The sequence below is a fragment of the Ureibacillus xyleni genome, from assembly GCF_900217795.1.
GTDB classification, from domain to species: Bacteria; Bacillota; Bacilli; order Bacillales_A; family Planococcaceae; genus Ureibacillus; species Ureibacillus xyleni.
Genome location: NZ_OBMQ01000004.1, coordinates 1 through 115343, shown reverse-complemented (window position 1 = coordinate 115343; position 115343 = coordinate 1). Strand labels below are relative to the sequence as shown.

Below are 115343 nucleotides of genomic sequence, written 5' to 3'. Positions count from 1 at the left end.
AAGTGGATTTCCAAGACTAAACTTGCATATGCTCGGCTTATTTTACTTCAAGCCGAGTATTTTTATCTTAATAAACCTTCGAATATTCACTCTTTTTCTATAAATACACTTATTTTTCTAACTTAAATATGTTATTCTAGTATATAGAAACAGTAATCTCATTTATTATTGTATAAATAATCATTTCATAAACCACTTTTGTATATTTCCCCCTTATATCTATAAAACCCACTTCTAAAATAGAGTAAACAGGATCAAAATTCGTTATTTTTATATATCATTTTCCCAAAAAATCAACTATTAGCACCTTCCAAAATTTCAACTAATGAATAATTTGTGAAACCGCTTTTATTTTCGACAACTTTATATAATTTTAGTGAACAAATTGTGAATTAAACACTATATACATAGTGGAAATGTATCTATCTTTCTTGATCTTATATAAAATAAGTTTGCATAAAGTTTTCGAGAACGGTCTTACATGACGAATTTGCTCGAGACAAGAAAGGAGCATCTTTATGAAAAGAAAGTGGTCACTATTAGCTTCATTAACAGCCCTTGTAGTTTTTCTAACAGGATGTGAACCATTATTAGTTTTAGATCCTAAAGGTCCACAAGCAGCACGACAAGCTAGTGACATTATGCTGTCAATTGGTGTTATGGCAGTGATTGTAATCGTTGTTATGGTAATTTTGGCTTATGTTTTATGGAAATATCGCGCATCAAAACTACCTGAAGATTATGAACCTCCACATATCGAGGGGAACATTTGGGTAGAAGCAATTTGTGTTGGTATTCCAGTGTTAATTGTTGCCTTTCTTTCATTTGTATCTGTAAAAAGTAACTATATTGTAGAAGCAACTCCTGAAGCTTATGAAGATCAAGAACCTTTAGTTATTTATGCTTCATCATCTGATTGGAAATGGCATTTTAGCTATCCTGAACAAGGAATTGAAACAGTGAACTATTTATATATCCCATCAGATAGACCATTAGAATTCAAACTTTATTCTTTTGGGTCCATTACAAGTTTCTGGATTCCACAACTTGGTGGTCAAAAATATGCCATGGCTGACATGGTTACGACACTTCATTTAGCAGCTGACGCACCGGGTGAATTTATAGGACGTAATGCGAACTTTAGTGGTAAAGGATTTGCTGAAAATACATTCAACGTTACTGCAATGACTCAAGAAGATTTCGATGAGTGGGTTGAAGAAGTACATGAAACAGCAGAACCTCTTACTGAAGATGAATTTGAAGAATTACTTGACCCTGGTCACCTTGGTCAAATGACATTTACTGGAACACACTTGGAATTTAGCCCTGCTCCTGAACATAACCATAGTTCACAAAATGAAACAAAAGAAGATTTATCTGGACATGAACAACATGAAACACACGAAGAAACAAATCACAATAATCACTAATTGTTTCTTATTACACTTGAGATTAATAGATTAGTAATTTCTCTTGAAAGGAGATATATGGAATGGAATTCTTTCAACGATTCGCCATCCCTCATCCAAGTCCAGCAATTTACGCTTCAATGGTTGCGATTGCACTAGTATCCATCGCAATTGTTGTTGGTTTAACATATTTTAAAAAATGGGGTTATTTATGGCGTGAATGGTTAACGACGGTTGATCATAAAAAAATCGGGATAATGTATTTACTCTCTGCCATCCTCATGCTTTTCCGTGGTGGCGCAGATGCCATTATGATGCGTGCACAACTTGCGACACCGGAAGCAAAACTTCTAGATGCACAACATTATAATGAAATTTTTACAACTCACGGGGTTGTAATGATTATCTTCATGGCAATGCCGTTTATCTTTGCCTTTATGAACTTACTTGTACCTTTACAGATTGGGGCTCGCGACGTAGCATTCCCTCGATTAAATGCACTTAGCTTCTGGCTATTCTTCTTTGGTGCAATGTTATTTAATATTTCATTCGTCGTTGGTGGTTCTCCTGACGCTGGTTGGACTTCTTACTTCCCTCTTGCAGGAAATGATTTTAGTACATCAGTTGGTACGAACTACTACATGATTGCCATCCAAATTTCTGGTATCGGTTCATTAATGACTGGTATTAACATGATTACGACAATCTTAAAAATGCGTGCTCCTGGCATGACTTTAATGAAAATGCCAATGTTTACATGGTCTGCGTTTATCGCAAACGTCATTATCGTATTCGCATTCCCAGTATTAACTGTTGCGTTATTAATGGGAACAACTGACCGCTTATTTGGTACAAATTTCTTTACTACTGGTAATGGTGGTATGGACATGCTTTGGGCAAACTTCTTCTGGGTTTGGGGACATCCGGAAGTGTATATTTTAATCTTGCCTGCATTTGGTTTATATAGTGAGATTATTTCAACGTTCTCAGGCCGTAACCTTTATGGGTATAAATCCATGGTTGCATCGATGGTTCTCATTTCCCTATTATCGTTCTTAGTATGGACGCACCATTTCTTCACAATGGGTCAAGGTGCTTTAACAAACAGTATTTTCTCCGTTACAACAATGGCGATTGCTGTTCCAACCGGGGTTAAGATTTTCAACTGGCTATTTACTATGTGGAAAGGGAAAATACGCTTTACCGTTCCGATGCTGTACTCAATCGGATTCATCCCGCTCTTTACAATTGGTGGGGTAACAGGGGTTATGCTTGCGATGAGTGCCGCGGACTATCAATACCATAATACAATGTTCTTGGTAGCTCACTTCCACAACGCGATTATTCCTGGTGTAGTATTCGCGATGTTAGCTGGTTTAACGTATTACTGGCCTAAATTCTTTGGTTTTATGTTAAATGAGAAAATTGGTAAATCCACTTTCTGGTTATTATCAATCGGTTTCGTACTGGCCTTCTTCCCTATGTATATTACTGGTTTAGACGGGCAAGCACGTCGTATTTACACATATTCTGAATCTACAGGCTTTGGTCCATTAAATATGGTATCCTTTGTCGGTGCTGCATTAATGGCAATTGGTTTCATCACAATTGTTTGGAACATCTATTATAGTTTCAAAAACTCACCACGTAATATTGGTAGTGACCCTTGGGATGCTCGCTCTTTAGAATGGGCAACACATACACCAGTTCCTGTTTATAACTTTGCTAGAATGCCACAAATCAGTTCAAGTGAAACATTCTGGGATTCTAAGAAAAAAGGACATCAATTATTCAAAGGTGAATATGAAGAAATTCATATGCCAAATAACAGCGGTGTACCGTTTGTTATGAGTGCTATCTTCTTTGTTGCAGGATTCTCATTTGTCTTTGCTTTATGGGTACCAGCAGTCATTGCGCTAATCGGCATTTTCATCTGTATGGGTCTACGTTCATTCGAACAAGATCACGGTTACCATATCCATGTGAAAGAAATTGAAGAAACTGAAGAATTCTTGGGAGGTGCTAAATAATGAAGATCGATCACACACAACCTTTAGAATATAGCACTGATCAAAATCAATTAAATATATTAGGTTTCTGGGTATTCCTTGGTGCTGAAATTATGCTGTTTGCCACACTTTTCACAGCCTATTTCACATTAGCAGGTCGTACAGGAACTGGGCCAACTCCTGCAGAAATTTTTGAAATTACTCCTGTGTTAATTGAAACATTCGTGCTTTTAACAAGTAGTTTTACGATTGGTCTTGGTATACATGCCATGAGACTAGGCCGTAAAAACGCCATGCTTACGTTTTTTGGCATTACCCTTCTGCTAGGTTTAGGATTCCTTGGAGTAGAAATTTATGAATTTATGCATTACTACCATGTTGGCGCAACATATCAAACAAGTGCTTTCACAGCTGCTTTGATGACAACATTAGGAACGCATGGTGCCCACGTTACATTAGGGTTATTCTGGGGAACATTTATAATCATTCAAGTAATTAAACGTGGACTTACACCACAAAATGCGAATAAAGCATTTATTTTCTCACTGTACTGGCATTTCTTAGATGTTGTTTGGATCTTTATTTTCAGCTTCATCTATCTGAAAGGAATGATGTAATATGAAAGAATTATTCCCTGCTAAACAGGTAATGGGCTTTGTCTTTTCACTCATTTTAACTGTCATTGCCTTATTCGTGTATTACACAGATATGTCATTTACAGTAGGTATGACAGTTTTACTAGTTACTGCGTTCATCCAAGCATTTTTACAGCTCGTTGTATTTATGCATGCTGGTGAATCAAAAGATGGTAAATCCATCTATACAACAATTTTCTACGGTGCAATTATTGCAATCGTAACCGTATTTGGATCCTTATTAATTTTATTATGGGATATGTAAATACCAAAAAGAGCTCAGACATTTCGTCGAAGCCACTGAAAAACTAAATACCGATAAAAATTTATAGTAATTATTTGCTTCTAAATAGAAGGTGGGATTCACTTCGCTTTCCACGGGCTTGGCTTCAGCCTCCTCGTCGCAAGCTCCTGCGGGGTCTTCAGCTCAAGCTGTTCCCGTAGGAGTCTTCGTGAATCCCACTTCCTAAAAGATCTGAGCGTATTTTTATTATAAAAATTTATTAAAATCGACTTTTTCAGTGCCCTACATTTCGTCTGGCTCTTTTTTTACTAATGCCAAAAATATTTAAGTCTCCTCAGCTGCTCTCTCAGTACTTTCGTGTTCAAACAGCTGCATAAATAAACCGAACATATATAGAAATATCCCGCTTTTGACTAATTCAATCCCAAACCATATTGAAACGCTTACAAAAAAACTTAAAACAAGAAGAACAACCCCACTAATGGCAACAGTTGCAGCAAGGTATCTAAAAAAATTGAACATCTTCGGTCACTCCCTGTTTTCTCTCTTTCATAAAGTCTTGCTTGTTACTACTATATGAAAAGAGTTCACAGAAAAGTCACAACACTATGTTATTTATTTAAATTGTTTCCTCGCGAATCATCAAAACTCCAACTAATCCAACGAATGAAAATGTTAGTGGGATAATCAAGGAATGATGAAGGGCTATGTGCATTTCGTCTGTTGGAAAGAAATCGATTACTTTTCCGAACAACATCGGTAATAGAACTGCACTTAAAAACCCGCCTGTATTGGCAAATCCTGAGACGACCCCTACTTCATTTTGTGAAAAAGTTTTTCTTACTACGGCAAACGTTAATGCACTAACCCCGTTTCCAAGCCCAATTAAAAAGAATAGAAAAATGATTACAATAATAGGAGGTTTCGTTCCAGACAGAAATATCATGAGCCAACTAAGAAACACAAGTAAATGAAAAAAACGATAAACCTTCTTAATTGAATCTTGTCTTCTCGTGATCCAGCTAATGAGAAAGCCACCAATAATTGCACCAAAAAGACCAACCATCATTAATTGACTTGCATTTGATAATGACAGGTCAAATACATGGATGCCATATGGAACACCCCAAGACCCGATAAACCCGATATAGGTGCCAAAAATCCCGAAGTGACAAAAAAATGTGGCCCAAGCTTGGCGTGTTGAAAATGTTTTTTTTACTACATCCTTAACGCTCCCCCTTTTTTCCTTATGAATCTCATCTAACAACAATTGCTGAGTTTTTTTTACTAAAACAAAATATAAAAGAATAGCCGATAAAACAATAATAGTGCCAATGATTAGAAATGGTGTTCTCCAACCTGAAAATTCAATCCACGTTGAGAGTGGTAGTGTTGCTGTTAACAACCCTAAACTTGCTACAAGAGATACGAACCCCATTAATTTGACAAATTCTTTTGTTCGAAACCATTGACTTAAAATTGAAATTAAATTGACAAAAATCATTGCGTCCCCAGTTCCAACGATAAGTCTTGAAAAAATTAAAAGAAAACTATTGTCAGCAAAACTATACATTATACTTCCAAGCCCCGTAAGAAGAGTCCCTATTATTAAAAAGAGGTTCGGACCATACCGATCTGATAATAACCCAATCGGAATTTGAAGCCCTGCATAGGCAAAAAATTGAAAACTGCTCATTAACCCGATAATGGTCGCCGAAACTTGAAATTCAATCATTAATTGATCTGTTATAACGCCCGGTGCTGTTCTTTGACTAATAATTAAAAAGTACACTAATAAGGTCACCACAAGGACTATCCATCGATAGCGACTATCTTGTTTCCCCATTGCATTCCTCTCCTTAAAAGGTAACATATGCAAAGAGGTCGTAAATTTCTACAATTAGTTTACATAATATGATTATTGGTTAAATAAAAAAGCGTTAATCCAAAATTTTTACATTAAGGATTAACGCTAGTATTTCTTATTGATAATAACTTTTCACACAATTTCTACCGTCTTGTTTTGCTTGATAAAGAGCTTTATCTGCAGCTTCAATTAATTGCAATGGTGAGCCATATTTTGTCGGGATGATGGTTGCTGTTCCTAAGCTAATTGTAACGTGATTTTCAATTTTAGAACCAACATGAGGAATATTTAGCTTTTCAACAATTTCCCTAGTATTTTCAGCAACGATTTTTGCTTTCCCTTCATTTATTTTAGGGAGAATCATTGCAAATTCCTCCCCTCCATAACGAAACACCGTATCAAGCTTGCATGCATTGCTGATTGCATTTGCCACTTCTTTCAAACAATCGTCTCCTCTTTGGTGACCATATGTATCGTTATAAGCTTTAAAGAAATCAATATCTAACATAATTAAAGATAATGGCTGGTTGTTTTCACAAGCCTTTTCCCACTCAAGTTCAATTCGTTCATCAAAACTTCGACGATTCCAAATACCAGTTAAACCATCCTTCGTTGATAACTCTCTTAATAGTTTGTTCGCCTCTTTAAGTTGTTGTTCTACAAGCTTTCTTTCTGTAATATTACGAGAAATCGTATATATTCGAGAATCTTCTTCATTTTGCTCTTTCATAAATTTAATAGAAGATTCAAACCAGATGTATTCATTGTCTTTTCTTTTAATTCGGTAGGTCGAAACAACGTATCCATCTTTTAATAATTTTTCATGGCTTTTTGCAATTTGTTCCCGATCATCTGGATGTATAAAAATATAACTATCGTGCCCTAGAATTTCATGGTCATCATATTGCAAAATTTCTTTACCTGCTGGGGAAACATATAAATAATTTCCATTAGCATCGTGAATCGTAATCATATCACTAGAATATTCGGTAATTGTACGGAACCGTTCTTCACTTTTCGCAATGGAAGCAATATGAGATTCAATAACACTCGCCATATTATTAAAATTTGCGCTTAGTTCATGAAACTCTCTTATTTCATGTTGATAAGTTTCAAGGTCTAAACGATAGCTCCAATCACCTATACTAAATCTCTTCGTTCCATCTAATACTCTTTGTATCGGTTGTTCAATTTTTTTCGAGACAGCAATCATTAAAACATAACCAATGAGGATTAGGAGGAAAATAATACCAGCAAAATATAGCACCATGTTATAAAAAGGTTGATAGATGGTTTTTTTGTTAACTTCACCAATGATGAGCCATTGATTATGATGAACCCATTTATAACTTCCCATTACGGAATCACCATTTGAAGTTTTGTAAAATTGATCAATGTATTTTCCGTTTAAGGCATTTTCGAAAATATCCGTTTCAATTCTTTCCCCGATCGTACCCTGTCTCGACTCTGTAATAATCATACCGTTTCGATCGACTAAATACGTTTCTCGGTTACCATCTTGAAATTGCTTTAAAACTTGATTAACTGTATTGATTGAAACAGAACCAAATACAAGCCCTTGAAAATTCATTTTTTTATCATATACAGGAGCTGAAACGATAATTATAGGCTTTTTTGATTGTTTTCCAATAATCACATCTGTAATAAATGAGTTTCCAATCTTTGCTTGTTCAAAATAAATACGGTCTGAAACATCCAAACCTGGCGTACCAGAAGTATCAATTTCTGTTATTCCTTTACTATTTACAAAAACAATGCCTTCAAATTCGTTTTGGTTTTTATCAAAGGAATCGAATATTTCAATACTTTTTTCCAAGTCATTTCCTTTAATCGATGGAAGTTCTGCAAGGGAGCGAATTGTCATCATTCGTTCTTTTAACCACGTATCGATAGCAAGTTGTTGGACATTTAACATATTTTCAAGATCTATTTTTACATCGTCTCTTCTTTGTTGTTTTTCTAAAATAATAAAAGGGATAGATGCAGCGAAAACAAATAGAACAATAAAACAAATAAACCAAAACCGCAATCTTCCCTTTAAGCTTGGTATTTTAAATAATTTATAGATGCTATTAAACAATGGTTCCACCCTTACGTTGCGACAATTCAATCTTTCTTGCTTAAGAATATAGGAAAAACATACAAAACACAATTCCAATATGAGCAAGGTTTTTAACAAATCTATGACACTAACCTCTAATACTTACAGTGTATATTATTTATCAAAATGAAAAAACTACTCCTTATTCACTATTATCTCCACTTTCTAAATCTATCAATAATAATCAATTGGAGGAGTATATTTTGACAATGATGAACGATGTACCTGAATCTAAGGTAGAATCTCCAATAACAGCAAATACTAGCGAAAATCCATATGAAATCGTAAAGTCCCTTTTAAAAGAATCCGTCATGGCTTTACAATTAAATGAAGATGTTTACCGTATTCTCGAAAAACCTATTCGTGTTTTAGAAGTATCCATACCAGTAAGAATGGATGATGGCTCGATCAAAAGCTTTACAGGGTACCGTTCCCAACATTCAGATATATTAGGTCCGGCTAAAGGTGGAATTCGTTTTCATCCAAATGTTAATATTGATGAAGTAAAAGCGCTTTCCATGTGGATGTCGCTGAAATCAGCAATTCTTGGTCTTCCTTTTGGTGGCGGTAAAGGTGGTGTCATTGTGGACCCAAGACAATTATCAGAATGTGAGTTGGAAAACTTAAGCCGTGGCTATATCCGAGCAATCACACCAATTATTGGCCCTGAGAAAGATATCCCAGCACCTGATGTGAATACGAACCCGCAAATCATGGGTTGGATGCTCGATGAATATGATCGTTTACGTGGATATAATGTTCCAGGTTTTATTACCGGAAAACCAATCATCGTGGGCGGTTCACAAGGAAGAGTTGAAGCAACTGGCCGTGGAGTCGTTATTTCGATTGCAGAAGCTGCAAAAAAATTAAATATCCCTCTGCAAGGTGCCACTGCAGCTATCCAAGGGTTTGGCAATGTCGGAAGTATGACAGCAAAGTTCCTTCACCAACTAGGAGTGAAAATTGTTGCAATCACGGATATAAAAGGCGGAATATATAATGAAAATGGCATTGATATCCCTGCCTTACAGCAATTTGTTTCTAATACAAAATCTGTTGTCGATTTTCCTGGTACTAATAACCTTGAGAGTGAGCAATTGTTTAGTTTACCAGTAGACATACTAATTCCAGCTGCTCTTGAGAACCAAATAACGACTGAAACAGCGCCACAAATTCAAGCAAAAATCCTTGCTGAAGCAGCGAATGGACCGACAACCCCTGATGGTGACCGTATTTTAAACGAAAAAGGCATATTCGTCATTCCGGATATACTTTGTAATTCTGGTGGAGTGACAGTGTCTTATTTTGAATGGGTTCAAAATAATATGGGATATTATTGGAAAGAAGAAGAAGTAAACGCGAAGCTAGAGGAAAAAATGATTCACGCCTTTGAAGACGTTCACAAAATGCATCAGGAAAAGCAAGTGAATATGCGAGAAGCTGCTTATATTGTAGGCGTTGGACGAATTGCAGAAGCTTACAAAGCACGTGGTTGGATTAAAGATTGGTCAATGCCTTTTAAATGTAAAGCTTAAGGAATCCTTACGCATTCGCGCATGAATAAGCGCGAATGCTCTTTACTGTTGAGCCACTTGTAAAATGACGTCAGCTGCTTTTTTTGCACCACCAGCACTTCGAAAACTTTCTGAAAGTTTGACCGCATTTTTTTTGTATTTGTCGTTTGTGAAAACCATCTCTACCACGTTTACTAAATTACTCGCTTTCAATGCTGTTAATCTTACCCCTGCTCCATAATCTTCCACTTGTTTCGCAACAAGCTTTTGTTCACTATGGAACGGATATACAATCATCGGAACCCCAAAATATAAACTTTCACTCACACTGTTCATTCCACAGTGGGTAATAAACACATCAGCCTTTTGTAAAACTTCAATTTGATTAACTGAATTTTTCACCGTAAAGTGGTCGGGTAATCTTCCAAGTGAAGCGATATTCGTATGATCACCAACTGACATAATGACTTCATAATTACTTTTTGTAAAAGCTTCGATGCAATGACGATAAAAATGATAGTTTTGATTTATTACTGTACCTAAGGAAATGTATATAACTTTCTTACTTTTATTTGTAATTATTTTATTGGCATTTTCAATTGAAGGACCTACAAAGGTGAATTTTTCAGAGAAAGTTTGTGCCATTGGTTGAAATTCTTTTGTCGTATAAACAATCGTGTTTGTATCTTTATCATTTTCGATAATCGAAACGAAATTTTCTACTTGATAGCCGTGGCTTTTAAGTAGTTGTATTTTTTTATGAATCCTCGGCATCCCAATGAGCATGTTAATGATTTCTTTTATTCCGCGCTTCATTAGTTTTGCGGTATGTTGATTAAATGCAAAAGAAGTTGTTGAACAAACAAAAGGAATAGAAAGTTTTTTAGCGAATAATTTTCCCCATAAACATAACGAGTCACTGACAATACAATCTGGTTGCAATTCTTTTAGTTCTTTACATACTTTGTCTTCTAAGGCAATCGTTGTATCAATGACCATTTCAATTAATGATGCAAAATCTTTTCCTGCTTTTCTAGCTATCTCTTTTTCTGTAATTGACGGTAAAAAGTCATCACAAGAAATAAACGTTGCTCCAGAACGTTCAATTTTTGTTTGAAATTCATTGAATGAATAATACCAAACTTCATGCCCTCTTTTCACTAACTCAGAAACAACAGGGATTGTTGGATTTGTATGACCATGGGCAGGAATTGAGAAAAATACAATTTTACTCATCTTGCTCTCCTTCTACCTTTGTGTTTCGAACTAATTCAGCAAATTCTAAAATTTGCTCACTTTTTAATATGGCGATTCCTTTTGATTCATCGTCACCTAACACGATGAACTTATCGCCGGCATGAATGTGATATAGCTCCCTCGCCTGTTTTGGAATAACAATTTGGCCGCGCTCTCCAACTTTCACTACCCCAAAAAAGTGTTTTCCTTTTGGTCCCAAATGTTCAATTTGCTCTTCTGACATATCATTTGATAATTGATCGAGTGTAATCTGAAAAACATCCGCTAGTATTTTACACTTTTCAATGTCTGGTAATGCTTCACCACTTTCCCACTTTGCGATGGTTTGCCGGGAAACATTTACTTTTTCAGCGAGCATTTCCTGACTCAATTTATGTTTTTTACGCAATAATCGTATATTCATACTTATCATATCGACAACTCCTTATAAAACTAACTATATAGAAGTTTTATAAGGAATTCTATCAAGCATTGCGTACATTTTTTGTTAAATATCGTGGCAAAGTCAATACATAATTTCCACAATTATGGGGGATGATTATTTATGTATAAACGACAGAGAGAAGGAACATTAATGGATGATAAAAATACACTTTTCAATATGTATGCAATGCTCAATTCGATGCAAGGTCAACTAAATCAATGTAAAACATATTTAGAAAGTATGATGGAAGAAAAAGGTTACGATTTTAGTACCATACTGGAAGATTATGATGTGGCTTTGTCTCAAGACGATAAATTAATGTCATAACTATTTACATTACCTTCAGTGCTGGGCTCCATGAATACAGTTTTCACTGGAGGTAAATTTTATTTCTAAGGTTATCGTCCTATATAAGAGTTTAGTAAATACATAACATAGTTTTAAATGCTTTTGTAAGAATTTCCCTAAAAGGAGGCATGCGAGTGTATTATTTTTACCATCCACGATATTTTCACTCTCCATATGCGCCAATTTCTTATCGACCTGTTCACCAGAGACCTTCTGTGGATCATAGGCTGTTACAACAAACACCCAATCCATCGAATCAAAATCCGTATCCCCCAGTAGATCCCAATTATTTATACCAATCTGCAAACGAAACAAAAAAGTTAATGAAAGATGCCAGTTTAGTACTCGATCGATTAGCATCTTCAAAAGACTTTGATGAAAAATTAATGAACCATGCACAACTTTCTGAGAGTGAAGAAGTAAAACGGTTAATTAAGTCAATTGGAATTACCTCCGATGTAGAAGCTGTTTATAACCCCGATAGTTTACGATTAGAATTTATATCCCATCATTCAAATTCTGAATGTTGTAGACTATCCATCGTACTAAAATGGCGGTAAATTAATAAAGCAACTAACTTCCTTACATAAGAAGTTAGTTGCTTTTTTTCCATCTTATTTTGTATTCATCGGGGCTTTAAATACCACTTACCTTTAATTTTTATATTCATCACGTCTATGAATTCTTAAAAATTTTAAACTGACTTTGGATGATGGCGTAATTTTCCATTGCTTTAGACTAACAATTAGCACGAATGATACAATAGCCCCTAAGCTAGAAAGTGCCATTACTAGCCCCATGGAGGTGGCCGGATTCTCACCTATTCCTGTTAACGGTGCAACAATTCCTGCGATTACATATTGAAGTACCCCAATTAATGCAGCAGCACTTCCAGCAATTTTTCCTTGGTTTTGTAATGCCAACGATTGTCCAAGAGCATTTTTATATACAAACATGTAGTTTTTTTATACGATAACAATGGATTTTACTAAGGGGAGGAAAAATGATGACTACTAGTAATTTACTCTCACCATTGACATTACCAAATGGCATTGAATTAAAAAATCGTATCATTATGGCACCAATGACAAACTGGTCTTCTAATGCAGATGGAACGGTAACAGAAGAAGAAGTAAAATATTATGCCCGTCGTTCTAGTGGGGTTAGCATGGTTGTTACGGCTTGTACGAATGTAACAGCAAATGGCAAAGGGTTCCATGGTGAATTTGCCGGAGATCGAGATGAAATGATACCAAGCTTGAGAAAAATAGCCAATGCAATTAAAGAGCAAGGTGCAAAAGCTGTGTTGCAAATTTTCCATGGCGGAAGATTATGTCCACCAGAGCTTGTGCCAAATAACGAAATAGTAAGTGCAAGTAATATTCCTGCAGAAGGGTCGACTAATATTCCAAGAGCGTTAACGGAAACAGAAGTGGATGAGATTATCGAAGCATTTGGCGAAACGACTCGTCGTGCAATCGAAGCAGGTTATGATGGGGTTGAAATTCACGGAGCAAACGGGTATTTAATCCAACAATTCTTCTCTCCTCACGCGAATCGACGGGAAGATCGTTTTGGTGGTAGCCTTGAAAACCGAATGACATTTCCTTTAGCAATTGTCGATAAAGTAAAAAGTGTTGTTAACGAATATGCAGATTCTTCCTTTATCATTGGCTATCGTTTTTCACCTGAGGAACGAGAAACACCCGGAATTACAATGGGCGATACCCTAACACTTGTCGATGCTTTAGCAGATAAGGGATTAACCTATTTACATGTTTCTTTAAACCAATTTTTCTCCACGGCAAAACGAGGAGTTGAGGATTCTTCAAAAACTCGAATTGAGTACCTTTTAAAAACGATTAATAATCGAGTTCCGTTAATCGGTGTTGGTGGAATTCAAACGGCTGAAGATGCAAGGAAAGCATTGGATACAGGAGTTTCCCTTGTCGCACTTGGAAGAGAGCTTATTATCGATCCAGATTGGGTACAAAAAGTTGCAGAAGGAAAAGAAAATGATATCGTAACAACACTTCATAAAGAGCAGCAACAACAACTTGTCATACCAGATCCACTATGGAATATTATCATTAACACGCCAGGTTGGTTTCCAATTGCATAAATTTTTCGAAAGGCCCTTTTTTAAAGGGTCTTATTTAATTTCAAATTATTGTGTACATAATCGTTCGTGAAAATACTCATATTAGTCGAGAAAGGAGATGGTACTTTTGAAGAAGAAAAACAAATTAAAGAAGAAAAACCCACTAAATGTAGCAAATGAAGAAGTTCGTTACAATCACAATGAAGAATTTGGATTAATGACAGTATCACATCCAGAAAAAAGTAATTCAAAAAAGTTATCCCTTGAAGAAGTGATTTTCAACATGGACGAAAATCAAGGTGGAATGGCTTAATTTCAAGTGGTGAGTCTTTATGTACTCACCTTTTTTACATAAAAAAACCCCGAACAAAATTCGAGGTTTCGTATAGTTATCGATTTTTACGTCTATTATTTTTTTGTTCTTGGTTGGCAAATTCATCACGATTACGGCTACGATTGAAATCAATTTCTTCACCGAATTCTTCACGATTGCCGTTAAAATTCGCTTCTAGTGCAAACTCTTCATTGTTATTTGCAAATTGATTTTGTTTATTTTTTCTTTTCACCATTTTCAATTCACCTCCACGCTCATTATTGTGAGTCAGAACGCTTTTTTTATTCTGGTAATAACTGCTTATGCAAACAAAAAAACGTCAATCCCGTAACGGAATCAACGTTCTTAGTCATTAATTTTTATTCAAACTTACTTCATATAAATCAATAATTTCTAAAAACCTTTCAGCTTCTCTAAAAGTATGGTCAGCAAGTAACGGGTGAATGTTACTTTTAATTCGACATGCCTCGATTAAGTCTCGAGCTGTCTTTTTAAAATCTCTTAACGACGTGACAGATACCCGATTTTGATCTAAAAATTGACTTAAGATTGGCTTTGTTTCAGATTGAGGGCGCATTGAATCAAGATCCATCGCTTGGAATAACAGCTGATCGAAATCATGGCTAAACTCTCTTGCTTGGTCCACCAATTTTCTTTCGGAAGGATCTAAAAGATGGCCAATAAACTTCGCATGGTCCGCCATTATTTTTAAGAAGAAAACATTTTCTTTGATAATGGCTTCAGGTTTAGGAGCAAGAATTCCTTGATTTAATTCTTTTAAGCGATTGGCAAAATAAGCAGCTTCTCTACTAATATGGTCAACTAATAAAGGATAATTATTGGAGGTAATTTCACATCTTAAAGTTAAACCTAAAACTTTTCTTTTGAATGCCCAAATATCTACAGCATGTTGATAAACCTCTGTATTGAAAGCTTTTACTAGTTGGATATCAGAGTTTATTGAAAACCTACTTAACTTTTCCTCTACCCTTTCAAATACTTGAATAAAATGCTGCGCTTCTAAAACGAGGTTCTTTTGGTCATATGTGAAGCCTAAAGATAAAAATAACGCGTGCTCTTTCATAATTCTTGACCAAAATTGAATTTCATTTAATGACCTTGCAACGATTGGATTAGCCATTTAGTCCCTCCTCATATCAACTCCCTACATGTATATGATTTATTTTTCCAAATATATTTTTTTAATTATAATATTTTTTTAGATGTTGGACGATAAATTCTGCATCATACCCAACACCTTGCAGAAGACCTGAACCACGGCGATATTGCCATGGCAATCCAATAAAATAAAGACCCTTCACATCTGTAACGCCGCGCTGATGGATGACTTTTCCATCGTCGCTAACTACTCCATTTATATCTAACCATGGAAAAATTGAAATAAAACCTGTAGCCCAGATAATGTTATCCACGTTAAGCGTAGTTTGATCGTTAAAAGTTATATCAGTATTTTTTCCATCTATTACTTTTGGCTTCATAAATACTTTATTATTCTTAATTGCATCTTGTAATTCATAGCCAAAAATCGGATCACCCTTTTTTTGAATTAACTTTCCAATAAAAGAATTTGCATCAGCCTTTAGTAATCCTAATCGATCAAACCACCAGAAAATACTTTTCTTTAATAATATCGTAGGCAAATAAGATAATTTTTTACTAATCGCTAGGTAGGTTTTGCGTTCCTTTGATAACTCCACAGCAATTTGGGCGCCACTATTCCCTCCTCCAACGACTAAAACATTTCCATCTCTTAGTTGGCTTGGATTTCGGTATTGTGTCGAATGAAGCTGTACAACCTCTTTTGAAATATTCTTTGACATTGCTGGAATATATGGTGTTTGAAATGCGCCAGTTGCGATAATTAGATTGTGAGATTGAAAGACACCTTGATTCGTTTCAATATGAAAAATGCCTTCTTTTTGCTCCACTTGTATTACTTCAGTTTTAAATTGAATAGGAAGCTTGAAATGGAGAGCATATTTTTTTAAGTATGACACAACTTCATTTTTATCGGGTAATCCATGAGCCTCCCCTTCAAATGGAAGAGCTGGTAAGGCATTGTACATTCTAGGTGTGAATAAAACTAAAGAGTCATACCGGTTAATCCAGCTCTCCCCCACTTCTTGCCCTTTATCTAAAATTAAAAAATGTTGATTCATTTGTTTTAAATAATATCCAACCGCAAGCCCTGCCTGCCCTGCCCCGATTACAATTGTGTTATACATTTTAATCTTATCCCCTTTTAATATATGAACATGTGCTCATATATATAATACCAAAATTCCACAACATTACAATATGATTTCCAAACTTTACGTAAGGTAGTTTAGTAGACTTTAATTGGTTAGCTTGGTATATTATTGAATATTGGGAGGGAATTAAATATGGGTAGTAATTTAATAAAAAGACAATTCGCAGTAACTAGAAAAAGCATTGTTAGTATTTTAGAAGGCGTTACACCTGAAGTATTTGAGTCTATTCCAGAAGGGTTTAATAACAATATTCATTGGCAACTTGGGCACATTTTATCAGCGGGTGAATTATTCTTATTTAATGGCCAAAAAAATCTGCCCGATAACTTCAATGAAAACTTTGCTAGTGGGACTAAACCAGCTGATTGGACAAACGATGTACCTTCAGTAGAAGAGATTCTAGAAAAGTTACAAGAGCAACTCCAACGTATCAATGAAATTTCCGATGAATCCTTACAAGTACAACTAGAAAAACCATTTATCGGCAATAAAACAGTTGGGGAATTAGCAGCTTTTGGCGCTTTCCACGAAGCAATGCATTTAGGACAAATCCAAATTTTAAAACGTCTAATCCAATCAAAACAAGCTTAACCGCCAAGTGTTTAACAAGGCGGTTTTTATTTACTCTATAATTGTGGTTGTTCCCTTTTTAATGGTTCAAGATCGATTTCGAATCCTAAATCTTCTAACATTTTTTTATCTTGTTCCCCTGGTTGCCCTTCTGTTGTTAAATAATCTCCTAAGAAAATCGAGTTTGCTGGATATAAGCTTAATGGTTGTAATGTTCCAAGATTTACTTCACGACCACCCGATACTCGTATTTCCTTTGAAGGATTAATAAAACGGAATAAACTTAACACTTTTAAACAATATCGTGGATTTAATTCCTTTGTTCCTGCAAGTGGTGTACCATCAATCGCATTTAAGAAATTCACTGGGATAGAATCTGCATCTAACACACGTAAACTACGAGCCATACTAATTACATCTTCTTTAGTTTCGCGCATTCCAACAATAACTCCAGAACAAGGAGAAATGCCTGCTTCTTTTGCTCTTTCTACTGTTTTTACACGATCATCATAAGTATGGGATGTTGTAATATTTTCGTGATGATTCGCTGATGTATTGATGTTATGGTTATAACGATCAACGCCAGCTTCTTTCAATTTCTCAGCCTGTTCTGGTTTTAAAATACCAAGACATGCACAAATCGTCATTTCAGGGTGTTTTTCTTTAATGGATTTTACTGAATCTACAACAATATCAATCTCTTTATTTACGGGGCCACGTCCGCTAGCAACGATGCAATATGTGCCTACATTTAATGAAGCCGCGCGTTCTGCTCCTGCTACGATTTCTTCTTGTTTCATCATGGCATACTTTTCTACTGGTGCTTTGGAAATGATTGATTGCGAGCAGTAGCCACAGTTCTCTGGGCAAAGTCCTGATTTTGTATTAATAATCATATTCAGTTTTACTTTATTGCCGAAGTAATGACGGCGTATTTTGTAAGCAGCATGAAGAACTTGTAACAAATCTTCATCAGGACTATTTAGTATTGCTAATGCTTCCTCATCTGTTAGTTCATAGCCTTCTAATACTTGCGTAGCTAATGCTTCATAATTCATCTTGTTTTCCCCACTTTCAATACTTTTTGTATGCGGTAGCCAAAAATACCAGCAAATACAGCTAAAATTAAATCTTTCGGAAGGGGTGGCATCATCCAAAGCCAAGCCATTGAGTATGAAAATCCTTCTGGTGCTCCAAACCATAACATATATGCTGCATACATCCAGTTTGTCCCAATAAGATAACTGATGATTGTCCCAATTAAAGCAGATACAATGAACATTGTTTTCGTTGGTCTTTTTTCTATTATTTTTCCAACAATATAAGCAACTAAGATAAACGTTACAATGAATCCAAATGTCGGGCTTAAAATTTGTGAGAAGCCTCCACTAAATCTCGCAAAAACGGGTGCTCCAGCTAATCCTATTAACATATAAACTGTCACGGAAATAGCGCCTAACCGACTACCTAAAATAAGTCCTGCTAAAACTGCAAAAAACGCTTGTAATGTAATTGGTACCCCACCGATGACCATAAATGGTGCAAAGGAAGTGATATTTGCGCCTATCATCATGAGTGTCGCAAAAAGCCCACAATAGACGAGTTCCACCGTTTTTAATTTCGGTTTTGATTTTGAATGATATGTTTCAGTCGTCATGCATACACCTCTAGAAAATATTATTTACATAGTAATTCTAAAGATTGTGAATATTTATGTCAACCTGTTTTTATTTTAGGTTAACTCAAAACACAATTTTCATAGACATCCCTTTACAAATGAATAATTGTTTTACCTATCGGGTAGCCTTTTTAAAGATACTTAAGGAGGGTTTTACCATGTTTGAGAAGAAATTAGCGCTTCACGAAACAATGGAATTTCATGAAGTGATTAACTTTATGACAACAAGTTTATTGAAGTCAAAGTTAAGTCAAGGGGTCGTTTTTGATGATGATTTGCGAGACTTGTTAGAGAAAACCGTTAAATTATCTACTCCTGCCTTACAAGCGATGATCAAACTTTACGAAAAATCAGAGCTAGAATATTAATTGGAGGAATTCAAATGGAAGATTATTTAGATCCTATCAATTCAATCAATATGCCAGAACTGACGGATTCAGGGGTTGCTTTGGAATTATTGTTATCATTAAAAACCGGGGTGCGTACCCTATCTATTGCACTTACTGAAACGGCTTCTCCTGCCCTTCAAAAAATTATGAGAACTCAGCTCGATGTGTTAATTGACTTATATTTTGAAACATCCGAACTAATGATGAAGAAAGAATGGTTAAAACCTTATGGATTATCTCATCAAAAGGAACTGGACATTAAATCAGCAGAAAACGCAATAAGCATTGCAGGGCTTGACCTATTTCCAAAGAACATGAATCGAAAAGGAATGTTTCCAACCCCACCAAAAAAATAATAAAGGAAGAGTTATATGAAGGCTGTTACGTTTCAAGGAATTAAAAATGTTCAAGTTAAAGAAGTGAAAGACCCTAAAATAAAAAAAGATGATGATATTATTATTAAATTAACATCCACTGCTATTTGTGGTTCCGACCTTCACCTGCTCCATGGAATGATTCCTAACTTAGGTGAAGATTATATTATCGGTCATGAACCTATGGGGATTGTTGAAGAAGTTGGAAAAGGCGTTACGAAGGTGAAAAAGGGCGATCGTGTTATTATCCCTTTTAACGTTGCATGTGGTGAGTGCTGGTATTGTAAACATGAATTAGAGAGTCAATGTGACAATGCCAATGACAATGGAGAGATGGGTGCATACTTCGGTTACTCCGATACAACAGGTGGTTTTCCTGGAGGACAAGCAGAATATATGCGTGTACCTTACGCAAACTTTATTCCGTTTAAAATTCCAGAAAATAGCGAAGTAAAAGATGAGAGTTTAGTACTATTAGCAGATGCTGCAACGACCGCCTATTGGAGTGTGGATAACTCGGGAGTAAAAGCTGGAGATACGGTCATTGTTCTCGGCTGTGGTCCTATTGGTTTATTAGCACAAAAGTTTGCATGGCTAAAAGGTGCAGAGAGAGTCATCGCCGTTGATTATGTTGGCTACCGATTAAAACATGCAAAACGAACAAATAAGGTAGAAATCGTCAATTTTGAAGACCACGAAAATTGTGGCGAATATTTAAAGGAAATCACTAAGGGTGGTGCCGATGTTGTCATCGATTGTGTTGGTATGAGTGGGAAAATGACACCGTTAGAATTTCTTGCAAGTGGGTTAAAACTTCAAGGTGGTGCGATGGGTGCCCTTGTCATTGCTAGTCAAGCTGTTCGAAAAGGTGGCACAATTCAGGTAACAGGCGTTTATGGTGCACGTTATAATGGGTTCCCACTTGGCGACATTTTCCAACGCAATGTTAACATTCGTACTGGTCAAGCACCAGTTGTTCACTACATGCCATACCTTTATCAATTAATTGCAGAAGGAAAAGTTGACCCGAGCGATATTATTACCCATGTCATTCCACTCGATCAAGCAAAACGAGGTTATGAAATATTTGATACAAAACAGGATGATTGTATAAAAGTTATTTTAAAACCATAGTTCAAGCAGGAGTAATTTCTACTAAAAATTACTCCTGCTTTTTTACTAATTAAGTATTTTCAACACCTTATCCAACACCTCAGTATTATGAACAATGACAAGGTGTAATTTTTTTCTCGTGCGATTAATATTTTGATAAAGCATTTTTGTCGGTTGGTAATAAGGTTTCTTCTCATCTTCTTTTGCCGCAAGCTTCCGATTATCTTTATAGTAGAATAACTTATCAATCACTGCGACAACATGATCGTATTCTTGTCCTGTCGTATCTCTTCGGTAACCCTTTACGGAATGATCGTTATCTGGTTGATCAATATACCTTGAACGAGTGTAGTCAATAATTTTCCACCCTTCCTCCCTCATGTACTGTAAATAGCTCCTTGCTATCTTTTTAGAGGAAAAATATTGAATTGAAATATTACTAAACTTTTTAATGTCAGAAGTTCGCGCTAAGTCAAATAAATTATTAATAAATGAAGAAATCTCGATATTATGTCGAATGATTGTCGTTAGTTCGTAAGTTACTGGATTTAACTGGTCATGAATTAACTTTGGAATATTATTGTTAATCTCAAATGTTGTTAGTACCTGATCAGGATCTAATGAAAAGATACATTTTATCTTTAAATTTGATATTAACTCTATTAATTTGAAAAACTTATTTTTATACAAACGTTGGGCTTCATCAAAAATAATTAAATCATATTGAGAAAAATCATAGGTTAATTGTTTCGCTTTATTAAAATTACTTATCGGCTCAATTGGCCACTGAAAATCCTTTATTAACTTTTCATGCCCTTTGTTTAACCGGCCACAGTTGAATATGAGAACTTTCTTGGATTTGTTTAAATATTCTTTTGCAATATCATAGGTTAAGAGCGTTTTACCTGTACCTGGACCCCCTTCAATTACAATGAAACTCGTTTTATCTGTTGGAACTAAATTTAAAATTTCCCGTTTATATGTACTTTGCTGCGCACTAAGGAAGTATTTATCTTCTATAAAGCTTTCTGGTGAATTAAAAGGCGACACTAAATAATTTGTCGGATCAAACACATCATCTAAATCACCAATTTGAATCAACGTCTGTTCTTGTAATCTTTCAATGAGTTGTGGCATTTCAACTTCTTGTAGTTGATTAGAGTTTGTTAAAAAATATAGTTTTTTAGTTGAAGAAATGTATGTAAAGTTATAAACTTCTTTATCAAGAAATTTTAAATAATACTGATTTTGAACAAGTTGTCGAAGCACCTTCTCTTCATTGCTTTCACGTTTTAATTCAATATTTACAACACTTTTTTCGCCGATACGTAGTAAATCAAATTCTTTTCCAATCCGATTAATCATAAATCCAACATAAAAATTATGAAAAATAGTAAACTGTTCTGTATGTTTTTTCATTTCTTCAACTAACGATTTCAAATCATCTACTTCACTAATACGAATTTTCGGATTCATCCCAAATTGTTCGACATATTTCGAAAAGTTCGTTAAACTCAAATCTCCTCTTGCACTCAACAGGGATAATAAATTAATTGCTTTCACGATTTATGCTCCTTTATCTCTACTGGTACACTTCTAACATAAATTATAAAGTAATATTTTTATTTATGTGAGCCATTTTGCAAATAATGTCAATATCAAAAAAACTGCCTAAACATAAGGCAGCAAAACAAACTTTTAAGTTGTTTGATATTTTTTCATATTTTCATAGGAAGTTACTTGATTTCGCCCATTGTTTTTTGACTCGTATAACGCTTGATCCGCCATTGTATAAATATCAGTAGGCTTTGTATCTTCTGTTGGAACAATCGTCGCTACACCAACACTAACTGTTACATATTCGCAAGTCGCTGAACTGCGGTGAGGGATTTGCAAATTTAAAATGGCTTTCCGTATATCTTCTGCCACTTTTTCAGGCTCAAAATCTCCCTGTTTTCTTAATAATACGACAAATTCTTCTCCACCAAATCTTGCCACATAACTAAATGGCTCATGATTAAAGTCCTTTAATTTGTGGGAAATGATCTTTAAACATTCATCGCCTTTTAAATGGCCATATGTATCATTATAATTTTTATAATAATCGATATCTAAAATAATCATTGATAAAGGTTCGGCTTTTTTTCTAGCATCTTCCCAAACTTGCACCATTAATTCATTAAAATATCCCCTATTGTACAATCCAGTTAAACCATCAATATTTACTTTCGCCTCTAATGATTGAATACTTGATGATAGCTCCGTTCGCATAATATCAACATTTTGAATCAACTCAAACAGTTCGTCTTGTTTATTGTACTTTGGAACTTTCCTAGAAAAATTATGTTCCGTATACGACTTAACACAATTGCTTAATCTAATAATTGGTTTTATTAATGACTTTAAAATTTTAAAATTAATCCATAAATTTATTAAAATAATGATAATAATTGCTACTACTAACGTAATAAGTGTCGAATTTATTCTAGTTTGCATTGTATTTCTTACTACAGTTCGCTCTTTTTCGATACTTTTACTAAATTCAAAAGATATCGATCTAAAATCATCTGTGACGTGTTTTGCATCATCTAATGATTTGATATTAGGAACTTCACCATTCCGAGCTTGATCTACTAATGGCTCGGCATAAGTTGATTGCCAATACTCCCCAATTTGTACAATATCTAAAGCTTCAATATGTAACGATTTAAAATTTTCAGTATGTTTTAACAATTCAACGGAACTTTCGGAAAATTGCTCTTGGCCCAAATAATAAGGTTCTAGAAATTCCTCATCTTTCGTTAAACTATAACCCCTTTGACCTGTTTCTTGGTCAATGATGGCACGAAATACTTGATTAGAAGAAACTTCGATATTATCCAAAATACGTTGCCCTTTAATATTCGCATCCAAAGCCAAACGAATAGAAAAAGTAAGTCCTATAACCACAATGATAATTAGAAATGCTGAAAAAATAATAGAGTTTAAGAGTTTACTCCCCAATTTTCCAAGTGAGTTTATTTTCATAGATGCTATCACCTACTTTTCAACCAATATATGTTTATTTTAACATAGTAAAAATGAATCTACTATCTAATACTAAAAACGTCACCACCTATACAAATTTTATTTTTAAAAAATATAAGACCTAAACAATTACTATTGTCTAGGTCCTATTTCTTACTGTTTTTTTGCTTTGTTATATTCAATTGAAGCAAATTGTTCCCTCGTTAAAGCGCGGTTTGGATATTTTCCATTCATTAATCTTTCCTTTGTTGCCCATTCCCAAGCTTCTGCGTGAGTTTCTAAAGCCTCCCGTTCGTATAAACCGACCATTGTTTCTAATGTAGCAATTCGCCTAGCTTGTTCTTCAATGAGCTTTTTTAACTCTTCATATTGTGCCATTGTTAACTCCCCTTCATTAGTCGTTTTAGTTAGACCAATATACTTTGCAAGTGCTTGTGCAATTCCTCTACCGGCACTTTCTAACACTTGTTTATCTCTTAACTTCTTAATGTCAATCGTACTATCCATAAACCCACCTTCAATAAGGACGGCTGGCATTGTCGTTTCTCGAACAATGTGTAAGTTTGCTCTTTTTATCCCCCTATTGCGCAAACCGTATGCGAGGACTACGGCGGGATGGACCGCATTTGCTAATGCCAAACTACCAGGCTTAGGACTAGAGTAAATAAACGTCTCTACGCCTGTATGACTACCCCACTTACTTCCGAGCGCATTATGATGAAAAGAAAGATAATAATCAGCTCCCCATTGATTTGCACCGTTTGTTCGCTCTAAAAGTGGTACATCCCTCTTACCTGTTGGATCATCAAATCGTCGAAGCTCAACTCCCCGATATTGAGACAGTTCATCTTCAAATGCACGAACTACTTGATGATTAAAGGACCATTCCCTCTCGCCATCTGGTGTCCGTTTGCCTGGGGTATTCATGCCATGTCCTGCATCATATCCGATTTTTACCATATTTTATCTCACCCCGATTTTATACATATTCAACAATTTTTTCTTTATATCTTTTATATATCTTTATTGTTAATAAAAAGACCTATCGTTTCCCAAAAAATTAACAAAAAAATTATATATACCCGTATCATATGATAAGTAATGCATTTCAATTACGAGTAAAATGATGGAATAATTTTAATAATTAATTCTGAAAAACAAGACGATATTACTATTAGAAAAGCACTACAAAAACAATTATTTAAGATAGAACAATAAAAAGTGTAATATCGAATTATCATAAATTTCTTGCATATAATCTATTAATTATATTTCAAGAGGTGATAATATGGATTATAAAAATGCCTATGAAACATTCTTAAAAATTGCTTTTGAAGAAATTGACTATCCTGCTGCTCCTGTCGTATATAAGTTATCAGAAAATCAATCGCTTTCCCTTGAATATATCAATCAATTAATAGGACAAGCCCAGAACCGAATGAAACAGCTAAATTTATTAAACATTACAATTAAGGAAGAAGAATATAGGAAAGAGTTAGAACTATTTAAATTAAATTATTTAATACAATGTCTAAAATCACCTCAAGTTACGGATTTGGCGAATTTTAGTCGCGACAAATTAAGTGTCTCGAAACACCTAAAAATTTTGAGGAACAAAGAAAAAAATATGGATGATTATATGGATATATTAGATAATGCAAACTCTCATATGCACACAATTCGAATTATCCTCCAAGAGTTATGGGTTACAAAGGAAGTAGACTTAGCCATTTAAAAACAGATAATTCTTTCAATTCCAATTAAATTACTTTATTTTTTGTTAATATCCTCCTCTAGTAATCTATTATTTGTTACTATATTCATATTAGATTTTTTAGGAGGACTTTTCATGGCTGGATTAGAAAATAAAAAAATCGCATTACTTGGCACTCGAAAGATTGAAGAACAATCAGCTATTATCGAACAACTTGGAGGCACTAGTTTACACCGCCCTGCTCAAGGAACGATCTTTTTTGATGCCAATGTAATCGAACCAGAAATTGATAAAATCATTCATGGCACGTTTCAGTGGGCTATTTTTACAACAGGCATTGGTTTTGAGAAACTATTTGAAATTGCAAAAGACGTAAACAAGGAGGACGCTTTACTATCAGCATTACAAAAATTAAAAATCGCCATTCGTGGATATAAAACGGCCAATGCGTTGAAAAAAAGAGGTTTAAACCCCATTGTTCGGGATGATGACGGAAGTATTGTTGGATTAATTCGTCAACTAGAAGCACAACAGCTAACGAACCTCCCTATTGCTGTACAACTTTATGGCGATCCACATTCTGAACTAATCGATTGGTTAATTGAACGCAAAAATACGGTGCAAGAAATATTACCTTATGAACATATACCACCACAAACAGAAGTTTTACAGCAATTAGTAAATGAAGTACTTTCAAATGATGTAGATGCAGTGAGCTTTACGAGTACACCACAAGTAAAATATCTTTTCCAATATGCAATTGCACAACAACAAAAAGAAGCATTGCTAGAAGCTTTTGAAAATAACGTTGTTGCATTATCTGTTGGAAAAGTAACTGGGAAAGTGTTAAAAGAATTTGGTGTGAATCGTGTTGTGATGCCACAAGATGAAAGAATGGGTAGTGCATTGATGACGTTAAATAAATATTATAAAGAAATAGAAAAATCTTAAAAGCCACCATTTATTCTATATCCTCCCTCTCAACATAAAATGAAGTAAATGCTTGAGGGGGAGAGATCGTTTATGTATGCTGTTCACTTTTTTGAAAAAAACAATCTTGTTTTAAGTCAGCTACTCAATCAAGTGCCAATAGAAGGAGCAGCTATTAAAATTAAAGGAAGAAAAGGGATTGTTTTATCCATTACAGAAGTTGACGAAAAAAAATATCATGTCGCAGTCGAGCTGGAAAAGGTGAAAAAACAAGCCCCTGTATTAACTGCTTTAGATAAAAAGAAAAAAAGATAAAATTAAATGAACACCATTGAAATTTATTCAATGGTGTTTTTTGTATCTTCAATAATCCAATCAGCAGCAAGTTGTAAATTAGGAAAAACTGCATCAGCTAACCTGTCCGAATCCCCTAAATAGACACACTTTGTCCCTGCTTTTTTCCCTGCCATTATATCCGTATCCGTATCTCCCACCATATAGGATTTTGAAAGATCGACATCATATTTTTTTGCAAGATCTTCAATCATCTTACTTCCAGGCTTTCGACATTGACATCCAGCTTTTGGCTTATGGGCACAATAAGCCACATCATGTATGATAGCCCCTTCTTTTTTCAATTCACTTACCATATGTTCATGAATTTTCACAAGCTGAGTTTCCTTCATAAACCCAAGCCCTACTCCTCCTTGATTGGTCACGACGAAAATATAATCAAAAACAGCATTTAGCTTTTTAATTGCTTCTGCTACCCCCGGCAAAAAATATAAGTCACTTTTTTTATTAACAAATTTTACGCGAGCCGTTAGTACTTCGTTAATTACTCCATCTCGATCTAAAAATACTGCTTTCTTCACTTTTGTGTCACCTTTTCCATTCTATTTTCTGCCATTTCTATAGGCTCTTCTTCTATTGAAATATGGGGTTCATATTTAGGATGTTTTGGTTCAACATCCAATTTAAAATAGTTTACTAATTTTTTCCCTAAGTATTGAACGTCTTCTTTCATTTCGCGACCCTGTTCAAACACATCGATTATAATTGTTTCTATTATGGCAAAAATCCATACAATCAAAAGAATACTTAATATCAATAAATCAATCATTGTTGAAGCAGTAAAAAGTTTACCTAAATAAAGACAAACTCCAACACTTAATACAATTGCAGGTGTATATAGGATATAACTATAAGAAATTTTTCTTCCAATAATGTTCAATGTAAATGTAAGTATAGCCATCAAAATGACTACTACAACAAGAAAACTCATTTAGCCACCACTCTTTTTAAATTTTTGGATACACATTTCCATTTTTACCTAATTGGTGGAAATTTAACCTTTTTCGAAAACGGATATAGAATCACTTTATGCAAGAATTCAATTCAAATAGACTAATGGAATTTTAAAAAACGGGAAATATATATTCGAATAGAAGATGAAAGGAGTATTGAATTATGAAGGAAAAAAATAAACTATGGATGTACTTAATGACACTAATTTTAGCTTTTGGTATTGTCGGTACACAAGCGCCTCTAATTTTGGCTCAGGAAAGCTTCCATGAAACATATGACAACCTCGACGACGAAAAAAAGCAAAAAGTGAACGAAATTTTAGGTGGACTAAAAGCTGATCTAGAAAAATGGGGATTAAAACCACCTCATCATAAACATGAGTTTATGGCAAATCTCGATGACAAAACAAAGGAACAAGTTAAGACGATCATTCAACAACTTGAAGAAGGTAAATTAACAAAAGAAGAAGCAGACAAAAAACTAGCTGAACTCGGTGTTGATCCTAAAAATGACAAAAACGGTTGTAAAGTTTTTGAGAATTTAGATGCAGATAAGAAAAAACAAGCTAAGGAAATATTTAAACAAATGAAAGAAGGAAAGATCTCCGAGGAACAAGCTAAAGAGAAATTAGCTGAGTTTGGGGTTGAAATGCCAAAAGATCGATTGTATGAAACTTTTACAAAATTAGATGAAGAAACAAAAGAAAAGGTAAAAGAGCGCGTAAATGAAGCAAAAGCTGAATTTGAAAAAATTGGTGTTCCTTTCCCTAAAAAATATGACAAACTAACAAAATAACCATAAGGGGTGTCTGAAAAATCATTTTTGAGACACCCTCTTTCTCGTTAGGGCTAACGTTTGCATATATTTCTCGAGCATAACATATGTTGTATTTTCCAATTTTTGATATAATTGGTTCATTCGAATATCAACAACAAAAAGTCGACGGTGAAAACATCGTCACCGTCGATTAATTTTATGAATTAGTTGTATTGTTGTTATTTCGATCGTCATCATTGCTGTATAACTCAAGTGCACGCTTTCTTTGTTCTTCTGTAAAATCGTTCTCTTCACCAAATTCTGTTTGGTAATTCATATTTGTATAAGAATTCGTTTCACGATTGTTGACAGTTTGTGCATCTTCCTCTTCAAAAGCTCTAAATAACAGTGGTATACATAAAAGACCACTTAAGCCAACAAGACTATACACTGTTCTTGAAAGAAACGTTTCTTGCCCACCAAATAACGTAGCTACTAGATCGAATTGGAACAGGCCGATAAGTCCCCAATTAATTGCACCGATAATGGCTAATACTAATGCAAGCCTATAAATGATTCCCATGTTATAACCTCCTATTGATTTTTAGTACGATACACACAACTAACCGGATTGTGTGGTCATATTTTTTGCATTTTGTTTGAATTTATACATTTTATTATGAATATCTAATTAAGTGTGTTCATATTCTAAAAATAGATTGAAATTCTATGCATAAAAATTCGAATGCATCTGAATTTCTTGGAAAGGACGAAAAATAAGTGATTGTAAAACAAAGATATGTAAAGAAAAATGAAGTCATTTGGTGTAAAGAAACTGATTCCTGTACGCAAGTGTTAAAATTGTTAAATGAATCTGGATATAGATGTATTCCTGTTCTAGATAAAGAAGGAAAGAAATTTTTAGGAAATGCATATAAAGTAGATATCCTAGAGCATCTTCTTGAGCACGGAAATGAAGAGATTGCCATTTCTCAGTTAGCGGTTGATCAAGATGGGACCATTGATGAAGAAAGTTCTTATTTTGAAATATTTTTCTCCATTAAAAGACTTCCCTATCTTGCTGTCGTTGATGAAGAAAAGAACTTTGTGGGGATATTAACTCATTCAAAAGTGTTCGAACTGCTTGAAGAAGCATGGGGATATAAAAATGGTAGTTGTGCATTAACCATTGCCTTACCTGATACGGAAGGAATTTTAGTTAAAATTCTTACGATGATTAAGAAAAAGTCAGGTGTTCATGGTGTGTTCGCCATTGATGATGATAAATGGTATTTACGTCGTGTTATTATTACGTTAGCAAAAGGCGCCGATTCAAAAACTGTAAAAGAAATTGAATCTCAACTTCATAAAGTAGGTGCCCAACTTATTGATGTTGAAATATTTAATAATGAAAGGTTTTCGTAATCAAAACTAATGCGATTAGGTTGTTTTAACCTAATCGCATTTTTCTTAATCTAATTCAATTTTAAATACATCACGATTATTTAATTGTTGAATTGGACGATTGTTTTGTAAGAAGATTGAGCTAAATTGATTAATTTGCTCGTTTGACATTTCAATTGGTTGCTCTAATACAAACCAATTTACCCCTTCTGTACAAGGTGGTGCCGTTAGAGAACCAACATACTGATAAACGTTTTTCTCTTCTGGTAGAAGCTGTTCTAAATTAATTGGATTCTTTAATACTTTCACTGCTTCTGTTCCATCTTTTGGCATATTTGCCCACATTTCAGCTAATTGTTTATTTTCTTTTCCACTTTCAATAAATAATCCGATAATAGCAAGTTCTCCATCCTTTGATTCGTGGAATAAATGCGCCTCCATGTCGAAATACTGCCCATTGATTTGATGTTCACTCGGGGAATGGAAATGAATCCCCGTTAATTTATATTCTTCATCGTCAATCATTAAGGAATTATCTTGAGTTGTGGAATTAGCCTCAATCGTATGTCCATTGTTTTCAATTTCAAAAAGTGCTTCTTCGTAATTTAATTTTATCTGTTCATCAAGTTCTTCTTTTGCTGTATTCGAAATTTCAATATTAATTGGTGATTGTAATTCTCCTTTTCCACATGCTTCATAATCAGCATTTACATTCACCCATTGCGCTGGACCATTTTCACCTTCATAAGACCAATTTACTGTTAGTTGTTCCTCACTTTCAACTGGTGCTTGTTCTGTTGTGTCCATTGTAAAATAAGCTACAAGTGCTAGAACAACTGCAAACGTTAAATAAGCAAAGATGTAATTTTTTCTCATAATCCTTTCTCCTTTAAGTGCTTCTTTACTATCAAATTAGCCAATTACCTCTCCTTTCTATTCAATTTTTAAAAATAAAATTATTAAGGAGTATTTTTTTCATAATCAAAAAAGAGGAATCTCCGTAAAAGAGACTCCTAACACGCGTATAGCTATTTTAAATAAAAAATACCACCATTAATAATTTCAACTTTAATTCTTGGATTAAATCTTTCTTCTAACCCCTTTTTCTCGATTTCGTATACTTCTGGTTTTTCTTCTGTATCTTTATAAAAATAATTTAATACTTCTAATTCCTTTTCCCACCTGTTTTTTGCTTCCTCAGCCCAGGAGTGATCATCTTGCGTGATGATGTTTTGTATCATCATATCTAAACGTTCCAAAGCCCTACTTGGTTTAATAATATATTGTAAACAAAAAGCTTTTTCTGGTATATTGCTCTGTAAATTTAAATTGCAAATAGATTCGTGGAAGTTATCTTCAATATCGCCATTGATTAAGTTAATACCTAATGAATGAATTTTTTCCTTTGTTTGATCACAGTAGTACGAAACTTTATAGTTAACACAAAAATATGGTGTTAATGTTGTTTGGTTATCTGTACCTGCAACATCTTCATACATTTGAACAAAGGACCCGAGCTCTTTTGTCGCTTTGAAAATTTGGTTTAGTCGACCTGAACCAAAATGGATGACTTCTCCTACAAACTGATTTTGTATCCGGGTTCGGTCTGTAATTAACATTAGACGTGTAGGATTAGGTTCACTATCTGTCGCTTCGATGTATTGCCAATAAAATGGACGATTCATTATTTTTTTGTCCATATCGATCGTTAATTGCACAGTTAACTGAAATCCTTCATCTGAAACAATTTCACAATTTGTTTCTGTAAAAAACGTTCGTAAATAATCGTGAACTTGTGATGCATACATAATGATGGCCTCCTTTCTATATTTTTAAATACAATTATGCTTTTTTCTCTAAAATATCATCTAAATCGCCAACTACTTTTTCGAATACGTCGATTTTGTCATTTAATAAGTCGAGGATTTTTTGCTCTATCGTGTTTTCTATTGCCAAATTGTAAATATGCACGTCTTCTTCTTGCCCTAGACGATGGACACGTCCAATCCGTTGTTCGAGCTTCATTGGATTCCATGGTAAATCATAGTTAATGACATGGTGGCAAAATTGAAGGTTAATCCCTTCCCCACCGGATTCCGTTGCGATTAATACTTGATCACGTTCTCTAAATAATTGTTTTACCCAATCTCGTTTACTCTTGCTATACTTTCCGTTAAACAGCACACTCGATATTCCTTTTGTATACAAATACCATTGCAAGTAGCTTTGTGTTGCCCGGTATTCGGTAAAAATAATCACTTTATCATTTGCTTTTTCAATAATTTCTAGTACTTTTTCAGCTTTCGCATTAATTTCTAGTTTCATTAATTTCTCGATAATTTGCTCAATATAATCTATCTCTTCTTTTGTAATGCATTTTTGTAGCATTTTATTGAGAGTTAAAAAGGTTGCCTCTTTACTACTGCACATTTCTTTTAACAGCGTAACCATTGTAAATGAGCTAGAAAATACGGAAGAAACAGATTTCAACTCACAAAGCATGTCGTATACTTCCCGTTCTTCTTTTGTATATTGAATAGGAATTGTTTGAACTTGTCGATTCGTCCATTCAATTCCAGTATCTGATCGGCGATTTCTGACCATTACTTGATTAACAAGTTCTTTTAAATACTTTTCTCCTTCAATGCTACGTTTTGTTTGTGCAAAGGATTCTTGGAACGTCTCATAGTTACCTAAATGGCCAGGTTTCAATAACGAAACAAGATAGAAGATTTCAAACACATCATTTTGAATAGGTGTAGCTGTTAACAGTAAACAAAACTTTTTCTTCAAGCTTTGAACAAATTCATAGATTTGAGTTTTATGATTTTTCAGTTTGTGTGCCTCATCAATGATAATCATGTCATAATCTTGTTCATAAATTTTTTCACGGTGAGGACTTTTCTTCGCAGTATCCATACTCATGACAACGACATCGTATTGTTCGATTGGAGTATTTTTTCGATAACTAATTGCAGGGATGAAAAAGCGTACATTCAGTTCTGTCACCCATTGATTTTGAAGGGAAGCAGGAACTAGAATTAGTGCCTTTTTTACAAGTCCTCGAATCATATATTCTTTCATAATTAAACCAGCTTCAATTGTTTTCCCGAGACCAACTTCATCAGCTAATATCGCTTTCCCATTCATTTTTTCAATAACAGTTTGGGCAGCTTCTACTTGATGTGGTAACAATTGAAGATTTGTTAAAAACTTTGGTGCTTGTAACCCTGAAAATTCAGGTATCAAATTCATTTTTTCTACTTCATAGCTCATTTTATATAGAGTCCAACTATCCCACGGACCATCATTGTCAACTCGTTCTATAAAATCCTCTCGCCAATTTGACGACCTTTCAATAATCAATGATGTCACCTCGCTTTTTGTACCTATTAGATTGTCCAAAATCGTAAAACATATAATTCTAAAATTTTTTAATAGGTACATGCGCGAATTCATTGTATTAAATATGGAAAGGTACGCATGCTTTTTTTAACAATTCGTAAGGAGTATTTCATTATGAAGAATTTTATTATTTTTGGAGCTGTAATTGTGGGGATCTTGGCAATTTACTTTTTTGGAGATTTTTCGATAAACAATAAAGAAGAACAGGAGTTTATAAATTTCCAACAATTTTTAAATGATGAATTTTTCCCCGTTTCGAAAGATTGTTTTGATCATTTTAATCAAGCTGTTGATGAATTGTATGCCTTCACCTTTTCAGAGTGGTATTTTATTGAAGATGGGAGTGAGGAAAATATTAATTTACAAGAAACACTTCAACAAGTAGAAGATAATGTGTTATTAAATGAAGTTAAAACGGATCAATCTATAGAATTAAAAAAGAATATTTTGAACCAGATTGTATCATTAAAGGAGACGCTTCAATTGCTATATAATGCGCCAACAGAAGATGACCAGCAATCCTTTGAACAATTTCGATTAAAGTTTATTAGCATGGTAGATGAACTGTCTATAGAAATGGAAGAGATGAATACATTATTTGAAACAAACAGTCAAAATACATTGGAAGTTCGGTAATAAAACAGAATGCGGCTAACTTGATGTAAGCCGCACAATTATATTTGGTTGTTCATGGTTACTCAGTTTCAGCCACTTTTTTTACTCTTTCAACAAACTCTACGACTACTTTATTTGAGGAAAATTTTAGCAATAGTTTTAAGATTGGTTTTAAAGGCTCGTTTGTCGTTGTGTACACAAAGTGAGTAGTATTATTGTCCGTTTTCTTTAATTCGTAAAGTGCAGTAATGTCAAACATTTGTGCAATATTAAATCCAACCTTTAACCTTTTTTCATTCGGCGTATCGAAAAAATCTAACGTTTCTACATCATACTCTTGAATACGTTTTCCTTCGCGATATTGTTGACGATAAATCGTTCCAATCTTTTCTTCGGTTACATGTATGGGTTCGTGACTTATTACTTGAGGCATCATTTTTTGCATATCCTCAAATGATCCATTAAATAACTTCCAAACCTTTTCAATCGGTGCGTTAATTTCAATTTCCTTTGTCCAAGATTTCACACAGCAACCCTCCAAAAAAAATTGTTGTTTAAGACTTACACTTCCGTAGTACTCTCTTCATGCCCATTTCGATTAATCCAATCTTGCAGTAAATCTTTGTATCTTTTCATTAAGACTCCTAAAATTTTGCCAATAAAGTACGCAGCAATCAATGTACCAATCCCAACAGAGCCGAATGAGTGAATAAAAATTAAACAAATAACGAGTGATAAACAAACATTTATTAAATCACTCGTAATTTTTGCTTTCGGAAAAGGCATTTGAAATTTGTCACTAATTGCATATGTTAATGCATCATACGGCATTAATGGGAGTTTCGCATTAAAATAGCCTAGTAATCCAATTCCCACAATGAATAAACTAATAATCAAAAAAATACTTCGCATAAATATGGTTTCAGGTGTTGGTAAAAGACGTACTAAAAATAGCGCAAAATCCATATAAAAGCCAAACAAAAATGCAACAAGCAATTGCAAACCGAATTCTCTTAAATTAATTTTTTTTGTAAAGATAACTTGCATAATGATAAAAATCATATTTGCCACTACCGTCATGAGACCAACTGACATCCCTGTTACGAGGGCAAAAGCATATGCTAATGAAGAAACTGGGGAAACGCCTAGTGCAGCTTGTATAGAAAAAGCAATTCCAATTGCTAAAAAAAATAAACCAACTACATACAATGCAATTCTTTTCATCGTATGATTCATAAAATCCTTCTTTCTATATTATGTTCATATTATCATACCATTTTTTAATACCAAACTTCCAAACTATAACCAGTAACATTCAATTATTGCTATAAAACATAATCGATACATCATAAGAGTTTAATAATCTAAGTAATTTTAGGCGTCACGAAATAGGGACACTTTTTTCACCCTCTTTTAGAACTATATAGCTATAACTTTTCAAAGAATAAGTAATAAAAATCTTTCCTTCTCTATCGATTTTAATTTTTCCTTCGATTTGTAGAATTCGTCATTTTTCGATAAGCTGTCGAAAGTTGAAATGCATTTTGTGACAGATTGAATTTCGCTTTGGTCATTAAAAAAACAAGACTTGATTATTTCAAGAACTTATAAATAATAGATAAATACCGTGTTTTTTCATACTTTATAAAGGTCAAAATTCGAGTGATATTTATTTTGGTCATTAAAATATGCAATTTGTGACAAATTTATGAACTTAGTTGATTTATTCACAAACCGACATTTTTTTTAATTCTAATGCAGTACAATAACTTAAGTCATAACAAAAAATTTACTATTATACAAAATCTTAGGGGAGAATTTTAACTATGAAAAGTAAATTTTACAAACAAGTATTAAGACTACTAATCGAAATGAAGAGAAAAGATATGTATAAAAAAGCACATACTTTCGGTTTTACTCATCCAGAAACAGTATCTTGTAGTCAAGAACTCGACACACTGCTCAATTTATATTCCCATCAAGTTGCATAATAAAATTAAGCTGAATATTGTTTACATATATATTTAAGTTTAATCGTGCTAAGCAAAGTTACATTTGCTTAGCCATTTTTTTGTCACTTTCTAATCAACAATTTAATAAACTAATAGTTACAACGATTACGACTAAAGGAGCGTTTTATTTGGAGATTTTTAAGTATGAAAAAATCCCCATTACAATTATGACAATCTTCCTATCTTGGGCAGGATTAATTATTTTAATAAGTATGTATTTTACAATTCCATTAACAGAAACCTGGATGTCTACTTTTAATATTCGTGAAACGAAAGCGATTTGGATTGGCAGTATATTTTCTTTGTGCTATGCATTATGTTGTTTAATCTATGGTCCGCTATCGGATCGATTTGGTAGAAAAATTTTCTTAATATTTGGTATTTCTCTACTTACTATTGCTACATTTATTTGTGCTTTTATAGATTCATATTTGTATCTACTTATCGTTCGAATCCTCCAAGCGATTGGTGCAGCAGCTTTTGTACCTATTTCCCTCGTCTATATTGCAGACGTTTATCCTCCCCAAAAGCGAAAAAGAGCATTTGGTTTTATCACTTCTGGATTTCTCATTGCCAGTGTCGTTGCCCAGTTATTTGCATCAGTTATTAATATTTATTTGGGATTACGATGGATCTTTATTATTCTAGGAATACTATATTTTATTACTTGTATTCTAACTATTTACCTTTTACCCAAAGAACCTCCTATTAAACATAAAAATTCTATTTTTTCGAATTTTCTTAACATAAGGAATTTATTATTCAATAAACAACTATCAATCTCATTCTCATTTTCATTTATTTTATTATTTGCCTTAATAGGTATGTATACGATATTCGAAGCCTATCTCATTGCACCCCCCTTCCACTTTTCAGAGCATCAAGTATTCTTAGCACGTGCTGTTGGTTTAATAGGAACCGTTACTTGTGTTTTAGCCGGAAAGATTTCGGATATTTTTGGCGAGATCAAAACATTTCGATTTAGTTTAGCTATTGCTTCTATCACATTATTCTTAATGGCTTTTACAAATAATGCCCTTTTTACAACTGTTTTCAGCCTATTTTTTGTCGCAAGTATCGCACTTATTGTACCTATTAATATTACACTCATTAGTCAACGAGCTGGCGAACAAAAAGGGACAGCTTTACTGTTTAACGCATTTATTTTATTTGTAGGCGCTAGTGTTGGCCCTATATTAGCTACAAAACTAATGCAAATAAGCTATTCATTTTTGGCATTTTCAACATTTAGTACCATTCTACTACTAGGTTTTTTCACTTCTTTCCTTTTAAAGGACGAAAAAAGTGCGCCCTAAATAAGAGCGCACTTAATCATTAATTAAATTTTACTTTTTGCTTTGATTTAGGCTGTTCCAATTTTAGTATCTCTTTTTCAAAATGGTCGCATTGATTTTCAATGATTCGAAACACATCATACAAGATTGCATTATATAAAAAGGGGGCAATTGTATCTTTCATAAATTCTAGCACTTTTTGAGCTTCTACTTCTGAAATATTTTCTTGCCGCTCCTTTAAATAGAAAGACTGAATTTCAGAAACGATTAACTGAATTTGCTCTTTCGGCATATTACTTAGCATAAATATCACTCCAAATATGAATAAGGGTTATGTATATTAAATTTTCCTAATAATATCTTGCCATTTTTCCTTAGCAACTTTTTGATCAAAGGTACTCATTAGCCGATAGTTTTCGTCATCTAAAATTCGATAATGTTTACTAAATAAATTTTGCTGTAATTTAAAACCATGATATTTACTCAAGTTTTTCCACCAAATCATACCACCTAACGTTCTTTCAGTAGGACGAATAACCACATCATGAATCGTTAGTTCTACTAGTTCTAACGGGTCGTCACCTAGCTGTTTTTTTAATGTTTTACTATCTTGGAATAATGCACAAATTGCAATTGTCGTTGTCCAGTTAGCAAGACGATTCCCCTTTTCAATTTGGATTAGATTTTTCTTTGTAATACCAAGAATTTCAGCCATCTTCTCTTGGGTAAATTGGTATTCAGTACGAATTAATTTTAAATTGTCGGACGCTATTTGAGTAATCAACTCTCGATCCATTTCTTAATAACACCTCAAAACACAGTAATCTATAGTACTATATATATCGAATAGATTTGGAAGTATTATACATTCCAAAACACCTATTTATTGCTTTCTAGTAATTAGACTATTTTAACAAGAAAAAGGTTACAATTTTTTCTAAAAAATACTAAAATTTAAATCAATTTTTTTACAATTATATTAAAAATGAAACTATTATAGTCGATTACTCGTAAAACAATTGAGGTGAATACATGGAAACATTAACTAAAAAAAGAACAAAAGCTATTTTAATTGATTTGGCGATTTCCGGAGTTGTAACTGCTGGGGTTGAATCGCTATTACGAAAGAAAATTAAAAATGAAGCTTTTCATGCACTTGTAACACCCACTGTTGTATTTTGGGGCCTTGAATACGCACAATTGCGAAACAAAGGGCAAACGATTGGTTATAAAGCGGTAGGGCTAAAGTTAGAGAATACAGAAGGCGCTACACCGACATGTGATCAAATTTTGAAGAGGGTTGCCTACCGTGATTTCATAAGTACATTTGATTATCTTCTAAAAAGAAAGAATTTTGAACAACAAGATGGTGCAATTTTGCCTCACGATTGTGTTGCTGGAACATATGTAAAGGAATTATAAAAATGAAGGGACAACCTTCGAGTAAGATTGTCCCATTTTTCTACCTATGAATAGGATTATCTTCGCCTACTTTACCCGAATAGTTCTTTGATGCTTTTACAAAGACAAATTCATTTTCAGGGTAACGAAAACATGTCAACTTTCCACCAAAAACTGCGCCTTGGTCAATATTAATTGTATTATTTTCAATCAATGGCTCACGTTTTGGATCGTGTCCCCAGATAATGAGTAAATTCCCTTCATGAAACTTATACCAATCTTTTCTAATTGGCTTTCCCCTTTCATCCATCCGTGAGACATCCCCATAACGACAAAAATTTTTAATTCGATTATTTTCTTTTCCAATAAAGTCGTCACGAATACCGGCATGTGCACAAACAACCTGATTCTCTCCGTTTACTGTAAAAATATAATGGGAAGGTGAATTTATTAATAACTCTTTTATATCCTCTTTTAATTTCGCCGTTTCTTTTACTCCGTTTAATTTTTCGTACTCGCGAAATTCCTCTTCAACCTTTTCATCTCCATGTCGTAGTTGTACATTTCTGCCCATTAACCATCTTGCAATTTTCCAGCCATGGTTACTGTCAATCATATATGCAAGGCCAGCATTTACATGGCTTAAAAAGAATTGCATACATTTGATAGATTGTGGTCCACGGCTCATAACGTCACCTAGTGAAACAATTTTCCGTCCATGTGGGTGTATATACAAACCGTACTTATTTGGTTGATAGTTTAATTTATTTAAGAGCTCTATAAACTCATCGTAACATGCATGAATATCTCCAATAAAATCGATTCCATTGCCTACATCAATTTTCAATTTCACAAACTCCCTTCTACATTAATTAGTATGGAGTAATTTTGTCATTTTAAGTATCTAAAAAAGTGCTTTCTTATTTTCGAAACTAGGTCAATCTCCCAATCCTTATTGAACATAGGCATATTACTATTAACTTACTAAAGTTTTATTGAAAAAATAGTCAAATAACTATATCAACTTCTAACAAGTTCATATTCTATAGTCAGAAGTTGATGGATTTTCAACTTACCTATCATTATGAAAGGAGGTTTATATATGGGACATTGGAAATGCAAACATTGTCACTGTAAAAATGAAGGTTCCAAAAAGAATTGTAAACAATGTAATTACTACTATTCATCACAAGAGGAGGAAAGTAACATGAGTAACGATCATCATCATGACGCAGATCTCCTACAAGATGCGGATATGCTTACATTGGTTGACCAAGAATCTGATGAATTAATTTGGATTAAAGATTCAATTAACGTGCATGTTCATTCCACAGATACTCAAGCATCAGTTTCTCTTCAAGTAGCATTACAATTAGCTATTGCGCTAGTAATTAGCATTACAATTGCTGATTCAGAGCATGGAAATGAAATTGCACAGGAACTCTTCCAACATTTTGATAGTGAGCAAATGAACAAACAGAAAATCTTAGTGAAAAACTCTAAAGACGTAAACATTACAACAACAGACACAGATATCTCTGTAAATATCCAAGCATTATTACAAATCTTAATTTCTCTAGTAGCGAAATTAGACATTGCTTAATTAAAAAAAGTGAGGTGAAAAAAATGGCTAATAACCAATGGAGAGCTTTAGATCATTGGGATGGTAAAAACGACTTAAACGATGATAAAGATGTTTCACAAGAGGCAACTCAAAAAGTGACAACAAAACAACATTCTCATGAATGGATCATTGTAAAAGACTCTGAGTATGTTGAAGTTCATACAACTGATACTCAAGCTGCATTATCTTTACAACTTGGCATTCAAGCAGCAATTGCAGCGGTAATTAGCATTACAATAGGCGATTCAGATGAAGGCAAAAAAGTTGCTCAAGACTTGAAACAATTTATCAAAACAAAACAACGTAATGTTCAAAAAACGATTATTGAAAACTGTAAGGAAGTTGAAGTGAAAACAACAGATACTGACATTGCAGTAAACATCCAAGCAATGCTTCAAATCCTTGTAGCGCTTGTAGCTAAACTAGATATCGGATAATCTAATTGAATATAAATAAATTTATTTATACTCCCCGATAGTAAAAAATTTCCCACGCAAAAAATGTGATCACAGTTGCGTGGGAATTTATTTTATTTCAATACTTATGCTAATTTGTGCATTTTGTTAAAAACGTATCCCATATAAAGATTCGTGCATATGTTAATGATAAAAGAAGGTTTAAAAGGGGTGAAAAATGTGAGCAATGAAAATTCTCCAAAAGGAATTTCCTATAAAGTCGTGGATGTTTTGGTGTCAAATGTTTTACAAAGAAATGGTGTTAATATAGAAAAAGCAAAAAATAAACTATCAGATGCAGAAAAACAAGCGCTAAAAGAAATGGTGGAAGATTTAAAATCACAAGTTGATGAATTTGTGAAACAAAATACAAAGGAATAAATATTTTAAAAGCGCCTTTTAAGAAGGCGTTTTGTTATGCAAACCACCATTCGAAAAGTTTCGCAATTGCAATTAAAGGAAATCCTACTAACATTGCTCCTACAACAAAATAAATAAACGGTTTTAGGAAGTCTTGTATGGCACCTACTAAATCATCTATAAAATTTAACATTAGCTCACCTCCAACACCCTTCTACCACTATTTTACATGAGAATAATAAATTTTCAAAGGGGCCTGATTGTTTCATCAAAACCCCGTATTCCTTTGATTAAAAATTAAACTGAAACGTAGCATCTGTAATTGGTGTTACCTTTGCTTTTGCATAAGTTGACCCCTTTTGTGAGAAGAAATCATAAGTTGTGCCTTCATTACGGATTCCATTCATGACTATTTGGTTCACTTCTTCTTCTGGAAACATTGTATCTAAACCTAAATTCATCAACGCTTTGTTCGCATTATATCGTATATAGGCTTTTACTTCTGGACAAAGCCCTGTTTCTGCATAGACATCATTTGTATAGTTTAATTCATTTCGATAAAGGTCTAATAGTAGTTCATAACCCCACACTTTCAACTCGTCTTGCTTATTAGAAGAAAACTGCTGAAACAAATTTTGCGCAAAATACCCTACTGCCACACCATGGATGGATTCGTCCCTTAAGATGAGCGAAATGACTTCTGCACTATTTCGCAAAAACCCTTGACCACCTAAATAGAGCGGGTAGAAAAATCCTGAATAAAATAGAAACGATTCAAGCATGACAGAAGCAAACATCGCTTTCCAAAGAGATTCTGAATCATCCTCTTGAATGGATGAATACACTTTACTTATTCGACTTGCCTTGTATTGCAAAAATTCATTTTTCTTAACCCATTCAAACAGTTCGTCAATCTCATCATTTTTGCATAGAGTTGTAAAAATATAAGAATAGGATTTTGCGTGAATTGCTTCAAAAGCTCCAAAGGCCGTTAACACTGCTTTTTCTTGAAGGTCTTGCGTAAATTTTGCGATTTCATTCATTCCTACATTGGTTTGAACGGTATCAAGCAAGGTTAACCCTGCTAACACCTTTTTATATGTGTCTTGGTGTTCAAAGTCTTGCCATTGCTTTACATCTTTACTAACGGCAATCTCTTCTGGAAACCAAATTTGTTTCCATTGTTGCTCCCAAAACACTTGAGCAAGTTCACTTGTTGGTCGATTCCAATTAATTGCTTGAATTATTCTGTTATCTTTCATATTTTTCACACACTTTCGAATCTATATTTGACAAGCAATACATTCTTCAATTGTTTGTAAACGCTGACGAACGTAATAGATTGTTTTAATCCCTTTGATCCATGCATAAATATAAACTTTCGCCAGTTGTTCGGTTGTCCATTGGTCGGTTACATATAAAGTGAGCGAAATGCCCTGGTCGATATGTTTTTGTGCAGTTGCATATAAATCAATCATTTTATATGGATCGATATTGTACGCATCGACATATAATTTCATATTGCCATTATTTATAAATGGCATAGGATAAATGGTACGACTATCCGCATAATCCCTTACTTCTACGCGCTCTGTAATAGGAGCAATAGAAGCTGTACATGAACGTATATAACTTATTGACCCGGTCGGCGGAATCGCTAATCGATAACTATGAAATAAACCATATCTCCGCACTTCTTTAGACAACTCATTCCACATATGAGACGTAATAATCGGTACATGACCTAACGCCTTTCTTACTACATTTGAGGGCTTTTTATTTTCTTTAGGAATATACGAATTAAAATATTCACCCGTTGCATAATCACTTTTCTCAAAACCATAAAACACTTCTTGTCGCTCTTTCGCAATTTGCATAGATGTTTTAAGAGAATAGTAATTCACCGCTTCCATAAAATAATCGATAAATTCTATCGACTCTTGAGAACCATATAAAATCCCTTCAGAAACTAGATGGCCATGTAAATTCATGACTCCTAGCCCAACTGAATGCATACATTGATTTGCCTTTGCAACTGGTGGCACGTTTTTTATATTCGTCATGAGCGAAACATTGGTTAATAAACGCATTGACGTATCTACTAACTGTTCAAAATCTTTCACTTTCGTAGCAGCATGAATATCAAGGGAGCCAAGATTGCACGATACATCAAGACCATAGTCATTCGGTTCGTCCTGGTCTGTAATATTACTCGTTTGTTGAACTTGTAAAATTTCTGTGCACAAATTTGACATTTTCACCCGCCCCATTGCTTTTAAAGGATGAACGTCATTTACATTATCATCGAAAATTTCAAAAGGATAACCAGATTCAAACTGTGCTTTTTTCACCTCCGTATAAAGCTTCCGCGCATTTAATCTTTTTAGTTTCCGAATGTTCGGGTTATCAAGCAATTCATAGTACATCTCAGATATCGAGATTTCAGACATTCTCTTCCCATATTCTTTATGAATATCGTACGGGCTAAATAGAATCATATCTTTATCTTTCTTCATTAACTCAAAAAATATATTAGGTATAATGATTCCTGTTGATAAAGTGGCAAGTCGAATTTTATCGTCAGCATTTGGTTTTTTAGAGGAAATAAAGTTTTCAATATCACCATGGAAAATATTTAAATAAGCAACCCCCGAGCCATTTCGCTGGCCAAGCTGATTCGAATAACTAAAGGAATTTTCCAGAAGTTTTGCAACAGGAATTACACCACTCGCTCGATTCCATATCCCTTTAATCGGGTCCCCAAGTGGTCGTAAATCGGTTAAATTAACCCCAACTCCGCCACCAAGCCGTGAAAGTTCTAGACAGTAGCCAATATTTTCAGCAATGCTATTCATCGTGTCATCCATTGACAGTTTAAAACAACTAACAAGCTCTCCCCTTGCTTTTTTACCACTATTTAGCGCTGTTGGTGTAGCTGGTTGATATGCTTCCATTATTGCTTCTACGGCTCTTTCTGCAAGCTCTTTATTCCCTTGTGCTAAGTATAGAGAGATGATGACGATTCGATCTTCATATTTTTCTAGTATTTCTTTTCCATCTCTACTTTTCATCGCATAACCGTCGTAAAACTTGCTTGCACTCATAAAAGAAGGAAATCGGAAATGATAAGCATATGCTTTCTTATAAAGTTTTTTTATAAATGACATATCGTACAGTTCAAGAAATTGCTTTTCATAGTAGCCTTCATCTACTAAGTAACGAATCTTTTCTTCAATATCAATAAAATATCGTAATCGAACATTCACATACTCTAAAAAGTAACGGCGAGTTGCTTCACGATCCTTTTCTAATTCTAGTAAACCTGTTCGACTATATGAATTTAGTACTTCATTATTTAGTTTCAAGTATGATTTCATTCAAAACCCTCTTTTCATAAAACTGTTGAATTTCTTTATAGTCTTGTGGATACCCTCGCAAATCTAATTTTCTAACTAGTGGAATGTTGTAAAGTAACTCGATTTTTTCTCCCGCCGCTCCAAAATTTACATGTCCGAAATTTCGATTTCCACTTACAACAACGCCTTTACAATGTTGGGCATTTTGTTCTAAAAAACGAGTTACAATATCGGGTACCTCTCCTAATCGATCGGTATACGTAATTAACAGAAAAGGTTGATGAAGTAGTAATCCTTCTGTAATTTCTTTTGTCTCACCGATTAATTTGGAAACAATATATCGAACATTACCAGTACGACTTGCATAAATAATCACTTCATATTCAACTCAATTTTTGCAAGGATCTCATTGATATCTGTGAGGAATAACCCATCCATTTCAACAACTGGAACGGTTAATAACCCTGCTTCGATAATTTTTTCTTTTGCTTGTTCGTCATGATCAATATTGATTGTTTCAAATGATATTCCCGCTTGTAATAATTCTGATTTAATCCATAAGCATTTTGGACAAACTGTTTTTGTATAAAGTTTCATCATTCTAATCCCTCTCTTTTTACGTGTCCAGTCCCCAACATTTGGTATTCGGGCCAATAAAAAAGCTACCTCTTCGAAAAGAGATAGCAAAAATATGGAAACGATTGATTGAAAATGGTTACGTCTCCATTTCTCAATCCCCGAAGAAATGTTTTATCGTGTTTTTACTTGGCAGGTCTCCTGGCTTAGCTTCTTCCTCTGATTCCCTTCCCATGCTTTATAAGCACAGTGGATTGAATCTTTGTCAGCTTCACAGTTGCGGGGACAGCGCCGGAATCTCACCGACTTCCCTATTAAACTACATGTAGTAGTACCAATTAAAAACAAACACAATATATAGTTTTCATTACTGAAATTAAGTGTATCAAAGTTATTTCACTCTGTAAATGGTATTTTAGGAATATTGTAGTGAAGATTTTGTAAAGCATAAAAAATTCCTCAATGCGCAAATTAAATTTCAGGAGGTGAAGATCTTGAGTAGAAATAATAGAAAGACGTTAAATGAACGAAATCATAATCCATTTGAAACATATAAACATTTACACACAAACACAACAAGTCATCAAGATAACCCAGAGGACAATACAGCTGAAATCGCAGAAGAATTTGACTCTAAAGTTAAAAATAAAAACAATGCAACAAACCACGATAAAACCCAAAAGTCGAATAAAAATGTTTAGTTTTTAAAAAGGTGAGATTCTTGTGCTCGCCTTTTTATTTTGGGTGTTATTAATTGATTTGATAAGAAAACATTATGATTTTTTTGTTTTCATTTTGGGTATGAACTACAGCGAACTTTTGTCTTCATCGAGATTATGCTTTATCTTCCTCAATGATGTTCCTTACATGTATCTAACTTTACAAAAAAATCGCAACTACCACTTCAGTAGCTGCGATTCCCTTTTATAAACGAATTGTCCAACCAAACGTATCTTCAACTTTTCCTGTTTGAATACCTGTTAATGTATCATATAACATTTGAGAAACTTCACCAATTTCACCTTTGTTAATTGTGAATTTTTCTTCTAAATATTTTAACTCGCCAACTGGTGAAATAACTGCAGCCGTTCCCGTTCCGAATACTTCTTCTAAAGTTCCGTTATGGTGTGCTTCCACAACTTCATCAATGGAAATACGACGTTCTTCTACTGGAATATTTTTTGATTTTAATACTTGAATCATAGAGTCACGTGTAATTCCTGGTAAGATACTTCCGTTTAGCTCAGGTGTGATTACTGTTCCATTAATTTTAAAGAAGATGTTCATACTACCAACTTCTTCAACATAACGGTTTTCTTTACCATCTAACCATAATGTTTGAGAATAGCCTTCACGATCCGCGATTTCTTGGCCTTTTAGCGCACTTGCATAGTTACCACCAGTTTTCGCTTCACCCGTACCACCTTTAACTGCACGAACAAATTGTTGTTCAACTAAGATTTTCACCGGATTGATTCCCTCTTTATAGTAAGAGCCAGATGGAGACATAATAATAATAAATTTATAATTTTTTGCAGGATGAACCCCTAAATGTTCCTCTGTTGCAATAATGAACGGACGGATATAAAGAGATGTACCCGGCGCATTTGGAACCCACTCACGATCAACGTTAACTAATTGTTTTAACGCTTCTAATGCATACTCTTCATCAATTTTTGGAATACATAAACGATCATTTGAATGATTTAGACGAGCAAAGTTACGTTCTGGTCGGAAAAGTAAAATATCATTATCTACTGTTACATAAGCTTTTAACCCTTCAAATACAGATTGTCCATAATGGAAGATCATAGCAGATGGATCTAAAGAAATTGGTTGATAAGGGATAATGCGCCCATCATGCCAACCGATTCCTTCCGTATAATCCAGTATAAACATATGGTCTGTAAAATAATTTCCAAAACCAAGTGCGTCTACAGCTGGTTTTTCTTTTGGATTCGTTGTTAATTGTGTTGTAATGTCTAACATTTGTATAGCCTCCAATTATTAAATGAAGATTCAGAAAACTAAGTATCACTGTCATTGTGAAATTCCGATATCATTTTATATTACTCTACTATTTTACTTTAAATTCCGAAATAAAACATCATCTATTCATACGAATATTGCAAATTTTTGCTCAATACCGTATCATTCTACAATTTTATTTTAATAGTATAAAATTTGCCCAGAAAAAAATGCTCTGACTTTTGAAAGTTCAAAGCATTTTGATATTTCTATAGCGGAAGTAACTTTACTTTATCCTTGGCTTCTAGGTTTTCAATCATTTGTAACCATTCTTGTGGCTTGTTCGGTAAAATTGCATAATAATCTTTTAGAAAATCTACAACTAAACTCGCTGGAATTTCTTTTACCTCATCATCTGTTGGCATAAAGCAAAAATCAAGCCCTTTTACAGCTTCACCATCGTTTTTCCAAGATGGATGAACATATGGGAAATCAAGACGTTGATAGCCTAAATGAGATAATACTTCACGACGAACAAATGGATTCATCGGCTTTACACCGCCAAAGTCAAAATCTTCTCTTACATATGGGTCGTAAATTTCTGCGAACATTCCAAACAACACTTTTCCGTTTTCTTTGGCAAGTTGGTGTAAATCTTGTTCGCGATTTTTTGCTAAGAAGCGACCAATCGATAAACCAGGGCGACCAATTATAGTAAAATCAGTCATCGCGATATTCCACTGTGGGTAATAACGATATTCCGTAGATCCAACCACTTCCCCTTCATGAACAGCAACAAATACACGAATTGCTGGATCTTCAAGCGGTTCTTTCCATAATTCAAATTCTAATACTTCTTCTGGTGGGAATACTTCACCTAATAATTGATGCATACTCGCAAATAATGGATCTTCAATGCTAGTAATTCTAATGTAGTCCATAGTGTTTATCTCCTTTCAAACTAATTACCATATTGTAGCATATCTTTTAATGTTACTAATTCATATTTTCCTTATCTATTTTGCGGATATTGGATTGATAAATTATTTATATTAATCACGGCATTCATTTGTTTTAATACATTTATTCCAAGAATTCCATCTAACGAGAAACCATAGTCCATGTCTCCAAATTCGATAGGAATATGATGTACCCTTTGATCTCCCACTTTTAATGTGTCCGCTATTTTAGAAAACACAAACTCAAATCCACCAACTCCATAAATACGGTAAATTGGATCATTTGGTTCAGCTAAAATACCAAAGGATGCTGCTAAATCTGATGATATCATCGTTGTAGCTGAGCCTGTATCAATTAAGACGCGGTTTAACGTTAATACTTTCCCCTTTATCTCCACTTCCATGTCTGTTAGTAATAAACCTCTATCTAATATTAGTTGTTTCAATAGTAGACACCTACCTAATTGTACGGGTTTTCCCCTACTATATGCTTGTCCACCGTAGTTAAACACTAATGTTACATTATATGTGGATATAATGAAGGATCTAAATCATTTAAATAAGGAATTTTTTTTCTTATTACATGAATATCATTTAAATCAATATCGCATAACAATATTTCCTCTGAAAGTCTAGAGCATTCATGTACCAATGCACCCTTAGGATTAATTAACTTTGATTTACCACAACTCCCTTCCCCAACTGCATTTACTCCTAATACAAAAACAGTATTATCAATTGCCCTCGCTGGAAGTTGAATATCCCATCTTTTCTCTGATTCAAAACTAAAAAATGACGGAATAATGATTAATTCTGCCCCACGTAATGTTAGGATTCTGCTTGGTTCAGGAAACTCCATATCATAACAAATTAGTAAGCCAACTTTACCTATAGAAGTTTGAATTGGCTCAAAATGGTTTGCACCATGCTTAAATTTTAAGTTTTCTTTATTCCAGAGAAAAGATTTGTGATAAACTTGTAAAATTTCGCCACTCTTTTCAATTACAGCAACTGCAATAAAGAGATCCTCCTCTTTTTTATCAATAAACGGTACTACGAGCACTACCCCAAATTCTTTAGCTATTTGCCGACATTCTTGCACGATTGTTTCTGTACTTTTTTGATGTTTTAAAAATGTTTGTTTAGATAAATTGTAACCTGTTGACCACAGTTCAGGTAACACTACGATATCCGCGCCTTTTCTTATTGCATCATAAACATACTTTAAACCCTTTAATTTATTTTTTTCAATATGACCTGAAATTGACCTCATTTGAATAGCTGCAATTTTCATCGGTAGTCCTCTCCTCAAACCTTTTCTATTTTTAGATTACCAGAAGCCAGAAAAAATTAAACTGTTCGTTTAAAAAATTGTTATCGTATTAACATTTTCTCATCCATTCCAAAATTTTCGAACATTCTCATAATTCTATTGACAAAATTTCTAAATTATTGCATATTAAAAGAAATTTAACATTCGGTGGAACGGAGACTAGTATGTGGATCACCATTTGAAAAGAGAGCGATGTTCATCGGCTGCAAGACATCGTACAAATTGGCCCGCAGAACCTACTTCGCTAGCTTCTAGCAAAACTAGACGCAGACTCAAGCGTTATGAGAAGAGAGTGGGACTTGCAAATGCAAGTTCAATCTAGGTGGTACCACGGAAAAGTAACCTTTTTCGCCCTAATTTTTAGGGTGAGAAAGGTTTTTTTATTTTAGGAGGATTTTAATGGAGAAAAAAAGAATTGTCGTTAAAATCGGTAGCAGTTCATTAACCAACTCAAAGGGTGAGATTGACCACGATAAATTACAAGATCATATCGATGCGTTAGCTAAACTAAAGCATGCTGGTCACGATGTTTTACTTGTTTCATCCGGAGCCGTAGCAGCTGGATTTCGAAAACTTGGTTACCCATCCCGACCTGTCACATTAAAAGGAAAACAAGCGGCTGCAGCAGTAGGGCAAAGCCTTTTAATCCAATATTATTCAGAGCTTTTTTCTGCGCATCAAATAACTGCTGCACAAATATTACTAACGCGCACCGATTTCTCAAAGAAAGATCGTTATAAAAATGCCTATGCGACATTTACCGAGTTGCTTGAGCGTAACATTATCCCGATTATTAATGAAAACGATACGGTTTCAATTACCGAATTAACTTTTGGTGATAATGATATGCTCTCTGCTTTAGTAAGTGGACTCGTTCATGCAGATCAATTAATTATTTTAACAGACATAAACGGCTTTTATGATGATCACCCGATGAAAAATCCAAATGCAAAACGTATCAATCACCTGTCAGAAATAACTGAGGAAATGTTATCATTTGCTGCCGGGACAGGCTCAAAAGTTGGAACTGGTGGTATGCAATCAAAATTATTAGCTGCCCGCACTGCGATTCAATCTGGTGTGAAAGTATTCATCGGTAATGGGCGCGGAGAAAATAAATTGATTGATATTTTAGAAGGACTCGGGGATGGCACATATATAGGGAGCGAACAACAGATGATTCTCCCAAATCAAAAACAATGGATTACGCTAACTGAAGTATCTGGAAAACTATTTATAGATGAGGGAGCGAAACAAGCGATTGTAATGAATGGAAAGAGCCTCTTACCAGCTGGTATTTACGAAATTGAAGGCGACTTTAATAAAGGCGATGTTGTGGAAGTTTATTGTAATTCGAAACTTCTTGGGCGTGGTGAAGTGATGTACTCCAGTAATGAATTAGAATTTGCTCTCGGAAAACGGTCTGATGAAATTGCTGTAAAATCGATTGAGGTTATTCACCGAGATAAATGGGTAAAAGCTTAAATTAAAGGGGGATATAAAATGACAAAAATCATAACAGAAAGTGAAGTACGTATAAAAGGTAAATTAGCAAAAAGTGCAAGTTATATTATGAACGTTAAAACTACTGCAGAAAAAAATGATGCGTTAGTTAAAATTGCAGAACAACTACTAATCGACCAACAATTCATTATTGAGGAAAATAAAAAAGACTTAAAAAACGGAGAAGAAAAAGGACTTCCAACTTCCACGTTAGACCGAATTATGCTCAACGAATCTCGCATTCAGGCCATGTCTACTGCTATTCATCAATTAGTTGAGCTACAAGATCCGGTTGGAGAAAAACTTGAAGAGATCACGAAGGAAAATGGCTTACTTATTGAAAAACGTCGTGTGCCAATTGGTGTGATCGGCATGATTTATGAAGCTCGCCCAAACGTAACAATTGATGCAGCAACGCTTAGCTTAAAAACTGGAAATGCGGTTATTTTGCGCGGAAGTTCATCTGCAAAATATTCAAATATTGCCCTTGTTGCAACGATTCATCGCGCACTTGAGAAAACATCGATTCCGTTAGATGCCGTTCTATTAATTGAAGACACGTCTCATGAAACAGCAAAAGAATTATTTAATCTGACGGAATATTTAGATGTATTAATTCCTCGGGGTGGAAAAGGACTAATTGATTTAGTTGTCCGTGAGTCATCCGTTCCTGTTTTAGAAACTGGTGCTGGTAATTGCCACGTATATGTAGATAAAACAGCAAATTATGATATGGCTCTTAACATTATTAAGAATGCCAAAACGCAACGTCCTTCTGTTTGTAACGCTGCTGAAAGTTTACTGATTGAAGAAGAATGGTTTAGTGTTCATGGTGCCAACCTGTTAAAAGCTCTTCACGAAGAAGGTATTGCAATCATTGGTGATGAACACGTTTGTAAAGTATTGCCAGAAGCTACCCTTGCAACTGAAGAAGATTATGCAACAGAGTATTTGTCTTTAACGTTAAGTATGAAGGTTGTTGAAAATGTATATGAAGCAATTGACCACATCAATACTTACGGTACAAATCATTCAGAAGCTATCATAACAGAAGATTTAATGGCAGCGGATGTCTTTTTAACGAGTGTCGATGCAGCAGCCGTATATCACAATGCATCTACTCGTTTTACAGATGGCTTTGAGTATGGATATGGAGCTGAAATCGGCATTAGTACACAAAAATTACATGCTCGAGGTCCAATGGGCTTACCCGCGTTAACATCCACAAAATACTTTATTCGTGGAAACGGACAAATCCGAAAATAAAAAACTGGTGCTCAAAACGATATGCTTTGAGCACCTTTTTTTTGATAAAAAGTAGCACTAAACGGTGTGTTCAAAGTGATACTATTTAATCCTTAATTTAAATTAACGATTATCTTTCACTAAACTTCATGAATCGACTTTATATGTGTCATGTTTAGTAAAATTGTATTACCTCGAGCTGTTCGAAGTTCTACAATTTGATCATAAACATTCATTAGTTTCCCAATATGATGCGAATGTTCACCTAGGTTAAACATTACAATCTTATTTTTCATTCTTTCAACTTGACGTTTAAAGGAACTCTCAAATTGATTATTTGAACTGACTTTTAATTCATCATCCGTTAATTCAAACGGACGCTTTTGTTCGTGAAAAGGGATTAACCATTTTAAATGCTGTTTTGAAATGTAGATTGTTTTATAGATTGGCGAGTGGAAGATAAAATAATCACTCATAACATTATATATTAGTCCATGAATTGGCTGTCTATTTGCGACATAAATTTCCGTGTACATTCCTTTAGATAGATTTAGCATTTCATCTAAAGTTAGCACATTTTCTTGTTTACCATTGAGAATGCTTGGTAAGGTTAACGGTGTAAGGATATTTTCGGCTTCATTTTGTGAAACTGAAATATTGTCTACATGGCTCATTGGAATATAAATAAAATCTTTCCCATCATAAAGGACAATTATTTCACCGTTCGATTCTATTAATGAGCCTCTAAAATAAGTTTTTCCTGCTAAATCTACTTTCACAGTTTCTTTTTTGAGTTGATTAAATACGCTGTTCAAACTCCCCCTCCTATCTGTTCAGAGAGTTTTTATCTAACAGAACCATTATGATCTACGACGTCTTCTTCTTCCGTTTCCTTTGTTATCATCGTTGTTATCGTCACTATTATCATCATCGTCTTCATTACCATCTGTAGCAGCTAATACACCGAAACTAATATTGCGAAGATGGAACATTGACACATGTATAATCTCTTCTTTTGCAATGATTGTTAAATAATCATCTGTTACACCGTCTAGTACACCCTCTAATTTTTCAGGATTAATTTTAACCCAACGATGCTCTAATTTTGCGATAACAGATTTAAAGTCATCTTCTTTAAATAAATTTTCTAAACCTTCTGGAGCCATTACATTCATCGCCATTTGATCTTTTGAATCATGTGTAATGCTTTTTACATGATGTGTTTTATAAACAACAACACCATCCTTTTTTGTTAAAAGAACAAAATAATCGTCCCCTGCTTTAAACAATTTACCAACAGCTGCATGTGGTCCACCACGGTCGACTCTAATGACTTGCCCTTCCAATGATTCAAGTAAATCTTTATTCATATCGACATAACCCTCCTATTTGTATTGTCTTGCTAAATATATGTGCTTTTATCCCAAGATGAAATGTCAAAAGCCTATTTTTAAAAAATTTACTAAGGTTCCATAGATAATTGCAAAACAATATGTCACATAATTAAAAAAGTAGTACAAACCATAAATGATTTGTACTACTGAAATAATATATTCACATTTTAATGAATGGTTACAAAGAAAAGTGATTAGACAAAACACCATGACTAACGATTGGTTTCCGTGTAGTGAATACTTACCACTTCTTCCGTTTGATTATTAAACGTAATATCAACAAATACACCGAATTCATGATTATCCTCTGCTCTTAACCAAAGCTTAAATTTTTCTACAGATGTGACAGTGCCCACTTCACGACCAATGTGTAAATAATCAATTACATCAGCATTTGGGTATTTTTCCATAACGTTTTGCATTGCCATTCTGCCCCATTTTGCATAGGCTGGAGCGACTTCTTGAGCATTGATTGTTTCATCACTTGGAGGTGTTGTAATAATCTTTCCAACAACAGCTGTGCCAATAATGAGCATTACAGAAACTGCAATTTTCATATTCATTAATTCGATTACCTCCTTTTCTTTAGTGTTTTCTGAACAAAGGAGGTTATTCGATTAAGAATTATGTAAGTATTAACATTGAATGAAAAATAATAAAAGATGATTTTATGTACAAACTACGAGGACAACTTATTTTGTCTCCATTTTATTTTATTATACAAGAAAAACTGTCCCGCGACCCCGAGACAGTTTATGTAACTTTATATTTTATGCAGTTTGTTGACATTCGATATAAAGTCTCTTTTATTCAGTTACCCTCTGGCTTCTAAATAAAATGCGTCTTTTCTATTGTGCATCACTGTGCAGCATTAATAGATGTAAAAATAAATTTTAAGATAGAAGTGCTTTTGCTTTGTCGATTTGGATGCGAACTTGATCAAATCCAGTTCCACCTAATGAATGACGACGGCGAACAGCTGCTTCTGGCTTTAATACGTCATAAACGTCTGCTTCAAGTAATTCACTTTCTTTGCGCATATCTTCAATTGGTAAATCTAATAAGAAAATTCCGCGTTGAATACAAGTAAATACGAGTTTGCCTGTCACTTCATGCGCCTCACGGAAAGGCATCCCTTTAGTAGCTAGGTAATCCGCAAGTTCTGTAGCATTTGAAAAATCACTATGAACAGCACTGTGTAGACGTTCAGTATTAACTGTCATCGTACGAACCATACCTTCAAAGATTTTTAATGCACCAAGGATTGTATGAACTGTATCAAACATACCCTCTTTATCTTCCTGCATATCTTTGTTGTACGTTAAAGGAGTCCCCTTTAACACGGTTAACAATCCCATAAGGTTGCCATATACGCGACCAGTCTTGCCACGAATAAGCTCTGCCATATCTGGATTTTTCTTTTGAGGCATGATAGACGAGCCAGTTGAAAATGCATCATCTAACTCAATGAACTTGAACTCATCTGTAGACCAAATGATAATTTCTTCTGCAAAACGTGATAAATGAGTCATTAGTAATGACGAATTCGATAAAAACTCAACAATAAAATCACGATCACTTACTGCATCCATTGAATTTAAATATACTTTACTAAATCCTAATAGTTCAGCTGATTTTTCACGATCAATTGGGAAAGTCGTACCAGCCATTGCTCCAGCACCTAATGGTAAAATATCGATACGTTTCATGGATTCGTTAAAACGTTCTTTGTCACGTTCTAACATCCAGAAATAAGCCATTAAATGATGGGCAAAGCTTATTGGTTGTGCACGCTGTAAATGGGTATACCCCGGTGCAATAGTTTCAACGTGTTGCTCTGCTTTTTGTAAAATTGTCTTTTGGAAAGCTTCGATTAATTCGATCACTTCCACTACACGTTTTTTTAAGAACAAGTGCATATCTGTTGCTACTTGGTCATTTCGACTACGACCCGTATGAAGTTTACCCCCAACAGGACCGATTAAGTCAGTTAGCATTTTTTCTAAATTTAAATGGATATCTTCGTTGGCAACATGAAACTCGAGTTCTCCAGCCTCTGCTTTCGATTTTAACTCTGCTAAGCCAGCAAGAATTTGTTCTACTTCCTTAGAATCTAAAATTCCCTGTGCTCCAAGCATTGTTACATGTGCAACACTACCTTCAAGATCTTCCATTACTAATTGTTGGTCAAAACCAATGGATGCTCCAAATTCATCAACCCAAGATTCAGCTGATTTTTGGAATCGTCCACCCCATAATTTTGTCATACGACACACCTAACCTTGTGGCAGGCTACCTTTTAAAAAGTAGCCTGATAATCAATAATTATTTTTCTGTTGCAACTGATTTCTTTTTATTTACTTCTGATGCTACGACTGTTGGCAGACCCCATAATTCTATGAAGCCTACAGCAGATGCATGATTGAATTGGTCTGCTTTCGAGTAAGTTGCTAATTCTTCACTATAAAGTGAGTTTGGTGATTTACGTCCTTCTACAATTGCATGACCTTTATATAATTTCACACGTACAGTACCGTTAACGTATTTTTGTGTTTCTTTTAAGAATGCTTCTAATGCAACACGAATTGGGTTGAACCAAAGACCGTCATAGATAATTTCAGAAAGTTTGTGCTCAATAATTGGTTTAAAGTGAGCTAACTCTTTTACTAATGTAATGTCTTCTAATTCTTTGTGAGCAGTTAAAAGAACTTTTGCACCAGGAATTTCGTATACTTCACGAGATTTGATTCCTACTAAACGGTTTTCAACGTGATCGATACGTCCAACACCATGAGCACCTGCCACTTTGTTTAATTCTTGAATAAGATCAGCAAGTTTCATTTCTTTACCGTTTAATGAAACTGGTTTACCTTCAACGAATTCAATTTCGATGTATTCTGGCGTATCAGGAGCATTTTCTACAGATACAGTTAAACCGTAAGCTTCTTCTGGTGGAGCTACCCATGGATCTTCCATTACACCAGCTTCGTTTGCGCGGCCCCATAAGTTTTGGTCAATTGAAAATGGAGAATCGATTGTTGCTGGAACTGGAACACCATGTTTTTGAGCATATTCGATTTCTTCATCACGGCTCCATCCCCATTCACGTACAGGAGCTAAAACTTCTAAATCTGGGTTTAATGCTTTAATTGAAACTTCGAAACGAACTTGGTCATTCCCTTTACCAGTACAACCATGTGCTACTGCATCAGCATTTGTAGCATTTGCAATTTCAACTAATTTTTTAGAAATTAATGGACGAGATAAGGCAGAAACTAATGGATATTTTTGTTCGTACCAAGTATGACCTTGTAATGAAATCAAGGCATATTCTTCTGCAAATTCGTCTTTTGCATCAACCATATATGATTCAATTGCACCAACTTGAAGTGCTTTGTTTTTAATAAACTCAAGATCTTTACCTTCACCAACGTCAAGACAAACAGCGATAACGTCCCAACCTTGTTCTTTTAACCAAGGAATTGCTACAGAAGTATCAAGTCCACCTGAATATGCTAAAACTACTTTTTTATTTGCCATTTTAGTGCGCCTCCGATGTTACTTAGTATGTATTTTTATACACATCAGTAAAAGTTTATACACGAATATTAACATGGAATAAAAATAAATACAAGTGTATTTTTATAAAAAAAATTGACTTTTAAAATTAGTATAAAAACATAGATATTTTATATGTTTACTTCAACTCGTTCAAGTATTATTTTTTATTAAAAAAACCACTTCCTATCTTTTCAACTAACGCAGGAGCTATTGCATAAAGTTTACTTGTGATTGACATATATTTCGGAAGGTTTACTTCTCTAACTGGCTTTTCAATTGTTTTAATCACTTCATTTGCAACATGTTCTGGTTTTAATAAAAAACGTTCAATGGAAGCACGATAACTATTAGATGAATCTGCTTTTTCTATAAAAGGCGTATCAATCGGCCCTGGGAAAACCGTTGTGACGGGAATATGAAAAGGTGCTAGTTCCATTCTTAGACCATTGGAAAATCCCGTTATTGCATGTTTTGACGCAGCATATACACTTGCTTTTTTGGTTGCCACTTTGCCCGCTTGAGAACCGATAAAAATAATATGTCCATGTTGTTGTGCAATCATTTTTTGCGCAAAACGGTTTGCTAAAAGAATTGGTGCTCTAACATTAACATCTAACATCAAGCCAATTTCGTCATCAGTTAAGTCAAAAGCATTTTGGAAAACACCAACACCTGCATTTAAAATAGCCACATCTATAGAAGGAAGTTTATTTGTAACTTCTTCAATATCCTCGATTTTTGAAAGATCTGCCTTATATACAGTTGCTCCTAATTGTAATAAGGTTTGCAAGGAAGCTTCATCACGACCGGTTGCATAAACTATATACCCTTTTTTTAAACAACCTTCTGTAATAAATCGACCAATTCCACTTGTTGCTCCAGTTATAAATATACTTTTATTCTTCATATATAAACGAATAATCCTTTCTGATAGTTTCCATAATACTTTACATTGGGTGTTAGAAAAAAGGATGCCCCCTTGAGACATCCTTTAGTTGATACTTATTCTATTCCTAATAATTTATACATCTCATCTTTAGACAGTAAAAAATCTGCTAGTGTATAACCATCTAAAACTTTTAAGTATGCATTTAATGCTTCATTAAGTGCGAACTTTAATCGGCATGCTGGAGATATTTTACACATATTACTTTCACTATCAAAACATTCAACAATATGAAAATCTTCTTCTGTATGCCTTACAACTTGACCAAGATTAATTTCTTCTGGTTTTTTATTTAAACGAATACCACCGCCACGACCGCGAATTGTTTCAATTAAACCTAATTGGCCAAGATCATATGTAACCTTCATTAAATGATTTTTGGAAATATGATAAGTATCTGCAATTTCTTGAATTGTCGACAATCGATCTTCACCTTTTATACCAAGATAAAGTAATACACGTAACGAATAGTCTGTATATAATGTTAAACGCATATTCGACACCACTCTTTCTTTTCCCATTATAACATTATATTTACCAATTAAACGATAATGAAATTTTACATTATCAGAAACTTATTAAAAGATGTATTTTAAATACTACATTTGTGTCTAAATTGTTAAAGATGTATTTTTCATATTGCTTTTATTCTTTGCCGAGTTTATAGTTAATTTTGTAAGCGCTAACTAAAATTTATAAAATTTAAAAGGACGTGATTTAATGTTATCACAACAAACAATCGACATTATCAAATCAACAGTACCAGTTCTTGAACAACACGGCGTAACAATTACAAAAACATTTTACAAAAACATGCTTTCTGAAAACCCACAATTATTAAATTACTTTAACCATGCAAACCAACAACAAGGACGTCAACAGACAGCTTTAGCAAATTCTGTATATGCTGCTGCTGCTCATATCGATAACCTAGAAGCAATCGTTCCTGCAGTTATGTTAATTGCACATAAACACCGTGCTTTAGGAATTTTACCTGAACATTATCCAATCGTTGGTGCAAACCTACTTCGTGCAATCAAAGAAGTACTTGGCGATGCAGCTACTGACGATATTATCAATGCATGGGCTGAAGCTTATGGTGTAATTGCTGATGTATTCATCTCAGTGGAAGAAGACTTATACCAAAAAGCAGAAGCAAATGGCGGATGGCGTTTATTTAAACCATTCAAAGTAGCTAAAAAAGTAGTTGAAAACGAAGAAATTACTTCATTCTATTTAGCTCCAGAAGATGGACAAGCGTTACCAGAATTCGTACCTGGTCAATATATCACTGTACGTGTAAAACCAACTGGATCAGAGTATTTCGCAAACCGTCACTATACTGTTTCACAACCTTCAAACAACAATGAATATCGCATTTCAGTTAAACGTGAAGACGAAAATAGTCCTGCAGGTGTAGTATCAACTTTCCTACACAATGAAATCAATGAAGGCGATACAGTAGAATTAAGTGCTCCAGCAGGTGAATTTACTCTAGTGGATAACAATAACCCTGTATTATTCGTAAGCGGTGGTATTGGTGTTACTCCATTAAATACAATGCTTCAAACAATGGAACTTGGACGCAACGTTACATTCTATCAATCAGCACGTAACGAAAAATCAGTTGCTTTCAAAGAGCAAATTGAAAAGAAAATTGAAGAACTTAACGGCACATACAGAATTCACTATTCTGATGCGCAAGGCTATGTAACAAAAGAAGACTTAGCACCATATATTCAACCAAATACTGAAGTTTACGTATGTGGTCCAGCTCCATTCATGGAATCAGTTATTTCAATTGCGAAAGAACTAAATGTAGCAACAGAAAACATTCATTTCGAATTCTTTGGTCCATTAATGACTGTTAACGCGTTACAAAACGCTTAAATTTTAAACTCTAAAAAACTCATTGATCATTTCCCTATCACTAAAAAACCCCAAAGCAAAGGATACACCCACCTTTGCTTTGGGGATATTTTATTTCAAATGAGAATAATACAATACTCCATCGATTAATTGTCCCTTTACTGCCCCTTCTTTTTCCAAATAATCCAGGTATCCTACTGTTTTCGACAAAGTTAAACCTAATTGTGATTTAAAGACTTGTGCATAAAGTTCCATTGTTAATTCAAAAACATTTTTTGGTGTTGAAAGTAACTCCAATACTTCCATTGCACGATGTTGATCCTTTAATAGACGATTTGTAATCAGTTCGTTAACATTTTCCAAATTCTTACCATGTCCTGTGTAGAGTTTTGTTACATTCAATTGTTTTAAAATTTCTAATGAATGATGGTATTGGACAAGCGATTTCGGACGTTCTAACGATAAATCAACAGGTGGTTCTACTAATGGATTCGAGGCAATATGTTCTAACAATAAATCACCGCCGATCATTTCGTTAGACTTTTCATCTAAAAAGATAAGATGGCTTTGGGCATGACCAGGAGTATAATAGGCTCTTAACCCGGGATGACCAGAAATCTCTTCACCATCACAAATATATTTCGTTAACGGAGTCGTTCCTAGCATTTCAAGTTCTTCTCTCACCTGTACAATTTTTTCAATATAACGCTCTGGAACCCCCTGTAGGCGTAAATGTTGTCGATAAAATTCATTACGATAATTAATAAACTCCGTTGTTTGCTTCATCCAATGATCAACATATTCATGTCCTAACACTTGTGCTCTCGGAAATGCATCGACCCAACCAGCATGATCTGGATGATGATGGGTTAAAATAACCTGTTCAACATCTTCCAGTTTGTAGCCAGCTTCGCGAATGCCCCATCTTAACGCTTCGTAAGCTTCTTCTGTTTTCGGTCCAGCATCAAATAATGTTAAGCAATCTCCTTTTACTAAAAAACAATTTACATCCCCAACTGGAAATGGAGTCGGCAAAATGATTTTATGTATATTCATGGTTTAACCCCCTAATATAATGCGAAAACATATTCTCCAATAATGAATAGCTGTTCATATTTTATCCCTTTTTCTTCAATTCGTCACGTCTGTATATTGACAGAAATGAAAAGAGTGAATATAATTTCAATAATTCAAAATTTTTTAAATGCGATGATGAAGCCAAGTAAATGAATTCAAGGTTTAAAAGAGAGTGCTGCATTTGGTGTGAGTAGCATAACCCGCTAAATTCATTGAACCTACTTCGGAGCTGCTATGAAAACATGGCCGTATTCTCTGCGATAATGGGAACAATGAGTTGTGTCGAGTAAATCGGCAAACAAAGGTGGTACCGCGGAAACTTCAAGCGTTTTCGTCCTTAAATATTAGGACGAAGCGCTTTTTTTATTTCGTCCTTTGAATAGTTGAATTGTTACAACATACACATCTATTAATGGAGGGAATTTCATGCAGAAAATTTTATTTGTTGGTGCTGGATCAATGGCAGAAGCTTTAATTCATGGATGGGTTGAAGAAGAAGTTGTCCCAGCTCATCATCTTTATGTTACAAACCGTTCTAATATTGAAAGATTAGTATATTTACAAAATCAATATGGTGTGAACATCCTTACTAATAATGAAGACATTTACCAAATGGACTTAATCATCCTTGCTATGAAACCAAAAGATGTAAAAATCGCTATTGACTCCATAAAGCCTTACATAGCCCCTGAAACAGCAGTATTATCAGTAGTTGCTGGAATTGCGATTGAAACAATTGAAGAAGGGCTAGGAAGTAGACCCATTGCACGTGTAATGCCAAATACGTCAGCAGCAATTGGAATGAGCGCTAGTGGAATTGCGTTTAACTATCAAGTAACGAATGTTCAAAAAGCTTTATATCTACAAATGCTCGAAGCAATTGGTATTGTAATCGAAGTGGATGAAGATAAACTCCATGCTATTACAGCACTTTCAGGAAGTGGTCCAGCATACTTATATTATCTATTAGAAGCATGGGAATCTGTTGGTACTGAATTTGGTTTATCGAAGGAAGTTGTTCGTAAGTTAATGGTTCAAACGATTGCTGGTTCAGCGGCAATGCTACAATCGGTGAAAGAAGAACCTGATGTTTTGCGTCGAAAAGTAACCAGTCCAGGTGGTACAACGGAAGCTGGTATACGTGCTTTAGAGAGCAATCATTTTAATGAGGCAATTTACGCTTGTATTAAAAGTGCCGAAGCAAGATCTCGTGAATTAGCAAAAGGGGAATAAATATATTTATCAGGTGGTCGAAACTATCATTTTTCTATCATCAACCTATTATTTGGAATATTCTAAATTTACTGCATTATTTCCTAGGAAATGCATGTTTTTTCTATTTCACTTTGTCGAATCGACTCATATTGACCTACTTAAAATATCAAATTTTTACACAAATCTACAGAATACAAGAAGAAACGCGTGGCAATTGTTGAAAATTGCACACGCGTTTTTTTGTTTTAATTCTATTAAATGCTTTAGATACTCTTATTTTCCAGCTGAAATCGGCTAGGCTCTAACGTTGGTTTTAACTCCTCCAAGAAGCCAATAAGTACCCTCTTTAATGGCGTAATTAGCGGGTGTCGAGCCCAAATAAGCCGAATTAAATATTTCTATAAAACTCCTGCTTTTATTCTCTTTACTATCGAATATGTTGTATATATCGCCATTGGAGTAAGTACTGCACAAACAATCAGCCATAAATTTAAAGCATTAGCTGCTTTTAAAGTTGAATAGTTTGTTGTAATATAAACGATTACTCCAAACAGTAATATATAGCTTAACACATTCGGAAATATTACTAATAGACGTAACACAGCAGGACTCATTCTCGGTTGATTCATAATATCCCCTCCCCATTCTCTATCATACATGAATATCACTCGAAATATCTATATTTTTCTATAACATTCATACACTATCTCTATTGGGGTGAGATTTATTTATAATTTATATTTCCCTGTAGTAGTTTGCAATTCATTTGAAATGTTATATAAAGACTCTAGTGATTTCTTCATTTCATTCATATTGGACAGCTGTTCTTCACTATGATTAGCCATGGATTCAGCTAATTTCGTTGAGTTTTCGGATAGCATTGCAACCCCTTCTAAAGAAGCCGTTATTTCCTCGGTACTTGCCGCCATTTCCTCAGATGCCGCTGAGACGTTTTCAACTTGATCACCTATAACTTTAATTCTTTCGGTAATCTCGTAGAATGTTTTATGTGCTTTATTTGCTATGTTCCGTCCACCATCTAATTCTTCTGAGACTCCTATTATTGCTTTTACAATATCATCTGTTTCAGTTTGAACGTTTTTAACAACCGTTGAAATGTGCTCAGCTGCAATTCTTGATTCCTCTGCTAATTTTCTAACTTCATCTGCCACAACGGCAAATCCTTTTCCTGCTTCCCCTGCACGTGCAGCTTCTATTGATGCATTTAATGCCAATAAGTTCGTTTGATCAGAAATTCCTGTAATAACTGCTGTAAATTCTCCAATACGATTCGAAAGTTTTACTAGCGCTTTACTATTTTCCACAGAATTTTTCGTTTTTTCGTTTAAATTGTTTAATTGAACAATTAGTTCATCAACGGTGTGTTGGCCTATAATTGCAGCATCTTCTGTTTTGTTGGATATACTCGAAATCTCCATGATAGATGATGTAATATTCTGAATTCCCTTAGCAAGTTCTTCCATCGCATAGGCACTATCCTCAGTACTTCTATATTGAGTAATTGTATCATTCACAACATTTCCCGATTCATTTTTAATACCAATAGATGATGAAATTGTTTGATTCGACAAAGCTTGTATGTCTAACGTGGCAGCATGTAATGATTGAGATTTTAGCTTTAATTCGGACATAATTTTTTGAAAATTATCCATTAATGCGTTTGTTGACATGACAAGTTGCCCAATTTCATCCTTTGAATGCAGGTCAATGCGTTTTGTTAAATCCGCATCACCATTACTTATTTCTTGTAATGAATTACTTACCTGTGAAATACGCTTAATTTGTCTTGTAATAGACCAGCTAATTATTAACATAATAATGCATACAGCAAGTATAGCAGCAACAACAGTACTAATTAAAATTGATGATAATACTTCATTTGATATGGAAATGGCTAAAAAAGTGCCATTTGAAAGAGGCTGTATATAATTCATTACCTTATGATTTTCGTATTGACCTGAAAACTTGGAAAGTCTAGCAGCTGCAAATTGTGATGTATCAAAACCAACTGCCTCAAGGGATTGTTCAGATGTAGCGGCAATTGCATTTCCTTTTGCATCCACAACTGCAGCATAAAGAACCGTTTCATTTAAGTAACTATTAAGCTGATTCATATAATACTGCTTACCAATTTGCTCCTCTAAATCTACTAACTTTTGACCATTTCGACCCACTTGAATAATTTGAGGATTTTCTGGATTCCAGCTACCAACCCCAACAAATTTATAGAAAAGTCCATCTATATCACGAGTTTGTGCCGGCTGAACAACCGTCTTTGCCTCGCCACTTATTAGTTTCATATATTCGTAGGCTTGCCCGTTTGGATCAGATCCGAAGTTGAAATCGACCTTAGGAGCAATCGAAGTAAGCGTAGTATTGCCCTCGCTATCTGTACTCCATATTTCATCAATCCCACCACGTTCTGCCAAGATTTTTAAGTCTTCATGAGTTGCACCATTTGCAAGAATCCAAGAAATCAAAACAGACTCTGCAACCATCTCCTGTTCCATAATTTGTTCAGAAACATCCCGTGATAATATTGCCCCTTCCAAACCTAGAGTAATAGATTGGACTAATGCTTCCCCTTGTTCCTGTACATTTTTACTTGTTGCTGTATAAATATAAGTTGCAAATCCAGTGATAATTAATACTACTACAATTAAAATTGGAAAAATCATTTTCCATTTAATCGAATTTAACACCTCAAAACCTCCTATAAATTTCCCTTTTATTTCTAGTAACTATAAATATTTTCATTATTCTAGCAAATTGTTACAAATATAACAAACTCTTTTTTATGAATTTTGTAATATATTAATTTTTACTAATATATCCATTAATAACATCATAAATCTTTAATTCCTCCTATTCTTTTTTAACTTTACTGATACCTAGCTCTATTATCATAACGAACCTATCCCCAAAGTTATTTTTATGCTACATAAATGTATTCGATAAGATATCTAAAGTATGATAACCATAAAGAAGAATGGAGCAAGCAATGACTTTTTTTATCAAAGTAGTCAAAATAAAAAACACCTCCAATAAGGTGTTTTAATATTGTTATTCTTCCGTTAGTCGTTCATCTTTCCAAAAATAGTGTGAATAATCCTTTGCAATAAAAGTATTATTAAATACGTTCTTCGCATCCTCTAATAACCTTTGTATATCTGTCGGAAGGAAACGCGCACTAATATGGTTTAAAATTAAACTTTTTGCTCCTGCTTCCTTTGCTATTGTGGCTGCTTCAATGTTAGTTGAATGGCCATAATTTGCAGCTAAGTGGGTTGTAGCGTGATCGAATGTTGCCTCATGTACAACAATATCAGCATCTTGACTCAAAACTAAAGCATTTTCACAATATTTTGTATCTCCTAATATTGTAACCGTAAACCCCTTCCTTGGTGGTGACGTTACATCTTTACTAAAAACGACCTTTCCGTCATCTAAAGTCACATCTAGTCCATTTTTCAATTTCCCTAGAAGTGGGCCTTTTGGAACATTCAATGCCCGTGCTTTATCAATTAATAATTCACCTGGTAGAGGTTTTTGCTCAATCCGATATCCAAAACACGGAATAACGTGCTCAAGCCCTTTTGCAGTTACTATCATTTGTTCGTCTTCGAAAACTATGCCATCCTGAACTTCTATAAATTCCATTGGATACGTGATATGCGTATTTGATAATAAAAACGTGCTTTCCACCCATTCCTTTAAGCCTTTTGGTCCGTATAACGTAAGCGTCTCCTCTCCCCCAAGAAAAGATCTTGAACTTAACAAGCCTGGTAAACCAAATATATGGTCTCCATGTAAATGGGTAATAAAAACTTTTTCAATTTTACGTGGTCGAATCGTTGTATGTAGAATACGGTGTTGCGTTGCTTCTCCGCAATCAAAAAGCCAAATTGTACCGCGCTCTTCCAATAACTTTAAAGCAAGCGCACTCGTATTACGCTCTTTTGATGGCATACCCGCGCCAGTTCCTAAAAATTGTAGTTGCAATGATTGTACCTCCGATGTTGATTAATACTTATTAAGCTACATTCCTATTCCTTTAAATCTTCAAAAAAATCTTTGCTAAAACTTGTTTTGGAGGCAAAGCTTTGTTTTTTTCCAATTTCTACTCCCTTTTTAATAATACCTTTCCCAAATTTTCGTTCCATCTCATCAATTAGTTCGTATATTGGCTCTTGCTTTGCATATTCTTCAAAATTAAAAATTGATAGTTGTTGGACAGATTGTTTTCGATCTAATACATTGGAAACTGTTATTCCTAAAAGTCGAATTGGTTCCCCGTCCCAAGATTTTTGGAATAACTTAAATGCTTCTTCAAAAATAACTTCTTTTTGATAGATAGCATTTTGAAATGTTTTACTTTTTGTATGATTATGCCAGTTTGCATCACGAATTTGAATGCTTATGGTCGAGCCACAAAGATTTTTAACATCTAATCGCTCTGCCACTTTTCCTGCAAGCATTTCAAAGATTTTTTCCAACTCCTCCATATCTGTTTCATCAAATGGAAGGGTTGTGGAATTTCCCACACTTTTTGTTTCATAAATTGCATCTGGATCAACCATTCGACGGTCTTCTCCATTCGCTCTTGCCCGTAATCTTACACCATTTTTCCCTAATAGTTGGCGTATTACATTTTCTTCAATTTTGGCAAGCTCTTCAATCGTTTGTATATTAATAGATGCAAGTTTTTTCGCAGTACTTTCTCCAATACCATGCATTTCAATTACTGGTAGTGGCCACAATTTGCTTGGCACATCGCGTTTACGTAACACGGTAATTCCCATAGGTTTTTTCATATCTGAAGCAGTTTTTGCTAAAAATTTATTTGGCGCTATCCCAATTGAGCAAGGTAAATCTAACTCATTAAATATGCGAACTTGAATTTCCTTGGCAATGTCGATGGGATGTCGCTCTTTGGAGAGTTCGGTAATATCCATATATCCCTCATCTATCGAAACTGGCTCAATCAATTTCGTGTAGCTTCTTAGGATCGTAAACATGGCTTTTGATGCTTGACGGTATTTCGGAAAATCGGGAGGTAAAAGAATAAGTTCCGGACATTTTTGTAAAGCCTCGCCAACATTCATCGTTGTATAAACCCCTTTTGCTCTTGCTTCATAAGAACTTGTGACAATAATTCCACGGCGTTCTTTTGGGTTTCCGGCAATTGCAATCGCTTTTCCTTTTAAATTAGGATTATGGGATTGTTCTACAGAAGCATAGAAACTATTCATATCTACATGGAATATAATACGAGCCTTTGACATGACATTTCCTCCAACAACATCAATAATGGTTACTAAATTTTATCATACTCTACGCGTCGATTGCTTTTACCATCTATTTGTCTCGACAATAATTTTTACGAAGTTCTAACCTTCGACAAAAATACATAATGTATACCAAAGAGAAAAGAAATTTGGAGAAGGGACAAGATTTTTAAAAATTTTTTTAAGGAGTTGTTATAATGGGTGCAAAATGGATTAAGTTTGCTGTCATCTATTTAATTATTGGCATTGCATACGGCTTATTCATGCATTATACCATTCAACTTCAATGGAAAACTTTGCACGCACATATTCTTGTTGTCGGTTGGTTATCGACAGGTCTTATAGGTGCTATTTATTCAATTTATAAAGATGCGGCAAAGACAAAATTAGCAGTTTGGCAATTTTATTTACACAATATTGGGCTTCCGGTTCTTTTAGTAGGCATGTTATTCGTCCCAATATTAAAAAGTGTACCTTTCTGGCTGTTTGAACTATGTGTTACTGGCGGAGGGTTAGCATTTGCTCTTTCTATCATACTTTTTATCATCAATGTGTTTAAAAAGGTAGCTTGAAAGAACCTTCTCTTCTCAATTTTAAGGTCTCGCAAATTAGTAGGGCACTGAAAAAGTCGATTTTAATAAATTTTTATAATAAAAATACGCTCAGATCTTTTAGGAAGTGGGATTCACGAAGACTCCTACGGGAACAGCTTGAGCTGAAGACCCCGCAGGAGCTTGCGACGAGGAGGCTGAAGCCAAGCCCGTGGAAAGCGAAGTGGATCCCACCTTCTATTTAGAAGCAAATAATTACTATAAATTTTTATCGGTATTTAGTTTTTCAGTGGCTTCCAAATTAGCGGGATCTTTTTTTTTCAACTTTCGCAGTTCGTTGTAAAACTTAGAACTATTTAGGTTAAAAACTAAAAGAGAAAGATTTTTTTACATATTTATATGGTTACAGCATCACTACAATTCTTTTTGGAGGGACACTACCAACTGAAACTATATTAATCCAACAACTTTATAAGTGAAACAGAAATGGGAGATTTTATGCAACCATTAGCGTTTATTACTATTATTACATTCCTTGTTACCTTAGGATTTATCCTTTGGAGACCTCGTAACATTAATGAATCAATTCCTGCAACGATTGGTGCTTTAATAATTATTCTTTGCGGAACTGTGACTTTGCCGGACTTACTTATTATTTTGAAAACGATTAGTGATGCTGCAATAACGATTATCGCAACAATTGTAATGGCAATCGTGTTAGAAAGCTTTGGATTCTTTAACTGGGTTGCAGAGAAGTTGGCGGAAAAAGCAAAAGGATCTGGCATTCGATTATTTTGGTATGTGAATTTCTTATGTTTTCTGATGACGCTTTTCTTTAACAACGACGGAAGTATATTAATTACAACACCAATACTCATTATGCTATTAAATAATATGGGCTTAAAAAACCATCAAAAAATTCCATACTTATTATCAGGAGGTTTAATCGCTACAGCATCTAGTGCACCTATTGGGGTAAGCAATATCGTAAACCTCATTGCGTTAAAGATTGTCGATATGAGTTTATACTCACATACTGCAATGATGTTTGTTCCATCTACATTAGGATTATTAATACTTGTCGCTCTCCTATTCCTCTACTTTCGAAAAGTCTTACCAAAAACTGTACCTACAAAAGTAACAGGGATGTCACTACCTTCTTACCATCCAATTAAACAAGGTTCATTCCAAAAAACGAAGAAGGATCGCGATAAATTTATGCGCAACGTCCTTCTATTTGTTTTTGCAGTACGTGCAAGTTTATTTTTAGCATCGTATTTCTCCATTCCTATCTCTGTAATGGCGGTTTTTGGCTCTCTAGTTTTACTATGCTGGAGATGGGCATACTTAAAAATTTCCCCGGTTGATATGATCAAAAAAACGCCATGGTATATTATTGTTTTTGCCTTTAGTATGTATGTCATTATTTATGGGTTGACGAATATTGGGCTAACAGATTGGCTCATTGAAACAATGAAACCAATGATTCAAGGAAACCTGTTAAATACTAGTGTATTAATGGGCATTCTTCTCTCTGTTTTATCCAATATTTTCAATAATCACCCAGCACTAATGGTTGGCACCATTACATTAACTAATTTAGGTCTCGATCCTCTATCCTTAAAAGTTGCCTACTTAGCCAATGTAATCGGAAGTGACATGGGCTCCCTATTACTACCTATGGGAACACTTGCAACGTTAATGTGGATGCATATTTTAAAAGATGGCAAAATCAAATTTAGCTGGTGGCAATATATAAAAGTCACCATAATAGTTATTCCTCCAACGACAATATTCACATTAATACTTCTTTATTATTGGGTTACTTGGTTATTTTAATGTTGAAGTTACTACATTAGAACCTATGGGGTAATAAAATCGGGGAAAATGCAAGTTGCCTCCAAGTTTATTCACGATATGAATAAAAGGTTAAATACAAATACGATACTCTTCTATTTTGTCCCTCAAAAAAAAAGAGTTCATTAGTAGGCCACTGGATTTATGTGTCAGTGGCCTACTTTTTATTAACTCTCCTAAAAATTAAAATCAACCCAACTTTTTACTCTTGGGATATTCACGTGTTGATTATAAGATTGGTCCTTTACAAACACTTTTGTTGGTACATCACTTAACGTTTCTAAAACTGCAGGCTTATCATCAAAATAAAAATCTAATTTTAACTCTTTGATGATATTTATTTTTTCATGATCTTGCATGCCACAATAAAAATGTGCATCCTCTACCGGAAACCCTTTTTGAACTACCCAATTTCTCGTTTTCGGGCAATAGTTTGCTGGACGAGAAGTAATATAAAATATTTCGTGTCCATCTTGAACAAGTCTATTTACAAAATCTGTCGCTCCTTCAAAAGCTGGACAATCGGTAAAATAAATTTCTTCAAGCAAACTATTCCACATTTGATTCCCTTGCTCTTTATCTAATCCAAATGCTTCATGAATTTCAACTGTTTTAAGCTGTTGAAAAATTTCTAAACTAACATTTTGATTTAGTTTTTTATTGTAAATATGAAAAGCATGTTCACGTAAATTTATTAATGTATCATCTATATCAAAGCCAAATCTCACTTGTCTACTTCCTTTATGAATAAAGAACAAATTGAGTAGCAAAGGTTTGCTCTTTTTCAATTTGTATCTTTTGTAGTTTTTCAATTTCTTTTTTACGTTGTGTTGCACAACTTAATAAATCTAAATCGGTTATTCGATGTTGCGTTAACAGTGTTGCTAAAGTATCGGCATCTTTTAAGGCACTATTTAATCCAAAGGCTCCAGTAGGCGTCATTGTATGAACTGCATCGCCAATTAATGCAACGCCATCTCTCCCCCACTCTTCTGAAAAATTGCTATGCACATCTAACAACACAAAATCGTGCCAAGATGTAATATTTTCTTTTACGGTTTGTTCTAGTTGTGGAAATGCCTTAATTAACTTTTCGATAAAAGGGGTAAAGGGTTGCCTCCGCAGTTCAGTAAACGAACCTTCACGAATATTCCAACCAATTTGGATAAATCCTTTCGCTTGGGTAAATAATGATAGCTGCATGTCATCAATTAAAGCCATTTTAATGGAAGGTTCCCAATCAGGGGGTGCTGGAATTTTAGCCCATAATAAGTCATATCCATGCTTTCTTATTTCTACATCGATTCCTACCTTTTTACGAACAGTAGAATAACGACCATCCGCCCCAATCGTTAAATGACAATGAATCATGATTTCATTACCATTTTGAATTGCTCTTACACCTGTAAAACTCCCTGACTCATCTTGAATTAAATCCTTCACGGTTGTTCCTGTCATTAACGTGAAGTTCGGATATTTTTTCGCTTCATTAATAAGAACATTTAACAGGTGAGCTTGTGGAACATGTATGCCTAAGTGTCCTACTGATGGATCAGGGTAAATGGTCTTAAATAGTTTTCCATTTTCCCAATATTCCAGTGTCTCCATTCTAAGTAGCCCAAGTTCTTCAATTTTCGAGAAAAGATCGTGTTTTTTTAATATCTCTTCCCCTTCTTCATTTAAATGCTCCCCACGAAATTCTTTAAATACTTCTTTATGCCGTTCAAGTAATATAACCGTCATACCTTGTTTCGCTAATAAATACGCAAGCAATGCTCCACCTGGGCCTGCGCCAACAATACAAATATCTGTGTTTATGTTCATTTTATTCACCTAGTTTAGGATAAGCAGTAATGAGTAAATCTACACCTATTTGCTCCACCTTCTCATATTGAAGTTCAAGCGCTTCATCCATTGTGCTAACATCTGGACCAGTGAATGGTGATTTCGAGTTTCGACCGCCAAGTATTTTTGGTGCAATGTAAACAAGGAATTTATTAATTAATCGGGCTTTTAAAAATGAAGCATTCACCTCTGCTCCACCTTCAACTAAAAGGTCAGTAATTCCTAATTTATATAATTCATCGAGCATTTCTTCTAAATTTAAGCCATTTTGATTGGAAACCGTTACGATTTGAATTCCTTTATCTTTCAGCTGCTTTATTTTTGAAGCTTCTGCCGCGTTCGAACAAACGATAATTGTAGGTGCAACAGAAGTGTCCGTTACTTGTGCTGTTAATGGAATTTTAAGTTCACTATCTAAAATGATTCGGGTAGGGTTTTTCCCTTTTTGATTTGGAAGTCGCGTTGTTAGTGCAGGATTGTCCGCAATTACTGTACCAATGCCAACCAAAATGCCATCCACTTCATTGCGCAGTTCATGTACTTTTAGTCGCGCTACATCACTTGTAATCCATTTTGAATGACCAGTGTGTGTTGCAATTTTCCCATCTAACGTCATGGCAAACTTTGATGTAACAAATGGACGATTTGTCAACATATTGTGAATGAATCGTTCGTTTAATTTTCTAGCTTCTTTTTCTAGTAACCCAACTTCTACTTCAATCCCCGCATCACGTATGATATTGATACCTCGTCCAGCAACAGAAGGATTAGGATCCGTTGTTGCTACAACCACTCGACTTACTTTAGAGTCTTTAACTAAATTGGCACATGGTGGTGTTTTTCCGTAGTGCGAACACGGTTCTAATGTAACGTATAAAGTTGCACCTTCCGCATGATGGCCTGCCATATTAAATGCATGAACTTCAGCGTGGGGTTCGCCTGCTTTTCTGTGGAGGCCTGTCCCAACGATGACCCCATTTTTTACAAGAACTGCTCCAACAACAGGGTTCGGGTTCGTGTTTCCCTTTGCTGAAGCAGCTAAATCTAATGCTAATTGCATATAGTCTGCATCTGTCTTCATTACATTGACTCCTTAGACGATTAGTTGCTGTTCTGGAATGTGACCAGATTTCTTCACCTTTGTTTCAAGGTAATGGCGATTTGTTTCGGTTACTCCACCCCATAACGGAATATGATCGTGAGCAAGCAAACCGTGTTCTTTTAACGCTTTTAGTTTTTTCGGATTATTCGTAATTAATGTAACAGGTTTTGAGCGTAATGCTTCTAAAACCGTAATTGCTTCCTCATAATTACGCGTGTCATCTTCAAACCCTAACGCATTATTTGCTTCAACCGTGTCATAGCCTTCTTCTTGTAATAAATACGCTAATGATTTTGAAAATAGCCCAATTCCACGCCCTTCATGGTTTGCTAAATAAAAGATTGCTCCACAACCATGGTTTTTAATCATTTTCATCGATTCATGTAGTTGATAGCCGCAATCGCATCGCTGGCTCCCAAAAATGTCGCCAGTATGACAAATGCTATGCATACGAATAATTGCGTCATCACGATTTTCAAAATCCCCATAAATTAGGACAGAAGATTGTTGTTTAGACGCTAAATCTAAACCTATGATCGCATCTAAAATTAATTCTTTTGTAGAATATTGTTTATCAATATTTAACCATGTATACCATTGAAATGTTATTTGGAACTCACCTTGTTTTATTGGTAATTTCACTGGTCCAACCAAGCAAATATTTTCTTTATCATTAAATGGCACAATTTTCATTTTGTTCATTAATATATCTTTCGTTTTAGAAATATTACCCATTAAATCATCACCCATCTAGTTTAGTTATGTCGTTATATTATATGACTTTAGTTACTTTTTGTAACCAAGTATAATTTGATAAGTGTTTAATGTCAATTCACTTACAATCCTACTTTTTTACTAAACTTTAATTCTTCGTAACATAATGATAGCTTAACTAGATGATGAAATCAAAAATGGTGTACCGGGCACACAAACTATTCAGAATATTCAATACAAATTCATATTTATACAATAAGGCTCTGCAATAATGTTTTGAATGGACAACGACTAAGTTAAATTTTTGCAAAATGGGTGTATACATCTTCTAACGTTTCACAGCCAATTTCAATTGCCTTATTCATATAAATGCTCCATATTTTCGCTGTCATTTTTGCATCAGATAAAGCATTGTGACGATCAATGATGGGGATTTTATTATACTCACAAAGGCTTTCTAAAGAAATGTTTTGAAATTGCGGATTAATAATTTTATATAAAAAGGAAGTATCGACAATTCGATGTTTGAATGGCGTTTTAAAAACTTTAGTTGAATAATATTGCATAAAATTTCTTTCGTGTGTCGCGTGATGTGCAACAAATGTTGCATCTTGACTAAATTCAAAGAACTTAATAAGTACATCACCAATACTTGGGGCAGAACGAACAAGTTCATCCGAAATCCCGGTCAATTCAACAATGTCTTTTGGTATGTTTTGATCATAAAAGATAAGAGAATAAAATTGTTCCTCTTCAATAATCTTTGACCCTTTCATTTTGATCGCACCGATTGATAGAATCGAATCCTTTTCTGGGATGAAACCAGTTGTTTCAATATCGAATACAACGACATCTAACTCTTGCAAAGGAACTAACATTGCATTTTCTTTATTCATTTCTTTTTGCAAATGACGTAAGTAGGCCATTTGCTGAGTGTTTTGGACGCTCCCACCTACACCAATTCTTCTTTTCTGTACACTTCTTATCAACTGCATAAAAGGTTCAAAAGCCATATGCTAAACACCCTTTTTTTCTAGTGTCATTTCTATTACAAGATCATGCAAACGTTTACCATTCTTAATAATATTTTTTAGCTCTCTCCGTTCATCTTTTGATAATTTTTTGATATTTAAGTAATGCGTGTTGTCATATTCTTGAATGTTATCTATAGATAATCGATAGTTTAATAACTTTTCAAAATGACACTCACCATTATGAAGTAACTCTTCATATTTTCGTTTTTCTTGTAATTTTCGAATTCTATCAATAGTAGAAGTTTCATAAATCCCTTCTTCAATTGAAAGAAGTCGTATTGAGTTTACATAAGGTAAAAATGCAGCATATTTTATATTTATACAACCTTGGTATATCCCATGTTGCTCTACAATAATTCGCCCCATTGGAGTAATCACATTTTTTACATGTTTTATATTTTCCACTAATCTACGTAAAAGTTCAGGATGTTGTAGTTGATAATTGTAAATTGTGTTCTTTAATTTGTTTATAAAATTTACGTTTCCCTCTAAAACCCTGGCATCATAAAAAATTTGAAGATAGCGAATAACTTCCCAAGAACCACTTTCCATCCAATCAATTAGTTGTTGCTCCCAATTTTCAAAACTTTTTCGCCAGAGTGAATTGGAACTCATAATTTTCCCCGTACAAAACGGGTATCCAACAGCATCTAAACCAAATGAAACTTCCTCACCTAGAGCTTGAAAGTACTCATCGTTTTGGATAGTTGAATACTCATACACAATACCATGATCTTGATCACTGATAACGCCTTGTTCAAAACGTCCCCCACTCCCTGTTATAAACCATGCAAAAGCACAGGGTGGTTGCTGCGTCAACTTCTTCTTCGCAACTTCCAAAACTTTTAGCATTACTTCATCATGAAATTTGTTGAGTGCGGTAGTATCATTTAAAACATTAACAACGTTTCTATTCTTCCATACTTTTATAGATTCATAATCTCGCATACGAACACTTCCTTTTTAACATTAGGGAGCTTGCAAATCGAATGTAAAATGATTCATTCCCACCCGATTTAATAGAAAAGATTAGAAACTATTATGAAATATTTTCCATTTAAATAAAAGCCTCTTATCCTAGTAAGAGGCTTTTATAAAACAATGTTTAACTATGAAAACTTCTCTTTCGTTGCTGCCGTTGTTAATTTAGCCTCTTCAAGCGCCATTTGTTCAGGATAACCGTAACTGCCATGTTCACTAATGTCTAAGCCCATGATTTCCTCTTCTTCTGTAACACGAAGGCCACCCATTGCTTTATCCATAATTTTTAATACTACGAAGGATACAACAAATGCGTAGATGCCGCTAGCAACAACACCTAATGTTTGAACGCCTAATTGTTCAAAACCACCACCATATAGTAATCCAGCTTGCCCCCAACCGATCTCTGTTGATAAAGCAGGTAAAGCAAATAAACCATTTGATAGTGTTCCCCAAACCCCTACAGTACCATGAACAGATAACGCTGCGATTGGATCATCAATTTTCAATTTATCAAATAATTTCATACTGAATACAACCATGATTCCGCCTACTAAACCAATAATTACTGCTGCCCAAGGAGCGACAAAACCACATGACGCTGTAATTGCTACTAAACCGGCTAATGCACCGTTTAATGTCGTTGGAACATCTGCTTTACCAGTAACTGCCCAAGCTGTGAACATTGCTGCAACTGCACCTGCTGCTGCTGCTAATTGGGTATTTAATATCACATATCCTAAAAATCCATCTGCAACACCGAATGTACTTGCTCCGTTAAATCCGAACCAACCTACCCATAAGATTAATACGCCTAAAGTTGTATAAACTTGGTTGTGTCCAGCTAAAACATTTGAAGAACCATCTCTATTATATTTTCCAATACGAGGTTTAAGAATCATTGTTGCTGCTAGAGCTGCCATTGCACCAGTTAAATGAACTACCGTTGAACCTGCAAAGTCTTGTTTTCCATGTTCGGCTAACCAGCCACCGCCCCAAATCCAATGTGCAACTACTGGATAAATAATTGCTGAGAAGATTACTGCGAAGATTACATAACTAGATAATTTTGCACGTTCAGCAAAACCACCAAATGCAATTGTTAATGACACGATTGCAAACATAACTTGGAAAGAAAAATCTACTGCTGGAGTAAGTCCTCCGTCTGCAGGTGATGCGTTACCATAAAAGAAATTTGATAATCCGATAAATGCGTTACCTTCACCATAAATAAATCCATATCCGACTGCCCAGAAAACTAATGTCCCGATACCTGCTGTAAAAATTGTCTTACCTGCAATGTGACCTGCATTTTTCATTCGTGTTGATCCTGCTTCAAGTAAAATGAATCCGCCAATCATGAAAAACACTAAAATGGCACCAATTGCTACCCATAAGTTATCCATTAACACTTGAACTGCTTCCATAAAATCATTCTCCCTTCATCTTTAAACACATGTTACTTTATATTATTCGTTGATGTAAGGAAATGTAACATGTTTATTTACGTTTATTTTACCTCAATTTCAATTCATGTCAATATACGCAAAAACAGGTACTAACCCACAAAAACCGCATAATTTCTAGGTTTCGATCGATTCTTTTGATGAAATTTTCCCTTTATATAATTATTCGATTAAAGTAATATTTTAATTAGATAATAAGTAGAACATGAAGTTATACGTGATATTTCATCACTTAAAAAACTTTCGATTTTTATTCATTTGTAAAAATGTCCCATGTAAAAAGGTATTTTTCCTTCAATGCAGAATTCATACGAAGAATAAAAATCGAGGTGAATTTTACATGTCCAATAAAAATATTATGTATCCTTCATTGGAAACAGACAGGCTTAAATTACAACTTTTTACCCTTGAAGATGCAGAGAAAGTTTTTTTGCATTTCTCGGATTTCCATATTACGGAGTTTATGGATATCGAACCATGTAGCAATTTAAAGGAGGCTGAAGAAATCATACAATATCATTTAGATGATGAAGGATGTAGGTGGGGTTTGTATGAAAAAGAGAGCGAACAATTCATCGGAACAATCGGATTTCATTATTTAAGAAAATCGGAAAAATTCATTGCAGAAGTTGGGTTTGATTTGAATAAAACTTATTGGGGAAAAGGATACATATCAGAAGCATTGAATGAAGTAATTACATTTGGCTTTTCCAACATGGGGTTAGATATTATCGATGCAACAGTGGACCCTAATAATGTGCGCTCCATTCAGTTAATGAAAAAGTTTAGCTTTAGCGTTGAGCCCGAACTAAAAGATAACCTCCTTTACTTCTATTTAAAAAATCCTAGATGATTGTGAAGAACTTCACATAGTTATACTTAGAAAAAGGACATAACACTATGTCCTTTACATTTTAATATGTTAAACTACCAGCCACAATTAGCCCTACAGCAATTCCAACAGCAAATAAACTAAAACCTACCGCAACATTCCCTTCTTCCACTTTCCTTGCCAAGTTCGTTTTCGGAGTTAAAATATATTCAATGATTAAATATACAACAATTTGAGCAACAATCCCGACAATCCCCCAAATGAAGGCATCTAGTAAATTCATACTATTACCCCAAACCGTATATATAGTAATTCCTAGCCCAATGACTTTACCCCACAATTTATAGGCAACTGCCACATTGCCTTGTTTGATGAGTTCCCATTCTGAAAATTTTGTTGTAAAGGCAAAGGCAATTAGACCAATTACAAGTAATAGTAGACCTGTACCTACATATGATAAAAAGTGTAAAAAACTTCCTAAAGATATAATATCCATGACTATTCGTCCCCTTTCGCTAACCCCACTGGTAAAAAATATGACTCGTTATCTGTAATTTGAGCACCTGCGCGAATACCTATCGCACTCGCTTCACCATTTATATAAAAACTACCAAACATATAATGGGCTAGTTTCTTTCCTTGTTCAGTTTGGATTTGTGTTGTCGGTAGTTCAATAAATTGTTGATACACCTGTAAAACATTTTGATAAGTTTGATTTTTCGGGGTTTCAATTTTCTCACCACAACCATTAAAAATCTCGACAGTATCCCCTTCTCGTCCAAAGGCTGGTTTTCGAACATACGGTACTCCTTGACTAATAAATAAATCATCATCTAAATAAGTCGGTAAAAAATATGTTTCAATCCATTCCAATTCTTTACTACTTAAAAATGGATGCTTTTCTTCATATAACCCCCAAATAAGTGCCATAACCGCTTTTGATTGTAATAAAAAACTGGATGCCGGATTTAGAATTGCTAATCTTTTCTCTTGAACAAACTTTAATAGTAATTGACCTACATTTTCATTGCTGTTTGGATCCTGATCATCTATTAAATGTTCAATTGGGTAGGTTTGTCGATATAATAAATCTATTTTTCTCCCCTGTTGGTCATACAACCCTGGTTCTATTAGCACTTTTCCATTTTCCATAACAGGCGCATCAATTAATCTTAAATCACTTAAACTCAAATATTGACTTTCCCGCGCAAATAATCGTTTCAAATACATCGTTGTAAAGCGGTCTTCATCATGATCTCCATGGGATGAAAAAACGATATTTGGACTCGTTTTCAAATCTATTGAATGTAACGACAAATTAACTGCACTTTTTATTGCACGTTGAAGTTTGACCTCACAACCTGCATTCGGATTTTCTACACCAAACGCTTCGCACACTTTTCCATTCACAAAAAACGTTTCTTTAATAAATGTCGGTGTATCACTATTGTATTCTAGCAGTTTAATTTTCTCATTCTGCACGACTAAATCCATTCGTGCGATTACACTTTCAAATGGGATTGGTCGCAGCCGAATAAAATCTATTGATGTATGAGGAAACCCTAGCTGTAGCAATGTTTCATCCGGTACTTGACGCAAAATTTGAGCACATTTTGTATAGATTAAACCAATTCTTTCTGTTGCTAGACGAATATTCTCCATTGTTTCTCGAGAAATACATTTTACATCGAATAGGGCGTACTCTGTTTCATATAAGTCATGCCAAAATTTATCAATTTGCTGGTAAAACTGTTGCCGTTTCTTTTTAAAAGGCTCCATTTTATCCTCCAAATCCACCTTTTGTTCCACTGCCTATACCAGACTTATAATTAGAATAATAGGTTTGATAATTTGAGCTATTTTTCAGTTCATTTTTAGATTTATACATCGATCCTCCATGATAATAACTTCGAGCATAAGTCGAATCGTCATCATCACAATAATAAGTTCCAGTATCCTTATCCCATTCCCAATCGTCACAATCATAGCCAGTTGGTTCAGCTGGTCGATCGTCCCCACAAGCAGTAAGAGTAACTAAGGAAACGGATAGGACACCTACCATCATTTTCTTCGTCTTATTTAACATTCATTTTTCCCCCACATTCAACATTCATAACCTGTTGAAATTACATACAGGATATACGTTTTACGGTCTTCATCAATTTCTGCCGAATCGCGTTCCCACTCTTTTCCATCGGTATATGTATATACACTTCCTATCTCACTTAATATATCAAAATGGTTATCATAGATTTTAGTTGTTATAATTGGATGATTTTTTCGAGCATTTAATTCGCGTATTTCTAATGGTATTGTACTTTTCTTCGTCTGTTGATTCTCCAATGGCGGCTCTTCTTCAAAAAGTTCTAAATAAATGACAAAGAGCTGATCTTCTAACCCCGAAGATAGTTGTTTATATGTGACTCCATTTTTTACAAAAAACTCACATTCTCTTCTAGCTAAAATTTCTCCTAAATCTATATCAGAATAATAATATAAAGGGACAAATTCATTCCTTCCTTTCTTTAATCTGTATTCCAAAACGGCATTTTCATATTTCATCACTTTTCCCCCCTTTTTATTTATACATCAAATACGGATAATATTACGGTTTTGTTTCAAGTTTAGTAAAAAATCCCCTATAAATTAAGAAAATGTAATTATGACAAAATAAAAAGGCTCTAGGAAATAAACCCTAGAGGCCCCGTATGTTAATTTAAAATTTTCACTTTTACCGTTTTACGACCCCATGCCATCGCTTGGTCATAAGAAGGAATGAAAACATCAATTTTATTCCCTTTTATAGCACCACCTGTATCACCAGCCACTGCTTCCCCATAGCCTTCTACCCACACTTTTGAACCTAATGGGATTACATTCGGGTCCACAGCAATTACTTTTTGATTAGGATTTGCACGTAAATCAATTCCAATAGCAGTTGTTCCAGAGCAACCTTCACAATAGGCTGTATATGCCGTAGCTGTTACGGTCATTTCAACACTTGCTGCTTCAACTTCTTCAGAGTTTTCTTCAGGTACAATTTCTTTTTCAACTTCAGCTATTGCTTCCGTATTTTCTTCAGATACTTGTTCTGTTTCCTGCTCAGATACAACAGCTTGTACCTCTTTCTCTGAAGGTTGCTCTTGAACTACTGGAGCTTCAGAAGGGATTGATTCTTCTTCAGCACGATTTCCATTTTCTTTAATAATTAATTCTTCTCCAGGGTGTATTAAAGAATCGGTTTTATTATTCCAACTCATTAAGTCAGATAATTCAACATTATGTTTTAAAGCAATTCGATAGAGATTATCCCCTTTTTGAACCTCATACTTTTGTGGTTGGACAGTTTTATAAAATATCATATTTTTATAATGCGCTTTATCAAAAAAGAATGCATCTATAATTTCATTGATAATTTTCTTTTCTCCACCTTCACTTGTATGCATAATCGTACGCCCAATTTCTACCGCTTTTACATTCGTTGTTAATGATAATGCGATGAATAATAATACTAACATTGATAATGTTAATTTAATTTTCATAACTCTTCCTCCTAACAATGAATCTTATAATAGTTTTTATGTTTTAAAAGTTCATACTATCCACGAAATCTATGTTTTGATATGTAAATAGAATCTAACTGTAATATTCGTAATATTTGTAATAGCCAAAAAATAAAAAGTTTTGCTTATGCATTAAGCAAAACTTTTCGATTAAACCCTTATATGTTTTAACAGCTGTATTAAAATTACACAGATTAATTAAGTAGATCATTTTCACAACTAGGAAATATATATATTCCTTGGATTTGCTCATAGTTATAATATTTTTGTACAAATTTCGCTTGGTACAAATATTCCATAAGACAAATTTCATTTTCATCTGCATCGCAAAGAACACCCGAGACACTCAGCCCATTTTTAAATGCAACGCCAATCGGCTGACCAATTAACAGTTTGATTTTATCAAGCATCGATTAGCTCCCTCCTTCAACTAGTTTATGAAGGAGTTGTTTATATTTTTGTACGAATGCCTTAATAAAAACAATCCCGTCCTAAAAGAATTAAGACGGGATTGTGGAGTTTATTCTTTTTTAGAACCTCTCATTAATTTCTCAAATCGTTCCATCATCGGATCCTGCTTTGGAGTAAATTTAAATGGATTCTTTTCCATACCAAACTCTACAATTGGTTTAGCTTCTGTATAAACACCTAATGATTCTCCTCCTGAAGCTGTTGGATCATTAATAATACTTTCTCTAGGACCATCAAAGTGCGGTGTTGCTTGGGAATGTTGATTCTCTGTATCTCTTGGCATAAGGTCATCTCCTTTGTTGTTAATATGACGAGTGGAATGGTTTATTATTCAAACAATGCTCATGATTTTATCTACATAAATATTTCAACTTTTAGAGGATAAACTAAAATAATCAAATTTTTTTACAAATTCCTTTTGACATCCTCTTCAAAATAGGGTAAATTACCAAAGGGCGAACATTTCGCATTCAATTTAAAAAAATATTCGTGATTTCGAGGTGCTTTTTAATGGATAACGTATTTGACTATGAAGATATTCAACTAATTCCTAATAAATGTATTGTAAACAGCCGTTCTGAATGTGACACTTCTATCGTGTTTGGTGGACATAAATTTAAATTACCAGTAGTACCTGCTAACATGCAGACAATTATTGATGAATCAATCGCAATTAAATTAGCCGAAAACGGTTACTTCTATATTATGCACCGTTTCAACCCAGAAACTCGTGCTGAATTTATTAAAGATATGCATGCACGCAACTTAATTGCTTCGATTTCTGTCGGTGTTAAGCCTGAGGAATATTCGTTTATTGAGCAACTAGCAATTGAAGATTTAATTCCTGAATTTATTACAATTGATATTGCCCATGGTCATTCAAACGCAGTAATTGAAATGATTAAACATATTAAAACTCACTTACCACAAAGCTTCGTCATTGCTGGTAATGTCGGTACGCCAGAAGCAGTTCGTGAATTAGAAAATGCTGGAGCTGATGCAACTAAAGTAGGTATAGGACCAGGTAAAGTATGTATTACAAAAATTAAAACAGGCTTTGGTACAGGTGGATGGCAATTAGCCGCGCTACGTTGGTGTGCAAAAGCTGCAACAAAACCAATTATTGCAGATGGCGGTATCCGTACACATGGTGATATTGCAAAATCTGTACGTTTCGGCGCGTCAATGGTAATGATTGGTTCATTGTTTGCTGGTCATGAAGAATCACCAGGACAAACGGTGACAAAAGACGGCAAAACGTTTAAAGAATATTTTGGTTCAGCTTCTGAATTCCAAAAAGGTGAAAAGAAAAACGTTGAAGGTAAAAAAATGTTTGTGGAATACAAAGGGTCATTAATGGACACTTTAGTTGAAATGGAACAAGATTTACAATCATCTATTTCTTACGCTGGTGGAACGAAACTAGATGCAATCCGTACAGTGGATTATGTAGTCGTGAAAAACTCCATCTTTAATGGGGATAAAGTATATTAATAAAGAATGCCCCTCTCCGACTAGTCAGAGAGGGCGTTTTACTTATATGGTCTCAACCAAAGTTTTATACTCTCCATACCATTTCTCCCATTCACTTACAGCTACTTCATCAGGGTGTTCATTTACGACATTGCTAAAGCGCATTAAACAGACATGCCATCCTGCTAAATCTTTTGGTGTATGATCCGTTATGTTAGAAATCCTTTCTGTCAATATAAGTTTCGATCCATTATCTGATGAAAGCACTTCAAAACGAACAATATCTTTTCCCCATTCAAATTCAAGGATTGACCCTTCCTCATAATCTGTTATTTTTAATTTCTCAAATTTTCCTGAACCATCATTATAATTAAAATTAATATTTCCATCCTTACTTAAATCCGTAATTTCAAGATGATCCATCCAATGTTTAAAATTATCGTTGTTAACTAAATGTTCCCATACTTTTTCCTTAGGTTTTAAAAATGGTCTTTCGTATTCTGCAGAATATCCATTATCATTTTTAAATATTTTTGCTAACATACTTCCAACCCCTTTTCACTCATTCCTATAATTTTACACTAAAATAGAAATCGGCGGCCATTTATTACAGATGACCGCCGCTTTGTTACTTACGCTAGATACGCTTCTTTAATTTCATCATTTTCGACAAGGTCTGATCCTTTGCCACTTAATACAATTTCACCATTTTGTATCACATAACCGCGATGGGCAATGCTTAATGCTTGATAGGCATTTTGTTCTACTAATAATATGGTGATGCCTGAAGAATTTAAATGCAATATAATTTCAAATATCTGTTCTACGATAATTGGAGCAAGCCCCATTGAAGGTTCATCTAACATTAAAAGTTCCGGATTCATCATAAGGGCACGTCCAATGGCAAGCATTTGTTGCTCCCCCCCACTCATTGTTCCACCTTTTTGATTTAACCGTTCTTTTAATTTTGGAAAGTGAGTAAACACTTGTTCCATTCGTTCCTGAATCACATCTTTACCTTTCACTGAAAAAGCACCCATTAACAAATTTTCTTTAACCGTTAAGTTTGAAAAAATTCTTCTTCCTTCTGGTACATGGGCCATGCCTAGTATAGTTGTTTGGTGTGGTGGTTTATTTGTTATTTCTTTTCCTTTATATTGAATTGTGCCAGTTTTAACTTTTGCTAATCCGCTAATCGATTTGAGCGTTGTCGATTTTCCAGCACCATTACTTCCGATTAAGGTCACAATTTCTCCTTCATCCACATGGAGACTAATTCCTCTTAATGCCTGTATTGCTCCATAGTATGTTTCGATATTATTTACTTCAAGTACTGTCAATTCTTTTCACTCCCTTCTTAATGAACTGCTGCAGAACCTAAATACGCTTCAATTACTTTTGGATTTGTCCGAATTTGCTCCGGATTTCCTTCTGCAATTTTCTCCCCATGATCTAGTACAACAATATGTTCTGAAATTTCCATGACTAGTTTCATATCGTGTTCGATTAATAAAACGGTTACATTAAATTCTTGGCCCATTCTCTTAATTACTTCGGTTAATTCCTTTGTTTCCTTTGGGTTCATTCCTGCTGCTGGTTCATCGAGTAAAATTAGCTTCGGTTTCGTTGCTAATGCGCGGGCGATTTCCAATTTTCTTTGTGCTCCATAACTTAAATTGTTCGCTTTTTCATTTAATAAATGATCTAACTCAAAATATTCTAATAAACGATAAGCTTCCTTTTCAGCAGAAGCTTCTTCTTTTTTCGTAAAAGGTAAGTTAAGTAAAATACCGATTAAATTTGTTTTTAAATGAGTATGCATTCCAACTAACACATTTTCAATAACAGACATTTCTCCAAAAAGCCTTATGTTTTGGAATGTTCGAGAAATTCCCTTTTTGGCTACTTCATCTGGTCGTAATCCTACTAATGATTTTCCGTCTAGTTTTATATCTCCCGAAGTAGGTTGATAAACTCCCGTAATCATATTAAAAAAAGTAGTTTTTCCTGCTCCATTCGGTCCTATAACGGCTGTAATTTTGCCTTCTTCAACGTTCATCGTGATATCTTTATTGGCCGTTAATCCGCCAAACTGTTTTGTTATGTTCGTTACTTCTAATATCGTCATAGAGATCCCCCTTATACTTGAACCTTATCAATTGGAATCGAATTTTCTTTTGTATCATTGTTCAAATGATCTGGACGGTGATCTTTTAACTTTTTCACATCAAAAATTTTATTCTTTGCTGGAATTAAACCTTTAGGACGATAAAGTGCAAAAGCAACTAATAATGCACCAAAAATGAATTTTTGCATTTTTGCTGGTGATAAAGCATCTGGAATTGTTAAAACGCCTGATAAACTTAATTGATTTAACCAGTTCGTTAATTCTGTTAATACTTGTAAGTTTAAGATTGTCACAACAGCAGCACCGAGAATTACTCCAGGCACACTACCCATACCGCCTAATACAACCATAACGAGAATTGTGAAAGACTCCATTAAAGTAAAACTAGTTGGATCAATAAACGCTTGTTTTGCTGCAAAGACGACACCCATAATTCCTGAGAATGAAGCCCCAAGTGCAAAAGCAAGTAGTTTTGTTTTTACTAACGGTATCCCCATTGCTTGAGCTGCGATTTCATTTTCACGAACAGCTTTCCATGATCTTCCTAGTTTTGAATGCTCCATACGTAACACGGCAAAAATAGTAAACATTAAGATTAATAAAGTGACAAAGTAGAATTGATTTGGAAATGATAGTGTCATTCCGAAAATTTCTGGAGGCGTAACAGATGCAATTCCCATTGCACCATTCGTAATATTGATTGGGCGATCTCCATTATTAAAGATGATTCGGATAATTTCTCCAAATCCTAACGTTACAATCGCTAAATAATCTCCCTTAACACGCAAGACTGGAACGCCAATAAGAACTCCCGCGATTGCTGCCATAATTCCACCTACAATTAAGAAACCCCAAAAACTCTCTCCTCCAAGGGGAAAATTACCAAAAGGCATAAAATTACTTGCTTGTGAAGTAGCGAAAATACTATAACTGTATGCTCCCACAGCAAAGAAGGCAACGAAACCTAAATCTAGTAAACCCGCCATCCCTACTACGATGTTTAACCCTAACGCCATCGAAATATAAATGCCGACCATTGTTGCTACTTCCATATAAGACTGGAAAGCTGGTCCACCACTCGAAGCGAAAGGTATGAGTATAAAGAGTAACCCAAGAGCTACTATCCATTTCGTTACATTCTTCAAATTCATGAAGTGTAGAATTAATAGCGAAGACAGCAAAAGTAAAAATGATACGACCGATTTTTGAGAGAAATATAGTGCAGCAGAAGTGACGATAATAAATAAAGAATATAAGATTACTTGTAACTGTTTATTAGAAAAGAACGTAGCTAATTTTCCTTTCATATCCCCCACCTACACTTTCTCTGCAGTAGGTTTTCCGAGTAAACCTTCTGGCTTGAAGATTAGTACTAAAATTAAAATTGCAAAGGCAAATACATCTTTATATTCAGCTCCGAATACGCCACCAGTTAGTAATGATAGATTAGCAGAGGCAAACATTTCCATTAGCCCCAGCAACATCCCGCCTACCATCGCGCCACGAATATTTCCAATACCACCTAAAACAGCCGCAATAAATGCTTTTAAGCCTAAAATAAATCCGATATAAGGATCGATTGTTCCGTATTGGACAGCAAATAAAACTCCAGTTGCTCCACCTAAAGCAGAACCGATAAAGAATGTAATAGAAATGACTTTGTTCACGTTGATTGACATTAAGGAAGCTGTTTCTCGATCAAGGGCAACTGCTCTCATTGCTGTTCCCCATTTTGTTTTATTAACAAAATAATCAAGTGCAACCATTAGTATTATTGCTACGCCAAGAACGATTAAGAATGATGTTTTGAATCTAGCATCATAAAAAATACTTGAAATAGCAGATGCCTTTAATGTAATTTGCTCAGAAAAAAGCGAAGGACCTGTTACGATATAGTTTCCGTTAAATAACTCGGCAATAAATCGAACGACGTCTTGCAAAATAAATGAAATACCGATTGCAGTGATTAATGGAATCAATCGAGGGGCATTACGCAAAGGTCGATACGCAACTCTCTCTAATCCAACCCCTACTAAACCTGTAATACTTGCAGTCAAAATTAAAACGATAATTAATAAAATAAATTGCGGGATTGCAGATGCCCAGCCCATTCCCATAATTAAGATAAAAAAGGCTGTACCAATAAATGCACCTGACATAAATACTTCACCGTGGGCAAAATTGATCAATTGTAAAATACCGTATACCATTGTGTAGCCAAGAGCGACAACTGCATAAACAGCTCCTAGTGTAAGGCCGTCTACTAATACTTGAGGTAAACTCTGTAATATTTCTTGAAGCATATGATCCCTCCCAAATTAAATACATGATTACATTAGGTATAGAAAAAGTGTTGAGAGCTGATCCCAACACCCTTTCATCACTATTGGCTTACTTCTCCTACTTGAATTGGAGGATAGCTAGCTTCTTCAAACTTATAAAGGAAAATTTTCGCGTTTACATTGTCACCTTTTTCATCAAACGAAACATCTGTAAGGGCACCTTTGTAGTCTTTTACAGCTCTTACAGCTTCAGCTACTTTATCTTTTCCTGGAAGTTCACCATTATTTGCTTTAATTGCACTTTCCAAACCTGTTAAAAATACACCCATTGAGTCGTAACCATAAACTGAGAAGCCTTCAGGATCTTTATTAAATTTCGCTTTATAGTCTTCTACGAATTTTTTACCTGAATCTGTTGCAGTGCTATCCCCTGCTACAGATGTAATATACGTATTTTTTACGGCTTCACCGGCAATGTCCACTAAACCAGATGAATCCATACCATCTCCACCCATGAATGGTACGTCAATTCCTTTATCACGAGCTTGTTTGATGATAATACCACCTTCAGCATATAATCCACCGAAGAATACTAAATCAGGTTTTTTATTTAAAATTTGATTGATTACACCATTGAAGTCTTTCTCACCAATTGTAATCCCTTCATAGCCAACAACTTCAGCACCTGCTTCTTCAGCTGCTGCAATAAATGCATCTGCTAAACCAGTACCATAAGCCGTTTTGTCTTGAATTACAAAGATTTTCTTTGCTCCTAATTCATTCACAGCATATTCTGCACCAGCAGGACCTTGGAAATCGTCACGACCAACAATACGGTTTACTGTTTTTAAGCCGCGCTCAGTGACTTCCACTGCTGTATTGGCTGGAGATACCATTGCAATATTATATTTTTCATAAACCTCTGAAGACGGAATTGCTACACCTGAGTTATAGTGACCGATTACTCCATAAATTTGTTCATCTGCACCTATAAGGTTAGCATTTGATACGCCTTTTTTCGGGTCAGCTTGGTCATCATATGGCTCAAGTTGAAGTGTATAACCCATTTCTTCAAATTTCGCTTTTTCTTCTTCCAATTTCATTTGAGCGCCTAGTTTAATTGCTTCACCGATGATTGCCGATCCGCCTGATAATGGGGATTGAGTAGCAATTTTAATCACCTTTGTTCCTTCTGCTGGCTCAGTGTTAGTTGGTGTCGTACTAGTTGATGATGAGCTTGATCCTGAATCCGATGAACATGCTGCTAAAATACTAATTGATAATACACCTGAGAGAAGTACACCAAATGATTTGTTCAATTTCATAGTAAACCCCCTATTTCTAGTTTCTATTACTAGTAATGAACTAGTTCTATTTAAGTATAGTTTTGGAAGTTTTTTATCACATCTAGTTTGTCAGATGTTCTTACATAAAATTTATTTTCCGACAATATATTCCAAATATCGTTGTAAAGTACGAAATTTGACTAAAACTATGTGATGAAATTTTACATATTAATAGTTATTATATTATTGTCATTACTTTCAAATAAATGTAAAATGATAGATAAAAATTATCAGAATTTTTTGAAAGAAGGTGTTTGCAAATGCCTACCAGCGATTATCGTAGTAAAAAAGTTATATCTATTGGAACGGTCAGTGAATTAACAGGACTTTCTGAAAGACAAATTCGTTATTATGAAACGAGAAAACTAATTTTTCCAGAAAGATCGAAAACAGGTATAAGAAAATATTCTTTTTTAGACGTCGAAAGATTAATCGAAATTGCAAACCACCTAGAGGACGGGGTATGGACGACCGAGATACGAAAGGAATTAAAACGAAGAGAGCAATCAAGTATGAAGGAAGTTTCATCACCGCTTGCGCCATTATAATAAATAAAAATGACATTAACTTTTTTAGTTAATGTCATTTTTTTGTAAATCTTATTCTATTTTTTGTTCCTCTTTGCCCCAAAAAAGTTTTAGTTCAGCGATAGGATATATTCGAAATTTCGATTCACCTAATATGGCATCCATCGAAATTAATCCATAATGGCGGCTATCCGAGCTTCTAAGTCGGTTGTCTCCTAAAACGAATAGAAAATTTTCAGGAACTTTACTTTCACCAGTTAATTCTTCTAAAGTAAAGTTTTCTGTTACCCTTTTTTGAAATGGATTTTCTGTATTACGATTAACATAAGGTTCGTCATATTCAACGCCGTTAATAATCAAAATATCATCTTTCATTTCAACTGTATCGCCAGGAAGACCGATTACTCGCTTTATGTAATATTCGTCTTCATAGGGAGCTTTAAAAACAATATGGTCAAATCGGTCTATATCACTTATTTTACTAATAATAATTACATCTTTATTTTCATACGTTGGCATCATAGAGGCACCTTTAACAACAAGGGGAGATATAACAAACTCACGACAAATAAATGCAATGATTATTCCAAAAAATATTGCAACTAACCATGACAAAAATTCACTTTTTGGTTTCGGCTGCATACACTTCCCCCTTCTTGTACCAAATTATTAATAATATTTTATAATAATCCGTTATTGAAAGGAAATATTGTCGGAAAATTTTAACGAAAATGTATTCTTTTTGTAACAATAGATATCTAACTTGTCCAACTCTTAAAGAGCAAACTATAGTATTTTATTAATTTACCCTCTATAAAATACCAAAACTATTTTTTTTTTCTTCTGCCTTTAACGCAAGCCAAGTGCGGTTTTGCTCGACTTGAACTGATACAGGACGATTATAAAATTTTGATAATTTTTCTTCTGTTAACAGTTCTTTTGACGGGCCTTGTGCAAAAACTTCTCCTTTTTTCAATAATAGCGTATGAGTAAAACAAGGTAATATCTCTTCCACATGATGCGTCACATAGATTAAAGTGGGGCTATCTTCTTTAGTAGAAAGTGTATTAATTACACCAAGCAATTCTTCACGTGCAATTAAATCTAGTCCGTTACAAGGTTCGTCTAAAATTAGAATTTTAGGATTTGCCATTAAAGCTCTAGCAATTAAAACTCGTTGCCGCTCACCCTGAGATAAGACACCGTACTCTTCATCTTGCAAATGTTCACAGCCTAATAATTGCATAAACTTTAAAGCCTGCTGAACATCTTCTTTTTCTACTGCTTCCCATAAACCAATTGAAGCAAACTTGCCACTTAACACGACACTTAAACCTGTTTCATAATCTTTTATTTTATGCTGTAGTGAGCTACTTACTAAACCTATTTCTTTGCGAACATTAGGAATATACGATTTGCCAAAAAAATTTCCTAAAACTTCAACTTGCCCATATTGAGGGAATATATAACCGTTAATAATATCTAATATGGTTGTTTTTCCAGAACCATTTAATCCAAGAATTGACCAATGCTGACCTTTTTCAACTCTCCAACTAACATCTTTTAATATATCTTTTTGATTTCGATAATAACTAACATTTTGTATTAAGATCATGTTTACACCTACTATTTTAATAATTGTTCCATATAGCTTTTCGTCTGTGGCCACTCATCATTTGTAATACTAAACATTACTGTATGTCTAATCGTACCATCTTTTCGAATCATATGATTGCGTAAGATACCTTCTTTTTTTGCACCAATGCGTTCAATTGCCTTTTGAGAGCGGATATTTTCATGGTCGGTTTTAATTTGAACACGGTGCCATCCTAAAACTTCAAAGCAATAGCTTAATAATAAATATTTACAATTTGTGTTGATTGAGGTTCTCCAATAACTCGGTGTTAACCATGTAAAGCCAATTTCTCCCCGTTTATGTTTTTGGTCAATATCCATTAATTTTGTAGAGCCAATGATTGTATTTGTTTTTACATCAATAATGACGAGTGGAATTTCAGTACCTGTTTCTTTTATTTTTAATGCACTTTCAACATATTTCAATGCATCTTCTTTGCAATCAACATTAATAGACATATGTGTCCATATTTCAGGATACTTTGCTACTTCATAAATTGCATCAACATCTTCTATTTGCAATGGTCGAATTTTCACTATACTATTTTCTAATAACATCATAACTCCCCCTCACTACCATCTATTTTAATACAACAACATTAATATTTTTCAATAATTTGAAAATAAATAAAAATATCCCCTCACCTTTTTTGGTAAGAGGATTCGTCAGAAATTATAAAGATTGTTTAGGAACGATATTTTCACCACAGCCCATTAAATTTTTTCTCAATTGTTGTAAAGTGTCTTGTATAATTAGAAAACCATTGAGTACAGGTATTGCATTTAAAGGTGCTCTTTCTTTCCTATCAGCCGCATGAGCCATTTCTTCTAACACTAATAATATCTTCGCGAGCTTTTCATCTCCTAAAGTCTGCCGCTCCTTATTTCTTGATGACTTTTCTAATAAAAATGCCATCTCCTCAAGTGAGTGTATGATTGGCCAATAATATTCCAAAGCTTTTTTATCTTTTGGAATTTCCCCAGTTGCTGCATCAAATACCATATTCAAATTTGTTAAGTTGGTATTCATTTTGTTAAATTCAATATTCTTTCCATAGTTTTTATAAATTTTTTTATTGGAAAACACAACAAAAAATACTTGAGCTTGGCTTCGAATGGTTTTTGAAATGAGGTGTGGTAAACGACTTGAAGCAGAATTTCTACCAACTAGCCAAACACCTATTAAGCCAATTGCAATACCAATTATGACATCGACTAAACGCGTAGTCGCAAAATAAATAAAAGAATAATCCCCAACAGCACCTGCTTCAGCCATGATTAATGCATTCGGCGTAAAAAATAATGCTGCTAAGCCATAATTTTTTACGATAAACAATTCGGTAATAAACGTTAATAAAAATACAAAAAGGGCAATGAAATAACCAGATGGATGAAATGCTAAAAGTACACTCGCAACAATAATCCCCAAAATGGTTCCTAAACCTCGTTGTATCGCACGATGGAAAGTAGCAATCACTGTTGCTCCGCTCATGACGGCAGCACATGATAACGGTACCCAAAATGAGCGATTTAAGTGAAATTCATAGGCTATAAATGCAGCAAGAAAAGTAAAAATCCCAAATCGTAATGCATTGATTAAAATAATTGAATTTTTGTTTAATGCTCCAACAAAAACTCTCTTAATCGTTGGTGTAGTAAAATGAAGTTCTTCTGAAGTTTTTGATTTAGCATTCAAACAATCTTTTGCATTGAAAATTTCTTTAGCTATTAAAGACGTTTGTTCATTTTGAAAGATTGGTTCAAATAGTGTAATGTGTTTTGCAGCACTTTCAATATCTTTTGACTCTAAAACTAGTGCAATTTTTCTTAAGGCTTCTCCTAGCTCTTTAGGTTGTTGGATGGTATTTGTTTCAATCATTCCTAAGTAAATTTTATTTGCAATATTATTTAGTTCATATAGTTGATAGAAAAGATTAGATGTATGCCACTTTGAGTAGCCAGAAGCTAATGTTTGACTTGTATCTTTCATACTTTTCATTACATGATATTGAGCTTCATTTACGCTTTTAGTACTTAAAGCGTCTACTAGTTGAGCTAAAGCTATATAAGTTGTTTTTACTGCATTTTTCTCGGGACCATGTGGATTAAAAAACCAACCTGACATGGCAATACACCATGAAAGTATACCACTCAAAAATACTAATCCTGTACGTAAAAACGCTTCTTCAGGTGCTATCGGCATTCCTGTTGACATTGCAAAAACTAACACAAAGAAAATAGCGGAAGGACCAATAAATCGAAATGCCCCAAATGTAAAAAATGCCGTAGCTCCAATTAAACCCATCGTAATGGCAGATATAATTGGAAATGGTGCGAGTATCGTTCCTAAAAATACAGAAACGCTAATTCCTAGTACAACCCATGCTAACTTTTTTGCAAGAAGCACGTAAGGAATTGGAAAAACATAAAGATAGGTAAATCCACCTAATGCAGCAATTAACCCATACTGTAAATTGTTAAATAACAGCATGATTAAGATTGGAAGCCCTGAAGCTATGCCTGCAAGCACTGCTTTTAACCATGGAAACGGTTTTTTATTGACTGTTAATGCTTGTCTAAAAATTGAAGGCGAACTTTTTCCTTCCTCCATTAATATCTTCTCCCTAACCTTGTGATTACTATAATTATAATCTCCTTTTTACTACTTCCATAATCAACGACCATATAATAATAAACAATGCTGCATCGACGTGTTAAAATAGTGTTCATGGAGGAATATATATGGCAGAAACATTAATCTATTCATCTTCACTAATATATAATCATTGGCAAGTTTATTTTGCTGCCACAAACAACGGCCTTTGTTTTTTAGGCACACACCATTCGTCGTTTGATGATTTAGAAAAGTGGTGTAAAAAGCAATTTCCAAATGCTCGCATCATTGAAGATCGCAGCCGTCTACTTCAATATGAGAAAGAATTAGTTGAATATTTTGAAGGAAAAAGAAACCATTTTAGCTTTCCTTTTGATATTCGAGGAACAAAATTTCAAATGGATGTTTGGAAAGTTCTAAATGAAATACCGTATGGACAAACGAAATGTTATTCTGATATTGCGAAAATGATTGGTAACCCAAAGGCTGTACGAGCTGTTGGAACAGCGATTGGAAGAAACCCTTTATCCATCGTCATACCTTGTCATCGTGTCCTCGGTAAAAATGGTACTTTAACAGGCTACAGTGGTGGTCTTGATGTAAAAGAAATGTTACTTCAACATGAAGGAATCCCTTTTAAATAATAAAACAGCAGTGCAAATTTTTGCACTGCTTCTTATTATTCGATAATGTACCCATTTTCATCTCGAGCTTCAATTGGTGTCATTATTTTTGGTTTTCGAACAAAACACATAATGCCGGCGATAATAAGTAATATTCCAGGTAATGAAATAATTCCAGACAATACACAAGCGATGATAAATAAAATACCTGCTACTTTTGGATTAGCATTGACTTTTACAGCTCCAACAATCGCTAATACAATGCTAATTACACCTAGTACAACAAATAACCAACCAATCGTACTAATAAAAATTAGGAAATCTCCCATAAAATCTACACTTTCCACAATTTCTTGCTCAGTAAAGCCTGATCCAGCCAAGGAGTTTTCTATTTCCGTATTAAGCAGTGGATCGTTTACAATCATCTTACTCCCAATTAACATTAAGATTAAAATACCTACAGAAATTGCATTTAACACAACGGAAATGATACTTAATGCCTTTTCACCTGTTCTCTTCATATAAACACCTCTTAATAATCTATTTTTTCTCACATTAATGTGCAGTAATTTATCTGTACAATTAACATTAAGATTCCTACTAAGTGAAGTTTAAAATCTCCAGCCAATCCAGAAAAAGAGTAAGCCGCCTAAAATATTAACTATAACGTATACAAAACTTTTCCAAATTTGCTTTTGGTCAACAAGCTTTACAACATCATAGGAAAAAGTTGAAAAAGTTGTAAAGCCACCAAGTAAACCAATTGTTAAAAGTGAAAAGACCAATTGATTATTAACTTCCCAGGAAGCAATAAAACCTATAAAAAATGAACCTATTAAATTGACAAGTATAGTGGACCAGTAGGAAGGCATAGAAACCTTTGTTATTAAAACTTGAACGGTATATCTTAGCGCAGCTCCTAAACCTCCCCCTAATGCAACTAATAGCCAACTCATTGTTTTTTCCCCCGGATGAAAAAGTAACCTAAAAACGCAGCTGAAATACTAGCTAACGTCATCCCAATAATAAATAAAAATCCAGTAAGAGGACCTTCTATTAACATATTAAAAGAGCTTTCAGAATATGTAGAAAAAGTCGTAAAAGTCCCTAACATTCCTGTTGTAAAAAACAATTTTAATTTGCTTTCTTTCTTCTCAAAATAACCATTGAGACAACCTAATAGAAAGCTACCTATAACATTAACAATCCATAACATCCCGAAAGTTCCAACAACGATTTGGATGGCATACCTTAAAATTGCTCCTATTGTTCCTCCTAGAAACACTTGTATAACATTTTGCAAATTCTTTTCTCCAATAAGTAACCAATTTTTTTAAAAGCACAAGGATAGTCGTTAGTACTCTACTTTATTTTCTTCTGTTGAAAAATTCCAATGACAACAACAATGAAAATAATACCGATTAGGATTGGCATAAACCAAGCTCCTAGTGTTTGAATATCCCCTTTCGTAACTCTAACAATTTGAACAATTAAAAACCCAAACATAAGTAAACTAATATTTTTTATTACATTCAACAATTTGCGACTTTGCAGATAAAATTGTTCTACGTTCGATGCATTTATTCTCTTAGGATAATTATGCATATGTGGGGCCTTTTCTAAAAGGCTCATCAATATAAATTGTAACGTTCCTATGATTGGTAAAATAAAAAGTTCATACTTTGAACCCCATCGATCTACTTCGCCGGTTGCATTAAAGTGACCAGGAATTTCATCTGGTATTTTCCCCCAATTGAATACTACATACACTAATGATAAAACAAATAATCCAAAACAAATTATATCCGTCATTTTTTCTATTTTCGTTTTTGGAATATGAACAATTGGACGGTATGGTAATTTTCCATTCAACACAAGCCCTCCCTCAGAAAGTATACGAATATAATCTTCTTATTTAGAATACGTATACAATAATTTAAAAGTTTCATCATTTGGGTACACTTTACAAAGGATACTTAGACAGATTGGAGATTGGTACCATGAGTATACCGAACATACTCGATTTTTTACATAGGTTGGATAGCGAACTTTATGGTTACATCGACCAATTGGGGTTATTTATTTATTTAATTTTATTCCTTATTGTTTTTGGGAAAACAGGTTTTGTTATATTGACGTTTCTTCCTGGCGATTCTCTCGTTTTTGCAAGTGGTACAATTGCTGCAATGGATCGTTTAAGTGTATTTATATTATTTATTCTTTTCTTTTCTGCGACTTCATTTGCCGATAGTAACAACTATTTAATTGGTAAAACATTGAGTAAATTTTCATCTAATCGTAAATTATTTTTAAAAATTATCCCACAAACATCCATTGAAAAAGCGAAAGAATTTTTATTAGAATATGACCGAGTTGCCATTACATTTTCTCGCTTTATTCCACTCATGAGGACAATGACTCCATTTATTTGTGGATTTACTGGTCTCCCATATAAAAACTTTGTGCGTTATAATGTGATTGGCGCATTGATTTGGACAACAATCTGGCTTGGGACAGGCTTTGCTTTAGGAAATGTCCCTTGGATTGAAAATAACCTACTATTCACATTGTCATGTATTACAATGATTATGTTTATTCCAAGTATATATGGTTTTCTAACTCAATTCCGCAAAAAGCATTTAAGTGAAGAAACATTAAAAGAAGAAGCTAATCGTTAATCGTAACCCGTTCAGTTGTCTGGTACAAAATTAAAATTAAACACAGAAATAGACTACTAATTAGCATACTAATTGGTAGTCTATTTTTTGTTGTAATATAGGTGTTTTCAATGAATTTATATCATTATTAGCACTCCAATTAGCAATCAAATCATCAAGCTAACAATTGTTATTGTTATGTGTTAAAATCATGCTAATTAGGTTGTTAATTCCAATGTTAAAAGAGGTGTTAAAATTGAAATTTATTGAACCGAAAAACTTGAAAACGACTAAAGTGGATTGGTCACTTCCCCAAAAGACTATTCGTTTAGTTGAACATTACGCAGAATATACAGGTTATTCGGAAGAAGAAGTTGTATCGCAATTCTTGAATAATTTACTTCTTGATACAAATTTCAAAGAGCATATTAAAAAGAAACGAAACAACAGAAGAATACTGAAAGATTTGGAGTTGAACGAAAATGATTTATAAGGAGCTTTTCCCATCCAATCTTCGCTCTATTGAAATTGATTCACCTGTTTCGGATGACGAATTGAAAAGTCGCAATCTTGAATACGACAATTTAACGCCCAAAAAATTCAATACACTTAGAACTAAGAACGCTTTTAAATCTGTTACATTTAAATACAAAGGAATAATACATGAAATTCAATTTAACGCTTGTACAAACCCTTTATGTAAGAATTACGGTCTGCCACAGGAACGATTTGAAATTAAATCAAAACCTTATCGCTATAAAATATCAGGAAGTAGTAGAGATGCCCATTTTATTAATTGTAATCCAGAACGTGTTGACCTTACTTCTCCCCCAATAGACAAATGCTCAACAACTGCTATATCAAATTGGTCTGTTGCAGAAGAAATTGAACGATTAATTAGAATTAATTCCCTCCTACCAGTAACAAAAGAGTACGATTTTCACAAACCTGTTTGCCCAAATGAACATCATACACCTAAATCAAATCTAAATGCTTTTTATAAACGTGGTAAAAATTCGGCTAACTCTCAACGCTATCAATGTAAAACATGCAAAAAGATTACAAGTGTACTACCAAACAAAAATGAGAATTTAAAGTTTAATCAAAAACGAAATGAAGTATTGCCTACATTTGCTAAACTGCTTGTTAATAAGGTTCCTATCAATCGAGCTTGTGAAATATTAGAAATCGCTAAAGGGACGTATTATCAGAAATTAGAATGGCTATATAGGTGTTGCCTTGAATTTTTGGAAACACACGAAACGAAAAAATTAGCGAAAACCGAATTCCCCGAAATGTGGATTACAACAGATAAATTGCACTATGTTTTAAATAATGTATTGAAAAAAGGGAGAGGAAGGAACAGAGGTACTGCAATTGAAGATAAACAATTACCAACTTATATTGTTGCTTCTGCTGATAAAGACTCTCGATATGTATTCCGTTCAGATTTATGTTTTGACTGGGACATTTCCTTAGAGGACATTGTTTCAAATACTAAGATTTATAAGGATGACCATTTAGCAGGTTATTTAAGAAGATATGAACGGTTTGGAAGATATGGAGTTTCTCCAATTGTACCTACACTAAATGACACACAAACGAGAGCAGAATATATGAAGGATTTAGAACAGTTTGATTTGAGGAGTAATTTTGTAGATGGTCTTCACGTAGGACAAACCTATACAAGTATTGCCCATTTTTGGTTGATAAAAAAATTGGTAAAAGTGAAGAAATGGAGATTTATCTCCGATGAAGACGACTCATTAAAGAAGTCCATCTTTAGCGTTTTTAAAGAGGAAATCAAAATTAAGAACGGTCATTACTTCCTTTGTTTAACTGATAAAAATTTAACGAGAAAACAAGCGAAAGACTTATACTTACAATCTATTTCAGAACTTAAACATTGGGCAAAAGCAAAAGGTTATACCTATCGTAACCTTGAAGAACTCGCAGTTTGGTATTTGGAAGAAGAACTTAAAAAACACCAATTCCAAGAAAGGAATGTCGCACCAAATAGTGAAATTTATTATAAGCAACTAAGAAATAGGATAGACCATCCAATCCCATCAAAGGACAGAGGAAATCGAAAACTGGATGTAATAACTGACCTTAATCATTTAACAGAATATCAACTTGCATCTGCACTTGTAAGAGTGAATGATAATGCCATTAATGCTTTTTTTCAGACTGTACGTAGAAGGTTATCTATTTTAGAAAGACCCCTCGTTACTGCTCGTGGAGATGGCAAAAGTTATATTTATGCAAATTTTAACCCGAAGTATTCTCAAATGGCGATTACCATTCTTCGAACATACTATAACTTCTGTCTGACTTTTAAAACGAATGGAAAGAATCAAACACCTGCTCAACGACTTGGAATAGCGTCTAAGGTGTATTCTTGGGGGGATATTATTTATAAACGGTGAAATAAAAAGAGGGGAGATTTAAAATTCATATTGCACCTCTTTGCGATTTAATTTGGCTTACAACATAATGTGTACACATTGGTTTGTTGAAAATGCCTAAGTAATGTTTTTTTCTTTGAAATCAATTCTTATTCACTTTTTACTTAGGCTCTATTTAATAGAGCTGCTCTTTTTATACCCAAAAAATGCACTTTATAAAAATGGAATATTAATAAAATGGTAATATATAATGAAAAAAGTTACTTTAGGAGGTGGAGAAATATGTCACCAGTTATTATAGGTATTATACTAATTTTTTTAGGTCTTTGTTTGATTCCGTTTGGGTATTCCGATTTTAAAGAAGAATTGAAAATGGTCAAAGAAGAAACCTCTATTTTTAAACGATTTATTGTGTATGTTTTGACTTTCATTGGTTTTATAGATTTAAATAGTTATTTAGGTTGGATACTTAGTTTGGCATTACTATTAGTATTTAGTGGTGGAGCATTTATTTTCTTATCGATAGTGCCATAGATATTTTATATTAAGAGGATATGGGATATATTTCATTTTTACAGGAACAAAAAAACGTATTTGATATTTTGTCGAATACGTTTTTATTGATTAAAAATAATATTGTTAAGCAGAGCCTTTTTATTTAAAAACAGGATAGATGTAAGCAGGTGTAATACCTGTTCATCTATCCTGTTCCTTATATATTATATGGATGTGTGACATTATAATTGAATATTTAATGATAGGTTTTTGCAATTGTTTTCTTGACTTTTAATAAAAATCGATGAACAAAGCCCTTTATGTGCGGAAATTATCGCTAATTACACTTTTAATTAGTATGTCAATTAAGGGGATAATCTAAGTTCCAAATTATTGCTAATTTGACTGTTATTTCAAATGTTTGTACCACTAAACTGAACGGGTTACGTTAATCGACTAGCTTCTTTTTAAATAATGTATTGTTTTTAGGCATTTACATTTTTTTCGTTTTCAAGCATCTTATGTAAATACTCAATAATCTCTCGAATGCCTTCCAATGAATTTACTAATATTTTTGGATCTACACATGTGATCATCCGATTTTCTAAGTTTGCAACAGCAGTAAAGTAGCGAGTTTTTGAGTAATTTACAAGACCTACTTGTTGGATTTCTGATGGGGAAAAATTTAAGATTTCCTTTGCTTCATCCACAACTAATGCAAAATTAACTATGTCGGTGTTTAACACGATCATCCGACAATGTTCCCCCATACTTTGTTTATTGTAGAGAATTCGATTAAAGTCAATGACCGGAATTAACTCCCCTCGAACCCTAGCAAAACCTAATAAATAATTAGGTAAATGAGGAATCGGCGTAATCCTTCCTATTTTTTCAATCGATACCACTTGTTCAACAGGAACTGCATAGTCTTCGTTACCACAACGGAATATTACGGTTTTTTCGAACGCCATAACTTCACCTCTCAAAATGAGTTATTTTGTAGAACATTTTACTATTTCAACTAATAAATCGGCTAATTTTTCTAACTCTTCAATAGGCATTCGTTCATTTGTCGTATGAATTTCTTCATAACCGACAGAAAGGTTTACAGTCGGAATACCGAAACCTGAAATGACATTTGCATCACTTCCCCCACCTGATTGACCAAGCACTACTTCTCGTCCAATGTTTTGTACAGCTTGCATTGCCACTTGTACCACTTTATCTTCTTCAGTTACAGAAAAACCTGGATACATTAGTTTTACGGAAACTTCAGCACGGCCACCTAAGTCTTTTGCCACCTGCTCAAAAGTTTCTTTCATATGTGCAACTTGGTCATCTAGTTTTTCTTTAAATATTGAACGAGCTTCGGCTAAGATATAAACTTCATCACAAACAATATTTGTAGCCTTTCCACCTTCGAAACGGCCAATATTTGCTGTTGTATCTTCATCAATACGGCCAAGTTTCATCTTTGCAATAGCTTTTGAAGCAAGGGTGATAGCTGAAATTCCTTTCTCTGGCGCAACTCCAGCATGGGCAGTTTTTCCATAGATTGTTGTTTCAATTTTTGCTTGGTATGGCGCTGCCGTAACGATGCCACCTACTTTACCATCGCTATCCACTGCAAAACCATATTTTGCAATAATATGTTCTGAATTTAATTCTTTCGCACCAGCTAATCCACTTTCTTCACCTGCAGTAATGATGAATTGAAGTGTGCCATGTTCGATATTTTGTTCTTTTAATCGGCGTGCCATCTCAAATAATGCTGCCATTCCTGCTTTATCATCTGCACCTAAAATGGTTGTTCCATCTGAATAAATATAGCCATCTTCACGAATTTCTGGTTTAATACCGACACCAGGTACCACAGTATCCATATGCACAGTAAAATAAATTGGTTCGACTTCTAAAGTGCCCTTTAATGTTGCAATAATATTCCCTGCACCGTGACCGTTACGAGTATGTGCATCATCTTGAAATACTTCAAAACCCATCTCTTCTAACTTTTCCACTAAAATAGGTGCAATTATTGCTTCATTTTTAGTTTCTGAATCAATTTGCACCAATTCTAAAAATTCGTTTACTAAACGGCTGTTCATTTTGAAAGACTCCTTTATTTGTTTATATTTCCTTATTTTACGCCTCTACAACAATGAAAACAACCATGTTACATCGCGAGAGCTAGAATGTCCTTTTTCGTTTGATGAACCGTTTGTAATTCTTGTTTTACGATTTTCTTCTTTTCTGCTAATCCGTTCATCGTATTTCGAACATCACCTAACACCCTTGAAATTTGCTCTTTGGAAGATGATATTTTCGAATGGACAGACCATGCAGAAAATATATCATCAAAGAAATAATCAGCAAACCTTACGAAACCATCTGTGTTAACATCGAGGTGTCTTGTGCTCATTTCTTGAATATCTAATAATTCATTTTTAAATCTTTGTAGTTCTATTTGCACTCTATGAATAGCAGATTCTGACTCATCTAATTTTTCGTATTTCAAATGGGTAGCAATCATTCCACCACCTAAGAATGTATCCCAAGTCGAATAAGTACTAGCAGATTCTAATGATTCAAATGCTGTATAGAGCGCTTTAATTGCATTATTACCAGCAGCCTCAGCCTCCTCAATTTCTTTTTCTAATTTTTTGCAATTATTTTCTTTTGTTTCAAGTTGAGATAATTGTTCAGCTAACGACGGTTGATGATTGTTAATCCACATTTTCTTTTTCTTTGTAATCTCTTCATAATGATTCAACATTGCCTGTTCGTCTTTTTGAGATAATTCATTGTTAATCGCTTCTAAATCCTTTAGGAAATCCTTTTTAATTAAAATTGCTTCACATAATCTAAGCTCGATCGTTGCTGCTTTATCAATTTTTTCAGCACGTAATTCTTCTTGTTTTCCTGTCCAGTTACGATATAAATTAATAAATGAAAAATGGTCTAATTTTTTTAGTTTTTCTCGTAATTCTTTCAATTGATTTTCATTATCCGTAATTTCTCGCTCTACTTTTTCTATTTGGTCCGAAAGTACAATCTTTTTCGTTTTAAGTTTTTCTAATTTCTTTAATTCTAAAAATATCACTTCTTGTTTTTGGGTTAATAGTTCAAAATTCATTTACATTCCCCTCCTATCTATTCTTACGATTTATATTGGAAATTGTTTCAAATAAAAAGAGCTGCCCAGGGTTTAGGACAACTCTTTTTGTATTATTAAAGAGGAATATTTCCGTGTTTTTTGTTTGGTCTTGATTCTTCTTTTTTATCTAACATATCTAATGCTTGAATTAATTTAATACGAGTATCGCGTGGGTCGATTACATCATCCACCATACCACGAGATGCTGCTACATAAGGGTTTGCAAACTTCTCTTTATATTCTTCGATTTTAGCCGCGCGAGTCGCTTCAGGATCAGCTGATTTTGCAATTTCTCCTGCAAAAATAATGTTTGCTGCACCAGCTGCACCCATAACAGCAATTTCTGCATTTGGCCAAGCAAATACTAAGTCCGCACCAATTGATTTGGAGTTTAAAGCAACGTATGCTCCACCGTATGCTTTACGAAGGATGACAGTGATTTTTGGAACAGTTGCTTCTGAGTAAGCATATAAAATTTTTGCACCGTGACGAATGATTCCACCGTGTTCTTGTTTAACACCTGGGAAGAAACCAGATACGTCTTCAAATGTGATGATTGGAATATTGAAAGCATCACAAGTACGAATGAAGCGTGCTGCTTTATCTGATGAATCGATGTCTAAACCACCAGCTAAAGCTTTTGGTTGGTTACATACAAGACCTACTGATTCACCAGCAATACGTGCAAAACCTTTTTCGCGAACTCAGAATGAACTTCCATAAATGACCCTTCATCAACTACTTGTTCTACTACTTTACGAACATCGTAAGGTTTAGTAGGTTCGATTGGAACATAATCGATGATATCTGGACGATAATCATCACCCTCAGGCTTCGGATATTTTGGCGCTTTTTCTTTATTGCTTTGTGGTAAGTAACTTAATAGTTTGCGAATTTGTTCAATTGAATCCTCTTCAGAAGGAGCACGGAAATGAGCATTCCCACTAATCGTGTTATGTACTTTTGAACCACCAAGATCTTCGGAAGAAATTTTTTCACCAGTTACCGTTTCAATAACTTTTGGTCCAGTAATGAACATTTGTGAGGTTTTATCCACCATTAAAATGAAATCTGTAATTGCTGGTGAATATACTGCTCCACCTGCACATGGCCCCATAATTACTGAAATTTGTGGAATCACACCTGAATAAATTGCGTTACGATAGAAAATGTGTCCGTACCCATCTAGTGAAAGTACCCCTTCTTGAATACGAGCACCACCAGAGTCATTAATACCGATAAATGGTGTACCATTTTTTGCAGCTAAGTCCATTACAGCTGCAATTTTCATTGCGTGCATTTCACCAAGCGCTCCACCGAAAACTGTGAAATCTTGTGCAAATAAATAAACATTACGTCCATTTACTTTACCAAAGCCTGTTACAACACCGTCACCAGGTCCAACTTGTTTATCCATACCAAAGTCAGTAGTTCGATGAGTAATGAAAGGATTGATTTCAACAAATGTACCCTCATCTAGTAATAAATCAATTCGTTCACGAGCAGTTAATTTACCTTTTTCGTGTTGTTTTTCAATTCGAGCATCTCCCCCACCAAGCTCGATTTCACGCTTACGATCATACATTTCATTAATTTTATCGAACATATCCATTTTTACTGATCCCCTTTTCCACTTTTATCGCATAGCTCGTATAAAACCCCATATGAATCTTTCGGGTGTAGGAATGCAACCTCTGCTCCACCAGCACCTGGCTTTGGTTCATCTGATAGGATTCTTACACCTTTTTCTCGTAACTCTTGCATTCTTTCACGAATACCTGTTACACCAAAAGCAACGTGCTGTATTCCTTCTCCGCGCTTTTCAATATGTTTATAGATTGCGCTATCTTCACTTGTTGGTTCCAATAACTCAAACTTTACATTGCCTGCATCAATAAATGCCACTCGTACATTTTGTGATGGAACCTCTTCTATTTTTAATAACTTTAACCCCAATGTTTCGGTATAATATGTAATACGTTCATCTAGGTTTTTAACAGCAATACCAATATGATCCACTTTTTTCATTGTGACACCCCTTCTGTTATAGTACATATCTATTGTAACGAATTTAAAAACAACTCGCTACATACTTGAGAAAATTTTCAAATTTGATAAACTAAATCTAAGAAAAGAAGGAGAGTACGAGCATATGAGTAATAAAAAGTTTCAAAAAATAGTTGTATATTGCATGATAGCCATAATGGTCATTTCAACATTAGCATTCGGTCTATCATTCTTCTAAATCTTTATCTTTGCGATTACTGTTACTTGGTAATCGCTTTTTTCTTTTAATTCCTTTGAAGGATTGCTTAATCACTAAATATTCATCCATCTCTTCAATAAATTGATATAGTGAGGCCATTGCCAGAAACTTTTCATGGTTTTCAGGTAATGGCATTTGAGCAAACTCTAACTTTACATCTTCTAATTTACTTCTGAATTTTTTGGCAGTATTACCTGAATGAACGTTATTTGACAATTCCTCCATAAAATCCGCAACAAGTTCTGCTTGTTGTACCATAACAGGGAGAGTTGTAATTTTTGGCAACACTCTTTCAATAATTTCTAGCTGCTTTTCTCGCATATCAAAATATAAATAATATTGATTTTCTTTTCTTGTTAAGTGGTTTTCAACATCTTTAAAGGCGAGTGATTTTGCTTTATTTAACAAATTAACCGCTTCAATAATCTCTTTTCCATCCCAAGAAGTATCACCATTGCGCAAATATTTGACAATTTCTGAAAATATCGAACGGTATAATCCCTCTACTTGTACAATGTAGTGATCCAATTCTTTTTGAAAATCGCCCATATACATGTTTACCGCAAGACCTGTTCCAAAACCAATTGCCATTAAAGCAAGCTCATTTAGCAATAAATTAATAGTAAAATTACCCTCATTATAAATGTGCATCATGATAACAACGCTTGAAATAAACCCGGTCGAAACTTTTAACGAAACAATTGTTGGAATGAATAATAATAACATTATGCCTAAAACAATCGGATAATAGCCAAAAGTTTCTAGGGCTATGAAGGCAAAAATCATCCCGATGATACTCGCCACAACTCTAGTATAAACGGCATGTACAGATTTCTTTTTCGTCGTTTGAACGCAGAGAATTGTTAAAATGGCAGCTGAACTAGAAAAATGTAAGTTAAAGTATCCAGCAATAAATAACGCAATTGATGCACCGACTGCGGTTTTAATTGTTCGATAACCAATTTTAAACTTCTTTATAAAAGTTCCTCCTTAATCAGTGCCATTTACATCGTTGTTTATAAAAGAAAGGACATGTCCTTAAAGCGTTATACTTTAAGGACGTGTCTTTATTTTAAAAATTAAACTTCTTCACAATACTCTTCAAAGTTTGCCTGTAAGTTTGTTATAACAGACATTGGGTCGTGACCTTCTATCTCATGACGACCAATATCCGCTACTACTTTTCCATCCTTTAAAAGTACAAAAGATGGAGAAGAAGGAATATGATCTTCACCAAAGAAGTGACGTGCTGCTGCTGTTGCTTCTTTATCTTGACCAGCAAATACTGTAACTAAATGGTCTGGTCGTTTATCATAATGAACTGCATTCGCTGCTGCTGGACGAGCAATTCCTCCTGCACAACCACATACAGAGTTCACCATTACAAGTGTAGTACCAGGACGAGCAAATGCTTGTTCTACCTCTTCTGGAGTACGCAGTTGTTCATACCCTGCAGACTCAATTTCAGTACGTGCTGTTCTTTTAATTTCCTCCATAAATAAATCATAATCCATATTCATAATTTATCGCTCCTTTCAACTACCCATTTTAACATAAACATCCTGCTTTTCATGTTAAAAACACTCATTCACTCTATTTAAGAAAATAACTTTAACACACCTTGCGTTACTGTTATTTCACCCTTTAAAATGGCATTTTCAAGTGTTTTTACTTGAGTCTTTTTATCACGATCATTGAAAAATGAGTCGATTAAATGGTCGACAATCATGGATTGGAACCATTCACGGGTCTGTTCTAATCTTCTTGTTTCCCAATAAGATGACTCTTTGATTGTCTTTTCGAACTGACAAATCATGTCCCATGCTTCCTGTAAACCTGTTTTTTCAAGAGATGATGCGGGAAGCGCTTGACTCATCCAACCAGGAGTAGCCGGTTGTAGGAAATGTAGGATTTGCATATATTCTCGAACCGTTTTTCTAGCTTTTGGAATATTATCACCGTCACTTTTATGAACAATGATGCCATCAGCTAACTCCATGATGCCTTTTTTCATTCCTTGGAGCTCGTCTCCAGCACCTGTTAACACTAGAAGTAAGAAGAAATCAACCATTCCCCGTACAAAGGTTTCACTTTGACCAACACCGACCGTTTCGATTAAGATAACATCAAAACCAGCTGCTTCACATAAGAGCATCGTTTCGCGAGTTTTTTTATGAACCCCACCTAAAGTCCCGGCACTTGGAGAAGGTCGAACAAAGGCATTTTGATTGCGGCTTAGTTCCTCCATCCTTGTTTTATCTCCTAATATACTCCCTCCTGAAAGAGATGAGCTAGGATCAATTGCAAGTACGGCTACTTTTTTTCCCATATGGCAAAGCATGGAACCGAAAGCCTCGATAAATGAACTTTTTCCCGCACCAGGAACACCTGTTATTCCAATTCGGATACTGTTTCCGGTGTAAGGTAACAGTTCTTGTAGTAAGCTTTGGGCCTGTTCTTTATGCTCCGTATTAGAACTTTCAATAAGGGTGATTGCTTTAGATAGCGAAGTACGAACACCTTCTCGCACTTCGCCAGCTAGTTTTTGAATGTCTACTTGTTGCTGTTTCTTTTTTCGAAACTTTTTAGGTGTTACTTTCATTCCGTCATGGCCACCTTCAACACCAGGCTTTACTTCTAGAGCACTTTTTTCTGGCATTGAATTACGTCCATCCATTATTCTGTCACTTCCTCGTAACCTAATCGTTTGTAGATTTCCTCAATAATTTTAATTGCTGAAACTGGGATTACTGAACCTGGACCGAAAATCGCAACAGCCCCAGCATCATATAAATATTGATAATCTTGTGCAGGAATAACGCCACCAACAATGACGATAATATCTTCGCGACCAAGTTTTTTCAGTTCTTCTACAAGCTCAGGAACTAATGTTTTATGTCCTGCTGCTAAAGAAGATACACCAACACAATGAACATCATTTTCAACAGCCATTTGTGCTGCTTCTTCTGGTGTCATAAATAGTGGGGAAATATCAACGTCAAAGCCTAAGTCCGCATAGCCTGTTGCTACTACTTTTGCTCCACGATCGTGTCCATCTTGTCCCATTTTTGCAACAAGAATACGCGGGCGGCGACCTTCATTTTCAAGGAACTCTTCTGTCATTTGTTTTACTTCTTGGATGAGTTCATCATCTGAGAAGTTTGAAGAATATACGCCAGAAATCGAACGAATGATTGCTTTATGACGACCTGATACTTTTTCAATTGCGTCTGAAATCTCACCTAATGAAGCACGAGCACGAGCCGCATCTACTGCAACAGCAAGTAAGTTTTCATCACCTGTCTCTGCTGCATTAGTAAGTCTTGCTAAATGCTTTTGCACTTCTTCTTCGTTACGATTTGCTTTTAATGCATCTAGTCGTTCAATTTGTTTTTGACGAACCAGCGTGTTATCGATATCTAAAATTTCAATTGGTTCTTCAACATCTAATAAATATTTATTTACGCCGACAATTGTTTCTGTCTTAGAATCGATTTTCGCTTGACGTTTTGCCGCAGACTCTTCTACTTTCATTTTTGGCAGGCCTGTTTCGATTGCTTTTGCCATACCACCTAATTCTTCAATTTCTTCAATTAATGCCCATGCTTTTTCAGTTAATTCTTCCGTTAGTTTCTCAACATAGTAAGAACCACCCCATGGATCAATTACCTTTGTCATTCCTGTTTCTTCTTGTAAGAACAATTGTGTATTACGAGCGATACGTGCTGAGAAATCTGTCGGTAATGCAATCGCTTCATCTAGCGCATTTGTATGAAGAGATTGAGTATGACCCATTGCAGCTGCGTTTGCTTCAACTAATGTACGAGTAACATTGTTGAATGGATCTTGCTCTGTTAATGACCATCCTGAAGTTTGTGAGTGAGTACGTAATGCTAAAGATTTTGGATTTTTCGGGTTAAATGTACTCATCATTTGCGCCCAAATACGGCGTGCTGCACGCATTTTTGCTACTTCCATATAATAATTCATACCGATTGCCCAGAAGAATGACAAACGTGGCGCAAAGGAATCAATATCAATTCCTGCTTTTAAGCCTGTTCGTACGTACTCAAGACCGTCTGCTAATGTATACGCTAACTCGATATCGTTAGTCGCTCCAGCTTCTTGAATATGATAGCCTGAAATTGAAATCGAGTTAAATTTCGGCATAAATTTACTTGTATATTCGAAAATGTCTGCAATGATTTTCATCGACATTTCTGGTGGATAAATGTATGTGTTACGAACCATGTATTCTTTTAAAATGTCGTTTTGAATAGTACCTGCCAGCTTTTCTGGTGTAACCCCTTGCTCTTCTGCAGCGACAATATAAAAGGCCATAATTGGTAAAACAGCACCGTTCATCGTCATCGAAACAGACATTTGATCAAGTGGAATTCCATCAAATAAAATTTTCATATCTTCAATCGAATCAATGGCAACTCCAGCTTTACCAACATCCCCTTTAACTCGAGGGTGATCTGAGTCATAACCACGGTGTGTAGCTAAGTCAAAGGCAACAGATAATCCCTTTTGTCCCATCGCTAAATTGCGTCGATAAAAGGCATTGGATTCTTCCGCAGTAGAGAAACCTGCATATTGACGAACTGTCCAAGGACGTGCAACATACATTGTTGGGTATGGCCCACGCGTATTTGGTGCGATTCCTGATACATCATTTAAATGTTTCACATGTTGAATGTCTTCTTTATTATAAAATTCTTTTACTTCAATTCCTTCATTTGTCATAAAGGTTTCTGTAGTTGTAAGTTTTTCTTCTAATAATACTTGTCCAATATTAACTGATTTAAAATTTGGATTTGTCATTGTTGTACCCCCTTCACACTTTCAAGTACCTCGTTTAACTTTTCAACGATATTTTGTCCTGCAAAAATAAAGCCGTTTAGTCCTTTTTCTAACCATTCGGATTGTTCGTCTTTAAATTTACCTGCAGCATCTAGTATTAAGTTTTCAGGTTTTACCGAAAGAAGGGTTGGCACAAGTTCCTTTGTATCTTCATCTTTTGCAGCTACAATGACATAATCGTAATTTACATTTTGTAACCATTCTTTAGCTATTTCTACGGATAAAATTTCTCCTGATTGATCTGGTGTCACACCTGCTGTAGCAAAGAATCCGGCAACAAAATCTGCACGTGGTTTGAAATCTTTTAATTTTCCAAAAGTTAAAATTGCAATTTTTGGTTGAGCTGCATTGTATTTTTCACGTAACTGTTCAAAAGGAATTGGTAAACGTTTTATCGATGCAAAAGTTTCGTTTGTTTCTGCTGGTAATTCATCAACAGGATTTGCGTAAATATTTGTACCAATTAACGATTGTTTACGTGTTTCAACAGCTTTTAATCGGTCGTTATAAACCTCTACAATACTTGCTTGTAATTTACCGGATTCAACGTATGCATCAAATCCACCGAACTCTTCAATTTCTAGGAAAAGTGCCCATGCTTTTTCAACAAATTCCGCAGTTAATGTTTCCACAAAATATGATCCACCTGCTGGGTCTAAAACATTTTCTACTTGTGATTCCTCTTTTAAAACTAATAAAACATTTCGTGCAATACGAATTGATTTATCTGTTGGTTTTGATAAAACATCATGTGGGTGTACTGTAAATGCATCTGCCCCACCAATAAGACCAGAGAAGGCTTCATTACCAGCACGTAGTAAGTTAACATACACATCTAATTTTGAGTAACTACGTAAAGAGTTTTCTGCCACAATTGGTACAGCGATCGGATTCGTAACCCCGTAAGCAGAAGAAAATGCTTTCCATAACACTCTAAATGCACGAAGTTTTGCAATTTCTACAAAGAACTGTGTATCGATTGCAAAGTTTACAAAGAAGTTTTTAGAGAATTGCTCAAAATTATTTTCTTTTACTTGCTTTGCAGCTATTGCTAATGCAATTGCTAATTCTTGTACTGCATTTGCACCTTCATAATGATATGTAACAGTATTCGCACAGAAAGTACGGACATTGTCAAAATCATCTAGTTCAACTGGTGAATCCGAGATGATAAATCCATTCACTTTTTCTTTGTCAGCTTGTTCGAATTTATTAAAAACTTGTAAAAGGGAGTCGTTTTTATTTTGAACAATAAATTTAAAAGGATATTCAATTAAATAGCTTGCTAACTTTTGAAGATTTTCTTCTTCCCATTTGAAAGTTGTACGGCTATCAATTGTTATACAATTATTTCCTCTTTCAATACTATCTTGTAATCCTGCGAAAAATTGTTCCGCAGTATCTCCAAAAATCTGTTGAGCAGCTAGCAATTGCTCCGAACTTTGAAGTGAACGAATCGTTGCGATTTGCTTTTCTAAATCTTCACCAAGTTTGTCCACCAACATACTTTGTGTATAAAGTGGTGATAGTGTTACGTCTTCTGCAAGATTTGTGAAGAGCGTTTCAAATGGTTTCCCCTTTAATGCTTTTATTGCTTCTTCTTTCCATTGATCATAACTTGCTGTCTGAAATTCGATATCTTTCATTTGAATTGACATAAATTCGCTCTACAGCTTCCCCCTTTAATAAAGATAATTTTATTCTACATTAGAAACCACGACCAATAAAGCAAAAAAATAACGGAAACCTTTATATATAAGGCTTCCGTAGCTGTTTAGTAAATTGAAAAATCTTTATAATTTGCTTTTTCGAGGATATCTTTCACTTTATTTAGAAATTTCCCACAAATCAATCCATCTAAAATTCTGTGATCTAAAGATAAACATAAATTTACTATATCACGGGCAGCAAACATATTATTATTCATTATTATAGGTCTCTTTACAATAGATTCAACTTGTACGATTGCAGCCTGCGGGTAATTAATAATGCCCATGGATTGTACAGACCCAAATGACCCTGTATTGTTTACTGTGAATGTACCACCTTGAATATGTTCAGATCGCAATTTTCCTGTTCTAACAAGTAATGATAACTCATGAATTTCTCTCGCAATGCCCTTTACAGTTTTGTCATCGGCATTTTTTATAACAGGAACAAATAATGCATCTTCTGTTGCAACGGCAATCGAAATATTGATATCCTTTTTTTGGATAATTTTTTCTCCTGCCCATACCGAATTCATTTGTGGATATTCTTTTAATGCCTGTGCTATCGCTTTTACAAAAAATGCAAAGTACGTTAGATTAAAGCCTTCTCTTTCTTTAAACTCATTTTTTATACGATTTCGGTAGGCCACAAGCTCCGTTACATCCACCTCCATCATCATCCATGCATGAGGTACTTCCTGTTTACTTCTCACCATATTGTTCGCTATCGCACGACGTATTGGTGTTACAGGGATTTCTAGATCATGGGTTGATGTACTTGTCGGAACAAACGTCTCTTGCAAAGAATTATCTTGTTTGTCCACATTTTTTGGTTGTTGAACTTCTTTTTGAGTTTGTGGTATTTGCCCAGACTCGATATAGTGTAGAATATCTTTACGGGTAATACGCCCTTCTAGCCCGGTACCTTCAATAAGCTGTAGATCTATATTGTGTTCCTCTGCAAGCTTAAGTACTGCTGGAGAGTATCGCTTTTTTTGACGCATTTCATTAGTGGGTTGCTTCATACTGCCTGCATTCAAAATTGCTGTACTAATGTTTGACTTTACCTGTGTTGGCTCTGCTTGTTTCTCATCGTTTACTTCTACCGTACAAACAACAGCTCCAACAGGCAGAGTCTCTCCCTCTTTTGCAATCAGCTCTGTAATTACTCCAGTAAAAGAAGAAGGGATTTCTGCATTTACTTTATCTGTTACGACTTCAGCTAGCGGATCATATTTATTCACTTTATCCCCTGGTTGAACGAGCCATTTTTCTATTATGCCTTCTGTTACACTTTCTCCTAACTGAGGCATTAATATTTGTTCAGTTGCCACCTAAAATACCCCCTATCGAACTAGAACGCTGCTAAATTTCTCATTGCTTGTTCTATTTTTTCAGGATTAATCATGAAATACTTTTCCATTGTTGGTGCATAAGGCATTGCTGGTACATCTGGGCCTGCAAGTCGTTGAATTGGTGCATCAAGTTCGAATAAGCAATGTTCAGCAATTATTGCGGCCACTTCACTCATAATGCTACCTTCTTTATTATCTTCAGTAATTAACAACACTTTTCCAGTTTTACTTGCAGCTTCGATAATTGCTTCTTGATCTAGAGGATAAACTGTACGTAAATCTAAAATATGGGCTTCAATTCCATCCATCGCTAACCGTTCTGCAGCTTGCAGGGCAAAATGAACAGCTAGACCATAAGTAATAACGGTAATATCATCGCCTTGTCGTTTAATATCTGCTTTTCCTATTGGTACTATATAATCATCAGCAGGTACTTCACCTTTAATTAATCGGTAGGCACGTTTATGTTCAAAAAATAAGACAGGATCCTCATCACGAATGGCCGCCTTTAATAACCCCTTTGCATCATATGGAGTGGATGGTATGACGATTTTTAATCCGGGCGTACCTGCAAACAACGCCTCAACCGATTGAGAATGGTAAAGTGCACCATGAATACCACCACCAAATGGAGCACGAACAACAATGGGGCAACCCCAATCATTATTTGAACGATAGCGCATTTTCGCAGCTTCTGAGACAATTTGATTTACAGCTGGCATAATAAAATCAGCAAATTGCATTTCTGCAATAGGACGCATTCCGACCATCGCAGCACCAATTGCAACACCTGCGATTGCACTTTCTGCTAATGGGGTATCAAGGACACGATATTCCCCAAACTGCTCGTAAAGTCCATGTGTTGCTTTAAAAACGCCACCTTTCCGTCCAACATCCTCTCCCAAAACAAAGACACGTTCATCTTGTTCCATTTCTTCTTTCATTGCTAGATTAATCGCTTCAATATAAGAGACTACTGCCATTATCTTTCATCTCCTTCCCAATATACGTACTTCATCGCATGCTCTGGAGTTGCATATGGGGCATTTTCTGCGTAATCTGTTGCTTCGTTGACTATAGCCATAACACGCTCATTAATTTCATTTAATAGTTCATCTGTTGCGACGTTCGTGTCAATTAAGTAATTTTTAAATAAAAGTAGTGGGTCATTTGCTTTTCCTTCAGCAATGTCTTCAGCAGAGCGATATTGTCGATCGTCATCATCTGAAGAATGAGCAGTCAAACGGAACGTAACGGTTTCTATTAAACTAGGACCACCACCACTTCTTGCCCGATCAGCAGCTTCTTTAACTACTTTATATACCTCTAATGGATTTTTCCCATCTACTGTAACTCCTACCATTCCATACCCAATAGCACGATCTGATACTTTTGTACACCCAAGTTGACGTTCGACAGGTACCGAAATGGCGTAATGATTATTTTCTACCATGATGATAACAGGCAATTTATGAACACCTGCAAAGTTAGCACCTTCATGAAAATCACCCTGGTTTGTTGAGCCTTCACCAAGCGTTACAAAGGAGATATAGTCTTTATTTTGCATTTTTCCTGCTAATGCAACACCTACAGCATGGGGAATTTGTGTAGCTACAGGTGATGAGCCTGAAAGAATTCGATTTTTCTTTTGTCCAAAATGTCCGGGCATTTGTCGACCACCTGAATTTGGATCTTCAGCTTTTGCAAATGCAGATAACATTAATTCTTTTGGGGTCATGCCAAAATGAAGTACAACCCCCATATCTCGATAATACGGAGCAATGTAATCTTTTGTATTATCAAGGGCAAATGCCGCGCCTACTTGAGCCGCTTCTTGTCCTTGGCAAGAGATCACGAAAGGAATTTTCCCCGAACGATTTAAAAGCCACATTCTTTCATCAAGCCTTCTTGCCATCAGCATTGTTTCATACATTTTTAACACTTTATCATCTGACAATCCTAATTGTTGGTGATGTAAATTCTCATTTTTCATTTGTTCATCCCCTTTCAAAGCAATCGTATTGTCAAAACTTATATATATAAATCGCTAATAATCGTTGGTTTTACAGTCTTTTATGCAAAAAAACTTGCCACCCCCTGAATTTTGATGT

At 34.6% G+C, this 115343-nt stretch carries 128 protein-coding genes, 1 pseudogene, 1 riboswitch and 1 other annotated feature (1 of these 131 running past the window's edge); of the genes and pseudogenes, 42 read left to right on the top strand and 87 right to left on the bottom strand.

The genetic code is table 11. The annotated features are described in order from the left end of the window. From CRO00_RS07655 to qoxD, 5 genes are all read left to right on the top strand, one after another. Positions 1–20, top strand: the final stretch of a protein-coding gene (locus CRO00_RS07655) for a DUF2231 domain-containing protein (protein ID WP_097073092.1). The gene continues 457 nt to the left of window position 1, outside the view; only the last 20 of its 477 coding nucleotides appear in the window; its start codon lies beyond the left edge, outside the window; it ends in the stop codon at positions 18–20. A 498-nt stretch (positions 21–518) separates the two neighbouring features. Beyond that, positions 519–1430 carry a cytochrome aa3 quinol oxidase subunit II gene (gene qoxA / locus CRO00_RS07650; RefSeq protein WP_097073091.1) on the top strand — a complete coding sequence of 304 codons (912 nt, stop codon included), beginning with the start codon at positions 519–521 and terminating at the stop codon, positions 1428–1430. Positions 1431–1492: 62 nt separating this feature from the next. Next, positions 1493–3439, top strand: a complete 1947-nt coding sequence (gene qoxB / locus CRO00_RS07645; protein ID WP_097073090.1) for a cytochrome aa3 quinol oxidase subunit I — start codon at positions 1493–1495, stop codon at positions 3437–3439. Beyond that, positions 3439–4035 carry a cytochrome aa3 quinol oxidase subunit III gene (qoxC, locus tag CRO00_RS07640; RefSeq protein WP_097073089.1) on the top strand — a complete coding sequence of 199 codons (597 nt, stop codon included), beginning with the start codon at positions 3439–3441 and terminating at the stop codon, positions 4033–4035. The genes qoxB and qoxC overlap by 1 nt, the downstream gene beginning before the upstream one ends. 1 nt (position 4036) lies before the next feature. After that, a complete protein-coding gene (qoxD, locus tag CRO00_RS07635; protein WP_097073088.1) occupies positions 4037–4318 on the top strand; it encodes a cytochrome aa3 quinol oxidase subunit IV in 282 nt (93 codons plus the stop codon). Positions 4319–4621: 303 nt separating this feature from the next. On the opposite strand, the gene CRO00_RS07630 is transcribed toward qoxD, so the two are convergent. The 3 genes from CRO00_RS07630 to CRO00_RS07620 form a co-directional block, all read right to left on the bottom strand. Then, a complete protein-coding gene (locus tag CRO00_RS07630; protein WP_097073087.1) occupies positions 4622–4819 on the bottom strand; it encodes a hypothetical protein in 198 nt (65 codons plus the stop codon). Positions 4820–4916: 97 nt separating this feature from the next. Then, the gene (locus CRO00_RS07625; protein WP_097073086.1) at positions 4917–6143 is read right to left on the bottom strand and encodes an MFS transporter; all 1227 of its coding nucleotides are present in this window, start codon (positions 6141–6143) and stop codon (positions 4917–4919) included. Positions 6144–6279: 136 nt separating this feature from the next. Continuing rightward, the gene (locus tag CRO00_RS07620) at positions 6280–8265 is read right to left on the bottom strand and encodes a sensor domain-containing diguanylate cyclase (RefSeq protein WP_097073085.1); all 1986 of its coding nucleotides are present in this window, start codon (positions 8263–8265) and stop codon (positions 6280–6282) included. Positions 8266–8495: 230 nt separating this feature from the next. On the opposite strand from CRO00_RS07620, the gene CRO00_RS07615 reads away from it, so the two are divergent. Beyond that, entirely contained in the window at positions 8496–9821 is a 1326-nt protein-coding gene (locus CRO00_RS07615) for a Glu/Leu/Phe/Val family dehydrogenase (RefSeq protein ID WP_337189411.1), read from the top strand. A 42-nt stretch (positions 9822–9863) separates the two neighbouring features. Here CRO00_RS07615 and CRO00_RS07610 read toward each other — a convergent pair whose 3' ends face one another. Both CRO00_RS07610 and CRO00_RS07605 read right to left on the bottom strand, forming a co-directional pair. Continuing rightward, a complete protein-coding gene (locus CRO00_RS07610) occupies positions 9864–11036 on the bottom strand; it encodes a macrolide family glycosyltransferase (RefSeq protein ID WP_097073084.1) in 1173 nt (390 codons plus the stop codon). Next, a complete protein-coding gene (locus tag CRO00_RS07605) occupies positions 11029–11469 on the bottom strand; it encodes a helix-turn-helix domain-containing protein (RefSeq protein ID WP_097073083.1) in 441 nt (146 codons plus the stop codon). Before CRO00_RS07605 ends, CRO00_RS07610 begins: the two co-directional genes overlap by 8 nt. 132 nt (positions 11470–11601) lie before the next feature. Between CRO00_RS07605 and CRO00_RS07600 the strand changes: the two genes are divergently transcribed. Together CRO00_RS07600 and CRO00_RS07595 are read left to right on the top strand one after the other, a co-directional pair. Beyond that, positions 11602–11808, top strand: coding sequence for a hypothetical protein (locus CRO00_RS07600; protein WP_097073082.1), 207 nt, complete (start codon positions 11602–11604; stop codon positions 11806–11808). A 155-nt stretch (positions 11809–11963) separates the two neighbouring features. Next, entirely contained in the window at positions 11964–12389 is a 426-nt protein-coding gene (locus tag CRO00_RS07595) for a YuzC family spore coat inner layer protein (protein ID WP_097073081.1), read from the top strand. Positions 12390–12482: 93 nt separating this feature from the next. On the opposite strand, the gene CRO00_RS07590 is transcribed toward CRO00_RS07595, so the two are convergent. Beyond that, complete coding sequence (locus CRO00_RS07590; protein WP_097073080.1) at positions 12483–12785, bottom strand: hypothetical protein; 303 nt, start codon at positions 12783–12785, stop codon at positions 12483–12485. 50 nt (positions 12786–12835) lie between these two features. Here CRO00_RS07590 and CRO00_RS07585 point away from each other — a divergent pair, with 50 nt between their 5' ends. After that, positions 12836–13951 (top strand): NADH-dependent flavin oxidoreductase, encoded by a 1116-nt coding sequence (locus CRO00_RS07585; protein ID WP_097073079.1) that lies wholly within the window; start codon positions 12836–12838, stop codon positions 13949–13951. 106 nt (positions 13952–14057) lie between these two features. Next, positions 14058–14243 carry a hypothetical protein gene (locus CRO00_RS07580; protein ID WP_097073078.1) on the top strand — a complete coding sequence of 62 codons (186 nt, stop codon included), beginning with the start codon at positions 14058–14060 and terminating at the stop codon, positions 14241–14243. A 76-nt stretch (positions 14244–14319) separates the two neighbouring features. Here the strand turns inward: CRO00_RS07580 and CRO00_RS07575 are convergent, their stop codons facing one another. From CRO00_RS07575 to CRO00_RS07565, 3 genes are all read right to left on the bottom strand, one after another. Continuing rightward, the gene (locus CRO00_RS07575; protein ID WP_097073077.1) at positions 14320–14499 is read right to left on the bottom strand and encodes a hypothetical protein; all 180 of its coding nucleotides are present in this window, start codon (positions 14497–14499) and stop codon (positions 14320–14322) included. A gap of 117 nt (positions 14500–14616) precedes the next feature. After that, positions 14617–15405, bottom strand: coding sequence for a DUF2935 domain-containing protein (locus tag CRO00_RS07570; protein ID WP_097073076.1), 789 nt, complete (start codon positions 15403–15405; stop codon positions 14617–14619). A gap of 61 nt (positions 15406–15466) precedes the next feature. Further along, on the bottom strand, positions 15467–16510 hold the full coding sequence (locus CRO00_RS07565; protein WP_097073075.1) for a flavin-containing monooxygenase: 1044 nt from the start codon (positions 16508–16510) through the stop codon (positions 15467–15469). A 159-nt stretch (positions 16511–16669) separates the two neighbouring features. Between CRO00_RS07565 and CRO00_RS07560 the strand changes: the two genes are divergently transcribed. Beyond that, complete coding sequence (locus CRO00_RS07560) at positions 16670–17128, top strand: DinB family protein (RefSeq protein WP_097073074.1); 459 nt, start codon at positions 16670–16672, stop codon at positions 17126–17128. Between the two features lie 35 nt (positions 17129–17163). Here CRO00_RS07560 and bioB read toward each other — a convergent pair whose 3' ends face one another. After that, positions 17164–18165: a biotin synthase BioB gene (gene bioB, locus CRO00_RS07555; RefSeq protein WP_097073073.1), complete on the bottom strand. Its 1002-nt coding sequence runs from the start codon at positions 18163–18165 to the stop codon at positions 17164–17166. After that, on the bottom strand, positions 18162–18764 hold the full coding sequence (locus CRO00_RS07550; RefSeq protein ID WP_097073072.1) for a biotin transporter BioY: 603 nt from the start codon (positions 18762–18764) through the stop codon (positions 18162–18164). The genes bioB and CRO00_RS07550 overlap by 4 nt, the downstream gene beginning before the upstream one ends. 179 nt (positions 18765–18943) lie before the next feature. Here CRO00_RS07550 and CRO00_RS07545 point away from each other — a divergent pair, with 179 nt between their 5' ends. The 3 genes from CRO00_RS07545 to CRO00_RS07535 are packed head-to-tail and all read left to right on the top strand — an operon-like array spanning position 18944 to position 20682. Next, entirely contained in the window at positions 18944–19153 is a 210-nt protein-coding gene (locus CRO00_RS07545; protein WP_097073071.1) for a spore coat protein, read from the top strand. A gap of 14 nt (positions 19154–19167) precedes the next feature. Continuing rightward, complete coding sequence (locus tag CRO00_RS07540; protein ID WP_097073070.1) at positions 19168–19530, top strand: spore coat protein; 363 nt, start codon at positions 19168–19170, stop codon at positions 19528–19530. A gap of 15 nt (positions 19531–19545) precedes the next feature. After that, complete coding sequence (locus CRO00_RS07535; protein ID WP_097073069.1) at positions 19546–20682, top strand: zinc-dependent alcohol dehydrogenase; 1137 nt, start codon at positions 19546–19548, stop codon at positions 20680–20682. Positions 20683–20727: 45 nt separating this feature from the next. On the opposite strand, the gene CRO00_RS07530 is transcribed toward CRO00_RS07535, so the two are convergent. The 3 genes from CRO00_RS07530 to CRO00_RS07520 all read right to left on the bottom strand — a co-directional run bounded on the left by CRO00_RS07530 (position 20728) and on the right by CRO00_RS07520 (position 24648). After that, a complete protein-coding gene (locus CRO00_RS07530; protein WP_097073068.1) occupies positions 20728–22224 on the bottom strand; it encodes a DNA/RNA helicase domain-containing protein in 1497 nt (498 codons plus the stop codon). A gap of 135 nt (positions 22225–22359) precedes the next feature. Next, a complete protein-coding gene (locus tag CRO00_RS07525; RefSeq protein WP_097073067.1) occupies positions 22360–23688 on the bottom strand; it encodes a sensor domain-containing diguanylate cyclase in 1329 nt (442 codons plus the stop codon). A gap of 153 nt (positions 23689–23841) precedes the next feature. Continuing rightward, positions 23842–24648, bottom strand: a complete 807-nt coding sequence (locus tag CRO00_RS07520; RefSeq protein WP_097073066.1) for an N-acetylmuramoyl-L-alanine amidase — start codon at positions 24646–24648, stop codon at positions 23842–23844. Between the two features lie 328 nt (positions 24649–24976). Here CRO00_RS07520 and CRO00_RS07515 point away from each other — a divergent pair, with 328 nt between their 5' ends. The 3 genes from CRO00_RS07515 to CRO00_RS07505 all read left to right on the top strand — a co-directional run bounded on the left by CRO00_RS07515 (position 24977) and on the right by CRO00_RS07505 (position 26647). Next, positions 24977–25423: a hypothetical protein gene (locus CRO00_RS07515; RefSeq protein ID WP_097073065.1), complete on the top strand. Its 447-nt coding sequence runs from the start codon at positions 24977–24979 to the stop codon at positions 25421–25423. Between the two features lie 114 nt (positions 25424–25537). Next, positions 25538–26353, top strand: coding sequence for a uroporphyrinogen-III synthase (locus tag CRO00_RS07510; protein ID WP_097073064.1), 816 nt, complete (start codon positions 25538–25540; stop codon positions 26351–26353). Positions 26354–26425: 72 nt separating this feature from the next. Next, positions 26426–26647 carry a hypothetical protein gene (locus tag CRO00_RS07505; RefSeq protein ID WP_097073063.1) on the top strand — a complete coding sequence of 74 codons (222 nt, stop codon included), beginning with the start codon at positions 26426–26428 and terminating at the stop codon, positions 26645–26647. Between the two features lie 23 nt (positions 26648–26670). On the opposite strand, the gene CRO00_RS07500 is transcribed toward CRO00_RS07505, so the two are convergent. After that, positions 26671–27207 carry a D-glycero-alpha-D-manno-heptose-1,7-bisphosphate 7-phosphatase gene (locus CRO00_RS07500; RefSeq protein WP_097073062.1) on the bottom strand — a complete coding sequence of 179 codons (537 nt, stop codon included), beginning with the start codon at positions 27205–27207 and terminating at the stop codon, positions 26671–26673. Further along, the gene (locus tag CRO00_RS07495; RefSeq protein ID WP_097073061.1) at positions 27204–27617 is read right to left on the bottom strand and encodes a hypothetical protein; all 414 of its coding nucleotides are present in this window, start codon (positions 27615–27617) and stop codon (positions 27204–27206) included. The genes CRO00_RS07500 and CRO00_RS07495 overlap by 4 nt, the downstream gene beginning before the upstream one ends. Positions 27618–27802: 185 nt before the next feature. On the opposite strand from CRO00_RS07495, the gene CRO00_RS07490 reads away from it, so the two are divergent. Further along, positions 27803–28435: a hypothetical protein gene (locus CRO00_RS07490; protein WP_097073060.1), complete on the top strand. Its 633-nt coding sequence runs from the start codon at positions 27803–27805 to the stop codon at positions 28433–28435. Between the two features lie 178 nt (positions 28436–28613). On the opposite strand, the gene CRO00_RS07485 is transcribed toward CRO00_RS07490, so the two are convergent. After that, on the bottom strand, positions 28614–28979 hold the full coding sequence (locus CRO00_RS07485; RefSeq protein WP_097073059.1) for a DUF378 domain-containing protein: 366 nt from the start codon (positions 28977–28979) through the stop codon (positions 28614–28616). 197 nt (positions 28980–29176) lie between these two features. Between CRO00_RS07485 and cbpA the strand changes: the two genes are divergently transcribed. Next, positions 29177–29821 carry a cyclic di-AMP binding protein CbpA gene (gene cbpA, locus CRO00_RS07480; protein ID WP_097073058.1) on the top strand — a complete coding sequence of 215 codons (645 nt, stop codon included), beginning with the start codon at positions 29177–29179 and terminating at the stop codon, positions 29819–29821. 45 nt (positions 29822–29866) lie between these two features. Here cbpA and CRO00_RS07475 read toward each other — a convergent pair whose 3' ends face one another. From CRO00_RS07475 to CRO00_RS07465, 3 genes are all read right to left on the bottom strand, one after another. Next, a complete protein-coding gene (locus CRO00_RS07475) occupies positions 29867–30676 on the bottom strand; it encodes a carbonic anhydrase (RefSeq protein WP_097073057.1) in 810 nt (269 codons plus the stop codon). 152 nt (positions 30677–30828) lie between these two features. Beyond that, on the bottom strand, positions 30829–31608 hold the full coding sequence (locus CRO00_RS07470; protein ID WP_097073056.1) for a YqhG family protein: 780 nt from the start codon (positions 31606–31608) through the stop codon (positions 30829–30831). A gap of 34 nt (positions 31609–31642) precedes the next feature. Continuing rightward, positions 31643–33166, bottom strand: coding sequence for a DEAD/DEAH box helicase (locus CRO00_RS07465; RefSeq protein ID WP_237658353.1), 1524 nt, complete (start codon positions 33164–33166; stop codon positions 31643–31645). A 153-nt stretch (positions 33167–33319) separates the two neighbouring features. Here CRO00_RS07465 and CRO00_RS07460 point away from each other — a divergent pair, with 153 nt between their 5' ends. Further along, positions 33320–33841, top strand: a complete 522-nt coding sequence (locus tag CRO00_RS07460; RefSeq protein ID WP_097073054.1) for a hypothetical protein — start codon at positions 33320–33322, stop codon at positions 33839–33841. A gap of 58 nt (positions 33842–33899) precedes the next feature. On the opposite strand, the gene CRO00_RS07455 is transcribed toward CRO00_RS07460, so the two are convergent. Beyond that, a complete protein-coding gene (locus tag CRO00_RS07455) occupies positions 33900–34346 on the bottom strand; it encodes an SRPBCC family protein (RefSeq protein WP_097073053.1) in 447 nt (148 codons plus the stop codon). A 35-nt stretch (positions 34347–34381) separates the two neighbouring features. Further along, the gene (locus tag CRO00_RS07450; protein ID WP_419865868.1) at positions 34382–35044 is read right to left on the bottom strand and encodes a YczE/YyaS/YitT family protein; all 663 of its coding nucleotides are present in this window, start codon (positions 35042–35044) and stop codon (positions 34382–34384) included. Between the two features lie 602 nt (positions 35045–35646). Here CRO00_RS07450 and CRO00_RS07445 point away from each other — a divergent pair. Next, on the top strand, positions 35647–35811 hold the full coding sequence (locus CRO00_RS07445) for an aspartyl-phosphate phosphatase Spo0E family protein (protein WP_097073051.1): 165 nt from the start codon (positions 35647–35649) through the stop codon (positions 35809–35811). A gap of 149 nt (positions 35812–35960) precedes the next feature. After that, the gene (locus CRO00_RS07440) at positions 35961–37148 is read left to right on the top strand and encodes an MFS transporter (protein ID WP_097073050.1); all 1188 of its coding nucleotides are present in this window, start codon (positions 35961–35963) and stop codon (positions 37146–37148) included. 19 nt (positions 37149–37167) lie between these two features. On the opposite strand, the gene CRO00_RS07435 is transcribed toward CRO00_RS07440, so the two are convergent. Then, positions 37168–37431 carry a DUF2164 family protein gene (locus tag CRO00_RS07435; RefSeq protein WP_097073049.1) on the bottom strand — a complete coding sequence of 88 codons (264 nt, stop codon included), beginning with the start codon at positions 37429–37431 and terminating at the stop codon, positions 37168–37170. A 36-nt stretch (positions 37432–37467) separates the two neighbouring features. Beyond that, positions 37468–37923 carry a helix-turn-helix transcriptional regulator gene (locus tag CRO00_RS07430; RefSeq protein WP_097073048.1) on the bottom strand — a complete coding sequence of 152 codons (456 nt, stop codon included), beginning with the start codon at positions 37921–37923 and terminating at the stop codon, positions 37468–37470. Between the two features lie 236 nt (positions 37924–38159). On the opposite strand from CRO00_RS07430, the gene CRO00_RS07425 reads away from it, so the two are divergent. After that, the gene (locus tag CRO00_RS07425; protein WP_097073047.1) at positions 38160–38549 is read left to right on the top strand and encodes an RDD family protein; all 390 of its coding nucleotides are present in this window, start codon (positions 38160–38162) and stop codon (positions 38547–38549) included. Between the two features lie 40 nt (positions 38550–38589). On the opposite strand, the gene prpE is transcribed toward CRO00_RS07425, so the two are convergent. Next, the gene (gene prpE, locus CRO00_RS07420) at positions 38590–39375 is read right to left on the bottom strand and encodes a bis(5'-nucleosyl)-tetraphosphatase PrpE (protein WP_097073046.1); all 786 of its coding nucleotides are present in this window, start codon (positions 39373–39375) and stop codon (positions 38590–38592) included. A 360-nt stretch (positions 39376–39735) separates the two neighbouring features. Here prpE and CRO00_RS07415 point away from each other — a divergent pair, with 360 nt between their 5' ends. From CRO00_RS07415 to CRO00_RS07405, 3 genes are all read left to right on the top strand, one after another. Then, positions 39736–40131, top strand: coding sequence for a spore coat protein (locus tag CRO00_RS07415; RefSeq protein ID WP_237658352.1), 396 nt, complete (start codon positions 39736–39738; stop codon positions 40129–40131). A gap of 23 nt (positions 40132–40154) precedes the next feature. Then, complete coding sequence (locus tag CRO00_RS07410) at positions 40155–40589, top strand: spore coat protein (RefSeq protein ID WP_097073044.1); 435 nt, start codon at positions 40155–40157, stop codon at positions 40587–40589. Positions 40590–40754: 165 nt separating this feature from the next. Beyond that, positions 40755–40988, top strand: a complete 234-nt coding sequence (locus CRO00_RS07405) for a spore coat protein (RefSeq protein WP_237658351.1) — start codon at positions 40755–40757, stop codon at positions 40986–40988. Between the two features lie 34 nt (positions 40989–41022). Here CRO00_RS07405 and CRO00_RS20275 read toward each other — a convergent pair whose 3' ends face one another. The 5 genes from CRO00_RS20275 to CRO00_RS07385 all read right to left on the bottom strand — a co-directional run bounded on the left by CRO00_RS20275 (position 41023) and on the right by CRO00_RS07385 (position 44923). Further along, positions 41023–41160: a hypothetical protein gene (locus tag CRO00_RS20275; RefSeq protein WP_202615640.1), complete on the bottom strand. Its 138-nt coding sequence runs from the start codon at positions 41158–41160 to the stop codon at positions 41023–41025. A 97-nt stretch (positions 41161–41257) separates the two neighbouring features. Next, entirely contained in the window at positions 41258–42229 is a 972-nt protein-coding gene (gene nrdF / locus CRO00_RS07400) for a class 1b ribonucleoside-diphosphate reductase subunit beta (protein ID WP_097073043.1), read from the bottom strand. Positions 42230–42250: 21 nt separating this feature from the next. Further along, the gene (gene nrdE, locus CRO00_RS07395; protein ID WP_097073042.1) at positions 42251–44344 is read right to left on the bottom strand and encodes a class 1b ribonucleoside-diphosphate reductase subunit alpha; all 2094 of its coding nucleotides are present in this window, start codon (positions 44342–44344) and stop codon (positions 42251–42253) included. After that, positions 44319–44699 (bottom strand): class Ib ribonucleoside-diphosphate reductase assembly flavoprotein NrdI, encoded by a 381-nt coding sequence (nrdI, locus tag CRO00_RS07390; protein WP_097073041.1) that lies wholly within the window; start codon positions 44697–44699, stop codon positions 44319–44321. The genes nrdE and nrdI overlap by 26 nt, the downstream gene beginning before the upstream one ends. Beyond that, positions 44696–44923: a glutaredoxin family protein gene (locus tag CRO00_RS07385; protein ID WP_237658350.1), complete on the bottom strand. Its 228-nt coding sequence runs from the start codon at positions 44921–44923 to the stop codon at positions 44696–44698. The genes nrdI and CRO00_RS07385 overlap by 4 nt, the downstream gene beginning before the upstream one ends. A gap of 150 nt (positions 44924–45073) precedes the next feature. Beyond that, positions 45074–45253: riboswitch (cobalamin riboswitch) on the bottom strand. A 140-nt stretch (positions 45254–45393) separates the two neighbouring features. Here CRO00_RS07385 and CRO00_RS07380 point away from each other — a divergent pair. Beyond that, positions 45394–45600, top strand: a complete 207-nt coding sequence (locus CRO00_RS07380; RefSeq protein ID WP_097073040.1) for a hypothetical protein — start codon at positions 45394–45396, stop codon at positions 45598–45600. Between the two features lie 223 nt (positions 45601–45823). Here CRO00_RS07380 and CRO00_RS07375 read toward each other — a convergent pair whose 3' ends face one another. The 4 genes from CRO00_RS07375 to CRO00_RS07360 all read right to left on the bottom strand — a co-directional run bounded on the left by CRO00_RS07375 (position 45824) and on the right by CRO00_RS07360 (position 49120). After that, a complete protein-coding gene (locus CRO00_RS07375; RefSeq protein WP_097073039.1) occupies positions 45824–46888 on the bottom strand; it encodes a branched-chain amino acid aminotransferase in 1065 nt (354 codons plus the stop codon). Positions 46889–47136: 248 nt separating this feature from the next. Beyond that, entirely contained in the window at positions 47137–47808 is a 672-nt protein-coding gene (locus CRO00_RS07370) for a GNAT family acetyltransferase (RefSeq protein ID WP_097073038.1), read from the bottom strand. A gap of 71 nt (positions 47809–47879) precedes the next feature. Next, positions 47880–48272: a retropepsin-like aspartic protease gene (locus CRO00_RS07365; protein ID WP_097073037.1), complete on the bottom strand. Its 393-nt coding sequence runs from the start codon at positions 48270–48272 to the stop codon at positions 47880–47882. A gap of 71 nt (positions 48273–48343) precedes the next feature. Beyond that, the gene (locus tag CRO00_RS07360) at positions 48344–49120 is read right to left on the bottom strand and encodes a nitrilase-related carbon-nitrogen hydrolase (RefSeq protein WP_097073036.1); all 777 of its coding nucleotides are present in this window, start codon (positions 49118–49120) and stop codon (positions 48344–48346) included. A 438-nt stretch (positions 49121–49558) separates the two neighbouring features. Between CRO00_RS07360 and proB the strand changes: the two genes are divergently transcribed. Together proB and CRO00_RS07350 are read left to right on the top strand one after the other, a co-directional pair. Continuing rightward, positions 49559–50644, top strand: a complete 1086-nt coding sequence (proB, locus tag CRO00_RS07355; RefSeq protein WP_097073035.1) for a glutamate 5-kinase — start codon at positions 49559–49561, stop codon at positions 50642–50644. An 18-nt stretch (positions 50645–50662) separates the two neighbouring features. Beyond that, entirely contained in the window at positions 50663–51928 is a 1266-nt protein-coding gene (locus CRO00_RS07350) for a glutamate-5-semialdehyde dehydrogenase (RefSeq protein ID WP_097073034.1), read from the top strand. Positions 51929–52047: 119 nt separating this feature from the next. On the opposite strand, the gene CRO00_RS07345 is transcribed toward CRO00_RS07350, so the two are convergent. From CRO00_RS07345 to CRO00_RS07315, 7 genes are all read right to left on the bottom strand, one after another. Continuing rightward, positions 52048–52722 carry a DUF2642 domain-containing protein gene (locus CRO00_RS07345; RefSeq protein WP_097073033.1) on the bottom strand — a complete coding sequence of 225 codons (675 nt, stop codon included), beginning with the start codon at positions 52720–52722 and terminating at the stop codon, positions 52048–52050. Between the two features lie 45 nt (positions 52723–52767). After that, a complete protein-coding gene (locus CRO00_RS07340; RefSeq protein WP_202615639.1) occupies positions 52768–53277 on the bottom strand; it encodes a hypothetical protein in 510 nt (169 codons plus the stop codon). 236 nt (positions 53278–53513) lie between these two features. Continuing rightward, a complete protein-coding gene (locus tag CRO00_RS07335) occupies positions 53514–53864 on the bottom strand; it encodes a DUF3889 domain-containing protein (RefSeq protein ID WP_237658349.1) in 351 nt (116 codons plus the stop codon). A 330-nt stretch (positions 53865–54194) separates the two neighbouring features. After that, on the bottom strand, positions 54195–55568 hold the full coding sequence (gene argH, locus CRO00_RS07330; protein ID WP_097073032.1) for an argininosuccinate lyase: 1374 nt from the start codon (positions 55566–55568) through the stop codon (positions 54195–54197). 58 nt (positions 55569–55626) lie between these two features. Next, on the bottom strand, positions 55627–56841 hold the full coding sequence (locus CRO00_RS07325; protein ID WP_097073031.1) for an argininosuccinate synthase: 1215 nt from the start codon (positions 56839–56841) through the stop codon (positions 55627–55629). Positions 56842–57019: 178 nt separating this feature from the next. Then, positions 57020–57769, bottom strand: a complete 750-nt coding sequence (locus CRO00_RS07320; RefSeq protein WP_097073263.1) for an SDR family NAD(P)-dependent oxidoreductase — start codon at positions 57767–57769, stop codon at positions 57020–57022. A 95-nt stretch (positions 57770–57864) separates the two neighbouring features. Beyond that, a complete protein-coding gene (locus CRO00_RS07315) occupies positions 57865–58302 on the bottom strand; it encodes an Rrf2 family transcriptional regulator (RefSeq protein ID WP_097073030.1) in 438 nt (145 codons plus the stop codon). Between the two features lie 226 nt (positions 58303–58528). Between CRO00_RS07315 and hmpA the strand changes: the two genes are divergently transcribed. Continuing rightward, positions 58529–59698 (top strand): NO-inducible flavohemoprotein, encoded by a 1170-nt coding sequence (gene hmpA / locus CRO00_RS07310; RefSeq protein ID WP_097073029.1) that lies wholly within the window; start codon positions 58529–58531, stop codon positions 59696–59698. A gap of 90 nt (positions 59699–59788) precedes the next feature. Here hmpA and CRO00_RS07305 read toward each other — a convergent pair whose 3' ends face one another. Then, the gene (locus tag CRO00_RS07305) at positions 59789–60733 is read right to left on the bottom strand and encodes an MBL fold metallo-hydrolase (RefSeq protein WP_097073028.1); all 945 of its coding nucleotides are present in this window, start codon (positions 60731–60733) and stop codon (positions 59789–59791) included. Between the two features lie 144 nt (positions 60734–60877). Further along, positions 60878–61096 (top strand) — a binding site (T-box leader). 84 nt (positions 61097–61180) lie between these two features. Between CRO00_RS07305 and proC the strand changes: the two genes are divergently transcribed. Continuing rightward, entirely contained in the window at positions 61181–61987 is an 807-nt protein-coding gene (gene proC / locus CRO00_RS07300) for a pyrroline-5-carboxylate reductase (RefSeq protein ID WP_097073027.1), read from the top strand. A gap of 380 nt (positions 61988–62367) precedes the next feature. On the opposite strand, the gene CRO00_RS07295 is transcribed toward proC, so the two are convergent. The 4 genes from CRO00_RS07295 to CRO00_RS07280 form a co-directional block, all read right to left on the bottom strand. Then, positions 62368–62598, bottom strand: coding sequence for an acyl-phosphate glycerol 3-phosphate acyltransferase (locus tag CRO00_RS07295; protein WP_097073026.1), 231 nt, complete (start codon positions 62596–62598; stop codon positions 62368–62370). Positions 62599–62697: 99 nt separating this feature from the next. Next, positions 62698–64692, bottom strand: coding sequence for a methyl-accepting chemotaxis protein (locus CRO00_RS07290; protein WP_097073025.1), 1995 nt, complete (start codon positions 64690–64692; stop codon positions 62698–62700). Between the two features lie 361 nt (positions 64693–65053). Beyond that, a complete protein-coding gene (gene rnz / locus CRO00_RS07285; protein ID WP_097073024.1) occupies positions 65054–65992 on the bottom strand; it encodes a ribonuclease Z in 939 nt (312 codons plus the stop codon). Between the two features lie 44 nt (positions 65993–66036). After that, the gene (locus CRO00_RS07280; protein ID WP_097073023.1) at positions 66037–67275 is read right to left on the bottom strand and encodes a DNA polymerase IV; all 1239 of its coding nucleotides are present in this window, start codon (positions 67273–67275) and stop codon (positions 66037–66039) included. 200 nt (positions 67276–67475) lie between these two features. Between CRO00_RS07280 and CRO00_RS07275 the strand changes: the two genes are divergently transcribed. Together CRO00_RS07275 and CRO00_RS07270 are read left to right on the top strand one after the other, a co-directional pair. Beyond that, positions 67476–67850: a hypothetical protein gene (locus CRO00_RS07275; RefSeq protein ID WP_097073022.1), complete on the top strand. Its 375-nt coding sequence runs from the start codon at positions 67476–67478 to the stop codon at positions 67848–67850. Between the two features lie 465 nt (positions 67851–68315). Beyond that, positions 68316–69668: an arsenic transporter gene (locus CRO00_RS07270; RefSeq protein WP_237658348.1), complete on the top strand. Its 1353-nt coding sequence runs from the start codon at positions 68316–68318 to the stop codon at positions 69666–69668. A gap of 194 nt (positions 69669–69862) precedes the next feature. Here CRO00_RS07270 and CRO00_RS07265 read toward each other — a convergent pair whose 3' ends face one another. The 7 genes from CRO00_RS07265 to CRO00_RS07235 form a co-directional block, all read right to left on the bottom strand. Further along, entirely contained in the window at positions 69863–70414 is a 552-nt protein-coding gene (locus tag CRO00_RS07265; RefSeq protein ID WP_097073021.1) for a 5' nucleotidase, NT5C type, read from the bottom strand. 13 nt (positions 70415–70427) lie between these two features. Beyond that, on the bottom strand, positions 70428–71510 hold the full coding sequence (locus CRO00_RS07260) for an FAD-dependent monooxygenase (RefSeq protein WP_097073020.1): 1083 nt from the start codon (positions 71508–71510) through the stop codon (positions 70428–70430). 1 nt (position 71511) lies between these two features. Continuing rightward, positions 71512–72612 (bottom strand): bifunctional diaminohydroxyphosphoribosylaminopyrimidine deaminase/5-amino-6-(5-phosphoribosylamino)uracil reductase RibD, encoded by a 1101-nt coding sequence (gene ribD, locus CRO00_RS07255; RefSeq protein WP_097073019.1) that lies wholly within the window; start codon positions 72610–72612, stop codon positions 71512–71514. Between the two features lie 12 nt (positions 72613–72624). Continuing rightward, positions 72625–73335, bottom strand: a complete 711-nt coding sequence (locus CRO00_RS07250; protein WP_419865867.1) for a GTP cyclohydrolase II — start codon at positions 73333–73335, stop codon at positions 72625–72627. Positions 73336–73643: 308 nt separating this feature from the next. Then, positions 73644–74360: an exonuclease domain-containing protein gene (locus CRO00_RS07245; RefSeq protein ID WP_097073017.1), complete on the bottom strand. Its 717-nt coding sequence runs from the start codon at positions 74358–74360 to the stop codon at positions 73644–73646. Between the two features lie 3 nt (positions 74361–74363). Beyond that, positions 74364–75329 (bottom strand): DUF294 nucleotidyltransferase-like domain-containing protein, encoded by a 966-nt coding sequence (locus CRO00_RS07240; protein ID WP_097073016.1) that lies wholly within the window; start codon positions 75327–75329, stop codon positions 74364–74366. Positions 75330–75490: 161 nt separating this feature from the next. After that, positions 75491–76789: an ammonium transporter gene (locus CRO00_RS07235; protein WP_097073015.1), complete on the bottom strand. Its 1299-nt coding sequence runs from the start codon at positions 76787–76789 to the stop codon at positions 75491–75493. 379 nt (positions 76790–77168) lie between these two features. Here CRO00_RS07235 and CRO00_RS07230 point away from each other — a divergent pair, with 379 nt between their 5' ends. Further along, positions 77169–77681 (top strand): GNAT family N-acetyltransferase, encoded by a 513-nt coding sequence (locus CRO00_RS07230; RefSeq protein WP_097073014.1) that lies wholly within the window; start codon positions 77169–77171, stop codon positions 77679–77681. Between the two features lie 61 nt (positions 77682–77742). Here CRO00_RS07230 and CRO00_RS07225 read toward each other — a convergent pair whose 3' ends face one another. The 7 genes from CRO00_RS07225 to CRO00_RS07195 all read right to left on the bottom strand — a co-directional run bounded on the left by CRO00_RS07225 (position 77743) and on the right by CRO00_RS07195 (position 81977). After that, on the bottom strand, positions 77743–78156 hold the full coding sequence (locus CRO00_RS07225; protein ID WP_097073013.1) for a DUF350 domain-containing protein: 414 nt from the start codon (positions 78154–78156) through the stop codon (positions 77743–77745). 2 nt (positions 78157–78158) lie between these two features. Next, entirely contained in the window at positions 78159–79439 is a 1281-nt protein-coding gene (locus CRO00_RS07220; RefSeq protein ID WP_097073012.1) for a glutathionylspermidine synthase family protein, read from the bottom strand. Between the two features lies 1 nt (position 79440). Further along, entirely contained in the window at positions 79441–79746 is a 306-nt protein-coding gene (locus tag CRO00_RS07215; RefSeq protein ID WP_097073011.1) for a hypothetical protein, read from the bottom strand. A 17-nt stretch (positions 79747–79763) separates the two neighbouring features. Beyond that, the gene (locus CRO00_RS07210) at positions 79764–80222 is read right to left on the bottom strand and encodes a hypothetical protein (protein ID WP_097073010.1); all 459 of its coding nucleotides are present in this window, start codon (positions 80220–80222) and stop codon (positions 79764–79766) included. Positions 80223–80371: 149 nt separating this feature from the next. After that, positions 80372–81202 carry a 3D domain-containing protein gene (locus CRO00_RS20535; RefSeq protein ID WP_202615638.1) on the bottom strand — a complete coding sequence of 277 codons (831 nt, stop codon included), beginning with the start codon at positions 81200–81202 and terminating at the stop codon, positions 80372–80374. Positions 81203–81417: 215 nt separating this feature from the next. Next, a complete protein-coding gene (locus CRO00_RS07200) occupies positions 81418–81633 on the bottom strand; it encodes a hypothetical protein (RefSeq protein ID WP_097073009.1) in 216 nt (71 codons plus the stop codon). A gap of 110 nt (positions 81634–81743) precedes the next feature. Continuing rightward, complete coding sequence (locus tag CRO00_RS07195) at positions 81744–81977, bottom strand: hypothetical protein (RefSeq protein ID WP_097073008.1); 234 nt, start codon at positions 81975–81977, stop codon at positions 81744–81746. Between the two features lie 227 nt (positions 81978–82204). Here CRO00_RS07195 and guaC point away from each other — a divergent pair, with 227 nt between their 5' ends. Then, on the top strand, positions 82205–83188 hold the full coding sequence (gene guaC, locus CRO00_RS07190; RefSeq protein ID WP_097073007.1) for a GMP reductase: 984 nt from the start codon (positions 82205–82207) through the stop codon (positions 83186–83188). Between the two features lie 42 nt (positions 83189–83230). On the opposite strand, the gene CRO00_RS07185 is transcribed toward guaC, so the two are convergent. From CRO00_RS07185 to CRO00_RS07160, 6 genes are all read right to left on the bottom strand, one after another. Next, entirely contained in the window at positions 83231–83710 is a 480-nt protein-coding gene (locus CRO00_RS07185) for an SRPBCC domain-containing protein (RefSeq protein WP_097073006.1), read from the bottom strand. A gap of 89 nt (positions 83711–83799) precedes the next feature. Continuing rightward, positions 83800–84507, bottom strand: a complete 708-nt coding sequence (locus CRO00_RS07180) for an ABC transporter ATP-binding protein (RefSeq protein WP_097073005.1) — start codon at positions 84505–84507, stop codon at positions 83800–83802. Positions 84508–84524: 17 nt separating this feature from the next. Continuing rightward, positions 84525–85295, bottom strand: coding sequence for an ABC transporter ATP-binding protein (locus CRO00_RS07175; protein ID WP_097073004.1), 771 nt, complete (start codon positions 85293–85295; stop codon positions 84525–84527). An 11-nt stretch (positions 85296–85306) separates the two neighbouring features. Beyond that, positions 85307–86602 (bottom strand): branched-chain amino acid ABC transporter permease, encoded by a 1296-nt coding sequence (locus CRO00_RS07170; RefSeq protein ID WP_097073003.1) that lies wholly within the window; start codon positions 86600–86602, stop codon positions 85307–85309. A 9-nt stretch (positions 86603–86611) separates the two neighbouring features. Further along, entirely contained in the window at positions 86612–87598 is a 987-nt protein-coding gene (locus tag CRO00_RS07165) for a branched-chain amino acid ABC transporter permease (protein WP_097073002.1), read from the bottom strand. Positions 87599–87678: 80 nt separating this feature from the next. Further along, positions 87679–88902, bottom strand: a complete 1224-nt coding sequence (locus CRO00_RS07160; RefSeq protein ID WP_097073001.1) for a branched-chain amino acid ABC transporter substrate-binding protein — start codon at positions 88900–88902, stop codon at positions 87679–87681. Between the two features lie 281 nt (positions 88903–89183). On the opposite strand from CRO00_RS07160, the gene CRO00_RS07155 reads away from it, so the two are divergent. Continuing rightward, positions 89184–89471 (top strand): MerR family transcriptional regulator, encoded by a 288-nt coding sequence (locus tag CRO00_RS07155; RefSeq protein ID WP_097073000.1) that lies wholly within the window; start codon positions 89184–89186, stop codon positions 89469–89471. Positions 89472–89522: 51 nt separating this feature from the next. Here CRO00_RS07155 and lepB read toward each other — a convergent pair whose 3' ends face one another. The 4 genes from lepB to CRO00_RS07135 form a co-directional block, all read right to left on the bottom strand. Beyond that, positions 89523–90092 carry a signal peptidase I gene (gene lepB / locus CRO00_RS07150; RefSeq protein WP_097072999.1) on the bottom strand — a complete coding sequence of 190 codons (570 nt, stop codon included), beginning with the start codon at positions 90090–90092 and terminating at the stop codon, positions 89523–89525. A 169-nt stretch (positions 90093–90261) separates the two neighbouring features. Further along, positions 90262–91065 (bottom strand): ABC transporter ATP-binding protein, encoded by an 804-nt coding sequence (locus CRO00_RS07145; RefSeq protein WP_097072998.1) that lies wholly within the window; start codon positions 91063–91065, stop codon positions 90262–90264. An 11-nt stretch (positions 91066–91076) separates the two neighbouring features. Beyond that, positions 91077–91646: a GNAT family N-acetyltransferase gene (locus CRO00_RS07140; protein WP_097072997.1), complete on the bottom strand. Its 570-nt coding sequence runs from the start codon at positions 91644–91646 to the stop codon at positions 91077–91079. 112 nt (positions 91647–91758) lie between these two features. Then, complete coding sequence (locus CRO00_RS07135) at positions 91759–93696, bottom strand: FUSC family protein (RefSeq protein WP_097072996.1); 1938 nt, start codon at positions 93694–93696, stop codon at positions 91759–91761. A gap of 131 nt (positions 93697–93827) precedes the next feature. Between CRO00_RS07135 and CRO00_RS07130 the strand changes: the two genes are divergently transcribed. Continuing rightward, positions 93828–94343, top strand: a complete 516-nt coding sequence (locus CRO00_RS07130; protein WP_097072995.1) for a methylated-DNA--[protein]-cysteine S-methyltransferase — start codon at positions 93828–93830, stop codon at positions 94341–94343. A gap of 35 nt (positions 94344–94378) precedes the next feature. Here CRO00_RS07130 and CRO00_RS07125 read toward each other — a convergent pair whose 3' ends face one another. From CRO00_RS07125 to CRO00_RS07110, 4 genes are all read right to left on the bottom strand, one after another. Then, complete coding sequence (locus CRO00_RS07125) at positions 94379–94843, bottom strand: DUF4064 domain-containing protein (RefSeq protein WP_097072994.1); 465 nt, start codon at positions 94841–94843, stop codon at positions 94379–94381. Between the two features lie 90 nt (positions 94844–94933). After that, the gene (gene crcB, locus CRO00_RS07120; RefSeq protein WP_097072993.1) at positions 94934–95278 is read right to left on the bottom strand and encodes a fluoride efflux transporter CrcB; all 345 of its coding nucleotides are present in this window, start codon (positions 95276–95278) and stop codon (positions 94934–94936) included. Beyond that, the gene (locus tag CRO00_RS07115) at positions 95275–95625 is read right to left on the bottom strand and encodes a fluoride efflux transporter FluC (RefSeq protein ID WP_161946629.1); all 351 of its coding nucleotides are present in this window, start codon (positions 95623–95625) and stop codon (positions 95275–95277) included. Before CRO00_RS07115 ends, crcB begins: the two co-directional genes overlap by 4 nt. 59 nt (positions 95626–95684) lie before the next feature. Further along, positions 95685–96194: a DUF1648 domain-containing protein gene (locus CRO00_RS07110; protein ID WP_237658347.1), complete on the bottom strand. Its 510-nt coding sequence runs from the start codon at positions 96192–96194 to the stop codon at positions 95685–95687. A gap of 128 nt (positions 96195–96322) precedes the next feature. Here CRO00_RS07110 and CRO00_RS07105 point away from each other — a divergent pair, with 128 nt between their 5' ends. The 4 genes from CRO00_RS07105 (at position 96323) to CRO00_RS07090 (ending at position 99921) form a co-directional block, all read left to right on the top strand. Continuing rightward, the gene (locus CRO00_RS07105; RefSeq protein WP_097072991.1) at positions 96323–97000 is read left to right on the top strand and encodes a VTT domain-containing protein; all 678 of its coding nucleotides are present in this window, start codon (positions 96323–96325) and stop codon (positions 96998–97000) included. A 235-nt stretch (positions 97001–97235) separates the two neighbouring features. After that, positions 97236–97472, top strand: a complete 237-nt coding sequence (locus tag CRO00_RS07100) for a hypothetical protein (RefSeq protein WP_097073259.1) — start codon at positions 97236–97238, stop codon at positions 97470–97472. Continuing rightward, on the top strand, positions 97462–99408 hold the full coding sequence (locus CRO00_RS07095; protein ID WP_097072990.1) for an insertion element protein: 1947 nt from the start codon (positions 97462–97464) through the stop codon (positions 99406–99408). Before CRO00_RS07100 ends, CRO00_RS07095 begins: the two co-directional genes overlap by 11 nt. Positions 99409–99669: 261 nt before the next feature. Continuing rightward, entirely contained in the window at positions 99670–99921 is a 252-nt protein-coding gene (locus tag CRO00_RS07090; RefSeq protein ID WP_097072989.1) for a hypothetical protein, read from the top strand. A 446-nt stretch (positions 99922–100367) separates the two neighbouring features. Here the strand turns inward: CRO00_RS07090 and CRO00_RS07085 are convergent, their stop codons facing one another. From CRO00_RS07085 to mce, 5 genes and pseudogenes are all read right to left on the bottom strand, one after another. Further along, complete coding sequence (locus CRO00_RS07085) at positions 100368–100853, bottom strand: chemotaxis protein CheW (protein ID WP_097072988.1); 486 nt, start codon at positions 100851–100853, stop codon at positions 100368–100370. Between the two features lie 21 nt (positions 100854–100874). Further along, complete coding sequence (locus tag CRO00_RS07080) at positions 100875–101987, bottom strand: M20/M25/M40 family metallo-hydrolase (RefSeq protein WP_097072987.1); 1113 nt, start codon at positions 101985–101987, stop codon at positions 100875–100877. A 68-nt stretch (positions 101988–102055) separates the two neighbouring features. After that, positions 102056–103015 carry a hypothetical protein gene (locus CRO00_RS07075; protein WP_097072986.1) on the bottom strand — a complete coding sequence of 320 codons (960 nt, stop codon included), beginning with the start codon at positions 103013–103015 and terminating at the stop codon, positions 102056–102058. A gap of 95 nt (positions 103016–103110) precedes the next feature. Next, positions 103111–104648: pseudogene (locus tag CRO00_RS07070) on the bottom strand (acyl-CoA carboxylase subunit beta). Between the two features lie 2 nt (positions 104649–104650). Then, positions 104651–105064, bottom strand: coding sequence for a methylmalonyl-CoA epimerase (gene mce, locus CRO00_RS07065; RefSeq protein WP_097072985.1), 414 nt, complete (start codon positions 105062–105064; stop codon positions 104651–104653). 124 nt (positions 105065–105188) lie between these two features. On the opposite strand from mce, the gene prli42 reads away from it, so the two are divergent. Then, positions 105189–105281 carry a stressosome-associated protein Prli42 gene (gene prli42 / locus CRO00_RS20095; protein WP_153062698.1) on the top strand — a complete coding sequence of 31 codons (93 nt, stop codon included), beginning with the start codon at positions 105189–105191 and terminating at the stop codon, positions 105279–105281. On the opposite strand, the gene CRO00_RS07060 is transcribed toward prli42, so the two are convergent. The 8 genes from CRO00_RS07060 to CRO00_RS07025 all read right to left on the bottom strand — a co-directional run bounded on the left by CRO00_RS07060 (position 105270) and on the right by CRO00_RS07025 (position 115225). After that, complete coding sequence (locus CRO00_RS07060) at positions 105270–106280, bottom strand: aromatic acid exporter family protein (RefSeq protein WP_097072984.1); 1011 nt, start codon at positions 106278–106280, stop codon at positions 105270–105272. The genes prli42 and CRO00_RS07060 overlap by 12 nt on opposite strands. A 101-nt stretch (positions 106281–106381) precedes the next feature. Next, complete coding sequence (locus CRO00_RS07055) at positions 106382–106822, bottom strand: BrxA/BrxB family bacilliredoxin (protein ID WP_097072983.1); 441 nt, start codon at positions 106820–106822, stop codon at positions 106382–106384. A gap of 77 nt (positions 106823–106899) precedes the next feature. After that, positions 106900–107979 carry a methylmalonyl Co-A mutase-associated GTPase MeaB gene (meaB, locus tag CRO00_RS07050; protein WP_097072982.1) on the bottom strand — a complete coding sequence of 360 codons (1080 nt, stop codon included), beginning with the start codon at positions 107977–107979 and terminating at the stop codon, positions 106900–106902. After that, positions 107979–110129 (bottom strand): methylmalonyl-CoA mutase, encoded by a 2151-nt coding sequence (gene scpA, locus CRO00_RS07045; protein WP_097072981.1) that lies wholly within the window; start codon positions 110127–110129, stop codon positions 107979–107981. The genes meaB and scpA overlap by 1 nt, the downstream gene beginning before the upstream one ends. After that, positions 110126–111826 carry a methylmalonyl-CoA mutase family protein gene (locus CRO00_RS07040; protein ID WP_097072980.1) on the bottom strand — a complete coding sequence of 567 codons (1701 nt, stop codon included), beginning with the start codon at positions 111824–111826 and terminating at the stop codon, positions 110126–110128. The genes scpA and CRO00_RS07040 overlap by 4 nt, the downstream gene beginning before the upstream one ends. A 116-nt stretch (positions 111827–111942) precedes the next feature. Further along, entirely contained in the window at positions 111943–113211 is a 1269-nt protein-coding gene (locus CRO00_RS07035; RefSeq protein WP_097072979.1) for a dihydrolipoamide acetyltransferase family protein, read from the bottom strand. Between the two features lie 20 nt (positions 113212–113231). Continuing rightward, positions 113232–114215 (bottom strand): alpha-ketoacid dehydrogenase subunit beta, encoded by a 984-nt coding sequence (locus tag CRO00_RS07030; protein WP_097072978.1) that lies wholly within the window; start codon positions 114213–114215, stop codon positions 113232–113234. Continuing rightward, positions 114215–115225: a thiamine pyrophosphate-dependent dehydrogenase E1 component subunit alpha gene (locus tag CRO00_RS07025; RefSeq protein ID WP_097072977.1), complete on the bottom strand. Its 1011-nt coding sequence runs from the start codon at positions 115223–115225 to the stop codon at positions 114215–114217. Before CRO00_RS07025 ends, CRO00_RS07030 begins: the two co-directional genes overlap by 1 nt. Between the last annotated feature and the right edge of the window lie 118 nt (positions 115226–115343).

Bases quoted from the DNA above. Each gene is read 5' to 3' on its own strand.
- qoxA (WP_097073091.1), top strand. From the start codon at position 519: ATGAAAAGAAAGTGGTCACTATTAGCTTCATTAACAGCCCTTGTAGTT.
- qoxB (WP_097073090.1), top strand. From the start codon at position 1,493: ATGGAATTCTTTCAACGATTCGCCATCCCTCATCCAAGTCCAGCAATT.
- qoxC (WP_097073089.1), top strand. From the start codon at position 3,439: ATGAAGATCGATCACACACAACCTTTAGAATATAGCACTGATCAAAAT.
- qoxD (WP_097073088.1), top strand. From the start codon at position 4,037: ATGAAAGAATTATTCCCTGCTAAACAGGTAATGGGCTTTGTCTTTTCA.
- CRO00_RS07630 (WP_097073087.1), bottom strand. From the start codon at position 4,819: ATGTTCAATTTTTTTAGATACCTTGCTGCAACTGTTGCCATTAGTGGG.
- CRO00_RS07625 (WP_097073086.1), bottom strand. From the start codon at position 6,143: ATGGGGAAACAAGATAGTCGCTATCGATGGATAGTCCTTGTGGTGACC.
- CRO00_RS07615 (WP_337189411.1), top strand. From the start codon at position 8,496: ATGATGAACGATGTACCTGAATCTAAGGTAGAATCTCCAATAACAGCA.
- CRO00_RS07610 (WP_097073084.1), bottom strand. From the start codon at position 11,036: ATGAGTAAAATTGTATTTTTCTCAATTCCTGCCCATGGTCATACAAAT.
- CRO00_RS07605 (WP_097073083.1), bottom strand. From the start codon at position 11,469: ATGATAAGTATGAATATACGATTATTGCGTAAAAAACATAAATTGAGT.
- CRO00_RS07600 (WP_097073082.1), top strand. From the start codon at position 11,602: ATGTATAAACGACAGAGAGAAGGAACATTAATGGATGATAAAAATACA.
- CRO00_RS07590 (WP_097073080.1), bottom strand. From the start codon at position 12,785: ATGTTTGTATATAAAAATGCTCTTGGACAATCGTTGGCATTACAAAAC.
- CRO00_RS07585 (WP_097073079.1), top strand. From the start codon at position 12,836: ATGACTACTAGTAATTTACTCTCACCATTGACATTACCAAATGGCATT.
- CRO00_RS07575 (WP_097073077.1), bottom strand. From the start codon at position 14,499: ATGGTGAAAAGAAAAAATAAACAAAATCAATTTGCAAATAACAATGAA.
- CRO00_RS07570 (WP_097073076.1), bottom strand. From the start codon at position 15,405: ATGGCTAATCCAATCGTTGCAAGGTCATTAAATGAAATTCAATTTTGG.
- CRO00_RS07565 (WP_097073075.1), bottom strand. From the start codon at position 16,510: ATGTATAACACAATTGTAATCGGGGCAGGGCAGGCAGGGCTTGCGGTT.
- CRO00_RS07560 (WP_097073074.1), top strand. From the start codon at position 16,670: ATGGGTAGTAATTTAATAAAAAGACAATTCGCAGTAACTAGAAAAAGC.
- bioB (WP_097073073.1), bottom strand. From the start codon at position 18,165: ATGAATTATGAAGCATTAGCTACGCAAGTATTAGAAGGCTATGAACTA.
- CRO00_RS07550 (WP_097073072.1), bottom strand. From the start codon at position 18,764: ATGACGACTGAAACATATCATTCAAAATCAAAACCGAAATTAAAAACG.
- CRO00_RS07545 (WP_097073071.1), top strand. From the start codon at position 18,944: ATGTTTGAGAAGAAATTAGCGCTTCACGAAACAATGGAATTTCATGAA.
- CRO00_RS07540 (WP_097073070.1), top strand. From the start codon at position 19,168: ATGGAAGATTATTTAGATCCTATCAATTCAATCAATATGCCAGAACTG.
- CRO00_RS07535 (WP_097073069.1), top strand. From the start codon at position 19,546: ATGAAGGCTGTTACGTTTCAAGGAATTAAAAATGTTCAAGTTAAAGAA.
- CRO00_RS07525 (WP_097073067.1), bottom strand. From the start codon at position 23,688: ATGAAAATAAACTCACTTGGAAAATTGGGGAGTAAACTCTTAAACTCT.
- CRO00_RS07520 (WP_097073066.1), bottom strand. From the start codon at position 24,648: ATGGTAAAAATCGGATATGATGCAGGACATGGCATGAATACCCCAGGC.
- CRO00_RS07515 (WP_097073065.1), top strand. From the start codon at position 24,977: ATGGATTATAAAAATGCCTATGAAACATTCTTAAAAATTGCTTTTGAA.
- CRO00_RS07510 (WP_097073064.1), top strand. From the start codon at position 25,538: ATGGCTGGATTAGAAAATAAAAAAATCGCATTACTTGGCACTCGAAAG.
- CRO00_RS07505 (WP_097073063.1), top strand. From the start codon at position 26,426: ATGTATGCTGTTCACTTTTTTGAAAAAAACAATCTTGTTTTAAGTCAG.
- CRO00_RS07495 (WP_097073061.1), bottom strand. From the start codon at position 27,617: ATGAGTTTTCTTGTTGTAGTAGTCATTTTGATGGCTATACTTACATTT.
- CRO00_RS07490 (WP_097073060.1), top strand. From the start codon at position 27,803: ATGAAGGAAAAAAATAAACTATGGATGTACTTAATGACACTAATTTTA.
- CRO00_RS07485 (WP_097073059.1), bottom strand. From the start codon at position 28,979: ATGGGAATCATTTATAGGCTTGCATTAGTATTAGCCATTATCGGTGCA.
- CRO00_RS07475 (WP_097073057.1), bottom strand. From the start codon at position 30,676: ATGAGAAAAAATTACATCTTTGCTTATTTAACGTTTGCAGTTGTTCTA.
- CRO00_RS07470 (WP_097073056.1), bottom strand. From the start codon at position 31,608: ATGTATGCATCACAAGTTCACGATTATTTACGAACGTTTTTTACAGAA.
- CRO00_RS07460 (WP_097073054.1), top strand. From the start codon at position 33,320: ATGAAGAATTTTATTATTTTTGGAGCTGTAATTGTGGGGATCTTGGCA.
- CRO00_RS07450 (WP_419865868.1), bottom strand. From the start codon at position 35,044: ATGAAAAGAATTGCATTGTATGTAGTTGGTTTATTTTTTTTAGCAATT.
- CRO00_RS07445 (WP_097073051.1), top strand. From the start codon at position 35,647: ATGAAAAGTAAATTTTACAAACAAGTATTAAGACTACTAATCGAAATG.
- CRO00_RS07435 (WP_097073049.1), bottom strand. From the start codon at position 37,431: ATGCTAAGTAATATGCCGAAAGAGCAAATTCAGTTAATCGTTTCTGAA.
- CRO00_RS07430 (WP_097073048.1), bottom strand. From the start codon at position 37,923: ATGGATCGAGAGTTGATTACTCAAATAGCGTCCGACAATTTAAAATTA.
- CRO00_RS07425 (WP_097073047.1), top strand. From the start codon at position 38,160: ATGGAAACATTAACTAAAAAAAGAACAAAAGCTATTTTAATTGATTTG.
- CRO00_RS07415 (WP_237658352.1), top strand. From the start codon at position 39,736: ATGAGTAACGATCATCATCATGACGCAGATCTCCTACAAGATGCGGAT.
- CRO00_RS07410 (WP_097073044.1), top strand. From the start codon at position 40,155: ATGGCTAATAACCAATGGAGAGCTTTAGATCATTGGGATGGTAAAAAC.
- CRO00_RS07405 (WP_237658351.1), top strand. From the start codon at position 40,755: ATGATAAAAGAAGGTTTAAAAGGGGTGAAAAATGTGAGCAATGAAAAT.
- CRO00_RS20275 (WP_202615640.1), bottom strand. From the start codon at position 41,160: ATGTTAAATTTTATAGATGATTTAGTAGGTGCCATACAAGACTTCCTA.
- nrdF (WP_097073043.1), bottom strand. From the start codon at position 42,229: ATGAAAGATAACAGAATAATTCAAGCAATTAATTGGAATCGACCAACA.
- nrdE (WP_097073042.1), bottom strand. From the start codon at position 44,344: ATGAAATCATACTTGAAACTAAATAATGAAGTACTAAATTCATATAGT.
- CRO00_RS07385 (WP_237658350.1), bottom strand. From the start codon at position 44,923: ATGATGAAACTTTATACAAAAACAGTTTGTCCAAAATGCTTATGGATT.
- CRO00_RS07375 (WP_097073039.1), bottom strand. From the start codon at position 46,888: ATGTTAGACATTACAACACAATTAACAACGAATCCAAAAGAAAAACCA.
- CRO00_RS07370 (WP_097073038.1), bottom strand. From the start codon at position 47,808: ATGGACTACATTAGAATTACTAGCATTGAAGATCCATTATTTGCGAGT.
- CRO00_RS07360 (WP_097073036.1), bottom strand. From the start codon at position 49,120: ATGAAAATTGCAGCTATTCAAATGAGGTCAATTTCAGGTCATATTGAA.
- proB (WP_097073035.1), top strand. From the start codon at position 49,559: ATGGAGAAAAAAAGAATTGTCGTTAAAATCGGTAGCAGTTCATTAACC.
- CRO00_RS07350 (WP_097073034.1), top strand. From the start codon at position 50,663: ATGACAAAAATCATAACAGAAAGTGAAGTACGTATAAAAGGTAAATTA.
- CRO00_RS07340 (WP_202615639.1), bottom strand. From the start codon at position 53,277: ATGAATAAAGATTTACTTGAATCATTGGAAGGGCAAGTCATTAGAGTC.
- CRO00_RS07335 (WP_237658349.1), bottom strand. From the start codon at position 53,864: ATGAATATGAAAATTGCAGTTTCTGTAATGCTCATTATTGGCACAGCT.
- argH (WP_097073032.1), bottom strand. From the start codon at position 55,568: ATGACAAAATTATGGGGTGGACGATTCCAAAAATCAGCTGAATCTTGG.
- CRO00_RS07325 (WP_097073031.1), bottom strand. From the start codon at position 56,841: ATGGCAAATAAAAAAGTAGTTTTAGCATATTCAGGTGGACTTGATACT.
- CRO00_RS07320 (WP_097073263.1), bottom strand. From the start codon at position 57,769: ATGAAGAATAAAAGTATATTTATAACTGGAGCAACAAGTGGAATTGGT.
- CRO00_RS07315 (WP_097073030.1), bottom strand. From the start codon at position 58,302: ATGCGTTTAACATTATATACAGACTATTCGTTACGTGTATTACTTTAT.
- hmpA (WP_097073029.1), top strand. From the start codon at position 58,529: ATGTTATCACAACAAACAATCGACATTATCAAATCAACAGTACCAGTT.
- CRO00_RS07305 (WP_097073028.1), bottom strand. From the start codon at position 60,733: ATGAATATACATAAAATCATTTTGCCGACTCCATTTCCAGTTGGGGAT.
- proC (WP_097073027.1), top strand. From the start codon at position 61,181: ATGCAGAAAATTTTATTTGTTGGTGCTGGATCAATGGCAGAAGCTTTA.
- CRO00_RS07295 (WP_097073026.1), bottom strand. From the start codon at position 62,598: ATGAATCAACCGAGAATGAGTCCTGCTGTGTTACGTCTATTAGTAATA.
- CRO00_RS07280 (WP_097073023.1), bottom strand. From the start codon at position 67,275: ATGTCAAAGGCTCGTATTATATTCCATGTAGATATGAATAGTTTCTAT.
- CRO00_RS07275 (WP_097073022.1), top strand. From the start codon at position 67,476: ATGGGTGCAAAATGGATTAAGTTTGCTGTCATCTATTTAATTATTGGC.
- CRO00_RS07270 (WP_237658348.1), top strand. From the start codon at position 68,316: ATGGGAGATTTTATGCAACCATTAGCGTTTATTACTATTATTACATTC.
- CRO00_RS07260 (WP_097073020.1), bottom strand. From the start codon at position 71,510: ATGAACATAAACACAGATATTTGTATTGTTGGCGCAGGCCCAGGTGGA.
- ribD (WP_097073019.1), bottom strand. From the start codon at position 72,612: ATGAAGACAGATGCAGACTATATGCAATTAGCATTAGATTTAGCTGCT.
- CRO00_RS07250 (WP_419865867.1), bottom strand. From the start codon at position 73,335: ATGAACAAAATGAAAATTGTGCCATTTAATGATAAAGAAAATATTTGC.
- CRO00_RS07245 (WP_097073017.1), bottom strand. From the start codon at position 74,360: ATGGCTTTTGAACCTTTTATGCAGTTGATAAGAAGTGTACAGAAAAGA.
- CRO00_RS07240 (WP_097073016.1), bottom strand. From the start codon at position 75,329: ATGCGAGATTATGAATCTATAAAAGTATGGAAGAATAGAAACGTTGTT.
- CRO00_RS07235 (WP_097073015.1), bottom strand. From the start codon at position 76,789: ATGGAAGCAGTTCAAGTGTTAATGGATAACTTATGGGTAGCAATTGGT.
- CRO00_RS07230 (WP_097073014.1), top strand. From the start codon at position 77,169: ATGTCCAATAAAAATATTATGTATCCTTCATTGGAAACAGACAGGCTT.
- CRO00_RS07225 (WP_097073013.1), bottom strand. From the start codon at position 78,156: ATGGATATTATATCTTTAGGAAGTTTTTTACACTTTTTATCATATGTA.
- CRO00_RS07220 (WP_097073012.1), bottom strand. From the start codon at position 79,439: ATGGAGCCTTTTAAAAAGAAACGGCAACAGTTTTACCAGCAAATTGAT.
- CRO00_RS07215 (WP_097073011.1), bottom strand. From the start codon at position 79,746: ATGTTAAATAAGACGAAGAAAATGATGGTAGGTGTCCTATCCGTTTCC.
- CRO00_RS07210 (WP_097073010.1), bottom strand. From the start codon at position 80,222: ATGAAATATGAAAATGCCGTTTTGGAATACAGATTAAAGAAAGGAAGG.
- CRO00_RS20535 (WP_202615638.1), bottom strand. From the start codon at position 81,202: ATGAAAATTAAATTAACATTATCAATGTTAGTATTATTATTCATCGCA.
- CRO00_RS07200 (WP_097073009.1), bottom strand. From the start codon at position 81,633: ATGCTTGATAAAATCAAACTGTTAATTGGTCAGCCGATTGGCGTTGCA.
- CRO00_RS07195 (WP_097073008.1), bottom strand. From the start codon at position 81,977: ATGCCAAGAGATACAGAGAATCAACATTCCCAAGCAACACCGCACTTT.
- guaC (WP_097073007.1), top strand. From the start codon at position 82,205: ATGGATAACGTATTTGACTATGAAGATATTCAACTAATTCCTAATAAA.
- CRO00_RS07185 (WP_097073006.1), bottom strand. From the start codon at position 83,710: ATGTTAGCAAAAATATTTAAAAATGATAATGGATATTCTGCAGAATAC.
- CRO00_RS07175 (WP_097073004.1), bottom strand. From the start codon at position 85,295: ATGACGATATTAGAAGTAACGAACATAACAAAACAGTTTGGCGGATTA.
- CRO00_RS07170 (WP_097073003.1), bottom strand. From the start codon at position 86,602: ATGAAAGGAAAATTAGCTACGTTCTTTTCTAATAAACAGTTACAAGTA.
- CRO00_RS07165 (WP_097073002.1), bottom strand. From the start codon at position 87,598: ATGCTTCAAGAAATATTACAGAGTTTACCTCAAGTATTAGTAGACGGC.
- CRO00_RS07160 (WP_097073001.1), bottom strand. From the start codon at position 88,902: ATGAAATTGAACAAATCATTTGGTGTACTTCTCTCAGGTGTATTATCA.
- CRO00_RS07155 (WP_097073000.1), top strand. From the start codon at position 89,184: ATGCCTACCAGCGATTATCGTAGTAAAAAAGTTATATCTATTGGAACG.
- lepB (WP_097072999.1), bottom strand. From the start codon at position 90,092: ATGCAGCCGAAACCAAAAAGTGAATTTTTGTCATGGTTAGTTGCAATA.
- CRO00_RS07145 (WP_097072998.1), bottom strand. From the start codon at position 91,065: ATGATCTTAATACAAAATGTTAGTTATTATCGAAATCAAAAAGATATA.
- CRO00_RS07140 (WP_097072997.1), bottom strand. From the start codon at position 91,646: ATGATGTTATTAGAAAATAGTATAGTGAAAATTCGACCATTGCAAATA.
- CRO00_RS07135 (WP_097072996.1), bottom strand. From the start codon at position 93,696: ATGGAGGAAGGAAAAAGTTCGCCTTCAATTTTTAGACAAGCATTAACA.
- CRO00_RS07130 (WP_097072995.1), top strand. From the start codon at position 93,828: ATGGCAGAAACATTAATCTATTCATCTTCACTAATATATAATCATTGG.
- CRO00_RS07125 (WP_097072994.1), bottom strand. From the start codon at position 94,843: ATGAAGAGAACAGGTGAAAAGGCATTAAGTATCATTTCCGTTGTGTTA.
- crcB (WP_097072993.1), bottom strand. From the start codon at position 95,278: ATGAGTTGGCTATTAGTTGCATTAGGGGGAGGTTTAGGAGCTGCGCTA.
- CRO00_RS07105 (WP_097072991.1), top strand. From the start codon at position 96,323: ATGAGTATACCGAACATACTCGATTTTTTACATAGGTTGGATAGCGAA.
- CRO00_RS07095 (WP_097072990.1), top strand. From the start codon at position 97,462: ATGATTTATAAGGAGCTTTTCCCATCCAATCTTCGCTCTATTGAAATT.
- CRO00_RS07090 (WP_097072989.1), top strand. From the start codon at position 99,670: ATGTCACCAGTTATTATAGGTATTATACTAATTTTTTTAGGTCTTTGT.
- CRO00_RS07085 (WP_097072988.1), bottom strand. From the start codon at position 100,853: ATGGCGTTCGAAAAAACCGTAATATTCCGTTGTGGTAACGAAGACTAT.
- CRO00_RS07080 (WP_097072987.1), bottom strand. From the start codon at position 101,987: ATGAACAGCCGTTTAGTAAACGAATTTTTAGAATTGGTGCAAATTGAT.
- CRO00_RS07075 (WP_097072986.1), bottom strand. From the start codon at position 103,015: ATGAATTTTGAACTATTAACCCAAAAACAAGAAGTGATATTTTTAGAA.
- mce (WP_097072985.1), bottom strand. From the start codon at position 105,064: ATGAAAAAAGTGGATCATATTGGTATTGCTGTTAAAAACCTAGATGAA.
- prli42 (WP_153062698.1), top strand. From the start codon at position 105,189: ATGAGTAATAAAAAGTTTCAAAAAATAGTTGTATATTGCATGATAGCC.
- CRO00_RS07055 (WP_097072983.1), bottom strand. From the start codon at position 106,822: ATGAATATGGATTATGATTTATTTATGGAGGAAATTAAAAGAACAGCA.
- meaB (WP_097072982.1), bottom strand. From the start codon at position 107,979: ATGGATGGACGTAATTCAATGCCAGAAAAAAGTGCTCTAGAAGTAAAG.
- scpA (WP_097072981.1), bottom strand. From the start codon at position 110,129: ATGACAAATCCAAATTTTAAATCAGTTAATATTGGACAAGTATTATTA.
- CRO00_RS07040 (WP_097072980.1), bottom strand. From the start codon at position 111,826: ATGTCAATTCAAATGAAAGATATCGAATTTCAGACAGCAAGTTATGAT.
- CRO00_RS07030 (WP_097072978.1), bottom strand. From the start codon at position 114,215: ATGGCAGTAGTCTCTTATATTGAAGCGATTAATCTAGCAATGAAAGAA.
- CRO00_RS07025 (WP_097072977.1), bottom strand. From the start codon at position 115,225: ATGAAAAATGAGAATTTACATCACCAACAATTAGGATTGTCAGATGAT.